Origin of the sequence: Corynebacterium sp. HMSC08D02 (genome assembly GCF_001807505.1) — a bacterium.
GTDB lineage: Bacteria > Actinomycetota > Actinomycetes > Mycobacteriales > Mycobacteriaceae > Corynebacterium > Corynebacterium pseudogenitalium.
In genome coordinates this window covers 1-107,928 of sequence record NZ_KV789254.1, presented here as the reverse complement: position 1 = coordinate 107,928, position 107,928 = coordinate 1, and the positions used below count along the sequence as shown (strand labels likewise).

Genomic DNA, 107,928 nt, shown 5'->3' with positions numbered 1-107,928 from the left:
TGGTGCTGCTGCTGTTAATTGGTGGTGGTGTTGCCGCTGCGATGTCTGGTGGGCTGCACTTCTAGCCAGACTGTAGGCAGGGGTTGTGGGGCCTGTGGTGCCGGGAGTGTTCCTGGTGGCATGGGCCCTTTTCGTTGTGGTTGGGGGTTCAGGATAGTTCCCCGAAGATCGGAACTATTTTTCGGTGGCGTGAGGGGTTGTGGGGTGGCGCACCAGATTCCGGGTTTTGCTCTGGCTGGCAATGGGAATCCCCAGGTCGTGCTTCCTCGCGATGGGAATGTGGTGCCCAGTAAAGACACAGGCAGATAGTGCTGAAGCGCCCCATGGTTTGCGTGTGTCGCGTGTGAATAGTGTGACTGGTGTGCGCTAGAGTGTCGCGTATGTATGTAGCCCCTAGACTTCGCTCTGCAACCGCGGCTTTTGTAGCCGCGACGCTTGCCCTTGCGCTTACTGTTTTTGCACCTCAATCGTTGAGCTCCCACGCGGATGCTCAATCGATCCCTGGTCTGATCTCTGGCGTTGATGTGGCTGATCACCAGCGCCCTGGTGGTGCGCCAATCAACTGGAAGATGGCTGGAACAGTCGGTGGGCAGCACTTTGCGTTCGTCAAGGCGACTGAGGGAACGACGTACAAGAACTCGTTTTACGAAGAAGATGTCAAAGCTGCTGCAGATGCAGGTTTGAAGGTCGGTGCATATCACTATGCGCGACCGGGGATGGACCCTATTGCGCAGGCTCGCCACTTCGCAAACGTCATTAACGCTGGCCCTGCGCAGCAGCTGCCACCAGTTCTTGACCTTGAGGTCGATGAGGGGCTTGGTCCAACACAGCTCGCGGCGTGGACGCAGATCTTCCTCACTGAGTTGGAGCGTGCATCGGGCAAGCGGCCGATGCTCTATACCTACCGTTATTTCTGGTACGAGCGGATGAACAACACCAACGCGTTTACTAGCTACCCGCTGTGGCTTGCCGCATACCAGAACCAGCCGCCACGTCCGGTCGGTGGCTGGGACAAGTTGACGTTCTGGCAGCGTAGCGACTCCGGCCGGGTCGCTGGTATTCCGGCGACTGTCGATATGAACTTGTTTAACGGCACCGGTGCACAGTTCGGCGGTTTCGCCGCTGGCAATCTCGGTTCCGCAGGTGGCGTCCTTGAGACGTTCCAGGTGCCGGACTCCGATCAGCTTGAGGTTCTGGAACAGAACAGCACGGCGCTGGTCGTCGCGATCCTCGCGTTGGCCGCCGGTGCCCTGGGTGCATCACAGGTTGCGTCGGAGGCTGCGAAATTCGGCTTTGATATTAAGGACGCGAACAACATCGCTGGCCTTGTCCAGCGCCTGGCTTCTCAGGGCGAACTGCCCGTGGATGACCTGCGTAACATGATGATTGGTGATTACCAGGTTGGTGACCTGCTGATCCTGTTGGATAACGCTGCGCACTAGACGTCGGTAGGCGCGTCGTAGCGAGGGCTCGTAGCAAGGCTACGGGCCCATTTTTCGTGCTTGAACTGCGCAGGCACGGCGCCTTTGAGCAGTTCACGGTTTAGCGAAGGGCTGGCCTCGATTGGTGTGTTTGCGGCGATGAGGACGATGTTGCCGTAGCGGCGGCCTTTCAGCATTGGTGGGTCCGCGATTGCGGCAACGTGTGGCCACACTTCGAGCATGCCAGCCAGTTCTTCCTTCGCTTCTTTGAGATCCGCGTGGCTGCCGCAGTTTGCCACATATATTCCTGACGGGCTGAGTGATTTCCGCGCTTGCTCGAAGAACTCCACCGTGGTCAGGTTTCGTGGAGTGATCGCTGATGAGAAGACATCGCGAATGATGATGTCGCGGGTGTTGGGTTTGAAGCTGTCGGTGACTTCGCGGGCGTCACCGACTCGTATTTTAACGACGGGTGAACGGGGGATATCGAAAAGTTCGCGGGCGAGCTCGGCAAGTGACATGTCAATTTCCACGACAGTGTTGCGCGAGCCGTTCCACTTAGAAGCAAAGTAGCGGGGCAGTGTGCAGGCAGCGCCACCGAGGTGGGTTAGGCGTGGTTTGGGCCAAAGGGGGACGTCGACAAGCTGTTGGTCGTTCAGAAAATCAGCGATCCACCTCATGTATTCGAAGTCCAGCCGTTCTGGGTCGCCGGGGACGATGTGGGAGCTCGGCACGCCGTTGACGAGGAGCACCATGGAGCCGTCCGGTTCGTGGAGAACCTCCGCAACGCCGGTATCGATTTCATGGAATTCACTTTTTGCTGCCATGCACAGTGACAGTACCTTACGCCTTCACGTCGACATGGTGCAGGTACACGACGGACGCAAGCCACGCTGTGGCAGTAAGCAGCAGGGTGCTTGCGAGGACGCCGGACACCGCACTCCACTCGAGGATACCCGAGCCCGCGACTGCGTTACCGCCCATCCACAGCATCGTGGCCACGCCGACGGGAGGAAGCAGAAACTGCGCTACTGTGGCGCCGGCAGCAATTGCACCAAAAGCGACGAGGCTGGCCACCACGCCAAGGGCGACTGGCATGGCAAAGTTGCGGACCAGCATTGAAGCGAAGCTTTGCCACGCGGCCACTGCCATCGCAGGAACCACAGCGAGTAAGGACGATGCGAGTAGGGCCATCGGCGGCATGCCTGATAGGCCAGCGACCCAACCACCGATAGTGCTCAAGACGATGAACACGCACTGCATAATTGAGGTCATCGCGATGAGTACAGCAAGTTTTGCGGTGACCAGACTCGCCGCCGATCTGGACGAGGTAAGCAACGTGTTCCAGTTGCCGCCACGGTGCTCAACGCGCCACGTGGAGGACGCGAGAATCGAAATACCCGCCACCATGAAAAGCATGCCGTAAAATAGCGTCGCCTGGGACCAATAGCTCGTCCACCCGGATTCCAAAGTCTCAGAGTTGGCGGCGTAGTTGCCAGCACCGAAGACGACGGAGACGAGTGGGATGGCGACGGCAACGATTGTGATGTAAGTGCGCCGAAGTTTACAAAACTCGTTAACGATCATGTCCATGATTAGATTTCTTTCCTGTCGAGTATTCGCGTTATTGCAACGAACCCTGTAGCGAGCAACACGACGTAGACACACCACGAAGCCCAACCTGGTTGCGTAGGAACTGCGCCTTCGTTAGCGAAGGTGTATGGGAGTAGGACTGCAAAATAGCCGAAGGGGTTCATCTCAGCGAGCCACACAGGGGAAAGCAGCGAGGTGATGCCGAGGAAGCCTCCCGCCACGCCAAATGCCAGCACTCCTACTTGCGATTCAGTGACCGCTGCGAGCACGAACATGGCGCTGGTGATCGCTAGGCTAGTGACAACGGCTGCAACTCCGTACACTGCCCAGGCTCCAGCTGTGCTTCCGCTAGGCAGCGGCGCACCCAGCAATACTGGTAGCGCGATGCACGCCGTGAACTCCATCAGCTTGAGCGTGACGATGAGAGGCGCCACTACTCGGAACTTTCGTCGCAGCAGCGAGCCCTTGCGGACGCCAGCAACCGCGTTGAGCAGCCACCCGCCACTTGCATGCTCGTTATCGACGGCGCGACTGGCAATGAGCGCCAATTGCAGTGGGGTGAGAAATGCGAGCGACATCGCAACCGCAATCAGTTGGCCCGACCATGCTGCCTCCGGGGCAGCGGTGAACGCGTCGATTTGGCCGTCTGAGAACAAGCTCATACAAGCGAACAGTACGATGCCCAGGGAGAGCACGCCGCCCAGTAGCGAGATGTGCGTACGACGCAGCTTCAAGAATTCGATGCTCATGCGCTAAGCCCCTTGCGTCCTGTCATCCCAATAAAAATTTCTTCCAGGCTGCGGTGCTTTCGCAGAACCTGGTAGATCGGGACTCCGTGATGGACGAGCTGCGCGCATGCAGTAGCAACGGCCTCCTCGGTAAGTCCGGGTAGTGCCACGCCCCCGGAAACGATGCGTGGTTGCAAGTCTCGTAGAACTTCGGTGGCAACGGCTGCCTGTGGGGTTTGGACGTAGACGTCGGGGAGGTGGGCGTCGAAAAGCTGCTGCTTCGAGCCTTGAAATATGAGCTTGCCTTGGTTGATAATGCTGAAGCTGGTGGCCATCTTCTCCATTTCGGAGAGCAAGTGACTTGAAACGAGGACAGTACGGCCTTCGTCGCGTGCGAGACTGATGATAAGCTCGCGGATTTCTTCGATACCTGCAGGGTCGAGGCCGTTGGTTGGTTCATCGAGGATGAGCAATTGAGGGTCGCGTACGAGCGCGATTGCGATGCCGAGGCGTTGCTTCATGCCGAGCGAATAGTTCTTGACCTGTTTGTCCATGTGCTTTTCCAAGCGAACAAGTCGTACCGCGCGCTGCGCGTTTGCAGAATCGGCTTTGAATAGACGCGTCACAATCTTCATGTTCTCCGCACCGGTGAGGTGCGGGTATGCCGCTGGCGACTCGATGAGTGAGCCGATGCTAGCGAGTACCTCGCCGCGTGTTGAGCGGGTCATCGGCTGCCCCAGCACGGTGATCTCCCCGGCAGTTGGTGTGGTCAGGCCGAGCAACATTTTCATTGTGGTTGATTTGCCGGAGCCGTTCGGCCCCAGGAGCCCGTGCACGGCGCCCTGCGGAACCTCAAGCGAAAGCTTGTCGACGACTGTGTGCGCACCGTAGACCTTCGTCAGGCCCTTCGTAGTAATGATTGGTGAGTTCATGGTGTTCACTATCGCCAAGTGAGGCTCCGAAAGCGTCGGAGCTTGGTACGATCTTGCAAGTCATACCGGGGGATGATGGTGCTTAGCCATCGAGGAGATCGGAACGATCGACAAGGCCCGTGCGATAGGCGAAGAGCGCCGCATGCACGCGGTCGCGCGACTGGGTCTTGGACAAGATCCTCCCGACATGCGTCTTCACCGTTGGCATGGAAATGAACATGCGCTCAGAGATCTCCGAGTTTGACCAGCCACGACCGATTGCGATGAGTACTTCGCGCTCGCGGGCAGTGAGCTCGCCAAGCGCCATGCGGTCAGTCGCAGAAATTGAAAGCTCCTCGTCGGCGTGTGCGGCTTGGCGCGTGCTGTGAGAGATCCGAGCAATGATGCGTTTGGTGGCGCGCGGAGAGATGACGGCATCGCCAGCAGCGACGGTACGGATGGCGTCGAGAAGTTCCTCGGGTTGTGTGTCCTTGAGCAAGAACCCACTGGCGCCGGCCCGCAGTGCGTCCACGACGTAATCCTCGTCATCGAACGTGGTGAGGATAATGACCTTGGTTTGCGGGAAACGGCTGGCGTACTCGGCCGTCGCGGCAATGCCGTCGAGGATGGGCATTTGCACATCCATCAGCACTACATCGACCGGGTGGGATGCCTGTTGCTCGAGTGCCTCAGCGCCGTTCGAGGCCAGCCAATCGACGCCCAAATCTGTCTGGGAGTCGATGACGAGCTGGATACCGTGGAGGAAGAGTGCCTGGTCGTCGACGATCCCTAAGCGAATTGTGCTCATGCATGCTCCAGCGTGTCGGGGTGTATCACTCCGGCGAGACCTTGCTCAACGTAGGGGATTCGCACTTGCGTGACCCACTCTGCACGCCCGCTGTTGGTGGGGGTGGGGCCTGCCTGCAAAGTTGCCCCGATAAGAGCGGCGCGCTCCCGCATCCCACGCAAGCCGTGGCCATTGACAAGGCTTGCTGCAGTGCCATCGAATCCATTGTTCACACGGATTACCACTTGTTTTTCCTCCCACGTCACATCAAGCAAAGCAGCGCCGTCGCCGTGTTTGAGCGCATTCGTGAGAGCCTCCTGGACCACGCGTCTGGCCGCAAGGGACGTAGCAAGTGGTAGCTGCTCTGGTGCAGATCCCGTTTGCGAGTAAGTGATATCCAGGCCGCCGAGTCGACTCGTACGAACCAGCTCTTCGAAATCTAGAGACACTGGTGAAGGTTCCACCGACCGCGACTCGGGCGCACGAAGTAGCGCGACCACTTCGCGCATTTGCGCCAGGGATTCCCGTCCGACCTCTCCGATTACTCGAAGGGCTTTGTCGCAGTCCCCGCCGTAGCGTCCGCCATCGGCCTGCGCAACAATCACAGTGAGCGAATGGGTAACCACGTCGTGGATCTCGCGGGCAAGGAACGCGCGTTGCTCAGACATAGCCTGTTGAAGCTCGATCCGTTGCTGCCGCAGCGCCTGCTCGAGCTCGCGGGTTGCGGCTTCTTCGGTCCGCCTGCGTAGCTCGCCGAAGAGTCCAGCCGCCACTAGCAACGTGGCGCTCCACGCGAGGTAGGGAAGCTGCTGCTCAAAGGGCATGCTCCGAGGCACGGGCGATACGAGTGAGAGTGCCACGAGGTCTCCTGTAACGAGCGCAATGGCAGCGAAGTCGCGAAGAACTGGGCGAACATTGCGACGGATGATGTAGGCAGTGAAGACCCCAACGACAATCACCGCTACCGTGAGGTTCGTGCTGAATGCACGCATCCCCAATAGGACGAATGCGGTGAGCACAGTTGCAGTTGGCCATCGCCAGCGGGAAAAAGGGGCGACGATAGCCCACAGCAGGAGAGGTACGACCGCCCATGCAGATCTCGTGGCACTCAGGACACCAAGCGAAGCACACACGCCGAGGACAAAAGCGATGCTTGCGTCACGCATGCGGATCGGCAGGCGGGCAGTAAAGGGAGGCATATCCATAACCTAATCGACCTGCGCAGGGCTGTCGTCATGCCTGGGTATGATTCGGCGTACGCTTTTCTTCTCCTCCTGCTCGCGGGTACACTTCCGCCACATGCGAGTTTTAGTGGCGATGAGTGGAGGCGTGGACAGCTCAGTGGCCGCTGCACGCCTTGTCCAAGCTGGCCACGACGTTGTGGGCGTGCACCTGGCGCTCTCGCAGGACCCGCAGGCCACCAGAGAGTCGGCACGCGGGTGTTGCTCGCTGGAGGATTCTGCGGACGCTCGACGTGTGTGCGACAAACTCGGGATTCCATTTTATGTGTGGGACTTTTCCGATCGCTTTAAAGCCGAGGTCATTGATAATTTCGTGTGGTCGTACGAGCATGGTGAGACCCCGAATCCATGCCTGCGATGCAACGAGAAAATCAAGTTTGCTGCCTTGCTTGAGCGCGCTGTCGCGCTTGGGTTCGACGCGATCGCTACCGGCCATTACGCAACTATCGACGAAGACGGGAACCTGCGGCGCTCGGTGGACCCGCTGAAAGACCAGTCTTATGTGTTGGGAGTGCTGACGCGTGATGAGCTTGACAAGTGCATCTTCCCAGTCGGTGATACGGAAAAACCTCAGATTCGTGAGGAGGCGGCAGCGTTCGGGTTCGCTACCGCTCAGAAGCCGGACTCCTACGATATTTGCTTTATCCCGGACGGCAACACCCAGGCATTTTTGGGTAGGTCCATCGGTATGCGCCCAGGAATCGTGCGCGATCAGGACGGCACCGAGCTCAAAGAGCACGACGGCGCGTTCCAGTACACCATCGGACAGCGCCGCGGCCTCAACCTTCGCGTGCCAGCCCAGGACGGAAAGCCGCGCTACGTCACCGATGTCGACGCCACCACGGGCACGGTTACTGTCGGGCCGCGCGAAGCGCTCAAAGTCTGGCAGATCGACGCAGACCGCCTGAAAGTACTGCATCCGGCGATGCAAGGTGAGTTCGCGGCCAATGTACAGATCCGTGCGCACGGCGGGGTCGTCGCCTGCCACGCACGCGTTGAGGGCAACAGCATGCATCTCGAGTTGGAGACGCCCCTGGAGGGAGTCGCGCGAGGGCAGGCTGCCGTGCTGTACTTGCCTGACCCGGACGGGCGCGGTGACGTGGTGCTGGGGTCCGGCACGATTTGTGGGACTTCGAGCGTGCAACCATGACGGCGTTCGGCCTCGGGGAGTTGCCCGGCACAGACCTCGTCACTGCCGCGGACGTTGTGCTTTCAGAATCACCGCTGCCACACATTCCACAGCTGCCAGAGCGTGGGATCGGGAGTGACCTGATTGGGCGAACAGCCGCGTTGCTCGACATTCCCATCGACCGCGGCCCGCGCGGATGGCGCGTTGGCACCCAGCACCGGGCGGTGCGTGACCAGATGGATCGCGACCTGGATGTCCTGGAATCGCTGTGGGCCGGCAAGCTCGATGCGATCAAAGTCCAGGTTGTCGGTCCTTGGACACTTGCAGCAGAAATTGAGATGCGCAATGGACACCGCATGATCACGGACACTGGTGCGCTGCGGGATGTGACCGAGGCGCTTGCACAGGCTATTGACGATCATCGAGAAGATGTGGGGCGTCGATTAGCTCCGACAGTGCTGCAAATCGACGAGCCAAGCCTCGACGCCGTGATGAGAGGCTCACTGCGTGGTGCGACTGATGCCGAACGCATCCCGGCATACCCAGAACCGGAGGAGCGCCTCGCAGGCTTTGGTAAGTACCTACTCCACGCGCCAATGATGATCAACGTCCCTTGGCAGACCGTAGACCTTGCGGACCTACAATCAACCGCCGAAAAAGACCGCTTTGCGCAACTGCTCGATCGCGGCAGCCGCTTCGCGCTTGCACCCATGCGGCCAAGGGATGTGTGGAACGTGCTCGACGAACTCCAAACCGACCCTGAGGCCTGCAGCTTCGACGTGTGGGCACGACCCGCGGATACGTTGAAACAGGCCGCTGCGAACTACCGTGAAGCCGCTGAAATGGCGGAAGGGCTGCGCTAACTCGCATCCCCGATCATCGGCCACGACGTCGTGAGGTTTGAGACATCACGCCCCTTCGACTCGAAGAACTCCCGCAACTCTGTTTGGAGTTTGTAGTACTCCACGGCCTGAAACTCCATCAACTCGTCCGTGCTCATCTGGGCGAGTTCAGGGTAGGTGGAGCGGACCTGCTTCCACGCAAGGCGCGCAGCGGCGGTCGCATCAGCCGTCGCATCGTGAGCGTTGTCGAGCTTCACTCCGTACAGCTCGCACAGAGCGCCGAGGTTGCGTTTCCCCTTCCTGTAGCGGTCCTTCGCCCGGTCGATGACGAGAGGGTCGAAAACCGGGCCGGTTACAGTGAAGTCTCCGGTGAGCTGTCGCAGCACAGAAAGGTCATACGGCGCGTTAAAAACGATGAGAGTGAGGCCGTCCTCCCAACCGCGCTTAATCATGTCAACTGTTTCTTGCAAGACCTCATCGTGCGGGCGGCCGTGCGCGCGGGCGTACTCCGTGGTGATGCCGTGGACCGCGGCAGCCTCTGCGGGTATCTCAACCCCTGGGTCCGCGAGCGCCTCGTGCGCGTTCGCCTGCGCACCGTCGATCGTGACAAGGGAGGACGTCACAATACGAGCAGTGCGTGGGTTCACAGAAGTCGTCTCGAGGTCGAAGGACATCATGCGGGATGCGTCGAAGAAAGCCATGCACATTACCTTACTAACCGTGTCGGACAGAGACGCTAGACTTGCACGTTATGAACGAAAATGTGAACGAATTGCCTGCTAATGACGTCGATGTGCGTCGACTCTGGGATGAGATTGCCAGCCAAGTTCGTCACCATCGGGATCTGTACTACAACAGCCAACCCGTTATTAGTGACGCCGAGTTTGATGAGCTTTTCCAGCGCTTGGTGCGACTTGAGGAAGAGCACCCCGAGCTCGCTGTTCCGGACTCACCGACGATGCAGGTCGGTGCGCCGACCGGCGGTGCGTTCGACGATGTCGAGCACCTCGAGCGGATGATGAGCCTAGATAATGTTTTCTCGGAGGCAGAGCTACGAGACTGGCTGGCAAAGGCGCCGGGCCCGTATCTGACAGAGCTCAAGATCGACGGGCTTTCGATCGACCTCGTGTATGAAAACGGCGAGCTGGTTCGCGCTGCTACGCGTGGTGACGGGCGCGTGGGCGAGGACATTACGGCCAATGCAAAGGTCATTGAAGATATTCCGCACCAGCTGCAGGGCGATGCCCCGGCGCTAGTCGAGGTGCGAGGGGAAGTTTTTATCCGGCCCGAGGACTTCCCAGATCTCAACGCTGCTCGCATCGAAGAGGGCGGGAAACCGTTCGCGAATCCGCGCAACGCGGCTGCCGGAGGCTTGCGTCAAAAGGATCCCGAGGATGTGAAAAAGCGCAAACTGCGGATGATTTGCCACGGCATCGGTGCGCGCGAGGGGTTTGCCCCGAAGACCCAGCACGAAGCCTACGAGCAGATGGCAGCCTGGGGGCTGCCAGTGTCTGAATACACAAAGCGCGCAGCAACTGCTGATGCGGTGGTGGATGCCGTTCGCTATTGGGAACAGCACCGCCACGACGCGATCCACGAGATGGATGGGCTCGTTGTAAAAGTCGATGCGGTTGAGGAACAGCGCCAACTAGGAGCGACGTCGCGGGCGCCACGGTGGGCGATCGCGTACAAGTACCCGCCGGAGGAGGTCACGACGAAACTGCTCGATATTGAGGTTTCCGTTGGGCGAACTGGCCGAGTAACACCGTACGCGGTAATGGAGCCGGTTTTCGTGTCTGGTACGACTGTCGCCATGGCGACGTTGCACAATCCGACCGAGGTCCGCCGCAAGGGCGTCCTCATTGGTGACACGGTCGTAGTGCGTAAAGCTGGCGAGATTATCCCTGAGGTGTTGGGTCCCGTCGCAGATCTTCGCACTGGAGAGGAGCGGGAGTTCGTGTTCCCCGCGGAGTGCCCAAGTTGCGGGGCAACGTTGGCGCCTGCGAAGGAAGGGGATGCGGACTGGCGCTGCCCGAATACGCGTTCATGCCCGGCCCAGCTGGCGCAACGTCTGAAGTACCTCGCCAGTCGCGGCGCCTTTGACATTGAGGCGCTGGGCGAAAAGGGCGCGCAGGACATGATTGACACTGGTGTGATCCAAGACGAGGGCGACCTGTTTGATCTCACAGAGGAAGACCTCAAGAAGTCACAGGTCTACACCACGAAGAAAGGTGCGGTAAATGCCTCTGGCCGCAAGCTACTGGAGAACCTCGACACTGCGAAAAATGCCGATTTCTGGAGAGTCCTCGTCGCGCTTTCGATTCGACACGTCGGTCCGACCGCAGCTCGTGCGCTCGCCTCCCGTTACGGCAACATGGAAGCGCTTGTCGACGCCCCACTGGAGGACCTTGCGCAAACAGACGGAGTAGGCGCCATCATTGCGGAATCGTTCCAAGAGTGGTTCCGCGTTGACTGGCACCGCGAGATCGTCGAAAAGTGGACAGCTGCTGGCGTGACGATGGAAGTTGATGCCGCCGACGTTGCTCCGCAAACCCTTGAGGGGATCACCGTGGTGGTGACGGGCACGCTCGAGGAATACACGCGTGATGGCGCGAAAGAGGCGATCGTGTCGCGTGGTGGTAAGGCATCGGGGTCTGTGTCAAAGAAGACGGACTTTGTGGTCGTCGGCGAAAATGCCGGTTCAAAAGAGCAAAAGGCGCGTGAGCTCGGCCTCAGGATTCTCAACGAGGAAGAGTTCACCCGCCTGCTCGAACAGGGGCCAGAAGGAGTTGAAGACTAGGAAATTATCGAACCGATGATGGTTCCCAAGTCTCCGATCTGAGCTACCTCTGATGCAAGGAAATCAGGGCCGCCGATGCGACCGACAACGAGAATGTACTCGGAGGCGCCGAGGGGAGTGATGGCAAGCGCGGTATCGAGTTGCCACCACGACTCTGGTGTCCACGCGTCGTTGTCCGGAACGAGCACCCGCGCATGCTCGAGCGGTGGCATGATTGGGTGGGATTGGTCATCTTCTGGTGCAGCCTGGGAGGCGCACAGGCGGTCGAGTCCTTCGGGGGTGTGCTTCAGCACCACGGCCCAGGAAGAGGTCATTGCCTGGGGGATCATCACGGTTAACTCGTCGAGTGCCTGCTTCGGATTGTTTGCAAGCTCGGCGATTTTCGCCAGCATCCGGATGTGCCCACTGCGGTCAACGCGCCCAGTGAACGGGCGGATCGAATCAACTTCAACGCCGTCGATGGCTGAAGCTGCTGTAATGAGTGCGTCGACCATCGTTCCGGTGGGCAAGCTGACAACAATGTCGTCAGTGACGGTACCGCTTGGATCAGTCTCGACGATGTCGACGGACTGAATATTTGCGTCGATTACGCCGAAGGCTTCCGCGAGTTCGCCAAGACTGCCGGGTAGGTCGGGCAAGGTCACTCGTACGAGGTAAGACATAGGCTCTTTTATAGCACTGCATACGGACAGCATGCTGCCAATTACATGAATATATGCATGCAATTGTAAAAATGAGGCGAAAAGGGATGGGGCGATGGTGTGGTGTTGCCTAGTGCGATGCGGGTTCTGGGGATAACGTAGAATGAACACGTTTTAGTGGCTAACCTACGGTAAAGATTGGACTTCACATTGGCTGAGATTTCACGCGATGAGGTCTCCCGCATCGCACGCCTTGCGCGAATTGCGTTGCAGGAGGATGAGCTTGACCAGATCGCCCAGCAGCTCGACACCATTGTTGACGCTGTTTCGAAGGTGCAACAGGTCGACACTGATGGGGTGGAGCCGATGAGCCACCCCCACTCGATTGACGCTGGCATGAGGCCGGACGTCGAGAAGAAGACGTTGACGCAGGCGCAGGCCCTTGACCAGGCCCCTGAAGTTGATGAAGAGCGCTTCGTAGTTCCACAGATCCTTGGAGAAAGTGAGTAGGCATGACTGAGTACACGCTTCCATCTGAAGGCATTGTGTCGCTTCCAGCTCACGTGCTTGCACAGAAGATCCAATCCGGCGAGCTGACGTCGCGCGAGGTTACCCAGGCATTCCTGGACCGCATTGCGGAGACTGATAACGAGCTTGGGGCATTCCTGCATGTCGGCGCCGAGGAGGCTCTTGCTGCGGCAGACGCGGTGGATGCCCAGGTCGCTGCTGGTAAGCCACCGGCTTCAAAGCTGGCTGGTGTACCTCTGGCACTGAAGGATTTGCTGGTGACGACGGATGCTCCGACCACCGCTGCATCGAAGATGCTTGAGGGATACCGCAGCCCGTACGACGCTACGGTAGTCCGCAAGTTGCGCGAGGCCGGTATCCCAATTCTGGGCAAGACGAACCTCGACGAGTTTGCGATGGGTTCCTCCACTGAGAACTCCGCCTATCAGGTCACCCGTAACCCGCATGACCTCGAGCGTGTTCCGGGTGGATCTGGCGGTGGTACCGCTGCTGCACTTGCCTCTGGCCAGGCACCAATTGGTATTGGCACTGATACCGGTGGCTCTATTCGTCAGCCGGCATCGCTGACAGGCACCGTCGGTGTGAAGCCGACGTACGGCGGTGTTTCCCGCTACGGTGTGATCGCTTGTGCGTCGTCGCTGGATCAGGTTGGACCGTGTGCGAACAACGTCCTCGACACGGCGTTGCTGCACGAGATTATTGGCGGCCACGACGAGTTCGACGCCACAAGCGTTGACACTCCGGTACAGGAGCTCGCAGCTGCCGCTGAACAGGGCGCTTCGGGCGATCTGTCTGGCGTGAAGATCGGACGCGTGAAGCAGTTCTCGCGCCCAGGTACCCAGCCAGGCGTCACTGAGCGTATCGACGCCGCCTTTGCACAGTTCGAACGTCAGGGCGCAGAGATCGTCGAAGTGGACTGCCCGAGCTTCGACGACGTCATGGGCGCGTACTACATCATCCAGATGTCCGAGGTTTCGTCGAACCTCGCGCGCTTTGACGGTATGCGCTATGGCCTGCGCACGGGTGACGACGGCAAGCACTCTGCGGAAGATGTGATGGCGTCGTCCCGTGGTGACGGCTTCGGCCCGGAGGTGAAGCGTCGCATCATCCTCGGCACGTATGCGTTGTCTGTTGGTTATTACGACGCCTACTACCTGCAGGCGCAGCGTGTGCGTACCCTCATCGCGCAGGATTTCCGTCGGGCGTTTGAGAAGGTGGATGTCATCGCTGGCCCGGCCGTTCCTCAGACTGCGTTCAAGATCGGGGAGAAAGTCGACGATCCGTTGGCAATGTACAACTTTGACCTCTTCACCTTGCCGTTGAACCTGGCAGGCCTCCCGGGCATGAGCGTCCCGGCGGGGACGGCAAGCGATACTGGTCTTCCCGTTGGCTTGCAGATTATTGCTCCTGCTTTTGAAGACGAGCGCCTGTACCGTGTTGGTGCGGCGTTTGAGGCTGGACGCTAGCTTTCTTATCTGGCATATCCACCACGACCCCGCAGGTTACTGCCGCGGGGTCGTTTTCATTTTGATAACACCTTAATCGTCTATGTTGTGGATTTGTGTGTGAATGGGAGCATCAATTTGACGCCTGTGACCAGCGGAAATCAGATTTTTGGGCATGCGGAATAAGCCCTTTTGCCTTGAAAGCGCTAGGGTTGTGTGTATGCGACTTGCCACTCTTACCTCCGGCGGCGACTGCCCAGGGCTGAACGCCGTCATTCGCGGAATCGTCCGAACTGCCAGCGCGGAATATGGCTCGACAGTTGTCGGGTACCTCGATGGCTGGGTCGGGCTGATGGAAGACCGCAGGATTGACCTGTACGACGATGCGTTTATCGATTCGATTTTGCTGCGCGGCGGCACCATCCTGGGGACCGGCCGTTTGCACCCCGACAAGTTCAAAGCCGGTATCGACACTATTAAGGCGAATATGGATGACGCCGGTATCGACGCCCTGATCGCCATTGGCGGCGAAGGTACCCTCAAGGGTGCCAAGTGGTTGTCCGATAATGGCATTCCAGTTGTCGGCGTTCCAAAGACCATTGACAACGACGTCGCCGCGACTGACTACACGTTCGGCTTTGACACCGCAGTATCGGTTGCTACCGACGCGATTGACCGCCTGCATACGACTGCAGAATCACACAACCGCATCCTGATTGTCGAAGTGATGGGCCGCCACGTCGGCTGGATCGCACTCCATGCCGGTATGGCAGGTGGTGCACACTACACGGTCATCCCTGAGGACCCATTCGACATTGCAGATATTTGCAAGGCAATGGAGCGCCGCTTCCAGATGGGAGAGAAGTACGGCATCATCGTTGTCGCCGAAGGCGCTATCCCGAAAGAGGGCACGATGGATGCAGGCCTCGGTGAGGAAGACGAGTTCGGTCACAAGACCTTCAACGGGATGGGGCAGATCATCGCTGACGAGATTAAGCGCCGCCTCGGTTACGATGTCCGAACTACGGTGCTGGGGCACATCCAGCGCGGTGGTACGCCAACGGCGTATGACCGAGTGCTTGCCACTCGTTACGGCGTGCACGCAGCCCGTGCCGCACACGAAGGCAACTTTGATACCTGTGTAGCCCTGCACGGTGAGGATATCGATCTCGTGCCGCTCGAGTCCGCAGTGGCACACCTGAAGACGGTTCCGGAACACCGGTACAAGACTGCACGAAGCATGTTTGGATAAGAAATTTTTGGGTGGAGCGCCCGCGCCAGTGCAAAAGATTTTTGCGGAAACTGGCGCGGGCGCTCCTTTTGTGTGTCTATAGTGTGACCTATGACTGTTTCGGTAGATGAGAAAAGAGAACCATCTAGCGGGAATGCCCAGGACCGCGCTGCATACCTCGCAACGCTGGGCTTCCCAGTGCTAGTACTGATTGGCTTCGCGCTTGGTGCAGCAGCACCTGGCGCGGTCGCCCCAATTTCTGGTTGGACTACGTGGCTCCTGGGCATTGTGATGTTCGGCATGGGGCTTACCTTGCGTCCAGTTGATTTTCGTCTCGTTTTTTCGCGTCCGCTCCCGGTACTCATCGGTGTGGTTGCGCAGTTCGTCATCATGCCTGCTATTGCAGTAGCTATCACTGTGGTGCTCGGTCTGCCGTCTGAAATCGCGGCAGGTGTGATCTTGGTTGGATGCGCACCAGGTGGTACGTCATCCAACGTCGTTAGCTACCTTTCCCGTGGTGACGTAGCTTTGTCGGTCACTATGACGTCGATATCGACGCTGCTTGCACCAATCATGACGCCGCTGTTGACTCTGTGGCTGGCAGGCCAGCACATGCCAGTGAGTGCAGCAGCAATGGCGCTGTCGATCGTCAAGATGGTCATCGTTCCAATCGTGCTCGGTCTCGTCGTGCGCCTCGTGCTGCCTCAGCTTGTTGACGCCATCTTGCCTGCGCTGCCGTGGGTCTCTGTGATTGCGATCTCGATGATCGTGGCGATTGTCGTGCAGGGCTCCCGTGAGAAACTTGCAGAGGCTGGTCTCTTGGTGCTGCTGTGTGTAGCAATCCACAACATCCTGGGGTACCTGCTGGGCTACCTGACTGGAAAGGTCACGCGTCAGCCGGAAACCGCTTCTCGAACAATGGCTGTCGAGGTTGGGATGCAGAACTCCGGCCTAGCCGCCACGCTTGCCGCACAGTACATGAACCCAGTCGCGGCACTTCCAGCGGCAGTGTTTTCTGTGTGGCACAACCTTTCCGGTGCGGTATTTGCGTTCATCTGTCGCTCCGTAGACCAGCGGAAACGTGCTATGGGCGCGCCAAGCGACACGGAGAACTAGGAGAGCACTACACTAGAGCACTATGACTGCGTACGACCTGATGGATTACGACGAAGTACTGGAAAAATTCGACCCGGTTATGGGGTTGGAGGTACACGTTGAGTTAGCAACCGAGACCAAGATGTTCTCGACATCTTCAGCCCACTTCGGTGCGGCGCCAAACACCAACGTCGACCCTGTGTCGCTTGGGTTGCCTGGCGCATTGCCCGTCGTTAATGCAAAGGGCGTTGAGTGGGCAATCAAGATCGGCCTTGCGCTGAACTGCAAGATTGCGGAAAGCTCGCGCTTCGCGCGTAAGAACTACTTTTACCCGGATCAGCCGAAGAACTACCAGATTTCGCAGTACGACGAGCCGATCGCGTACGACGGCTACCTGGACGTCCTGCTCGATGACGGTACTGAGTACCGCGTTGAAATCGAGCGCGCGCATATGGAAGAAGACACCGGTAAGCTGACGCACCTCGGGTCTGCCTCGGGGCGCATCACGGGTGCGACGGCCTCGTTGGTTGACTGTAACCGCGCTGGTGTTCCGCTCATTGAGATCGTGACGAAGCCGATTATCGGTGCAGGGGAGCGTGCTCCCGAGGTCGCTCGTGCGTACGTTGGCGCGCTCCGCGAGCTTGTGAAGGCTCTCGGTGTCTCTGATGCACGCATGGACCAGGGGTCGATGCGCTGTGACGCGAACGTTTCGCTGCGCCCGATCGGTCAGGAGAAGTTCGGTACCCGTACGGAGACGAAGAACATCAACTCCTTGAAGTCGGTTGAGCAGGCCGTCCGCTTCGAGATGATGCGTCAGGCACAGGCGCTCGTCAACGGCGAAGAGATTGTGCAGGAGACCCGCCACTACCAGGAGAAGGATGGCTCGACGTCGAAGGGGCGTCCAAAAGAAGAGGCCTCTGAGTACCGCTACTTCAACGACCCAGACCTGCCCCCAGTAATTGCGAAGCCTGAGTGGGTGGAGGAGATCCGCAAGACGCTTCCGGAGCTTCCGTGGGTGCGCCGGGCTCGAATCCAGGAAGAGTGGCAGTTGCCTGAGAAGGAGTTCCGCGATTTGGTGAACGCTGGCGCGTTGGATCTGGTTGTGGATACAGTCGAGGAAGGTACGACTCCTGACGAGGCGCGTGCTTGGTGGGTGTCGTACATTCAGAGCAAGGCAAACGAGCTCGGCAAGGACCTTGACGCAGTTGGAGTGACGCCAAAGGACGTTGCTCGTGTGGTCGAGTTGGTGAAAGAAGGCAAGCTGACGACCAAGCTGGGTCGCCAGGCTATCGACGGCGTGATTGCTGGCGAGGGCCATGTTGATGAGGTTGTCGCTGCTCGTGGCCTCGAGGTGGTGCGTGATGATGGCGCTATCGAAAAGGCTGTCGACGACGCGTTGGCTGCCAACCCGGACATCGTTGAGAAGTACCGAGCCGGCAACAAGAAGGTAACCGGCGCGATTGTCGGTGCCGTGATGAAGGCAACGCAGGGCAAGGCTGATCCTGGTCAGGTGAACAAGCTGATCGCGAAGAAGCTGTCCTAAGCTACATCGCATAAAGGAGCCCCCGCGCCGATTCGAACCGGTGCGGGGGCTCCTCCATGTACTGCAACGAAACGGATCTATTTGCCCTTCGATGCGTTCTTGACGTCCTCGTCGGTGACGGCTGGGAACGTGCCAGTTTCGTACATCTCTGAGTAGGCCTCCCAGTCGATTGGGTCGTCGTGTGAGTCGGTGTCACCAGGTGCACCGTCGTACTCCTCGGAGTCGGGGTCGAGTGCCGGTGCGTCGTCGAGCGAGAACTCATTCTCTGGATCAGCGTGGAGATCCGCAGCGACTTCCTCCTGGACGGATTGCCACAGGTGTGTGTCACCAACGTGGGACTCGGTGACCAGATCTTCGACCTCTTCGCGCTCCTTCGCGGACAGTTCGCTTTCTGCTGGGTCCAGCGCGGTTTCTGCGAGCTCTGCGAGGCGCTCACGTCGTTTGGTCTCTGCCGCGATACGTCCGCGGTCCTTGAACCAGGAAATAAGCATGACGATCGAGAGCACAAGTCCGAGATAGCCAACGACAGGGTAGACCCAACCAACGAGGGCCGAGAAACCGATGAAAGACAGCGCGAAGCCAATGCCCACCACGATGAAGTAGATGAGTCGAAACTTTTCCTGGCGGCCATGAGCGAGACGCCGCGCCATGGCGTAGAACATGCCTACCGCGGTGTTGTAGATCATCAAGTAGATCAGCAGCGAGACGACGAAGCCGACCGCTGGGTGCATGTTGTCAAACACCATGAGCAGTGGGAAGTCGGCGCCGTAGACGCCTTCCATGTTCATGAAAATGATGAAATTCAGGATGACCAGTAGGGTTGCAAAGATGAACCCGCCAAGCAATCCGCCAATGCCAGCTTCGCGAGGGTTGAGCTGCGAGCCCGCAATGACGAGGATCATCGAAACAGCCATGATGATGCAAAGCGTTGCGTAGTTGACTGCAGAGAGCAACCAGTTGTTGCCCACACCTGTAGCAGGTGCGTTCTGCATGGAGAGCTCGTTGATCTGGCTGATGTTGTCTGGCATGTGCACCAGCGTGATCATCAGCGCCACGATCACCGCGACGATAAGAAATGGCGTGATGATGGAAATGACGTTCGTGAGCTTGTCGACGTCCAGGAACCCCGAAAGGACAAGCAGGACGGTCATGATGGCCGCGCCCACCCAAGTTGGGAGCCCGAACTGTTGGTCAAGGTTCGAGCCTGCACCGGCGACCATGACGAAGCCGATCGCAAAAAGGGTGAACATCGTGGCGACGTCCATAAATTTCGATACAAGTGGCTTTGATACGTTCTTAAAGACGGCGCTGTGGTCGTCAGCGAGGTAGAAAGAACCCAACTGGAAGAGCGTCGAGCCAACGACGACGATAATGATGCCAGCAACAATCGAGCCGACAAGGCCCCAGTAGCCGTACGCGAGGAAGTACTGAATCACTTCCTGGCCGGATGCGAAGCCAGCTCCGACGAGCAACCCTACGAACGCGAGTGCCACACGGATAGATTTACGCATAAAACTTTGTCCCTATTGAATATGTAGAAATCGATATAAAAACTTAGCGGTGGCGTTATTGCAACGTCCACCGAACGGGAGTTGATGGTATCAAAGGCATTTCTCCAGCGCACACCACAAAACGGACGGAACAGTAGTGTTAAAGGCTCTGGGGGTGGCGCTGATAAGCGTTCGGCCTTGGTGGGCGTGGGTTGCGACTATCGAATAAACCGCCTGGTAGTAAGGGAGAAGTTGCCAGGTGATCAGACGGGGGAGGTGCGGGGACGTGTGGAGAGAGAAGCTGGCGTCAAAAAGAATGGGATGCACGCCAAAGCGTTATGGAACTGTTACCTTGGCTAGGCTCGTGCCCTAATGGTCTGGTCCTGCCTTGGCGACGATCTTCTTCATGATTCGGTTGAGTTGGTCGGCCTCTTCCGGCGTAATGGAATCGAATACGAGCTCGCGCAGCTTCTGAAGGTAACCAGGCGTGGACCGCACGATGAACTCGACGCCGTCTTTGGTGAGCGTGGCGATGTTGGTGCGGCGGTCCGTCGAGTCTTGGCTTCGTGCCACGAGCCCACGTCTCTCCAAACGTGCGACGATATGGGACAAGCGTGATGCAGACATCTGTGTTGCCTTCGCGAGTTGGCTCATCGTGATCTTCTGATCGTCAGCTTGTGCGATCTCTACCAGTGCAAGGTAGTCAGACAGATTCATGCTTTCATTGGCCTTGAGTGCTTCGTCAAGGCGGGCAGGGATCCACGAGATCATTGCCCACATAGTGAGCCAAATTTCAGTGTCGTGTTCATCAAGCCAACTGAATCGATGCATGTGATGAGATGTTAGTAACTACAACAGATTTCAACCTAATTTTGTTCAGAGTCCCAGCTTCCGGGGCTACGTTTGAACGAAGGTGGCGTCTTTTATGGCAAGAAGTTTTGTGGCGCGCCGACGTACAGCCTCGTAATCGGGCAGATTTGTTCTAGATTGCTAGGCATGACTGATAAAAACTTGCGCGATGCTACACCCGAGGATGTAAGTGGACTCGAAGGCATTCCTGAGTTTCAGGGATCGGCTCGAGGCGACTCGGCTCAGGGAATCTATTCGATGACGGGGAAGGCTGCTCCCACTGAGGTGTTTCCAAACGCCGACGCTCCGGGCGGCTTCGATGTCACACCGGCGACCGAAACGGTTGTTGCCAACAACACGCTCGATTCGGTGCCGACGACCTATGCGCAACCAGATGTTGCCGCTGACTCTGACCTGGAAGAGGAGAAGGTTGAGCACGCAAAGCGCGGTACGCTCGACTTTGGCTTGCTGATTGCGCGCCTTACCTTCGGGCTCGCGCTCATCCTGCAAGCGATTGCGGTGTTCTTCCGTCTAGGCGATTCGGCTGGTATCGGTGGGCTGGAAGCAGAATTTGCTGCGCAGGGCTACGCATTTACCGACGGCCTGGCTATCATCCTGCCGACGTTGCAGCTCGCCGCAGGTGTCTTCTTGCTGCTTGGGCTGTTGACGCCAGTTGCAGCGATGGTGGGCATCGCAGTTACTGGCTTTGCCGTTTTACACAGCATTGTTGTGAGCGGAGTTGGCCTGAACGTGTTCGAGTGGGAACCAGCAACAGTCTTGGCAGCAGTGCTTTTCGGTGTGGTGCTCGCGCTGCAGTTTGCTGGCCCTGGCCTGTACGGCGTCGACGCGACCCGCTCGTGGGCGCGCCGACCACTGGCAAGCTCCTGGATTTTCGCAGTCCTTGGGTTAGCCGCAGCTGGTGCGCTGTGGTGGTTCGGCGCCGGGGTAAACCCGCTCGCCTAACCACGACTGCCCGCTAGTCGAGCTGGCGGACGGCGCCCTTGTCGGCGGACGTTGCCATCTTTGCGTACACCTTGAGAGCCTTCGACACTTCGCGGACACGATTTGGTGTCCACGGGTGCTCGGAGGCTTCCATTGCTTCACGGCGCTTTTCCAGGACGTCTTCGTCGACATCGAGGGTGAGCTCGCGTCGAGACACTGAGATCGAAACGGTATCGCCGTTTTCGATCAGGCCGATGAGGCCACCGTGGGCAGCCTCGGGTGAGATGTGTCCGATGGAAAGTCCTGACGTGCCGCCGGAGAATCGGCCGTCGGTAATCAGGGCGCACTTCGTGCCCAGTCCGGCACCTTTCAAGAAGGAAGTGGGGTGAAGCATCTCCTGCATGCCTGGCCCACCCGCGGGTCCTTCGTAGCGGATCACGACAACCTCACCCTCAAGTACTTCGTGTGCCAAGATCATCGACACCGCCTGCTCTTGCGAGTCCACAACATGCGCCGGTCCCGAGAACTCCCAGAGACCTTCTTCAACACCTGCAGTTTTGAGGATCGCGCCGTCCGGAGCAAGGTTGCCACGCAGGACGACCAAGCCGCCGTCAGAAGTAAACGGGTGGTCGACATCGTGGATCACGCCACGGATGGCATCGGTATCCAGGCTCGGCCACCGCGCTGACTGCGAGCATGCCTGCGTGGTTCGCTTGCCACCCGGCGCGGCGTGGAAGAGTTCGATGGCTTCTTCACATGCGCCGGTGCCACGGATATCCCAGTCCTTGAGCCACTCGTCGAGGGAGTCGTAGACAATTGAGTGCACGTCCTCGTGTAGCAGTCCGCCGCGGTGGAGCTCGCCGAGGATTGCTGGGATGCCTCCGGCGCGGTGGACATCTTCGACGTGGGCTGTGCCGTTTGGAGCAACCTTTGACAGGCACGGGATGTGGTGGGACAGGTCGTCGATATCCGCGAGTGAGAAGTTCACCTCGCCCTCTTGCGCGGCCGCAAGGATGTGCAGAATCGTGTTCGTCGATCCACCCATGGCCATGTCGAGGGCCATTGCGTTGCGGAACGCGTGCACGGTTGCGATCTCGCGCGGCAATACTGAGGTGTCGCCTTCTCCGTAGTAGCGGTTGCACAGGTCAACGATGGTGGCGCCAGCTTTTTCGAACAGCTCACGGCGCGCTGTGTGCGTGGCCAGGGTGGTGCCGTTGCCAGGGAGTGAAAGGCCGAGCGCTTCGGTAAGGCAGTTCATGGAGTTAGCGGTGAACATGCCGGAGCACGATCCACAGGTAGGGCAGGCGCCTTCGACGATGGCATCGAGTTCGTTATCGGAGACAGCATCGTTTGCGGAAAGCGCGATGGCGTCAACAAGGTCGGAGGCTGGCTTTTCGACGCCACCAACGTTAATTGGCTTGCCTGATTCCATCGGGCCGCCGGAGACGAAAACCGTAGGGATGTTAAGCCGCAGTGAAGCATTCAGCATGCCCGGTGTGATCTTGTCACAGTTGGAGATGCATACCATTGCGTCGACGGCGTGGGCGTTGACCATGTACTCCACCGAATCCGCGATGATCTCGCGGCTGGGCAGGGAGTAGAGCATGCCGGAATGGCCCATGGCGATACCGTCGTCGACGGCGATGGTGTTGAATTCTTTCGGCACACCGCCGGCGGCGCGTACAGCTTCCGCAACAATTTCCCCTACCTCTTTGAGGTGCACGTGGCCAGGAACGAACTGCGTGTATGAGTTGACGATGGCAACAATCGGCTTGCCGAACTCATTTTCTTCTGTACCGGTTGCTCGCCATAGTGCACGTGCGCCTGCAGCTTGGCGGCCAATGGTTGTGACTCGTGAGCGGAGAGGGATCACGGCTTACTCCTTTGTACGTGGCGCGGGCTCGGGCCGTGGCCCGGGCAGATCAGGGTGTGCCTTGACGTATTCGTCGTAGGCTTCTCGCGACATTAATACTTTATTGCCGTCTTTGTTGATGATTTCATATTTTCCGTCGGCGGCTTCCTGCGCCTGCGTGATGACGTCCGTGATTCGGCCCCGGGAAGCTTCTGCAAGTTCCGGTAGCATATTAAAGGTCACACCGGGCATGGTGTGCGATGCTCCGTCAAGAGTTGTGGCCTTCGCCTTCGCACCCTGAAATGCAATTCCCGCCAGGTCAGACCAGGCGATGGTCACGTTTGGCTTCACCATGTACCGCAGAGCAATGCCGCGTTCGCTGATCGTGGTGGAGGCGGTGAAGATCCAGAGCAACCACGCGAGCGGAATGATCAGCAGCCAGCCAAGAAGGAGCGGAGCCCAGGAAATTCCGATCAACGCGATGCCTGTCATGAGGACAACCGCAATGACGTGTTGTTTGCTAGGGCGAAAGGTGGTGGGCGAGTCAGTCATGCAAGTTATGCTAGCCAATCTTGTTACGGCTGCGGGAGTTGCTCCTTATCGACGTCCACTTCGTCCGTCGCCGTCTCTTCCTGAGTAGCTGGCGTGGCCACCGGTTCCGGTCGTTCGTATGTGGATGTTTCGGACATCCAATCAGATGATTCCGACTCGGTCGTTGTGGATGAAGGCGTGGTTGCTTCGGTGGTTGGCGTGGCTGTTGGAATAGTAGTGGTGACGTCGGACGTGGGGATCTCTTCTTGGGTGGCAGGCATGGGGGCGCTCGTGGATGCAACCGGCCGGGCAGGTGGCGCCCAAACACCGGAATTTGCGTTGCTTTCCTCCGCGGGTTGCAACATGAGGCCGCGGACAATGAGCAAAATGGCGAACCCCGCGAGGAGGAACGCTGTGGACATACGCATAATTCCGCGGAATACGCGCTTCGGTGCAGGTGCGTCGTCATCAGTAAGCGTCAAGTCATCAACTGCTGCCGGATCTTGGGCCACTGGGTCTGTCGCCGGCAGCTTTTGCGTCTGAGGAAAGGACTCTGAAATACGCTCTGTGGGCGTTTGCACATCAAAGTGCCTGGTCGGTTGTTCCAAACCTTGCACCAGTGCGCCCTCGAATGTTGTTGCCGCGCCGTACTCGTTCCAAAACTCGTCGAGGATCGCCATGCGGATTGCGCGCTCCACCTTCCACTGCATCAATGGTTGAGTGCGAACCATCACGCGCATATCCACGGTCCATGAGCTTCCGACAGTTGCGGGGGCGTTCACCGCTACTGCGGGTTGTACTTCGACCTCGTCGATGGTGGCGTCGGCAATGTCGGGTTGCGCAATCGCACGCTGCGCCGCGGCGAGGGTCCTCTTCAACGCTTCTTCCGCAGACGTTGAACCGAGCAGTGGGACAGGAATGACGACGACCGCGCTGGACCAGTAGTTGGATTGGTTGATGCATATGCGTGCCGTCGAGTTCGGAATAGAGATGGTCGATTGCTCGATGGTGCGGATTTGAGTTGCGCGCATTGTAATCTGAATGACCTCACCGGAGACGTCAATCCCGTTGCCCTGAAATGCGACGTAGTCGCCCACACCAAACTGCTTTTCGCTGAGGATGAAGAAACCCGCCAGGAAATCCGCGATGATGTTCTGTGCGCCAAAACCGATGGCTGCCGATACAACCGTTGCGGGGATCGCGGCACCGGCGAGTGAAAAGCCGAGTTGTTGCAGTGCAAAGACGAAAATCAAGAAGTAGGCAACCATCTGGGCGATGTATACACCGACGCCCACGATTGCTAGGCGGCCCTTCGATTCGTCCGTCTCACCAGACTCTTTGACCTGCCGCTCAGCGTGACGGTTCAGGAAACGGCCAGCTCGTGGCACTAAAAATGCGAGTGTGAGCAGGAGAGCGAGGTTGATCCCCGTCTCCGCGAACCAGCGCCAAATCTGTTCGGCAATGTATGACATCGGCATAGTTTTTGAATAATAATCCAAATCCCTCACATTCCCCTGTGGAATGTGTATGATTCAACTCATGATCATTTCGCACGTACTAGTCATTCTTATTCCGCACCGGCGCTTGCCGTAGCGGACTGCTTGCCTAGTCAGTCGCGAACTCAAGCGCCCTCGACAGCCACACGGCTTGGTCGGGGGCTTTTGTTTTAGATCTGATTCGATGGTTGTTGTTATTTGAAACACTAAGGAGCTCGACATCGTGGTTGCTTCACACAAGCCCCCGACGAATGCATCGACGCAGCCTGGTGATGAGCGCACCGCGCCGCTGATCACCGGAGCCGACGCTGTCGTTCGCAGTCTTGAGGAGCTAGGTACCGAGATTGTCTTTGGCCTCCCCGGTGGCGCGGTGCTTCCTCTTTACGACGCACTGTTCGCAGCAGAGAAGCTGCGGCATGTGCTGGTTCGCCATGAGCAAGGTGCAGGCCACGCCGCAGAAGGGTACGCGGTTGCTTCTGGAAAGGTTGGCGTGTGCATCGCCACTTCCGGGCCGGGGGCCACAAACCTTGTCACACCGATCGGTGACGCTTATCTGGACTCGGTCCCGATTGTTGCCATCACCGGCCAGGTAGGTTCGTCAATGATCGGAACCGACGCGTTCCAAGAGGCGGATATTCGTGGCATTACGATGCCAATCACTAAGCACAACATCATGGTCACGGACGTCAACGAGATCCCGAGTGTGATTGCAACTGCATTCCACATCGCATCTAGTGGCCGTCCGGGTCCGGTGCTTGTGGACATCCCGAAGGATGTTCAGGCACAGCTCATGGAGTTCTCGTGGCCGCCGAAACTGCTCGAGACTGGGTATGTTCCCGCTGACGAGCCGCTCAGCGAACAGGTAATGAAGGCTGCGGAGCGAATCTCGCAGGCGAAGCGGCCGGTGTTATATATCGGTGGTGGCGTCGTCAAGTCTGCTGCGAACAAGGAGCTGCTTGAGCTTGTCGAGGCCACTGGCATCCCAGTGGTGACTACCTTGATGGCGTTGGGCGCATTCCCGCAGGACCATCCGTGCTACATGGGCATGCCTGGCATGCACGGCACCGTGCCGGCGGTTGGTGCCCTGCAGGAAGCGGATCTCCTGATCGCAATCGGAACCAGGTTTGATGACCGCGTGACCGGCGACGTTGACACTTTCGCGCCTCACGCGGACACGATTCACGCTGACATCGACCCGGCAGAGATCGGGAAGATTCGTCCAGTTGATGTGCCGATCGTCGGTGATGCGAAGAAGGTGCTTGCTCAGCTCACTGCAGCGTTTACAGGCTCGCCGAATACTCCGGCGCCGAAGATAGACGCCTGGATGGAGCGGCTTCAGGATCTCCAGGAGCGGTTCCCGCGTGGGTACGACAAGCAAGACGATGGGAAGCTTTCTCCGCAGTTTGTGATCGAGATGCTGTCGAAGACCGTCGGAAAGGATGCGATTTACGCGTCCGGCGTTGGCCAGCACCAGATGTGGTCAGCGCAGTTCCTGGACTTCGATAAACCTCGTCACTGGTTGAGCTCCGGCGGTGCCGGCACCATGGGGTATGCGGTGCCAGCCGCTATGGGTGCGAAGGCCGCGATGCCCGATAAAGAGGTATGGGCCGTCGACGGTGATGGTTGTTTCCAGATGACGAACCAGGAGATCACCACCGCGGCGATGGAGGGCTTGCCAATCAAGGTCTGCCTGATTAACAACGGCAACCTCGGCATGGTCCGCCAGTGGCAAACGTTGTTCTATGAAGGCAACTACTCGCACACCAAGCTCGGTGGGGAAGAGGCATACGTCCCTGACTTTGTGAAGCTCTCTGAGGCACTCGGGGCGCAGGCTGTTCGCGTCACGAAGGAAGAGGACGTCGTCCCCGCGATTGAGTGGGCGCGCGGTATCAATGATCGGCCGGTCGTAGTTGAGTTCATCGTCGGCGAGGACGCACAGGTTTGGCCGATGGTCGCTGCGGGCGCTTCGAACTCAGACATGCAGTACGCGCTCGGGATGCGGCCGTTCTTCGACATGGAGGAATCCGCCGCGGAAACCCCAGAAGCAATTCACGAAGTGTTGACGACACTCGAAGATGAAACAGAGGGAGCGAAATAAGATGGCACCAGTGCAAACAATCACTCGGCATAGGCTGTCGGTGCTTGTGCAGGATGTCGATGGCATCATTACGCGCGTATCCGCTCTGTTTACGCGCCGTGGCTACAACATGGTCTCGCTTGTGTCGGCAAGCACTGAGACCGAAGGCATCAACCGGCTGACCATCGTGGTCGATGCGAGCGAGTACTCCGTTGGGCAGATCCAGAAGCAGCTCAACAAGCTCGTCCAGGTTATTAAAGTCCAGAGGCTTGACGACGACGCCACCGTCGCCCGATCAATGATGCTGGTCAAGGTGAGCGCGGACAACAGTAACAGGCCGCAGGTCGTGGATGCCGCGAACATCTTCCGCGCACGTGTCGTCGACGTCTCGCCCGAGTCCCTCGTGATTGAAGCGACGGGCACGCCCGCAAAGCTGCGGGCGTTGCTTGAAGTACTCGAGCCCTTCGGAATTCGCGAGCTTGCGAGTTCCGGTGATGTCGCGCTTTCGCGCGGCGCCGAAACAATGGCATCGCAATCCTAAGCGCGACGCTATTAACTCCGATATATTTCTCCATACGCATAAAGAAAGGTGAGCCGACTCATGGCTATTGAAGTTTTTTACGACCAGGATGCAGACCTGTCCATCATCCAGGGAAAGAAAGTTGCAGTAATCGGCTATGGATCGCAGGGCCACGCGCACGCGCAGAACTTGCGTGAATCCGGCGTCGATGTTGTGATCGGCCTGCGTGAGGGCTCGAAGAGCGCGGAAAAGGCCAAGGAGGCTGGCTTCGAGGTCAAGAGCAACGCTGATGCTTCCGCATGGGCGGACGTCATCATGTTGCTGGCACCGGATACTTCCCAGGCAGAAATCTTCCGCAACGATATTGAGCCAAACCTGAAGGCTGGCGACGCCCTGTTCTTCGGTCACGGCCTGAACATCCACTTCAACCTGATTGAACCAGCGGACGACATCATCGTGGGCATGGTTGCGCCGAAGGGCCCGGGCCATTTGGTGCGTCGTACGTTTACTGAGGGCAAGGGCGTGCCGTGCCTGATTGCTGTCGAGCAGGACCCGGAGGGCAATGGCCGCGACCTGGCACTCTCGTACGCTGCAGCAATCGGTGGTGCTCGTGCCGGTGTCATCCCGACGACCTTCGAGGCTGAAACCGTCACCGACCTGTTCGGAGAGCAGGCCGTTCTGTGCGGTGGCCTGGAGGATCTCATCATGACGGGCTTCGATGTCCTCGTCGAGGCTGGCTACGAGCCAGAAATGGCGTACTTCGAGTGCCTGCACGAGATGAAGCTGATCGTGGATCTGATCTACGAAGGCGGCATGGCGAACATGAACTACTCCATCTCCGATACCGCAGAGTTCGGTGGCTACCTGTCTGGTCCGCGCCTCATCGATGAGGGCGTTAAGGACCGCATGCGTGACGTGCTGCGTGATATCCAGGATGGCACCTTCACCAAGCGCCTTGTTGAGAACGTGAAGAACGGTAACAAGGAGCTGGAGGACCTGCGCGCCAAGGTCTCCTCGCACCCGATTGAGAAGACCGGCAAGGAACTGCGCTCGATGATGAGCTGGGTGCAGAACCCGCTGAATGAGACCGCCTAGGCTTTCTCATAGCGTAAAAACTGGGAGCGACCCAACAGAAGGGTCACTCCCAGTTTTGTTTGTGCTTTGCGCTATTGCGCTGGTGCCGTCTCGGATTCGGGTGCGTCGCTAAGGACTTCGTCGAGATTCACTGTGGTAGTGACTTCTTCCGGCACTGTCGGTTCGGAAGCGTCAGTGTTCGTCTCGGTAGCAGGCTCAACTGTTTCCGTGGTGTCTTCTGTCATCGTGGTGGTGATATCGACGGTTTCAGTTGCCGTCACGCTGGGCTGGTTGTTGTTGAATTCTTCTTCACTTTGGCCGCCGGCGAACAGGGACCACAGTAGCCATGCGAGAAGGAGGAAGACGAGGATGCCAAGGAGCCACTTCCACCAACCGCCGTTCTGCGGAGTTGGCTCGGATGGAGCGGGAAGGTGGCGTCGCTCCTCTGGTACCTCGAGTGGGGGGTTGTTTGGGGTTTCGTATGGTTGCTGAGTCACGTGTTTCCTTTCTTTTTGGTCCAGGCTAGCAAAAATCGTTCTGATTGCTTCCGAAGTTGCCCGCTTTACCGATATCCAAAGGTGGATTAGAATCACGGCATGTCGCATAGCCATGACCACGCTCACACGCACGACCACGATCACGTCGGCGACGCGCCACTGCGTGCCCTGCTGATCGCGCTGGGAGTCACCAGCGTGGTCTTTTTCGCAGAATTGATCGGTGGCTGGCTCACCGGTTCGATGGCGCTGATGGCCGATGCCATGCACATGCTGTCGGACGCTGCTGGACTGATCATTGCGGTGATCGCCGTGGTGATAGGGAAGCGGGCAGCCTCGATGAAGGCCACGTATGGATATCGGCGCGTTGAAGTACTGGCCGCGGCGACCAACGCGCTGACGGTGCTTGTGATTTCTGTCTGGATCGTGGTGCAGGCAATTCGTCGAATCTCTGCACCTACTGAGATTGACACGGCACCGATGATGGTGATCGCCCTCATTGGCTTGGTCGCAAACGCGGTATCTGCGTGGGTGCTGCATAGCCAAAGGGAAAACTCCGTCAACGTTGAGGGCGCGTTTTTGCACGTACTTGTGGACATGCTCGGTTCGGTTGCGGTGCTCGTCGCCGGTGCGGTGATTGCTTTTACTGGCAGCCAGCTGCCGGACGTTATCGCTTCCTTCTTGATCGCGGCGTTGGTGTTGCCACGGGCGTGGTCGCTGCTCCGTCACTCCCTCCAGGTGCTACTGGAGCAGGTCCCTCCGGGATTCGATGTTGAGAGCGTCGAACCGGCCCTGCGAGCAATTGCCGGTGTGGTGGATATCCATGACTTGCACCTGTGGTCGCTCGATGGGGTGTCCGTATTAGCGACGGTTCACGTGGTTAAGCACCCTGGTGAGCAAGGAGCCCGTGTTCTCGACGACGCCCAAGAAGTATTGCGTGAGCTGGGGATTGAGCATTCCACGATCCAGGTTGAGCTGCCCGAACACCGCGGCCACGAGAATGTTTGTTGATTCTGTTCTAAAGTATGACTTATGGGTTTTACTACGCCAAGCTATTCACTCAAGGATCTCTTCGCGCGGGCTGAGCGCGGAGAGCTGCAGCTACCCGATTTTCAGCGCGAGTATATCTGGGATGTTGACCGCATTCGCACCCTGGTTACCTCAGTCTTGCGCGGCTATCCAATCGGCTCGTTCCTCGCGTTGGATACACGCGGGACACCAATGCGATTTCGCCCGCGCCCGCTCGAAGGGCTCGAGCCGAGCGTCAAGGAACCGCAACCGGGGCTGTTGCTTCTCGACGGCCAGCAGCGCCTCACTTCGCTATACCACGCATTTAAGGGCGACGGCATCGTCCCGACCGTAGACTTCCTTGGTCGACGCATTCACCGCCAGTTCTTTGTGGATGTGCGGACGGCCGTCTCTGCCGATCCAATGCCGGTTGAAGCAGTCTTCGCTGTTGACGAAGAAGGCCAGATCCGTTCGCACTTTGGACCGGATATTCCGGAGGGCATCCGGAACCGGGAGGACATGCTGAAGCACGGTGTCGTGCCGGTGTCGCTGTTGCTCTGGAAAGAGGGCAATGACCTGCTTTTAGACATGGCGGCGGATGCCGAGGATCATGAAATGCGCGACGCGGTCAAGCTCTTCCTGAACGAAGTCATGCGCTGGATGCCGGCCTACGATGTTCCAGTGATCCGCATTGACCGGGAGACCTCGCAGATTGGCGTTGGCCAAATCTTCGCCCACGCAAACTCGGCGGGTGTCCAGATGGATGTTTTCGAGTTGCTGACGGCCATGTTTGCTACGCAAGATCCTGACTTTTTGCTTGCTGAGCATTGGCGGGGCGTCGAAAAGCAGTTGCGCGAGTACCCAGCTTTGGATGACATTGGGCGCATTGAATTCCTCCGTGCGATGTCACTTTTGCTGACGAGTCGGCATGGACACGCTGTTGGACACCGCGGCGACATCTTGAACCTTTCCCTCGATGACTACCGCCAGCATGCGCAAGAAATGGCGGATGCGTTTAAGGCGGCGGCTGAGTTTATGGCTGAGCGTTGTATTCTCAGCGTGGATCAGGTCCCGTACACCTCGCAGATTGTGCCACTGGCTACGATTTTGGCGCGTTTGGCAGAGCATCCGCAGTGGGACCGTAGCCAGGAGTCGAAGGACCGTCTCAACCGCTGGTACTGGTCGGGTGTGTTCGGAGAGCTCTACGGTGCGCACGCACCGACGATCCGTGCGGGCCTCGACGTTACCGAGGTCACCCCGTGGGTGCTGCAAGAGACTGACGCGACGCCACGTACAGTGTCGGACGCCACGTTCTCGGAGTCTCGTTTGCTTACGGCGACGGAGGAAAGCGGTGTCTACCGCGGACTGTACGCACTGCTGATGGCACGCGGCGCGCTCGACTGGAGGACAGGAAAGCCGTTCAACCGGGAGACGTTTGCGGAGCTGCAGCCGTACTTCAACACTGTGTTCCCACCTGCGTTTTGTGACGACATTGGTGCTGACCCAGTCGTTGCACAGTCGGTGCTCAACCGCACGCCGATGGGTAAGCGCACGGATGTGCTGATTGAGGACAATCAGCCGAAGCGCTACATTCCGCGCCTGCAGTCGAAGTCGCTCATGGACGACGACGAGTTTGATGAAGTCCTCGAAGGCCATGAGATGACGCCAATTTTCTTGCTGAACTCTCAGTGGACGGAGTTCTTGGCGGATCGTCGCGAACGTTTCGTCGGGATTGTCGAGTATGCGCTTGATAAGGCCGTGATCCGCGATATTGATGGCCCACTTGAGTCAGAGGTTGATTTCTCCGAAGAGCCCGAGCCAGAAGTAGAACCTGCACCAGCTGCTGAAGAGCCTGAGTTTGAGGCGCCAGAAGTTGAGCAGGAAGAGCCGGAAGGCGAAGAGGATTAAGCAGGTTGGGATACGGCAGCGTTGCCTCGCATTGTTGTGCGTGGCAACGCTGCTTGTTGCTTGCTCGCCAGAGCAACAATTAGGCCCGCTGGGAGAGGCGAGGAAAGTCAACCAGTCGCGCCATGTATCAGCGATGTTTGAGCAGCATCCTGTCGTGTTAGCAGACCGGACGGGGCTTGCATCGTTGCAGTATTTCTTCCGTGCTTCCGAGACGCTAGTGGTGTCGGATCCTTCAGTAGAAGCACAGCTGCGAGCTGCCTCAATCGCCGTTGTTGCCCACGCCCCGATGTTGGTCTACGACCCGAACCGACACAACGAGATTCTGCAAGAAACCGAGCGTTTACATACCTATACGGTGCTTACGGTTGGTGATGTGCCACTGGCGCAAACCACTGGACGGATGCGTGTGTACCGCGACCCGGGTGGGCGGGGAGCTTTAGGCCCGATGACGTCGCTGATGTTTGAGGAACGATTGATATCCTCACCCGAGTCTGCTGCGCAGGAAGTGGCGAAGTTGCGCTCGCGTGAGCCGACCTGGCTGAGAGCCGCGTGGGCGGACCCTGCCGTGATGAAGGGGGCGCAGGCAAGACCATTCCCGATTCTCTCCCGCAGGGATGCCGATATGGCTCCGTTGGTTGTGGCGACGGCGAATACTTCGATTGCCGCGATCGCGAATGCGCGCAGCTTTGGGGCGAAGGTTGTCTTCGTGGACGAGCCGGACCCGAGAGCATCCTTTGAAACACTATTTGCTCTTGCAGGGTTAGCGGACGGCCCGCTCGTTGCACTTGGAACCGATTTCGGGACCAGCGACGAGCTATCGCGCAGGATTTCGCAAGCGGAAGAAAAGTATCAGGCTAACCGCAGGACAACCGGTAACTGACCTATTAAGGTGTTCGGGGTATCCACTCTGTTTGATTCTCAGGAGACCCCATTCTTATGTCGAAACCTGTTGTCCTCATCGCCGATAAACTTTCCCAGTCAACCGTTGACGCACTTGGCGACGCGGTGGAAGTCCAGTGGGTAGATGGCCCAAACCGTGAGGCGCTGCTCGCGGCAGTCCCCGCCGCGGACGCGCTGCTTGTTCGCTCAGCAACGACGGTCGATCGTGAGGTGATCGAAGCAGGTGCAAACCTTAAGATTATCGGCCGTGCTGGTGTCGGTCTTGACAACGTTGATATTCCGGCGGCAACCGAGCACGGTGTGATGGTTGCTAACGCCCCGACCTCGAATATTCACTCAGCCTGTGAGCACGCAATCGCATTGCTGCTTTCTACCGCTCGCCAGATTCCGGCAGCTGATTCCACGCTGCGTAATGGTGAGTGGAAGCGCTCGGCGTTTAAAGGCACCGAGATCTTCGGCAAGACCGTAGGCATTGTCGGCTTCGGGCACATTGGCCAGCTGTTCGCGCACCGTCTGTCTGCGTTCGAAACCACGATCGTCGCATACGACCCTTACGCGAACCCTGCGCGTGCAGCGCAGATGGGTGTCGAGCTCGTCGAGCTCGAGGAGCTGATGGCTCGTGCAGATTTTGTGACGATCCACTTGCCGAAGACGAAAGAAACTGCAGGCATGTTCAATGCGGAGCTGCTTTCGAAGGCCAAGCCGGGACAGATCATTATCAATGCGGCCCGCGGTGGCCTCGTTGATGAGCAGGCGCTTGCCGACGCCATCAAGTCTGGCCACATTCGTGGTGCAGGTTTCGACGTGTATGCAACCGAGCCGTGCACGGATTCGCCGCTGTTTGAACTCGAAGAGGTCGTCGTAACGCCGCACCTTGGCGCATCTACGGCTGAGGCGCAGGACCGCGCGGGTACTGACGTTGCGGATTCTGTGTTGAAGGCACTGGCCGGCGAGTTCGTCGCTGATGCTGTCAACGTTGCTGGTGGCAACGCGGGCGAGGAGGTAGCTCGTTGGCTCGACTTGTCGCGCAAGCTTGGGCTGCTTGCAGGCAAGCTACTGGAAGAGGCTCCGGTATCGCTGAAGGTGACGGCTCGCGGTGAGCTGTCCACGGAGGAAGTCAACCTGTTGGGCCTGTCTGCTGTGCGCGGTCTGTTCTCGGGCATCGTCGATGAGCCTGTGACGTTTGTGAACGCACCTGCTATCGCTGAGGCCCGCGGATTGAGCTATACGGTCGAGACAGAGACTGAAGCACTGACGCACCGCAGCGCGCTCGAGGTCCAGGCCGTTGGGGCAGAAGGGCAGACCGCTACGGTGACTGGCGCGCTGACGAGCCTGGAGGGCGTTGAGAAGATCGTTCGCATCAATGGTCGCGGTGTAGACATGCGTGCGGAAGGCCGCAACTTGTTCTTCCGCTACACCGATGTCCCTGGAGCGCTCGGAAAGGTGGGTTCGCAGCTTGGTGCGCACGATATCAATATCGATGCTGCCGCGCTGACTCGCACCACGAAGGGCGACGGTGCGGTGCTTATCCTGCGCGTGGATAAGGAAGTTCCAGAGCAGCTCGAGGAGCAGATCGCGCAGTCTATCGACGCCACTTCGATCCAGCTCGATTTGGATTCCTAAAGGCGGTTCCCTCACGGGCGGACAGTGTTACACTAAACGCACTGTCCGTCTGGTGAGAAAGGAATCCCAAAAATGAAGGTTGCTGTTATTGGTGGGGACGGCATCGGCCCTGAAGTGATGGCAGAGGGGCTCAAAGTTCTGAATGCTGTTCGCTCGGACGTAGATACCACGGATTTTGACCTCGGTGCGCGTCGATACCTGCGTAACGGCGAGCTGCTCACGGACGGTGACCTCGAGGCGCTGTGTGAACATGACGCAATCCTGCTCGGCGCAGTCGGGGACCCGCGAAAGGTTCCCGCTGGTGTGCTTGAGCGCGGGCTCCTGTTGCCACTGCGCTTCAAGCTGGATCACTATGTCAACCTGCGCCCGTCGCGCCTGTACAAGAGTGTGACCTCGCCGCTGGCACGGCCGGGTGACATTGACTTTGTAGTTGTCCGCGAGGGAACCGAGGGGCTCTATGCCGGCAATGGTGGCACGCTGCGCGAAGGTACCGAGCATGAGGTTGCCTCCGAGGTTTCTCAAAACACTTATTACGGTGTTGAGCGCGTCGTGCGCTACGCCTTTGAACTTGCTCAGCAGCGCCGCAAAAAGTTGACTCTTGTGCACAAAACGAACGTCCTGGTCAACGCTGGTGGTTTGTGGCAGCGAGTCTTCGACGAGGTCGCGCAGGAGTTCCCAGAGGTGACCACGAACTACCACCACATCGACGCGGCGACCATTTACATGGTCAGCGACCCTTCGCAGTACGACGTCATTGTGACGGATAACCTGTTCGGCGATATTTTGACTGACTTGGCCGGCGCAGTTGCGGGTGGTGTGGGCCTTGCGTGCTCGGGCAATATCAACGCGGCAAAGGTCACGCCTTCGATGTTTGAGCCAGTCCACGGTTCTGCACCGGATATTGCAGGTCAGGGTATCGCCGACCCGTGCGCGATGATTCTCTCCGTCGCGATGATGCTGCGCTTCCTCGGCGATGAAGACAATGCCCAGAAAATTGAAGCGGCCGTGGAAAAGGAAGTGACGGGCCGCGAAGGGGCTGAGATAGTGACGACTGAGGTTGGCGAGCGGATTGCTGCCGCGCTGAGGTAACCACGTAGGGTTGAGGCCAGATTTAAACAGGACCTCCGTGTAGGAAAGGCGGGAGACATTGAAGATGGCTTCGACCCGGCATCGTGTTGGCAGCGTCATCGTTGCGCTCGGTGTCGCAACGGCAAGCTTGAGTGCGTGTGCAACTGGCGACGCCGAAAAAGGAGCGCAGGGCGCGCAAGCCTTGGAGATGTCCGGTGCCGAGGTTATTCAAGACCCAGACGGTACCGGCGCGGAAGTTTCGAAGCGGTTGTATCCAACGTCGGACGCTGTGGTTGTCGCGGGTAAGGAGCGGGAGTCGCAACTGCTTGGTGCGGCAATCGCCCTGGAACGTGGCATCCCTTTGTTAGTGCGTTGGCCAGGTACAGACGAGACTGTTGATGTAGAGATTCAACGTCTAGGCGCCACCGAAGTCATCACGCCATCAGAGGAAGCGGGCGTGGAGCCGCTGCAAAGCGACAACCCTGAGCGTGATATCGCCACAGTTGCGGCTACGCAGCCACAGCAACCTGGGGCACTCACACTGCCACCGGTCCTGGTGACGGAGGAGACGTCGCTTGGAGCCGCCGTGTCCGCGCGTGCAGCAGGTGCGGAACTCGAAGTCTTGCAGTTCCCGGATCCACGTGTCACCTCAGACGCTATGCGCACAGTGCTGGAGCAAGACACGCTCGCCCTTGGACTGCAATGGGGCAACACCGAAATGTACCGGGACAAGATCACGCTCGCGACGCACGGTGAATTACCTGGAGGTGGCGGTCTTGTCTTTCCCGGACGGCGCATGATTGCGCTGTACGGGCACCCGTCGGGCCCAGCACTCGGCGTTATGGGGGAGCAGCCTCCGGCTGAAGCGGCCCAGCTAGCAACATCGTATGCGCAACAGTACCAACCGTTGGACGGGCAGCCGGTGATCCCTGCGTTCGAGATTATTGTCACGGTGGCTTCGCAATCTCCTGGCCCTGACGGCGACTACTCCAACGAGACAGCGATCGAGGACCTCGTACCGTACATCGATGCGATCACTGAGGCTGGTGGCTACGCGGTGCTCGACCTCCAGCCCGGTCAGGGTGATTTCCTTCACCAGGCTCGACTCTACGAAGAGCTCCTGCTTCGGCCGAACGTGGGGTTGGCCCTCGATGCCGAGTGGAAGCTGAATCCCGGCGAGCAGCCATTGTCCCGTATCGGGTCGGCAACTTCGGGCGAAATTAATGCTGTTGCTGATTGGCTTGCGGCCCTCGTTCGAGAGCACAAACTGCCACAAAAGATGCTCATCCTGCACCAGTTCAGGCTGGACATGTACCCGGATCGTGAAAATATCCGCACTGACCAGCCGGAATTGGCGTGGGTGCTCCACGCGGACGGCCACGGCGTGCCGGAGCAGAAGTTTGATACCTGGAACGTCCTGCGTCAAGGTTTGAGTGCTGATTACTTCATGGCGTGGAAGAACTTTATCGACGAGGACACCCCAACCTTTAGCCCGGAGCAGACATACAACGACGTCCAACCTCGGCCGTGGTTCGTGAGCTACCAATAAAGTGCGAGCAGCCTTCGGGGTTGTATGCTCGTCCCTATGCGTTTTGGACGAATTGCTACACCCGAAGGCATGACCTTCGCTGTCATTGATGAAGCGGCGACGACCGCGCGTGCCATTGCTGGTACACCATTCACCGACCCCGAGTTCACCGGCAAAGAGTGGAAGCTTGAAGACGTGAGGCTGCTTGCACCGACGCTGCCGTCGAAAATTGTGGCAGTCGGCCGCAACTACGCGGACCACGTCAAGGAAGTCTTTCAACAGACCGCGGATGATTTGCCGCCGACGATTTTCATCAAACCGCCGACAGCAGTTGTCGGTCCCGGCGCGCCAATTCGCATCCCCAAGTTCGCTACCCGCGTTGAGTTCGAGGGAGAGCTTGCACTCGTCATCGGCGTGCCGTGTAAGAACGTGAAAGCGGACCAGTGGAAGTCGGTAGTGCGTGGTGTCACCATTATTAACGACGTCAGCTCGCGCGATCTCCAGTTCTCCGATGGGCAGTGGGCACGCGCGAAGGGCATGGATACCTTCGCTCCGCTAGGGCCATGGATTGAGACAGATCTTGAGCGCTTCAATTTTGATTCGCTGCCGATCAAGGCGCACCTCACACATGAGGGGGAGACTGCGACAAAGCAGGATTCCAACTCGGACCAGATGATTAAGTCGATCGGCGAAATCGTCGAGTGGGTCAGCGAGTCATTCACGTTGCTTCCGGGCGATGTCATCGCAACTGGCTCACCTGCGGGGACCGCGGAAATGGTCCCGGGCGACGTGATTGAGATTGAGATCCCAGGTATCGGCTCGCTGACTAACCCGGTGGCGCGCGCCTAGTTGGGGCTAAAGGCCGAGCGCACGCATGATGGTGCGCAGTTTGGCTGTGGTCTCGTCGAGCTCATCTTGCGGGACGGAATCTGCGACGAGCCCGCCGCCAGCCCAGGCGCGAGCCTGAGTGCCCGCGGCGTTGACCTCCGCGCAGCGGATCGCAACCATGTATTCGCCATCGCCGCTCTTGTCGGTATAGCCGACGGTGCCAGCATAGAACCCTCGGTCGGTCTCTGCGGTGGTGATGAGCGCCTCCGCCGCGGCTTGCGGGGTACCGCAAACAGCTGGGGTGGGGTAGAGGCGAAGCGCAAGGTCGAGCGCTGTTGGCGCAGGGTCTTTCAGAACGCCGCGGATTGGGGTGGCAAGATGCCACATTTCTGAAGTCTTATCCAGTTGTGGTCCGTCTGGAATGTCGAGTTGGGAACACAGTGGCGCCAGAATCTCGCGGATGTGCTCGACCACGTACGCGTGCTCGTCGCGATCCTTGGCGGAAGCAAAGAGTGCCTGACCATTCGCCTCATCAGCCGCAGGGTCGTGTGGGACACGGGCAGCTGATCCTGCTAGCGGATACGAACTCACGATATTGCCTTTGCGGCGCACCAAAACCTCAGGTGATGAGCCCACGAAGAAGTGGCCGACACGCCCGCTCGGTGTGAGGTCTGCGATGAACCCGTCGCGGGTATAAGAAAGGTCAATCAGGCGCGCGGCGACCAGGCGAGGATCGACGGGTGGATCGAATGCGATGTCCACTGCACGAGCAAGGACCACCTTGTCCAACATGGACCCCTGGATCGTGGAGACCGCTGCTTCAACCCGGCGCAGGTGTTCTTCCGGGGTGGGATCGACGTCGATAAGCGACGCGTGCAGCTTTGAGCCTGGGCCGACTCGATAGTAAGGATGAGGCTCGAGCGTGCCAGATTCCCGGACTATGGATTCGGGCACTGTCAGCGCCGCGGGCGTGTCTTTATCGAATGGGAGAGCGCCTACCACCATCTCGACGTCGCCGGACTCGAGGGCGTCGATAGCTTTCCATGCGTCTGAGAACGTTTGATTGGCACCTTGCGTGCGCACTGAACCGGTGCTTCGGGAAAGCAGGAAGTCGGGCGCAGTGGTGGGGCGGGCTGAACACATGTGGTCATATTTTACTAGGCGCAGTCCCGTAGCCCGTACTAAGGGCCTGCCATATGCGCCTTGATGGGGCAGGGGCGCTACGATAAAGCACATGAATAAACCAGCAAAGATGCGTGTCCGATTTTGTCCGTCTCCAACAGGTACGCCCCATGTCGGTATGGTGCGTACGGCCTTGTTCAACTGGGCACAGGCACGACACAGTGGCGGCACGCTGATTTTCCGCATTGAAGATACCGACGCCGCACGTGACTCGGAAGAGTCCTACCAGGCAATCATCGACTCCTTGAAGTGGCTGGGCCTGGATTGGGATGAAGGCGTTTTGGTAGGCGGCCCACACGAGCCTTACCGCCAGTCGCAGCGAATGGATATCTACAAGGAAGTCCTGGACAAGCTGATCGAAGCCGGGGAGGTCTACCCGGCGTACTCCACGAACGAGGAGGTTCAGGCGCGGCACAAGGCGGCAGGGCGCGACCCCCAGCTTGGCTACGACAACTTCGACCGCGACCTGACTGAAGAACAGGTCGCTGCATACGAGGCTGAAGGCCGCAAGCCAGTTTGGCGTCTGCGCATGCCGGACAAGGACTGGACCTGGAACGACTTGGTGCGTGGCGAAGTGACGTTCAAGTCGCAGACGCAGCCAGACTACGTTGTTGCACGTTCGAACGGTGCGCCGCTGTACACGCTGGTCAACCCAGTTGATGACGCGCTGATGCAGGTCACGCACGTCCTGCGTGGCGAAGACTTGCTTTCTTCGACTCCGCGCCAGCTTGCTCTGTATGAGGCGCTCCAGCGTATCGGCGTCGCTGAGTTCACTCCTGAGTTTGCGCATCTGCCGTTTGTGATGGGGCAGGGCAATAAGAAGCTTTCCAAGCGCGATCCGGAATCGAACCTGTTTAATCACCGCGACAACGGCATCATCCCGGAGGGCATGATCAATTACCTCGCGCTGCTGGGCTGGTCGCTGTCTTCTGATGAAGACATCTTCAGCGTTGATCAGCTTGTCGAGGCGTTCGATGTTTCTGATGTGCTGGGTAACCCTGCGCGCTTCGACCAGAAGAAGCTGGAGGCGATCAACGCTGACCACATCCGCTTGCTTGAGCCAAAGGACTTCGAACAGCGCCTGCGTGATTACCTGACTGAGTTCACCGACTTCCCAGCCGACTACCCGGCTGACAAGTTCGCACTCGCCGCCGAGTTGGTTCAGACCCGTATCAAGGTCCTGTCAGATGCGTATGGACTGCTGAAGTTCCTTGTTACTCCGGATGCAGATCTTGTCCTCAACGAGAAAGCGGCGAAGAAGAACCTCAAGGACACTGCTGTTCAGCCTCTCGACGCCGGCATTGCGGCACTCGACGCCGTTGCCGAAGATGACTGGACTACTGAGTCTATTGAGAAGGCTCTGCACACCGCGCTGATCGAAGAACTGGAGTTGAAGCCACGCGTTGCGTTCGGTGCGCTCCGTGTTGGAATCTCCGGGGAGCAGGTTTCTCCACCACTCTTCGAGTCGATGGAGCTGCTTGGTAAGCAGTCCACGATGGCGCGCTTGCGCGCTGCGCGTGAGGTTACTCCGTACACTGCGCCGGAGGCTTAACGGGCCTAACGGGCCTAACGAGCATTGGCGAAGTCGAAGAGGTATCGCATGGTTTGCGATACCTCTTTTTCTATTATGACCAGGCGATTTGTGCCGTATTGGGCTTTATGGTTATAGTAGTCATCGTTGTTCAGAGCGAGCAAGGCAAAACGAAAGACACAGTTTAGTCTTGTGAGTGAAGAAAAACAATGGCCTATGGTGTAATTGGCAACACAACGGTTTCTGGTACCGTCATTCTTGGTTCGAGTCCAGGTAGGCCAGCTACAGAACTTTGGTTCTGTGTCCTAATGCCCCGTTCGTCTAGCGGCCTAGGACGTCGCCCTCTCACGGCGGTAACACGGGTTCAAATCCCGTACGGGGTACAAGTAACAGCCAGTGCGTTGCACTGGCTGTTTTGCTTTGTTTACCTTGGTCGGTCCGTCAGTATGGTTGGTACAGTTTCCCTATGCCGATCCCTGTACGAAAACGCTGTGTCCTAGCAGTCTCGGTGGTAGTACTGCTTGCCCAGGCGCAGGTACCGCCAGCTGAAGCGGAGGCCAGTTCAGCCCAGAACAATCCGCTGTCGTCGATCTTCACAGGCGAGCCTTCGCGGTCAGGGTCGAGCGTGCTTGATGCCGCAAGCGTGGTGTTGGCGGTTCTCAGCCTGAGTTCCGCAGTGCCATTGCTCGCCATCCCCGCAGCGGTGTTGGTTGCGTTAGGCAGGGGAGAGCTGGGGTCATCGATGTACCAGCTGTATCCGGGAAGCTCCACTGGTTCGTCGAGAGGAGATGCATCAGCAACGTTTCCAGCGCATGAAGCGCCGCCCGCTGAGCTGCGGTCTATGCGCCAAGTTGAAGGGGACTTGTGGGAACTCACGGTGTGGTCGCCGTCGATGCAGCGAGAGGTGACGAATGATGTGCTGCTGCCGCGTGGCACCGCGCCTCGACCAACGTTTTACCTCATGATGGGGGCAGACGGCGCTGCGGGCGGCTACAGCTGGGCGAATTCCTCGGACTATCAAGCGTTCTTCGCTGGCAAGCTCGTCAATGTGGTGACACCGAAGGGGTCAGTGTCTTCAATGCAGGCCGACTGGTATCGAGAGGACCCGGCTACAGGTACGAACAAGTGGCTCACCTACATGACTCGTGAGTTACCGCCACTTATCGACGCCCAGTTCCACGGCAACGGGCACGACGCCATCGCCGGCATCTCGATGTCTGGCGGCCCTGCGCTGGACATCGCCGTGAATGCTCCGGATCGGTTCGTGGCGGCCGCATCCTACTCGGGCTGCCCGGCGACCACCGGCGTGCTCGGCGGTATCTACACATCGTCAGGGGTGACAATGAACAAGGGGAACCCGGTCAACATGTGGGGGACGTCGTCGAACAGGGCGTGGTGGCGGCACTCGCCAATTCTTAACCTGGAGCGACTACGCGGGACCACGCTATGGCTGGGGGCCGCACAGGGCGTGCCCGGCGCGATTGACGAGGAGGCATCGTCAAAGAGGCTCGGAGCGCCCATGGTAATCGAAGCAACTTCGTATGCATGCTCGAAGTACTTCGCTGAGACAGCACAGCAGCAAGGGCTCAACGTGACGTGGCATGAAATCGTTGAGGGAACCCATACGTGGGGAGTGTTTGAGCATATGCTGCGAGCGTCATGGCCAACCATCGAGGGCGCGTTGCGGGAAAGCGGCGCGTGGCCTGCAGATTTGGAGAGTTCATAGGGCGACGTTTATTGTTAACGAGTCGCAAAAAGCGAGCGCGCCCCGTTCGTCTAGCGGCCTAGGACGTCGCCCTCTCACGGCGGTAACACGGGTTCAAATCCCGTACGGGGTACAAAGGCAGTCAGTGCAAGCACTGGCTGCCTTTCTTTTTGTGCTTCAAAGGCATGTAGTTTACAGGCTGCGCAGTTCGCGTACCATCGGAGGACCAAACTCCAAGATGAAAGGAACGTGAACATATCATGAGAAAAGCTCATTCTGCGGCGCTTGCAGCGGTGGCTGCTAGCGCACTGCTGCTGGGCGGCTGCTCGCAAGCTGGCACGAGCGCACCATCCACATCGTCAGAGGCCGCCCCGGCCAGTGAAGCGCACTGGGGGTACGAAGGAGACGGTGCTCCAGAGCGCTGGGGCGACCTTTCGACCGAATTCGAGGTCTGTGGAAATGGCAAGGAGCAAAGCCCAATCAACTTGAGTGACGCTACCCCTGAAGACTTGGCAGACATAGAGTTTGCATATGCTGCCAGCACGGGTGAAGTTCTGAATAACGGACACACGTTGCAGTACACGCCGTCGACAACGCAGAAGGTAACTCTCGACGGTGAAGATCTGGAGCTCGCGCAGCTGCACATGCACACTCCTGCAGAGCACGAGGTCGACGGTAAGCAGCTTCCTGGCGAGATCCACTTTGTACACAAGAATGCGGCAGGTGACATTACAGTCCTCGGAATTCTGCTTGAGGAAGGTGCACCGAACGAGCTAGTGCAGTATCTGCTTGATAATGCGCCAGAGAACGTGGATACCTCACATATCTCTCAGGAGGAGATCAACATCGCGAATGCTCTTCCAGCATCACATGAGTACATCACGTATGGAGGCTCTTTGACGACGCCACCTTGCTCTGAAAACGTTCGCTGGATCGTAATGACGCAGCCGGTAACTGCCTCAGCTGAGCAACTGCAAGCATTCGAATCGCTGATCGGCAAGAATGCTCGTCCTGTTCAGGACCAAAATGGCCGTGAGCTCACGTTGGACGCCACGAGCTAACAAAGTAGTGATAGGGAGTACGCTGGTCACGTGCTGATTACAGTGTTGCTCTCCATCACGTTCGCGTGCGGGCTGATCATCGCAGCCCTGCATGTGTTGAACCACCAGTTCATCGCCCCTGTGTATGACGTGTGGCTCAACTTCGCAGCGTTTGCAGCGGCCACGACGTCGAATACGTTGCTGCACCAACCGTTGCCGGCGGTTCTGTCGGGGTGTGCTGTGGCCGCCTGGGTGTATCTCGGAATGAGAACGGTGAGAGCGAAGCGTGCTGGACTTGTTGCTGGCGGGCAGCGCCGCCAGCAATCAAGGGTTACCGCAGGGCCTCGGTGAGCTCCTGAGCAGCCTCATGCAGCTCGGGGCCCCACTTTTCGATTGGGGTGGGGGTGAGCCGCTCGGCCGGCCCGGAAACGGAAAGGACAGCGATGACTGATCCGTCTGGGTTGGTGATGGGCGCAGACAGGCTCGCCAGCCCAACTTCACGCTCTGCGATTGACTCAGCGAGTCCGGTTACACGGATCGCCTCGAGGTCTTGCGAGGGAAACGGAGAGGCGTCGATAAGTGAGTGGGCGGCGAACACACGGGCAGCTGAGCCTGCGGTGAGTGAGAGCTGCGAGCCCACGGGAACTGTGTAGGTGAGGCCGCTCTCGGGCTTTTCTGCCGCGATGCAGGTGCGAGTGTCTCCGCTGAGGTTGTAGAGCTGCACGGACTCGCCAGTGACTTCAACGAGGTTGCGCATGATTGGTGCGGCGGCAGAGAGCAAACGGGGGGAGGAGTGCCCTGAAAAGTGGGAGAGTGCGCGGCCGATCGTCCATTGTCCGTCCTCTGTCCTTGCTAGGACGTTATGCACTTCCAGTGCAGTGGCTATTCGGTGAGTCGTCGCTCGGGGCAGTCCGGTTGCTTCGCTGAGCTCAGCGAGGGTTTTGTCGCCGCCTGCGACCGCTCGTACGATGGAAATCGAGCGATCGAGCACTTTAATTCCAGAGTCTTCGCTATACTGTCTCACGTCATGGATTCTACCATCTCACTCGGTGGGAGGTGGTTGCGACTGTTGAGGAGGAGCAAGATGGGCCAAAAGCCATTAACGCTGGCGGAAAAAGTGTGGCGTGATCACGTGGTCACCCGTGGAGAGAACGGTCAGCCTGATCTTCTCTACATCGATTTTCAACTCCTGCACGAGGTGACGTCACCGCAGGCATTTGATGGTTTGCGCCTCAACGGGCGCCGCATGCGCCACCCAGAGCTGCACCTTGCTACCGAAGATCACAACGTGCCAACCACGGGCATCGTTTCTGGCGAGCTGACAGAAATTAGCGACCCGACCTCGCGCACCCAGGTCTCGACGCTGCGAAAGAACTGTGAAGAGTTCGGCGTTGTGCTGCACGAAATGGGTGATGAGGAACAGGGCATCGTCCACACCGTTGGTCCGCAGCTGGGCATTAGCCAGCCGGGCATGACGATTGTGTGCGGCGACTCGCATACGTCGACGCACGGCGCGTTCGGTTCGATCGCCATGGGTATCGGTACCTCTGAGGTAGAGCACGTCATGGCGACCCAGACGCTGCCGCTAGCACCGTTCAAGACGATGGCGATTGAGGTCAGTGGAACGCTGCAACCTGGGGTGAGTGCGAAAGATTTGATCCTGGCAATCATCGCCAAGATTGGTACTGGCGGCGGCCAAGGGCACATCATTGAATACCGTGGCGAGGCGATCCGAAAGCTGTCCATGGAAGCGCGCATGACCATCTGCAACATGTCCATCGAGGCAGGCGCCCGTGCCGGCATGGTGGCACCCGATGAGACGACATTTGAGTACGTTAAGGGACGTCCCTACGCGCCGAAGGGGAAGGACTGGGACGACGCAGTGGCGTACTGGAAGACGCTGCCAACTGACCCCGGCGCGAAGTTCGACGCCGTCGTCGAGATCGACGCCTCGACGCTTACCCCGTTCGTCACCTGGGGTACCAATCCTGGCCAGGGCTTGCCGCTGAGCGCCTCTGTTCCTGATCCTGAGGACTTCGGAGACGACAGTGCGAGGCAGGCCGCGGAAAAGGCATTGCAGTACATGGGGTTGACCCCTGGCACGCCGTTGCGTGACATCAAGATTGATACGGTCTTTCTGGGATCGTGCACGAACGCGCGCATCGAAGACTTGCGCGCCGCTGCAGAGGTTGTGCGCGGCCAAAAAATCGCGGAGGGGACCCGCATGCTGGTCGTGCCGTCCTCTGCCAAGGTCAAGCAGCAGGCGGAAGAAGAAGGCCTGCACACAATCTTTGAGGAGTTCGGCGCTGAGTGGCGCACCGCAGGTTGCTCGATGTGTCTGGGTATGAACCCCGACCAGCTTGCACCTGGAGAGCGCAGCGCTTCGACGTCCAACCGGAACTTCGAGGGCCGCCAAGGACCTGGGGGTCGGACGCACCTAGTTTCGCCCGAAGTTGCGGCAGCTACAGCAGTACTCGGTCACCTCGCCGCACCCGCAGACATCACTTCCACCGCCAACGCACAGTAGTCAGGAGCTGAACACGATCATGGAAAAATTCACAACCCACAGTGGCGTCGCAGTTCCGTTGACGCGGTCAAATGTGGACACCGACCAGATTATTCCCGCCCGCTACCTCAAGCGCGTGACCCGCACGGGGTTCGAGGACGGCCTGTTTTCAAACTGGCGTACCAACGAACCTGACTTTGTGCTGAACAACGAGGCATACAAGGAAGGGTCGGTACTGTTCGCCGGCCCTGACTTCGGCACTGGCTCCTCCCGCGAACACGCGGTGTGGGCTCTGCAGGACTACGGGTTCCGGGCGGTATTTAGCCCACGGTTTGCTGATATCTTCCGAGGCAACGCGGGCAAGGCGGGCCTTCTAGCTGGCATCATGTCGGAGTCTGACATCGAACTGATCTGGAAGCAGCTCGAGCAGGCACCAGGCACTGTCGCTACTGTTTCATTGCCGGACCGCACCGTCACAGTCGGGGAGAGTACCTACTCGTTCGACGTCGACGACTACACGCGTTGGCGCCTGAGCGAAGGCCTCGACGATATTGGGCTGACGCTGCGAAACGAGCAAGCCATCGAGGAATACGAACAGCAGCGTCGCCCGTTTTACCCCGCTACTTCTCCTCGGTAGCAGGGGTGCCGAGACGTTCGAGAGCTGAAGGTGCGAACGTCGATAAGAAGTCGCGGACCGACGTTGTGATACCGTGAATAGCAGACGAAACGTGGTCCGCGAACTGCTGGTCGCTGTACTCCCAATAGCCCGGCATGACATACGCAACGCCCAGAGCGGAGACATCGCGCTTCTCGTCTTTCATTACGACGAGCGATGGGAATGCGTGGGCGTTGTTGTAGTCCTCGCACCACGTGAGCACTTCGTCGAAACGACTTGCGTCGACAGCATCGATTGAGACAGTAGAGACGAAATGCAGACTTGTATCGACCAGCTTCATCTCAAAGCCGATACCGGAAAATGCTGTAATGAGAGAGTTGTACTGCGTAGGCTCCCGGTACTCCCAACCGCGTTGGTCAAACAGCTTGCGAAGACGATCAAGACTTAACGGCTGTAGCTGTTGCATTTTACTGTTCCTTCTCCTGCTTGTACGGGTGCTTGTCTTTGAGATGCGCGAAGTTTTCGTCGAGCGCTTCCACCGCGTAGTGCATGATGGAGAAGTAAAACTGCAGCATTGACTGCAGCTGCTCGTCGCTGAAACCGTCGGAGGAGAAAAACGGTGCCTCAAATAGCGCGACCAGAGCACCGTCCTCGCGCTGAATCGGATGTGCACGAACGAGGGGCAGTGAGCGGTTCAACTCATTGATGCTGAGACGAAGATTGCTCTTATCTGCATTCATCTTCGCGGTTCCAAGCCACTGGCTGGTGATCTTGAATCCGATGTCCTTGACTTCAAAGAAGCACATGATCGACGGAAACGCGGTGCGGGTGAGGCCGTCCTCGGAACTGCGGAAATACTGCAATTCAAGCGCATCGAGTGCCGCTTCGATTCGTTCTTGGGTAGCTGGCTGCAACTGGGCAGTCCTTTCTTTTTCTAGGCGAAGTGTCCTTAGAGCACCGGTAGTGGAGATGGCATGTAGTCGGCGCCGATGAGTTGCCCATCGTTAAAGGACAGTACCCATACCGACGCCTTCTTCGCCAGGATCGGCGAATCGATCGGCAGACGACCGTCGACCGAAAGCGCAGCAATCATCTCAGGGATGACCCCGCCCTGCGAGCACACAACGTGTGTGCCACCGCGTTTGATGAGCGCGTCAAAATCTGCGCGGGCGGCTACCTGGTTCTCCTGCCACGCGATTTCGCCGAAGGTGGCGTCGATCGTGATGTCTTTACCGAGTGCCTTCGCAAGTGGGATCAGTGTCTGCTCGCAACGCAACGGCTCGGCAGAATAGAGAGACTCAGGAGCGAACGCCTGCAGCAGCGGCACAAGCGCCTTCGCCTGGCGCTTGCCCTTCTTATCGAGCGGCCGACGACTATCGTCGTGCTTCCAGGCCTCCTTGTAGTTCGCACGTGCGTGGCGCACGTACAGAATTCGGGTGTCAGCAGGGGTGGCGAAGCGCTTCGCAGCTTTTAGCAATACTTGCCTGTCGAGCTCGTAGCTCATCACCTGCGTCGCATCGTCGATCTTGAGCCAGCGAATCTCGTCGACTTCATTGTTAGGGGTGAACTCGCCGCCGACTACCTTGCCGGTCCAGTAGTACACAACCTTCGTCGTGTTCTTGACTGGATACACGGTTTTACCAATCAGCTTTCCCAGCCGGACTTCGTAGCCAGTTTCCTCCTGGATTTCGCGAACGGCGGTGGTAACGAGGAACTCGCCTGGATCCACCTTGCCTTTGGCGAGCGACCAGTCGTCGTAGTGTGGGCGGTGGATACAAGCGACTTCTATAGAATCCGGATGCTCCAGATCGCCACGCCACAGCACGGCACCCGCGGCGAGTGTTGTCTTCTTGAACTCTCGACGCGGATGGCGGGGGACTTCTTGGTGGCGTCCGGTAATGAACATTTCTCCGAATTGGTCTTTGTGTTGTTCGTGGAGCTTCGTTGAACGTGACATACTTTCTATCTTTACGCACTTTGCAGGTTTTCGCTGCAGCGACAGGTCAGCGGGCTGATTGTGGATATTGGCGGTAGAAAAGTGCTAGCGTGAAACGGTTCATGCAGACAGGAATGGCGGTGGCACAAGTGGTAAACGTAGCGGTAATGGGTGCAGGTTCCTGGGGGACAACCTTGGCCAAAGTGTTTGCCGATGCCGGCAACATGGTGCAGTTGTGGGCACGCCGGGACGAGCTGGCGAAGACCATGCAGGAGACTCGGGAGAATCCCGATTACCTGCCGGGGATTGCGCTGCCGGACGGGGTCTTCGCAACGTCTGACGCGGAAGCGGCACTGCAGGCTGCCGATATCGCTATTTTTGCTGTGCCGAGCCAAACCATGCGCCAGAACCTGGAAGTGTGGGCCCCGCTGCTGCGTACTGACACTACGCTGTTGTCCATTTCGAAAGGTATTGAGACCGGCACATACATGCGAATGTCGGAGATCATCGCTGAGGTTACCGGTGCAGAGGAGAACCGAATCGCGGTGCTCAGTGGGCCAAACCTTTCCCGCGAGATTGCTGAGGAGCAGCCGGCGGCCACCGTCATCGCCTGCAGTGACATTAACCGTGCGAAGCTCGTGCAGGCGGCGTGTGCGACGTCGTACCTGCGCCCGTATACGAACACTGATGTTGTCGGCTGTGAGATCGGAGGTGCGACGAAGAACGTCATCGCGCTTGCCTGTGGCATGGCTTCTGGCCAGGGGCTAGGGGAGAACACGCTGGCAACGCTTATTACCCGTGGTTTGGCTGAAAGTACGCGTCTAGGCCAGGAGTTGGGTGCCGACGCCCGGACGTTCGCAGGCCTGGCGGGCATGGGGGACTTGGTTGCCACGTGCTCCTCGCCGCTGTCTCGTAATCGAACTTTCGGTTCTGCGCTGGGGAAGGGTGCCACGATTGAAGAGGCGAAGGCTGCAACGAAGGGCCAGGTTGCTGAGGGGGTTATTTCCTCACGCAGCATTTATCAGCTCGCCGAGCGCCACGGCGTGGACATGCCGCTGACACAAGCCGTTTTCGCGGTGTGTCACCAGGGTGTGACGGTGGAGGAGACGATTGCTGCGTTGATGGGTCGGTCGAAAAAGTCGGAGTAGACACCAGGTAATGTGTCAGCTGTGATTCGTATTGCAGTAGTCTACGGTGGTCGTTCCACCGAGCATTCAATTTCTTGTATTTCTGCCGGCTCCATCATGGCCCACCTCGACCCCGAGGTGTACGAGGTGTTTCCAGTAGGTATTCGCCGGGATGGTACTTGGGTGCGCGGGGAAATCGACCCAGTTGGCGGAGAGGCGCTTCCCGAAGTTCGTGGTGGTGCAGAGATCGCGTTGAGCATTAACCCTTCGCGCCGCGGTGAGTTTACTGATGTCGCCACCGGCGAGACCGTCGCGCAGGTCGACGTTGTTTTCCCGGTCCTGCACGGGCAGTTTGGTGAAGACGGCACAATCCAAGGCATGTTCGAGCTTTCGGGAATCCCGTACGTGGGGCCAGGCGTCTTGGCGTCCGCGAGTGGCATGGACAAGGAGTACACGAAGAAGCTCGTGGCACTTGCCGGAATTACAGTGACTCCGGAAGTGATTCTCCGCGGAGGTGAACTGCTGCTCGATGAGGATAAGCAGCGCCTAGGCCTTCCAGTGTTCGTCAAGCCCGCTAACGGTGGATCGTCGATTGGTGTGTCCAAGGTGACCACGTGGGAAGACTTCGATGCCGCACTGCATCAAGCGTACGAGTGCGACTCGAAAGTGATCGTCGAATCGGAGCAGGTCGGCGACGAAGTCGAGGTTGGAGTTCTGGAGTTTCCCGATGGCCGCATCGAGGCTTCCGTGCCGGCCAAACTCAATGGAACTGATGCCTCCGCAGAAGGCTTCTACGGCTTCGAAACGAAGTACATGGAAGAGGGAGTTACAGCAACAATCCCCGCGCCTTACGACGCCTCTTTGATAGCTACCCTGCAGGACCAAGCAGTCCGTGCATTCAATGCACTGAACTGTAAGGGATTGGCACGCGTGGACTTCTTCGTCACCGACAAGGGTCCTGTGCTCAACGAGATCAACACCATGCCGGGGTTCACCGCAATTTCGATGTACCCACAGGTGTGGAACGCAAGCGGCATCGACTACCCGAAACTGCTCGACACTCTGGTCCGCACTGCGCTGCGGGCAGCCGACGGCGCAACGGACTAAGACTTGCGTTCGGGGACGTGCTTCTCGATGAGCTCGGTCAGCGTGGTGATGACCTCATTGCCCTCACCCGAGGGCACAAAGGCCGCAACGTTGACCTCTCGCCCGAGCGCGTACCACGTCGACGAGGTGGTACCAGTTGCAGTGATGGTGTCCTCAAACCAAGGGATCCCGTTAATCTGTTGCAAGGTCGCTCCGGCCCCGTAGTGCTCCGGGTCGTTCACACCACAACGCAGCACAATCGGTTCGTGGCCAAGCTGCGTCCAGACTGCAGTTTGCGGCGAAGCCACTTTGTTCTCAGGAAGCCGTTTATAGCCTTCGGCGAGCGATTCAGGAAGTGCAGCAAGCAAGCCGCCGCAAGCGTTTGCTCCACTCCCGTCCGTTGAATGCGTCGCTGGCTGCAGCTCAGAGAGCGGCGCCGGGTTGCGAGGAAAATCGCGCTGCGGCAGCGCGCTCACGTTAATCTCGTCCACTGGCGTATCTGCCCTGCCGAGTCCCTCCGCGTCGGTAGTCACGGCGACTACCGGCCAACGATCCGCGCTAAACCACGTGACCATGCTTGATCCTGGGGTGGCGTCGTCAATTCTGATCCACTCTGCACCATTGTGGGAGGACACCGGGGTGTACTCGGTGTACTGAAGGGGCATTTCCACGCCGCAGCGCAGCGTGACGCGTCGAGATGAAGACGACTGCCACGCGGCAGCACCTGCCGGAGCCGGGGCGGCGAGCTCCGCACGCTTGTGCCCAAGCACCTTGTCAGGAAGGCTGTCCACGAGCGCAGCGCACTCGGGTGAATCTGCCTCGGGGGAAGGCAGCTCAGTCATCGCCACAGGCTGCAGTGCCACCTGCTGGAAAAAATACCGAGCACCCACAATGACGCCCAGAACAAGCGCCACTGCGAGGCCCAAACTGATGTAGACCGCTGTACGGTTAATCTGTGAATCATGCAACGCGCCAGTGGAATCTTTCATGGCGTACAAGTCTACTGAAAGGCGCACTTTGGTGAGTAACGTCGGCTTTCCCACGCACGGCCCGACGCTCCGGGAGGTGGGAGAACAAGCAACGATTGACGCCATCGTTGGTGCATCGCCATCGCGGCTCAATGGTGATGACGCAGCAGTGCTCGAATCGCACACGCCGAATAGCCGCGCAGTCGTAACAACGGACATGCTTGTGGAGGGACAGCACTTTCGCTTTTCGACGACCACCCCTGCTTTGTTGGGGCGCAAAGCCATCGTGCAAAACTTCGCCGACATCGAGGCGATGGGTGCTCGCCCCGTTGCCGCGCTACTCGCGCTCTCGGCGCCTCCGGACACCCCGCTTGCCGTCGTGAGTGAACTTGCACGAGGGATCCATCTCGAATTGGAGCGATACTCGAGCGAGCTCGTCGGCGGGGACATCACGAGTGGGAACCAACTGACGATCGCGATCACCGCGATTGGTTCGTTAGGAGGTAGTTTGCCGCCACTGCGCTTGAGCCAAGCGCGTCCGGGGCAGCGAGTGATAGCGCACGGGAATATCGGCTATTCTGCTGCAGGCTTTGCACTACTGGAGTCCGGACGGGAAATCCCGGAACGGCTTGCAGATATCGTACATGCGCACCGCTGCCCGCAACTGACTCCTGGGCGCGGGGTTGTTGCACGAGCAGCAGGGGCTACAGCCATGACAGACAACTCCGACGGGCTACTGCACGATCTGGGCGTGATAACCCGGGCCTCGAACGTGGGGATTAACATCTCGCGCGCCGCTGTAGCCCCAAGTGATCAGCTGCGAGAAGCCGGTGAGTTCCTAGGCGTCGACCCATGGGACTGGGTACTCAACGGGGGAGAAGACCACACATTGCTGGGCACGATCGATGGGGACGCACCCGTGGGGTATCGTTCGATCGGTACGGTCACACGCAAAGTCGGCGTGGAAATCGACGGCGTTGCACACACCGCGCGCCATGAATGGGAGCCATTTTCATGAACTTACCCGTCCACCCTTCCTGGCAGGAACCGCTGGCGGAAGTAGAACCTGCCATCCACGCGATGGGAGACTTTCTCCGCGGTGAACCCGCGTACCTGCCTGCCGGAAAAGACATTCTCCGTGCGTTTTCGACCCCATTTGAAGATGTCCGTGTGCTCATCTTGGGCCAAGATCCGTACCCGACGCCCGGCCACCCCATGGGTCTCTCATTCTCGACGCAGCCAGGCGTGAAACCGCCCCGATCGTTGGTAAACATCTACCAGGAGCTCAACGATGACCTCGGTATCCCCCCACGAGCCGACGGGGACTTGACCTCTTGGCAGCGAAACGGAGTCATGCTGCTCAACAGAGTACTCACAGTCCGGCCCGGCGCGCCGGCGTCACACCGCGGGAAGGGCTGGGAAGCAGTGACCGCACACGCAATCGCAAAGCTCGCTCAGCGTAATACGCCGTTGGTTGCGATCCTGTGGGGCAGAGACGCACAAACTGCGAAACAGTTCCTCGGGAGTACGCCAACGATTGAGTCCCCACATCCCTCGCCGCTGTCGGCGCGCCGGGGATTTTTTGGGTCGCGGCCATTCAGTCGGGCAAATCAGGCGCTCATTGCACAGGGTGCCTCACCTGTCGACTGGGCACTGTAGACTGTCTGACCATGGAAACAGCAACTGCACTCGATGGACCACGGCTCCTGTCCTGGGCTCGTCGGGCAGCGGCAGAACTCGAACGTCGCCGACACGAGATCAACCAGCTCAATGTGTTCCCCGTCCCGGACGCGGACACTGGTTCCAACATGGCGCAGACGATGGCGGCGGCTGTCGAAGAGGCGTCGAAAAGATCTGATGCTCAGTCGATGCAGGAAGTAGCCGAAGCGCTTGCCGTTGGCGCCATTCGCGGCGCGCGTGGCAACTCGGGTGTTGTGCTGTCCCAGGTCATCCGAGGCGTCGCGCAAACCGCCGATGAAGATACTCGAAGCGGGCAGTTCATCGCGAACGCGCTTGCCCAAGCAGTGCAGTTTGTTGACCGCGCAATTGCCGAGCCGGTAGAGGGCACCGTGATCACGGTGCTGCGGGCAGCGTCGACTGCGGCATCGCAAGCGCTGCAGGAAACAGGGGGAGAAGCACCCGCGTTGAGCATCGCACAGGCTGCCGCCGACGCTGCGCAAACTGCACTCGCACGTACCCCGTCACAGCTGGAAGTGCTACGGGAAGCGGGCGTCGTCGACGCAGGAGGCACCGGCCTCGTTATCCTCCTGGAATCACTTGTATACGAACTCGACGGCCAACCCTACGAGGTAGCGCAGCCTGCCGCACACGGAACCTCTCACGTGATCTCACACGCAAGTGGCAAGGCAAACCTGGAAGTCATGTTCTTCTTCGAAGGCGACATGGATGTCCTTGAGGGCGAACTGAGCACCATGGGCGACTGTCTTGTGATCGCTCGCAATAACGAGCACAGCGGCAAAGTCCACATTCACTCCACCGAGGCCGGCGCAGTGATTGAGCGCGCGTTCGCCCGCGGTACCGTGACACAACTGCATCTCGAAGTGCTCCCGGACGAACCTGTCACGCAAACTCCCACAAGACTGGTTGTCGCAGTGACGCCTCCCGGATCACTTACTGATCTCTACGCGCAGGCAGGTGCGGTAACAGTCGCGCCGGGCGAGAATATTGTCGCGGACATCCTCGCCGCCGTCCACAAAACCGAAGCTCGCGAAGTTATTTTGCTGCCGAACGGACTGCTTGATCAGCGAAGCCTCGCCGCAGTGGAGAAAGCAACCCACGCCTTCGAACAAAGCATCACCCTGCTTCCTACCGTGCGGCTTGTTTCCGGTATCGCGGCGCTCGCCGTTCATGACCCAGCCCAACCACTCGCGACGGCAGCTTTCACCATGTCGGAGGCCGCCGGAGAAATGCGAACCGCTGTCCTCCAGCGCGCCCCTAAAGCCGGGCTCGTGCAAGGAGGGGCAGTCTCGAAGGGCGACATCATCGCCATGGCACACGGCGAAACACTCCTGATCGCTGACGACGCGATAGCCGCCGTCGAAAAGACCTGCAAGCGCCTCCTCGAGCCCGGTGGGGAACAAGTCACCGTACTCTTCGATACCGCATCACTGCGCGCCGAAGACCTCGCGGCACTCGACGACAAACTCGACGTCGACGTCATCGTTTTCCCCGCAGACGGGCTCGGTGCCGTCGCCGAGATCGGAGTCGAATAGGAAGTGCTAGGAAACATCGACCCCAGGCCGCTCAACCTCGTCATCCCCCTGAAACAAGCCAAGGCAATCACCAAACACCTTGGATACAGCACCTGCGGCGAGCTCCTCGAGCACTACCCACGCCGATACCTCCACTACGGCACCGCGACTGACCTTGCCACCATCAATGAAGGCGATACACTCAGCATCGTCGGCGAAATCACCGCTACCCAACGCATCCCCAACAGAAAACACCCCAACCGACCCATCTACCGAACCCACGTCTACGACGGCACCAACACCTTCACCGCAACATTCTTCGGCTCCAACTACGCCATGCGAGTGCTCAAAGAACACACCCGCGTCATGATGACCGGCAAAATCAGCACGTACCGCAACGAAATCCAGTTCCAACACCCAGACTTCGTACTACTCGACGGCCCCACCCAAGCCACCGGAGCACTACGACAACTCCAACACTTCGGCGACCTCGAAGCAATCCTCTCCGGACGCGAATGGCTCCCAATCTACCCGGCAACAAAACAGGTCAGCACCTGGACCATCATGGGAGCCGTCCACACCATCCTGCAAAGCCTCCCCACAGTCCCCGAACCCCTCGGCGCAAGCCCTGACGGATACATCGCCCGCGACAGCGCCATCCGCACCATTCACCAACCTGACACCGAAGGACCCGAACCCGCCCGCCGACGCCTCAAATACGACGAAGCCATGACCGTCGCACTCGCCATGAGCGTGCGACGCACCGACGCAAACAACCACAACGCTCCAGCCCTTCCCAAACAACCAAACGGCGAACAATCCCGACTCATTACACAACTCCCATTCCCACTCACTGGCGGGCAACAACGCGTCATCCAGGAAATCTCCACCGACCTGACTCACGCCCACCCAATGAGCCGCCTCCTCCAAGGAGAGGTCGGCTCCGGCAAAACTATCGTCGCACTGATCGGCATGCTCCAAGCGGTTGATAACGGCGCTCAAGCAGCCCTGCTCGCACCTACCGAGGTGCTCGCGCAGCAACACGCACGATCGCTTACAGAGACACTCATGCGCGCCGGGCTGCACACGACCGTGGTGCCACTCACAGGCTCCATGCCGACGGCACTGAAGCAAGATGCCCTCCTCAAGATTGTCTCGGGTGAGGCGGACATAGTCGTGGGCACCCACGCGCTGATTCAAGACAGCGTGGAGTTCTTTAACCTTGGCTTCGTCATTGTCGACGAGCAGCATCGTTTTGGCGTGGAGCAGCGCGACCGACTTCGCGCTAAGTCGGGGGCGCAGACTCCGCACTTACTCGTCATGACAGCGACGCCGATCCCGCGCACAATCGCAATGACCGTCTTTGGTGATCTCGAGGTCTCGGTGCTCAACGAGCTGCCAGGCGGAAGGAAGCCTATTCAGTCCTCAGTTGTTCCGGAGTTCAAGCCGACGTGGATTGCACGTGCGTGGGAGAAGATGCGAGAAGATGTCGCGGCTGGCCACCAGGTCTACATTGTGTGCCCGCGTATTGACGGCGAGGGTGGTGTCCTTGAGACTGCCGAGTGGTTGCGCGCTACCGAGTTCCCAAGCCTGCAAGTAGCCGTACTGCACGGCAAGATGCGTGCTGAGGAAAAAGACGCTGTGATGTCCGATTTTGCAGCGGGTGGCATTGACATCTTGGTAGCTACGACCGTCATCGAAGTTGGCGTAGACGTGCCGAACGCGACTGTCATGATGGTACGGGAATCAGAAAGCTTTGGCGTTTCACAGCTGCACCAGCTGCGAGGCCGAGTCGGGCGAGGCGGCAATCAATCTCTGTGTCTTTTCCATACACAGGCAGAAGAAGGCAGTGATGCCTTTCAGCGGGTCTGGGAGGTTGCTCAGACGAGCGATGGCTTTGCTCTTGCCGATCTAGACTTGCGCCACCGCCGTGAGGGTGACGTGCTCGGAACAGAGCAGTCAGGTATCCGTCGCACGTTTAAATTGATCGACTTGATTGAGGACTACGAGATCGTTACCAGTGCGTACCGCGATGCGGCCCGCTTTGTCGAAGAAGACCTTGAGAAGGCACGGGCGCTCAGTGCACACCTCCAAGATGAGGACTTTGTGTACCTAGAAAAGAGCTAAAGCTAGAGTGAGTACCATGAATCGCATCATTTCTGGTGAAGCCCGTGGGCGCAAGATTAAAGTTCCACCGGAGGGGACACGGCCAACGTCGGACCGCGCGCGAGAGGGCCTCTTTTCCTCTCTGCAGGTCCGCTTTGGGTTCCCTGGGCAGCACGTCCTTGACCTCTTTGCGGGATCCGGCGCACTAGGGCTGGAGGCAGCCTCGCGTGGCGCTGAGGAAGTGGTGCTTGTGGAAGACGACCCGAAAGCGGTCGCGGTGATTGAGCACAATGCGGGCGTTGTCGGGCACCCGAACACCCGTGTCGAGTCCGTGAAAGTCTCCACGTATGTGGCGCGTGCTCCCAAGCAGCACTTTTCAATGGTGCTCGCCGATCCACCCTATGACCTTGCCGATGAAGCCGTGGCCGAAATGGTCACTGCGTTGCAGGAGCTACTCGTCGACGGCGCCGTGGTCGTCATCGAACGTCACCGCGAAAGCCCCGAGACCGCATGGCCGCCCGCGTTTACCCCTACGGGACAGAAACTCAAGAAGCGCTTGTACGGGATCGCACGGTTCGATATGGCAGTGTATACAGCCCCCTCAGACGCTCAGGAGGAGTGAGTTATGGCCCAATCGTTAGCTTCGGCTCGTAACGTTGCGGTGTGCCCCGGGTCGTTCGACCCCTTCACGAACGGGCACCTGGATATCGTAGACCGTGCTCGACGCCACTTCGACGAAGTAGTCGTTCTGGTAACTGGGAACCCAACCAAGAAAACTGGAATGTTTACAGTGGCGGAACGAGTCGCCTTGATCCAGTCCGCCGTCGCCGACATGCCGGAAGTGAAAGTAGACAGCTGGGGTGGGTTGTTGGTCGACTACACCAGCGCACACGGCATTACTGCCCTGGTGAAAGGCTTGCGATCGTCACTTGACTATGAGTATGAGCTGCCAATGGCGCAGATGAACCGCCGACTCACCGGTGTTGAGACGTTCTTCTTGCTCACTGACGAGAAGTACGGCTACATTTCGTCCTCGCTATGCAAGGAAGTCGCCCGCTTCGGAGGCGATATCGGGGGACTGGTACCTCCGGCGGTCATGCAGGCGATGAACGAACGCCTGCGCGAAGCAAAGTAAAAACCCGGAAGATCAGCCAAGCAGATCTACCGGGCTCCGATTGCGCGCTCAAGCTAGAAAATCGTCGAAAGGAAGGCCTTCGTGCGTTCCTTTTGAGGGTTGTCGAGCACCTGTTCAGGGGTGCCGTACTCGACGATCTGACCGTCGGACATGAAAGCCACGTGATCTGCGACCTCGCGCGCGAATGCCATCTCGTGTGTGACCACCAACATCGTCATGCCATCCTGCGCAAGTTGCTTCATCACCCGCAGCACTTCACCGACAAGCTCCGGGTCAAGTGCGGACGTGGGCTCGTCGAAAAGCATGAGCTTTGGATCCATCGCGACCGAACGAGCGATAGCGACTCGCTGCTGCTGACCACCTGAAAGCTGGATCGGGTAGGCGTCCGCCTTCGATTCGAGACCGACCATGCGCAGAAGCTCCATCGCACGGACCTTTGCCTTCTCCGGCGACTCGCCCTTGACATGGACCGGAGCTTCAATGATGTTGTCGAGCACGGTGCGGTGCCCGAACAAGTTAAAGCTCTGAAAGACCATCCCGATGTCCCGGCGCTGGACTGCGGCATCCTTCTCGCTCATCTCATAGAGCGTGCCGTTCTTTTCGCGGTACCCGATCAGATCACCATCAACGTACAGGCGACCAGCAGTGACCTTCTCAAGATGGTTAACGCAGCGAAGGAATGTGGACTTGCCGGAGCCGGAAGGACCGATCAAACAGGTAACAGAACCCGGAGCTACTTCGAGGTTGATGCCCTTGAGTACTTCCAAGCTGCCGAAGGACTTCCATACGTCAACCGCTTGGATCATTGGCGTTTGGGCGGGGGAAGAAGATGTAGGAGAAGCCATGGTTACCGTTGGTTCCTTTCTGGAGCTTCAATGATCTCGACGTTGTTTGGAATTGTGCCTTCGGCGTCGGCCAAGCTAGCGAGCTGCCGGGCAGTGAGCTGGCGGGTTGCGCCCCGGTCGAAGTAGCGCTCCAGGTAGTGCTGCGCGACCATCAGCAAGGAGGTGATTACCAAGTACCACGTTGCTGCCACAAGCAGCAACGGAACCGGCTGGAACAGCGCTGCAGCGATATCCATCGAGCGGCCGTACAGCTCCAGGGAGTAAGGAACCGCAACAACCAACGAAGACGTCTTCAGCAAGGAGATAAATTCATTTCCTGTCGGCGGAATGATAATGCGCATCGCTTGGGGAAGAACTGTCCTAGTCATGGTCTGGGACCAGCTCATGCCCAGCGACTTCGACGCTTCAATCTGTCCTTCTGGAACAGCGGAGACACCCGAGCGGACAATTTCCGCCATGTAGGCGGCCTCATTGAGGCCCAGACCAACGACGGCGAGAGCAAATGCGGAAGAGGTGAACGGATCGAGGGAGATTTGCGTAAACCCGAGATTGATGGAGTCGTAGATTGCTCCGATCAGGCCCCAGAACATCAACTGAACGTACACGGGGGTACCGCGGAAAATCCAGAGGAAAACCCAGCTTACGGTGCGAAACACCGGGTTGGGACTCATACGCATCACGGCAAGGAGCACACCGCCGACCACGCCAATAAGCATCGCGAGGACCGTAATCGCAATGGTGTGTAGAGCAGCTACCGCGATTCGAGTATCGAAGAGGTACTGCGCGTATGTGTCCCACCCATACGCTTCATTCTTGGCTGCGCCAATAATAAACCAGACAACGAGGACGCCGAGCAGGACCGCGAGCGCCCACCGTCCTGGGTGCCGTAACGGTTTCGCTTCAATTCTGGCAGGCCGACTTTGGCTAGTAGATGGTGTGGTCATGGTCTGTTACTTCCATTCTGTAAGGGGCTGTTCGTTAATAAGCGCGGTATCGAGCAGGCCAGTTCGTACGTTCCACTGCGCCAAAATGCGCTCGTAATCGCCAGTGTCGATGAGGTGCTGCATTGCGTGGGCAAGCGCAATGCTCAGACCTGAGTCTTTTGGCACCGCGATTCCGTATGGTGCTGCGTCGAACATGTCACCCACGAGCTCGAGCTTCCCGTCGGAGCGTTCGACCGCCCAAGACGTGACAGGGGAGTCAGCACTAAAGGCATCTGCACGGCCAACCAGTGCCGCGAGCGCCGCGTTGTCAGAGGTGTCGAACGACAGGATGGTGATGGGTGGTTTTCCTGCTTCAATACAAGCATCATTCTTCGGACGCACGTCATCGGTCTCGGAAACGGTTGTGCGCTGAACCGCAACTGTGAGACCACAAGCATCCTCTGGGTTCACATGCGTACCGGTGAGTTGAGCCCACTGGATTCCTGCGAAGAGGAAATTAACGAACTCAAAGCTTTTGCGGCGCTCTTCGTTATCAGTAAATCCAGACATGCCAGCGTCAAGGCTGCCTGCCTGAACCGCAGGTAGGATCATAGAAAAATCCATCTCCTGTGGATCGAATTCGAGACCCATGATTGAGGCAAGCGCGCGCCCGAGGTCAAGCTCCAGCCCGATCAAATTACCTTGTGAGTCTTTGAACTCGAAGGGGGCGAATGGTGGGTTGGCGCCAATTGAGAATTTGCCGTCTTTCGAGACATTCTCGGGGACCATCGCCGCAATCTCAGGAACGGTAGCAGGCTCAATAGGCTCCCAGCCATCTGGGTTGCCACCTTCCACGTTGGTTACGCAGCCACTGAGAAGACCAACGCCCATCATCAACGTGAACGCGCTGAGGACCCTCGTCGCCTTGCCAAAGCGTTTGTTTTGGTTCATTGTTTTCGACCTTGTTTGGGATTGTTTCTAGCGTGGGGTTGGAAGCGATCGCAGCCCACGCATGATGAGCTCTACCGTTTGTCCAACCAGAAACACACTCAACATTGCGAGAAGCACTGGTGCTGTCGCTTGGCTTGAGCCCTGAGAACTTTGAGCAAAATTACCAGTGAACAATCCACGGACCATATTCGAAGATCCCTGTACCTCAGCTTTAGTCCATTCGAGCGGGTTTGCGGTGCTTGGTATCGACGACCCCTTCGCCCATCCCTGAACAAAGTCCTTGCCGTCGCCCTCTGGCATGTCATCAGTCCACTTGAGGAATAGCTCAGAGCTGGAGATTTTCTGCACTGGGTTCTTTTCGGGCGGAATGTAGAGAGGGTCGTTCTCTGGGTCTTGATCCAGGGAGCTCTTCTTTTCGCCCTCGGACGCGCTAGAAGCTTCACCGGCGTCTTTATCAGAGTCTATCGAACTTGTAGCAGGTGCTTCGGGGGCTGGGATTTCCGCAAGTGCGGAAGGGCTGACCACCGAAGCCGTTGCAATGAGAGAAGCCGCGGTGACCGCGGCCGTGATACGTTTGCGCATGAGTGAATAATACCCACTCGGACAGTTTTGCGCTAACAAATCGAAAGATTTTACCCCCAGGCAGTTCTGACCTGGGTGTTTACTAATCTAAGAGAGGGAAGAAGTGGTGATTTTATCTATTCTTCCGAAGTTGTAATATGCGGCACAGGCTCCTTCTGGGGAAACCATGCAGGTACCAATCGGGGTGTCCGGCGTACAGGCGGTACCGAAGACCTTGCACTGCCACGGCTTGATGTGGCCGGTCAGGACAGACCCGCACTCACATGCCGCGGGGTCTTCGACTCGGTTGCCGGGCACATCGAAAATGCGCTCCGCATCCCACTTGGCGAACTCTTCAGAGATGGCCATTCCGGAATGGGGAAGGGTTCCAAGGCCACGCCACTCGAACTCGTCCCGTATATCGAAGACCCTATCCAAGAGCGCTTGCGCTGAAGGGTTGCCCTCTGGGCGCACGACGCGGGCGTACTGGTTTTGGACGCGTGCCTTGCCCGCGGCAATGTCGCCCGACGTAAACTGCTCCAGCAACTGGGCAACGCCCTGAAGAATATCCAAAGGTTCGAAGCCGCAAACGGAGACTGGCCGGTTAAATTCTTCAGCCAGGAAATCGAAAGCCTTTGTGCCGACCACAGTTGCTACGTGGCCGGGCCCGATAAAGCCGTCAACCTCCGTGACACCCCCGTTGGCGATTGCACGCAGTGGTGGCTCGATGGTCACATGGTTAGAAAAGACTGAGAAGTTTGGGATATCGCGTTGCTTGGCGGCGGTTAGCGTCACAGCGGTGGATGGCGTCGTCGTCTCAAAGCCAATTGCGAAGAAGATAACGTGCTTATCCGGGTTCTCCTCCGCGATCTTGAGAGAGTCCAGTGGAGAGTAGACAAAGCGAACGTCGCAACCACGTGCACGAGCCTGCAACAGTGACTCCTCGGAGCCTGGAACACGCATCATGTCGCCGAACGTGGTCAAGATAACGTCAGGCTGGTTTGCAAGCCAGAGTGCATCATCGACCCTGCCCATTGGAATGACGCAGACTGGGCAACCAGGTCCGTGAACGAGGTCGATGGAGTCGGGGAGAAGATTTTCCAGGCCGTAGCGGTAGATCGTATGGGTATGCCCACCGCAGATTTCCATGAGCTTAATCGGGCGGTCGAGTTGCTTCGCCTGTTCCTCAATGGTTGCAATCAGTTGGCGAGCTGCGGCTGGGTCACGAAACTCATCGACGAATTTCATGTGGGGTCCTTTCTTAGGAACGTAGGGGACGGTGGCTTAGTCGATTCTTGAGGTTGTAAACGAATCGAGCTCGTCCTCAAACGTATTTGCGCCGAGTTGTTGAATCTGTTGCAGGGTTGTCGCGGCTTCATCCTCGTCAATTTTTGACAGCGCAAATCCTACGTGTACCAGCACCCATTCGCCGACCTCGAGTCCTTCTTCAACAAGAAGATCAGTGGAGATTGCACGGGTTACTCCCGAGATGCTGACTGTTGCGCGGGTGGGATCCTTAATTTCGACAACCTGCGCTGGTACTCCCAGACACATAAAGCAGAGCCTTCCATCGATTGCATTATTTTCACACTTTTTCGTGCTTATTCCGTTTTACATTATTGCCCATGATTTGTGCATTTCTAAAAGTACCCAGCAAGCTAACTATGCGCGTCACCCACAACCTTCAAGCCCCGAAAACCCAAAACACGGTACCGGCGGTAGAATTCACACACGGAACTATTCGTAGCAATTCCACACGGTGGCTAGTTGCGAAAATAAGAAAAGGAAAGTGCTGTGCAGCCTAAAAACCGCCTCAATGTAGATGAGTCCAAGGTCAATGACAACATTGCTCGAGTGCGTCGTCGTGGTGGACGCTTGAAGGATGAATATGTCACGCTCGCACACGGGGCGGGCGGAAAGGCGAGCGCGACACTGCTAGAGCAGGTATTTTTCGACGAGTACGGCAACGATCTGCTCTCACAGGGGGAAGACTCGACGCTGTTGGACCTCGATTTGAACGGCGGGACGCTGGCGTTTACAACCGACAGCTATGTGGTGAACCCGATAGAGTTCCCGGGTGGATCCATCGCGGATCTCGCGGTAAACGGTACCGTCAACGATCTTGCCGTGGGTGGTGCGGAGCCGAAGTATATTTCGGTGGGTTTCATTCTGGAAGAAGGGCTTGAAGTAGAGACGCTTCGCCGGATCGCGCAGAATCTCCGCACCGCAGCAGAACGCGCCGGAGTACAGATTGCGACTGGCGACACAAAAGTAGTTCCGAAGGGTGCTGGGGACAAGATTTATATCAATACAGCAGGCATCGGCGTAGTACCTGCTGGACGGGAACTCGGTTTTGCAAAAGTCAAGCCTGGTGACCGGATTATCGTTTCTGGCCCGATCGCAGACCACGGTATGGCGGTCATGATGGCCCGCGGAGACCTCGCAATCGAAGCTCCGATCGAGTCCGACTCGCGCGAGGTCGCAAGTTTGGTGCGGGCGATGCTCGCCGATGCCCCCGAGACTCGTTGGATGCGTGACGCCACACGTGGTGGTCTAGCGACAGTCATGAACGAACTTGCAGAATCAACTGGCTACGGCGTTGCACTGCACGACGAGAAGATCCCTGTGCAGCCGATGACGCGCGCCGCTTGCGACATGCTGGGCATTGATCCGCTCTACGTCGCGAACGAAGGAACGTTTACGGCGGTGGTGCCGGAAGACCAGACCGACCAAGCACTCGCGGCGCTGCATGCAGCAGGCGCTGAAGGGGCGGCGGTGGTTGGAAAGATCGTCGAGGAACCAGCTGCAGCGGTGGTGTTGGTCACCGGCTTTGGTGGTACCCGTATGGTCGACAAGCTGGTCGGCGATCCGTTGCCACGAATCTGTTAACTTCCTGAGGCTGCATGGGTTCGCTACCGCGACCAGATCCTTCCTGCGGCCGCCTGGCCGAGGCTGAGCCCGCCGTCGGTGGCGGGCACTTTTTTATGCGTTAACACCGTCAATGAGGGGTGTTGGTGCCGGAGTACTTGCAAGATGTCGGTCATCAAAATGCGGTTGACGGCGCAGCCCCCCGTGATGCCAATGACCTCGGTTGCTTCTTCTTGGGCGGCGTCAATAAGCGAGCGAGCAACGAGTGTCGCTATGCCTGCGTGTGCAATTCGGGCAATGTCTTCGAAGAGGCGTGTTCCATCTAGGGTTGCGTTGATCACCCATTGTGCAAGATGCGGGAACGATCGAATATCTTCGGTTGCGTCAAGCGCTTCTGCCAGCGAAAGGCGAGACTTGCCTGCGAGGGCCTCAAGCTCCATCGCTGCTTGCGCTTCGTAGCTCACCGATTGCTGAACCTGGAGTATCGATGCGAACGCGTCGAAGAGACGTCCCATCGAAGTTGTTGCAGTGGTGCCGAACCCGCTGCTGAGCTGAGAGTCGACTAATCGCAACTCGTCTAGATCAACTTCAGGAGGCACGCTGAGGCCTTCGAGCTGCCAGCTATATGCGAGACCGCGCGCAATCCGCCACGGATTTCGCACCGCTTTATCGCCACCTACGAGGGAAAATGGTGGTAGGTGCCAGAGCCGCTCGGCGTTGCCATCGTCGGATACATGAAGTATTTCGCCACCCCAAATGGTGCCGTCCGTTCCGTAGCCGGTGCCGTCGAGAGCTGCAACGACGGCGGGCGTCGATAGTCGCTGATGCTCAGCCAACAGTGACAGTGCATGTGCGTGGTGATGCTGGACCTCAATGAGCTCGACGTCACGCTGGTCAGCGTAACGCTGCGCCCACATCGAAGTTTGGTAGCCAGGGTGCATGTCGCACACAACAACGTCGGGTTGTGCGCCTTGTATTGAGCAGAGCTGTTTTACCATTTTCTCGAAGTGCCGCTGAGCATCCCATGACCCCATATCGCCTACATGCGAGGAGACGTGTGCGTACCGCCCAACGGCCAGAGTCGCCGTGTTCTTGAGTTCGCCCCCTACCGCTAGGACAGTGGGCTTTCGCTCAGTGTCGAGCAGCATTGGAATCGGCGCCAGTCCGCGAGACCTCCGAACAAGCGTCGTATCGACGTAGACCGAGTCTTCCACGGGCACATAAATCTCACGATCGTGGAGCACAAACATGTCCGCGAGGTGCGTAAGTTTCCGAAGTGCCTCTTCATTAGTGACGCATAAAGGCTCGCCGCTGAGATTGCCCGAGGTAGCTACCACAGGTCGGTCAACCAACAGATGGTGCAGTGGCGAATATGGAAGCATGAGGCCTACTTCCCTCAAACCAGGCGCAATCCCTTCGCAGAGTGCTCCTTCGTGAAGCGGAACAGACACGATCGGATGTGACGGCGATACCAAAAGATCCTCCGCTTCTTTACTGAGTGTTGCAATGGATTTGGCGGCGTCGAGATTTGGCACCATCACCGCGAGAGGCTTGTCGGGTCGGCGCTTGCGCTCCCTCAGCTTTTCGACGGCCTCTTCGTTTTCCGCCGCGCACATCAGGTGAAAGCCACCAATCCCTTTGACCGCGACGACCGCACCAGATTCCCAGGCGTTTTGAACCTTGAGCACGAGCTCGTCGAATTTGCCGGGGTCCAATGCAAGCGCATCCGTTCGCGTTTCGGCGAGGACGGCACCGTTGGCATCCGTACACCACAAAGTAGGGCCGCAATGTGGGCAGCTTATTGGTTGCGCGTGAAACCGCCGGTCGTCTGGGTTCGTGTATTCTTCCTCGCATTGTGTGCACATAGGGAATTCACGCATGGTGGTAGTCGCGCGGTCGTAGGGGAGCGAAGTAATGATGGAAAGACGTGGTCCGCAGTGCGTGCAAGTGGTGAATGGGTAGTGGTAGCGCCGATTGTCTTGGTCATCAATATCGGCTAGGCAGGCTTCACACGTTGTCATGTCAGGGGAGATGAGTGTCTTTTCTCCCTCGACATGTTCTGACTCGACAATCCGAAACCCCGTTTCGCCGTATACGAGTGGGAGTGAAGACGTTTGGCTATCCAAAATGTGAGCGAGAGGCGGGAGCTCGTCGATAAGCGTCTTCTGCGCATTGTGGAGTGCTGTTGCGTCGCCCTGAAACTCGATAAAGACTCCGCGCTCGTTGTTGCCGACAAGTCCAGTAAGGCCGAAGCGTTGTGCGATTCGCGCGACGTGCGGACGCATTCCCACCCCCTGGACAATGCCTTCGAGAAAGACGCGGACTCTGCTCTGTGCTCCCATGCTGCATACTCTACAAACTTCTTGAATAATCGCCTAGGCTAGGTGCTGTGCATGAAGTTGCATTAAGTCATCAGTTAGCGTCAGCAGTTCAGCGCGCAGCGCGCGGACGAACAGTGCTGTCGGTGCACCTCCGAATCGGTGCGCTGCGACAAGTCGTGCCGGAATCACTCGAGTATGCCTGGGGGTTCGTCACAAAGGGGAGCCCCATGGAAAAGTCGGAGCTGCGGATCGACTGGGTTCCAGCCGAGATCGAGTGCAGCAACGGGCATCGAAGAATACTCGACCCCAATGAGTATCTCGACGTCCGATGCCAGGAATGCAACGCTCCCACGAGTGTGATTACGGGCGAGGAATTCGCTGTCGTAGACATTGATGTGACATCTGACCGTTAAGAAGGAGAAAAGAAGCATGGGACGTTTCCACCGCCACGACGACGGGACTGTTCACAGCCACGATCATTCGCATGATCACACGCACCACCACGAACACGATCACCTCCACGTGGGAGTAGATGCGGAGCACTCTGAGCACGGAGACCACACTGGGTATGACACTGGACGTGAACGCATCGCGGTGCTTGAGGATATTTTCACGGAAAACGATGTAAAAGCGGCCGCAAACCGTTCCGCGTTTGAAGAGCACGGCGTGGTTTGCATCAACGTGATGAGCTCCCCGGGAGCAGGAAAGACGACGCTGCTGCGTAAAACCTTGGAAGCGCTCGCGGACAAAATCCGTTTCGGGATTGTAGAAGGTGACATCGAAACTGCGTTAGACGCAGAGCGCTTGGAAAACCTCGGTGCACAGGTAAGTCTGCTCAATACCGGGAACGGGTTTGGGGGCGAGTGCCACCTCGATGCTCCGATGGTTGCGCATGCTTTAAAGGGGCTCAACCTCGATGATGTCGATATGGTGCTGATTGAAAATGTTGGCAACCTAGTGTGTCCGGCTGAATTTGAAGTTGGAGAGCATCATAAGGTAATGGTTGCCTCAGTTACCGAGGGGGAGGATAAGCCGCTGAAGTACCCGGTCATGTTCCGGAGTGTCGAAGTGGTCGTCGTAAACAAGGTTGACCTGCTGCCTTACCTGAATTTCGATCTCGATCTGTTCAAGGAAAATCTTGAGAAGGTGAATCCTGGAGTGAAGGTAATCCTTACCTCAGCTACAACGGGGGAAGGATTAGACGAGTGGAATGAGTGGCTTATGTCCCAATCGGGGGTAGATTTCTAGCCCTGCCGACTTCACGACACCGGAATTACTTTCATGTCTTGATACCCTGGCCCTATAGATGCGTTAAGCATGCAGCTTGACCGCTGATGGAATCTGTACACGTTCATTTGAGGGGTATGGGCCGGAGTATGTGCCGGCACATGGCTCTCGCATGAGAGGGAAAATCGATGCTTCTACAAGACACTTGGCAGAGTGGAACGCTTTGGGAAAACCTGTCGAAGAAGGGGGTGAAGCGTCGAGACTTCCTTAAAATGTGCAGCTCTATGGCTGCAGTGTTTGCAGTGGGTGCGCCGCTTGCCTCACGCGCCAACGCTGAAGAGACTGAGGTAATTGCCGAGGCGCTCGGTGATGTAAAGAAGCCAATGGTTGCTTGGCTTCAGCTACAGGAGTGCACCGGCTGTATGGAGTCGGTGCTTCGTTCCGGTTCCTCCACAGTTGAGGACCTCGTCTTGAACCAGCTGTCGATGAACTACAACGAGCTCGTGATGGCTGCATCAGGGCACGCAGCCGAGCAGGCACTGGAAGAGATGAACAAGGAACCGCACATTCTGGTGGTCAACGGCTCTGTTCCAACTGGTGCAGGTGGCGCATACTGCCAGATCGGCGGCAAGAGCGCCGAGCAAGTTCTCCGCGAAGCCGCAGAGAACGCAACCGTCATCCTCTCCGTCGGCGCTTGCGCAGTCTATGGCTCCGTACAGGCGGCACGTCCGAACCCAACCGGAGCTGTGGGCGTCGACGAGATCATTAAGGACAAGCCTGTCATCAACGTAGCTGGCTGCCCGCCAATCGGCGAAGTGATTACTGCGACCATCACTTATCTGCTCACGCATGGTGAGCCGCCAAAGGTTGATGGAGAAGGTCGTCCCCTTTTTGCATACGATCAGCGCATTCACGATTCCTGCCCGAAGCGTCCACACTTTGACGCTGGCCAGTTCGTGCGCACATTTGACGACGAAGGCGCTCGTAACGGCTGGTGCCTCTACGAAGTGGGCTGCAAGGGTCCTTCGACCTTCTCGCCATGCCCGATTATTCAGTGGAACCTCAAGTCTGGTTGGCCGATCGGCGCAGGTCACCCCTGCATTGGCTGTACGGAAAAGCACTTCTTTGACAAGTTCACCCCGTTCTACGAAGAGCTGCCGAACGTTCGGGCATTCGGACAGGAAGCCTCCGCGGGCAAGATCGGCCTCGGACTGATCGGTGTCGCGGCTGCTGGCACTGCAGTTCACGGCGCGCTGAGTGTTGTCAAGGAGGTCGGCATCCGCCGTAAGAGCGGCGAGGTGCAACCCCTCGCGGCATTCGGTGAAGAAGACGAGCCGGGAGATATTTCGGCACTCATGGCAGAGGGCGATCGGGCATTTGCGACGAGCACAGATGCCGATGGCCATCACAGGCCGACCAACCCTTCCGCGTAAGCGGCGTTCACGACGATTGAAAGGAAAAGCAACTAAAAATGGCTGAAAGAGTTGTTGTAGACCCGCTGACGCGTATCGAGGGTCACCTCCGTATGGAGATGGAAGTCGAAGACGGCACCATCACCAACGCTTGGAGCGAGACCACGATGTTCCGCGGCATTGAGAAGATTGTAGAAGGTCGAGATCCACGCGACGTCTGGGCGTTTGTTGGCCGTATCTGTGGCGTTTGCACTGGTGTCCACTCCCTGGCAAGTGTTGTTGCCGTCGAAGACGCGATTGGAAGCCACATCCCAAAGCAAGCGCAGCTTATTCGTGACCTCGTCCTGACAAGCCAGGAAATTCACGACCATGTTGTGCACTTCTACCACCTGCACGCCCTTGACTGGGTGAACGTTGTCTCCGCAGCAAAGGCTGACCCAGAGAAGGCAGTCGAGTTTGCGAAATCGATAGGTTCGAACTGGAAGCTCAACTCCGTCGACAAGTTCCAGCAGGTGAAAGACACCTTGAACTCGGTTCTTGATTCCGGTCAGCTTTCTATCTTCACCGGTGGATACTGGGACCACGAGGACTACCGTCTGCCACCAGAAGCAAACTTGATGGCGGTTTCGCACTACCTCGATGCGTTGCAGTTCCAGCGCTCGATTATCCGCATCAATACGGTGTTTGGCGGTAAGAACCCGCACCCGAACTTCCTCGTCGGGGGTATGGCCTGCACGATCGACCAGGATAAGTCAGAGACGGTCAACCAGGTTTCGATTGACCAAATCAAGAACTGGGTCGCAGAGATCCATGAGTTCATCAACGGTGTGTACCTGCCTGACGCAATGGCGATTATGGGCGTGTACAAGGATTACTTTGATATTGGTGCGGCTGCCCCGAACTTCCTCGCGGTTGGTATGGCTGGCGCAACAGTTCGTGGTGATCACATGGAGCGAACCATGGGGTACACGCACACGGACATCACTCCGGGTGTACTGCTCAACGGTGACTACTCCAAGGTCCATGAGCTCAATCCGGACCTGTTCAAGGAATACGTTTCCTCGGCATGGTTCGCACAGGATGACAAGAACGAAGGCAAACACCCATTTGAGGGCGACACTATCGCCGATTACACCGGTCCTAAATTGCCGTATAAATGGCTCGGCGATAACGAGGAGTACACCTGGTCTAAGGCGCCGCGTTACGACGGCCACGTCGTTCAGGTTGGCCCAGTTGCCCGTATCCTGCTCGCATATGCTCAGAACGAGCCAAGCACGAAGCGCCTCGTTGATGATGCGCTGAAGAAGCTCGGCATTAAGCTCGAACAGCTGAATTCGACCGGTGGCCGTACGCTGGCTCGTGCTCTGGAAGCTGTAACGACTTCTGAGGCCATGACCAATGTGTTGCTGCCCGAGTTCATCGAAGGATTGCGCAAGCGTGACTACGACGTCTTCGACTCCAGCAAGTGGGAACCTTCTTCCTGGCCGAAGGAATCAGAAGGCTTCTGCATGATGGAAGTCGCCCGTGGCTCTCTCAGCCACTGGACCAAGATCAAGGATGGTAAGACGGAGCGCTACCAGGCCGTCGTGCCGACCACCTGGCTGGCCGGTGGTCGTGATCCTGAGGGCAAGATGGGCCCATACGAGGAATCTCTGGCGAATGGCAAGCACCCGCTGGCCAACCCAGAGGAACCGCTAGAGGTACTTCGCACCATCCACTCGTTTGATCCATGCATGTCCTGTGCTGTGCACCTGCTGGACACGGAAGGCAATGAACTTGTGAAGGTGATCACGCAATGAGCACCCAGCTAAACCGTGCTTCTTCGAGCTCGGGTGGCGTGCCTGAGACTCGCAAGATCGCTCCAGATAAAAATCTGGTGTTGAGCGTCACAGAATCACGGCCGATAGACGATATCGGTGCGGAAACACTGTTGCGCCTGGCATCGTCGCAGCCGGCAAACTCGCCAGATCCTGTTGATCAGGCGCTGCTGCGTGCTGTTGACCCCGACTACGTCTACGGCACCGTGGAGAGCTTCAGCCCCGCGACGCCAAGCCGAAAGTACTCGCTTTCGGTCGTGCGTGACGCAAAGTTGCTCGGCGAGCGCCAGGACGTAGCGGTCATGCGTGGAGACCTTGCATCGGTAGTTCAAGCATCTGCATGGGATAAGCATGAGATGAAGACGATGATGCAGAACGTCGACACAGTTTCGAAGTTCGGCAATCGATGCATGGGCGTCGCCGTTGCACCTGTAGATGGCGACAAGACCGGTGAATTTGTACTCAAAGGCTATATTGCATTCGGCATCGGCGACCATGTCCGTCCGCGTCCTGTATCCAAGGGCGGCTACACCCGCATCGAGATGTGGCCGGTTGCACTGCGTTGGCAGCACTGGATCAACATGATTTTGATCATCATGATGACGATCACTGGTTACTACATCATGGATCCATTCTTCGGTCCTTCGAATGCTCACGATGCCGGAATGCTCATGGGCTGGAACCGTCTCATCCACTTCATTGCAGCCTTCGCGTGGATCGCACTGTCTATCTGGCGCCTAGCCATTATGGTGTTCGCTCAAACACGACAGATGAAGTGGCGGGCACTGTGGCCAGTGCGAAGCCAAGATGATCTGAAGTTGATGTGGGAGCAGACGAAATACTACCTGCTCCTTACGAACGAACCGCCACCACGTGTTGGCCACAATGGTCTCCAGCAGACGGCGTACACGGGCATTTACGCTATGTGTATGGTGCAGATTTACTCTGGTCTTGCGCTTTTCGGTTTGCCAAAGCAGGATAGCTGGTTCTGGCGGCTCATGGCTGCACCTGTGGAATGGATCGGCATCCCATACTTCCGTTTGGTGCATGCATTGATCATGTTCATTATTTGGGCTTTCGTCATTCTGCACGTCTACCTTGTGTTCCGTGCCGATGCGACGGAGCGCCACGGTGGCCTGTCTGCAATGATCAACGGCGGTGTTTGGTTGCCGAAGGGCACGAAGCCGGTTGACGGCCCTGAGGTTGAGTAGAGTATGACGGTCACGAGGAAGCTTCGTCCCGCGCCAGATGTCCCGGTGCCATCGCCTGAGTTGGTGACGCTTGATGGCGTCACTATCAACGTCATTGGCATTGGAAACGAGATCATGGCGGATGACGCAGTTGGGCTGGCCATCCTCCGCGAGCTTGAGGCGGACCCGATCCAGGGCGTGAACTTCATCTATGGAGGAACGTCTGGCATGGAGATCCTACCCATGGTGCAGGACGCCGACTACCTGCTGGTGCTCGATGGGCTCAAACAGGGCCAGCCAGGTGATGTGGCTGTGCTCGTCGGTGATCAAATTCCGCGCCTATTGCAACAGCAGCTATCGCCTCACCAGGTGGGACTGCTGGACCTGTTGAGCGCCGCGCGCCTCACAGGTCAAGAACCCGACAACGTGGCGGTTGTGGGTATCACGGCGCGCGACGTCGAATTCCGTACATCGCTGAGTGAGGAGATCAGTGCTGCAATTCCAGAAGCAGTGCAGCGGGCCCGGCAGCTGCTAAAGGAGTGGACAGCCGAAGCTACTCAACATCAACCCAAGTAACTTGGAACTCGTCACCCCCACGCAGATCTGCAGTGGGGGTGTCACATTTAGGGCATCGCAGCGCGAAGTATTCGTCAATCTCGACGGTATCTTCACATTGAGGGCACCAGACTGCCGCGGGGATAATGTCCAAGTCGAGCCGGGCTTGAGCACACGTTGTATCGACGCGTGCAAGATCCCATGCTTGGCGAAGCGCATACACATCAACCCCGGAGCGCGTGCCTACTTTCATACCGACCGCCAGGACGTTTCGGCCGGGCACCGACTCGTTCACTGCATCGATTACCCCGCGAAGTAGACTCAATTCATGCATACCCCCATTATGTTCAATTGGGGTAGGCAACGCGAGTAAGGAGCATGGAATTTGTCAGAGAAGTTGTTTCTTGACGCCGTCATCGATCCGCTTGCAGCGACAGTTATTGTCGAAGGCGAGGGAAGTGAACGCACGGCACGCTTCGACATCGCCGGCGTGCCGCGCGTAGACAAGCTGTTAGTGGGCAAGCGCGCGAGCGAAGTTCCGACTATCGTGACGCGACTCTGTGGGCTGTGCCCGGTAACGCACCACTTGGCGGGGATGCGAGCACTTGACCAACTTGTTGGGTCGAGCGATTCGATGAGCGAGCAGGCCGTGCAGCTCCGGCGCCTTCTTCATGCGGGTTCGGTCCTTGACACGCTCGCACCGCGCCTGCTGCCTGACCACGGATTAGAGATCCGCAAGTTTGCGAAGCTGGTGCTGCGTGCCGCCGGTTGTCCGGGTCACTTTCCCGATGTTGCGATTCCTGGGGGAGTGCACGCACACGCCGATGCCGATGAGGTCAAGCGCGCAGCTGAAGGCGTCTCGACGATCCGTAGTCTCTTGCCTTCCCAACCGGTTGAGCCTGTGGAACAGCATCCTCCAAAGCTTGCCGACCTTTTCGCGTGTGATGCCGACGGCGCAGCAGATCCACTAGGAGAGTGCATTGCCGCGCGTTTCGAGGGTGAGCTGCATGTGTTCCCAGCGCATGATTTCTATGAGCACGTTCGAGAGCAGCACCCCGGTGCTATCACCCCGCGGCCCCAGGTACTTATCGACGGCCACTGGCGCGACTACCGGGTAGGCCCAGTTGCGCGATTCCCCCATCTGAGCGCGCGCGACGCCCAGTTTGCGCTTGTGCGCTCGGTACTCGACGATATCGAAAAGCTTTTGCAGGTTCCTGAGCTGTTGGCTGAGCCGGTCGTCGTCGATAATTCACTGCGCGATGGCACCGTAACGGGAATCGTTGACGGTCCTCGAGGCTTGTTGGTGCACCGCTACACTGTGGAAGACGGCAATCTGATCGATTGCCAGATTTTGAGCCCTACCGCGCAAAATGAGGGATGGCTTGCTCGGATGCTCACAGAGGCATCGACTCCTGCAGAGATGGAGTATGCGATCCGTAGCGCGGATCCTTGCCTTCCGTGCACCTCGGCACCGGAAGGCGCCATGAACATCAACATTGAAAGGAAATGATGTAGCGATGTGTCTTGGAGTTCCAGCGAAAGTGCTCAGCACTGGCGACCTGTCCAGCCCCTTGCCGATGGGGGCCATCGATATGAAGGGTGAGGAGCGGCCATGCTGCTTCGCATATCTTCCAGAAGTTGAGGTGGGGCAGTGGGTGCTCATCCAGAATGGATTCGCAATGGACGTCATTTCGGAAGATGACGCGCAGGCCTCGTTCGAGGCGATCGATGAGTTTGATCTGCTACCAAACCAACCCGGCTCTACTGTGCGCTGACCTTAACGGCGTCCGATTGTTGTTCTGCTCGCGCCGTGCGCTATATTGAGCAGGCACGCCCCAGTAGCCCAATTGGCAGAGGCAACGGATTCAAAACCCGTCCAGTGTGAGTTCGAGTCTCACCTGGGGCACAAGGAGCCTGGTCGAGGATTCCCTCGACCAGGCTCCTTTTGTACGAAACTTAGCTATCAGGCTGATGCCAACTCGTTGATGCGTTCAACAGTTGTGACTGGGTCATCAACTGTGAGGACGAGGCGGGCGAAGTTCTCATCAGCTAACTCGATTACGACCGTATTCTCGAATCCGCTGAGGTTCCAAAACAGCTTTTCACCATCTGAGTGGAACGTTCCCGCAAGCTTTTCACCCATCCTTAGTCCTGGGCAGCGAAAACCCTTCGGCTCGTTCTTCATACCCGGGTCATGTGTAGCTCCGCGTACATGTTCCCAGGGAACCTCGATGGATCCTTTGAACGACCAAATCTTATCTAAGCCGAGTGGCTCAACAACCAGAGTAGCGTCGGTGAATTTGAGATTGTTGTTGCTCATTGTGCTTCTCCTTTGGAAGTGCCGCTTGCGCGGTCGAGTAAGTGCTTGCCTAGTGCTGCTGGGCCTCCAGCAAAGCAAAGGGAATTTGCTTCGAGAATCAAGGGGCGTAGCTCTTGGCTTACGGGCGCGACTTCCACGAGAGTGACTGCAACAAGACTCTTGGCTTCTAGTGTCACTTCACCTGTCTTAGCGTTTCGGCATACTGCTTCCAGCGCCGTTCTCAGCAGGCCATGTTTGGAACCGAAGATTTTATAGAAGCTCGAACGATTTATCTCAAGGTAGGTAAGAGTTGCGTCAACGGACTGTGCTGTATACCCGCGTTCACCGAAAAGCTTTATAGCCCTGCGGATGACTTCGTCTTCATCGAACTCTCGTGGTCTACCCATGACTTTCATACTATTCGTTCTGGAATGCATTGTCCATTATCTGAGGCGGATTAGATACCGTGTCGCGCGCCAAGTGCGTGTTTATGGCTCTACGCCCGGATACTGGAAAGGAACCGGTGCTGTTGTGGTTTGGGGCTCAGTTTAAAAGTAGCGTTGGTTAGTGGATTATGCTCCGGTACCGAGTAGACCGCGCACAAGTGCGGTGAACCCGCCGAAGATCGCCAGGGCGAGTGCTATTCGGTACCCCAGTTGTACTGGTACCCGTGGTGCCATACGGGTGCCAACAACGATGCCCAACACCATCGCAACAATGCCAACCACCCACGTTTCAGGAGTCACCGCGGAGAGGTTTGCTGCACCAGTGATTTCCTTAATGGCGAATGAGAGTGCGCCGCTGACCAGGAAGATTGGCTGGAGCGTAGCTGCGTAGATCTCCTTAGGCCAGCGTGCCGCGTGGGCGTACACGGTGATTGATGGGCCAGCTACGCCTGCCAACGTGTTCATGAAACCACCAAGTGAACCTGCGATAACAGAAGGTACGGTGCCTTCAATATTCGGTATGTAGCGTTTTCCCAACGTCACTGTGCCGAGCGCGATCAACAATAGAACGCCAACGATGATTAGAAGCAAACTAGTTGAAACTGCCCGTATGAGGAATGCGCCGGGTACCGCACCCAAAACAAGGGCTCCGGCAATTGGGGCAAAGCGTTTCCAATCAACGCGCTCGCGCATTGAATAGGTGTTGGCTATCGCGTTGACTGTGGCTAGCACGTTGACCATCAACACCCCAGAGACTGGACCGAGGAGGACAGATAGTGCGGGGGCCGCGATAAGCCCAAGGCCCATTCCTGAAATTCGCTGCAAGGCAGCTCCAGCGAACACAGCCAGGAAGATCCCGATCAGAACTGTTGTCACTGCACCCTCCTGTGCTCTGCTTCATATACAGCGCTCATCACCCTACCTGACGAATTTTAGATACCTGGAGTGAACTGGCGTTTTAGATGATCGCGTGGTGCGATTCACGCCTGAGCGCTTGCCTGCTATATACTTTGCGACGTCGCCCCAGTAGCCCAATTGGCAGAGGCAACGGATTCAAAACCCGTCCAGTGTGAGTTCGAGTCTCACCTGGGGCACAACACCCGGCCATAAGCCGGGTTTTCTTGTTTGAGTCGTCATGTCGGGACGTACGTCTACACTAGGGGCCGTGAAGAAACGGTTATTGCTCATTGACGGACACTCCATGGCATTTCGAGCGTTCTACGCTCTGCCTGCTGAAAACTTTTCGACGACCGGTGGCCAAACAACGAATGCGGTGTATGGCTTCTTGTCGATGTTCGCCAACGTTGTGGCGCAAGAAGCACCGACGCATATTGGTGTGGCGTTCGATGTGGGGCGCAAGACGTTTCGAACGGAACGTTTTCCGGAGTACAAAGCTCAGCGCGAATCCACTCCGCCAGAGTTTAAGGGGCAGGTTCCGCTGATTCAGGAGTGTCTTGAGGACCTCGGAATCATCAGCTTGTCGAAGGAGAATTTTGAAGCTGACGATATCGTGGCGACGCTGGTGCACCTGGCTCGCGCTGATCAGGATTTCGAAATTGTCTTGGTTTCAGGGGACCGTGACTACCTACAACTGGTAGACGATTCAACGACGCTGTTGTACCCGATGCGCGGGGTTTCGACGATGACACGTTTCACTCCGGACAAGGTCGAGGAGAAGTACGGGCTGACTCCGGCACAGTATCCGGATTTTGCGGCGCTTCGGGGAGACCCGTCTGATAACCTCCCCTCGGTTCCGAAGGTCGGGGAGAAGACGGCGACAAAGTGGATCACGCAATACGGTTCGCTTGCAGAACTCGTTAACCACGCGGATGAAATCAAGGGAGTCGCAGGTCAAAACTTCCGAGACCGTATCGAGCAAGTGCAGCTCAATCGTGAACTCACGCAGATGGTCACCGACGTAGAGCTCCCTGTTACGCCAAATGACTTGGAGCTAAAGACCGTAGACATCGGTGCTATTGCGAAGCGATTTGATTCTTTGGAGTTCGGCACGAATCTTCGCGAACGTGTGCTATCCGCGCTTCCTACGGAAGGGGACGCCGAAGAGCATTTGCCTGTGGAGCTTCCAGAAGTTGTGATCGACGAAGGGCCGTTGGACGCATGGATCGCTTCCCATAGGGGTCAAGGATTAGCGCTGTATGTGGACGGTAGTCCGCTGCCGGCAAACGGCGATGCTACTGCGATTGGGATCGTCGATAAGGAGCGGCACGGCATCCAACGCGAAACAGCGGAGCTAACCCCTGAAGAGGATGTTGCGCTGAAGGACTGGTTGGAGTCAGATGACCCCAAGTACCTCCACAACGGTAAAGCTATGTATCACATGCTGCGGGGCAGAGGTATCACACTCAGCGGGATTGCGCATGACACAGCGATTGCTGCCTACCTGCTTCGCCCGGGGCAGCGCACCTATGCGCTGGCTGATGTATACCAGCGTCACTTGCAGCGACAGTTGGACGTAGGGCAAGAGCAGCTCAGTCTGTTGGATCAAACTTCACAGGTTGATGCCGCCGTTGCTGTGCTGGAACTGGCGCAACATCTTGCTCAAGAACTTCGTGAAATCGACTCTTACGCGCTGTACGCCGACCTTGAGCTGCCGCTTGTACCCATTCTTGCCAGGATGGAGGACGTCGGTGTGGCTGTTGATATCGAAGCTCTTGAAAATCTTCGCAAGGAGTTTACTGACAAGGTTGCCCAGGTAGAAGGAGAGGCCCGCACGCTTGTCGACGAGCCAGCTCTCAACCTTTCGAGTCCGAAGCAGCTTTCTGTCGTTCTTTTCGACAAACTTGACTTGCCTAAAACCAAGAAAACAAAGACTGGGTATTCGACGGCAGCCAAGGAGATCGAGGCGCTTGCAGAAAAGAATCCGCATCCGTTCCTTGATCATCTGTTGGCACATCGTGAATATCAGAAGATGAAGTCCACAATCGAGGGGCTTATCAAGGCGGTACACAGTGATGGCCGAATTCACACAACCTTCAACCAAACCGTGACTTCAACGGGCCGACTGAGTTCGACTGATCCAAACCTGCAGAATATTCCCGTCCGTACAGAGACAGGTCAAAAGATTCGAGCAGCATTCACCGTTGGTAAGGGGTATGAGTATCTTCTGACCGCTGATTACTCACAGATTGAGATGCGAGTGATGGCGCACCTGTCCGGGGACAAGGGGCTCATCTCCGCGTACAAGGATGGCGAAGACCTGCACAACTACGTCGGTTCACAGGTATTTGATGTTGCTATCGACGCCGTGACGCCCGAGCTACGCCGTCGGGTCAAGGCAATGTCATATGGTTTGGTTTATGGGCTCTCTGCGTACGGCCTCGCCGCGCAGCTCTCGATCTCGCCAGGTGAAGCCAAGGAAATCATGGAGAGTTATTTCCACCGTTTCGGTGGGGTGAAGCACTATCTGGACTCGGTCGTCGAGAAAGCCAGAAAAGATGGATACACGGCAACTGTGTTTGGGCGCCGACGCTACCTGCCTGAGCTCAACAGCGACAACCGAGTCGCCCGAGAAAATGCTGAGCGGGCGGCCCTGAATGCTCCTATTCAAGGTACTGCCGCAGACATCATTAAAGTAGCGATGATTCACGTTGACCGAGCGTTGGCTGATTACGAGTCCCGTGTGCTGTTGCAAGTGCATGACGAGTTGGTTGTTGAAGTCGCTCCGGGTGAGCTCGATGAAGTGCGTGAGATTGTTGAGCGGGAGATGGATCGCGCTATTGAGCTCAACGTGCCGCTCGAGGTTTCTACCGGATACGGAGAGAACTGGCAAGATGCTGGCCATTAAGGCGGGAAGTGTGGGGCTATAGAGCGGCCCCCATTATTCCGCTCTATAGCCCCGAGACGGTCCCAGAGCCTCCTTCTCAATCCGTCTGGGACTGCCTTCCCCCCATCAACCGCTTCTTCCCCCGAGTTCCCCCGAGAAGCGGTGCCACGGTTCACCTCGCGAGGTTTCACAGCTCTAGATTGGCCTCATCTATCGCTGCTGCGCCTTGATCGTGGCAATGAAAACACTAACAGACGTCTGTGGGGAACGTAAGAGAATTGGCCAAAAATGGACTACATTAAACAAAATATTGACTAATTATGGGGGTGTGGGATGGCGAGTGTATTGCTTTGACCTGCGAGTTTGCGTCTTATCGGCGGTGTGGCAGACTTACGGCATTCTCAGTTGGCGAGTTCGGTGAAGGATGTGTTGCTTGCCTTAACGGTCGACCTGATGGGGATTTATCCGAGTGTTGATATTTGCGCGAGCTGGGCAAAGGCGATATTCTTGCACGAGCATATCTGGGCAATAGGTCTCGTGGTGTCGTAATAGGAGGGCATCACCGGCTCATATTGCGGGATCTTTCCGCGCTGGTAAGAGATGATATGCCCCTGTCCAAATACGATCTCCTATTTCAATTTCGGAGCACATTTAACTTATGCGCACTTCCAACGCACCACAGGTCGCAATCAACGATATCGGCGGACCTGAGGAATTTCTCGCCGCTGTAGACGCAACCATCAAGTACTTCAATGATGGTGACATCGTCTCCGGCACCGTAGTTAAGGTTGACCACGATGAGGTTCTCCTTGACATCGGCTACAAGACTGAGGGTGTTATCCCTACCCGTGAGCTGTCGATCAAGCATGACGTTGACCCGGACGAAGTTGTCCAGGTCGGCGACGAGATCGACGCACTGGTCCTGACCAAGGAGGACAAGGAAGGTCGCCTCCTGCTCTCCAAGAAGCGTGCTCAGTACGAGCGTGCTTGGGGCACCATCGAAGAGCTGCAGAAGAACGACCAGCCAGTTACTGGTACGGTCATCGAGGTTGTCAAGGGTGGCCTCATCCTCGACATCGGTCTTCGTGGCTTCTTGCCTGCGTCGCTCGTTGAGATGCGTCGCGTCCGTGACCTGGATCCATACATTGGCCAGGAGCTCGAGGCAAAGATCATCGAGCTGGACAAGCACCGCAACAACGTGGTCCTGTCCCGCCGTGCATACCTCGAAGAGACGCAGTCCGCTGTTCGTTCCGACTTCCTGCACCAGCTGCAGAAGGGTCAGGTACGCAAGGGCGTTGTTTCTTCCATCGTCAACTTCGGTGCTTTCGTGGACCTTGGCGGCGTAGACGGCCTGGTTCACGTTTCCGAGCTGTCCTGGAAGCACATCGACCACCCATCTGAGGTTGTCACCGTCGGCGATGAGGTTACCGTTGAGGTTCTCGACGTCGATCTCGACCGTGAGCGTGTTTCCCTGTCGCTGAAGGCGACCCAGGAGGACCCATGGCGCGTGTTCGCACGCACCCACGCTGTCGGCCAGATCGTGCCGGGCAAGGTCACCAAGCTTGTTCCATTCGGTGCGTTCGTTCGCGTCGAAGAGGGCATCGAGGGTCTGGTTCACATCTCCGAGCTGGCACAGCGCCACGTCGAGGTACCGGACCAGGTTGTCAACGTTGGCGAAGAGGTCATGGTCAAGGTCATCGACATCGATCTCGACCGTCGTCGTATCTCGCTGTCGCTGAAGCAGGCGGACGAGGACTACAACGAAGAGTTCGATCCGTCCCGCTACGGCATGGCTGATTCCTACGACGAGCAGGGCAACTACATCTTCCCAGAGGGCTTCGATCCGGAGACCAACGAGTGGATGGAGGGCTTCGACGAAGCTCGTCAGCAGTGGGAGGCTCGCTACGCAGAGGCCGAGCGCCGCTTCCAGGCGCACACTGCACAGATCGAGCGTCATCGCGCTGCTGCTGCCGAGGCGGCAGAGCAGGCGGGTGACCAGGCGAACTACTCCTCGCAGTCCAACGCTGCAGCTCCGGCAGCGGATGAGACCGCTAGCGCAGGTGGCTCGCTTGCATCTGACGAGCAGCTCGCAGCACTTCGCGACAAGCTCGCTGGCAACTAGTCTTTACTAGCTAATCGACGACCCCTTCCTGGAATCCAGGAAGGGGTTTTCGCCTATTATGTGACGCATGTTGAGAATTGGGCTTACCGGAGGAATCGGAAGCGGAAAGTCGTCCGTTGCCGCGTTGTTACGTGAGCGTGGCTTCGTCGTAGTCGATGCTGACCGTATCGCGCGCGATGTTCTGCAACCAGGAAACGATGCGCTAAAAGAGGTGGCTGCTGCATTCGGCGATGACCTGGTGGACGCTTCCGGCGCTTTGAACCGCAAGTTGCTGGCGCAGCGGGCGTTTGCCTCGGAGGAACAGACGCAGAAGCTGAATTCGATTACGCATCCTGCGATTCGTAAGGAGTCATCACGGCAGTTCGACGCCGCTGAAGCTGAAGGAGCCCGGGTTGCTGTGTACGATATGCCACTGCTTGTAGAGCTTGGGCTGCACCGTCAGATGGACTTCACTGTTGTAGTCGACGTGAATGAGGAAGAGCGAGTGAGGCGACTGGTTCAATCGCGCGGTCTAGCGGAGGCAGACGCCCGTTCCCGTATTGCACGGCAGATTGATGACGACGATCGACTCGCGGCCGCTGACTACTTGATTGATAACAACGGTCCGTTGTCTGAGCTCGCTCCGCAGGTGGACGCTTTGGTCGACTATGTCGAGCGAGAATTGTTGCAGCATCAACGTTGAGGAATCTGGTTGAGTCATTAGACTGAGCTGCATGGCATTTGCAGCAGAGCATCCGGTCCTAGCACATTCGGAGTTTCGACCAGTAGGCGAGATCGAGCGTCGTGAAAAGCCCTTTGAAGTCGTCTCGGAGTTTGAGCCATCGGGTGATCAGCCTAAAGCGATCGCAGAGCTAGATGAACGTCTCAACCGGGGAGAAGAAGACGTCGTCCTCATGGGTGCCACCGGCACCGGCAAGTCGGCGACGGCAGCGTGGCTGATTGAAAAGCAGCAGCGCCCAACGCTCGTGATGGCCCCGAACAAGACGCTCGCCGCGCAGCTAGCAAATGAGCTTCGGCAGCTCCTCCCAAATAACGCGGTTGAGTACTTCGTCTCGTACTACGACTATTACCAACCAGAGGCATATATCGCTCAGACGGATACATACATCGAAAAAGATTCCTCCATTAATGATGATGTGGAACGCCTGCGTCACTCAGCTACCTCCGCATTGCTGTCGCGTCGTGACGTAGTGGTGGTGTCGTCAGTCTCTTGTATCTACGGCCTTGGTACGCCGCAGTCCTACCTTGATCGCTCTGTGGTGCTGCGCGTGGGGGAAGAGGTTGAGCGTGACCGCTTCCTTCGATTACTCGTTGATATCCAGTACGAGCGCAACGATATTGACTTCAAACGCGGTACGTTCCGAGTAAAGGGCGACGTCGTCGATATCATTCCTGCGTATGAGGAAGTCGCGGTTCGGGTTGAGTTCTTCGGAGACGAGATTGACAGCTTGTATTACATTCATCCGCTCACGGGAGACGTGCTGAGCCAAGAAGATGAGCTTCGGATCTTTCCTGCTACCCACTACGTGGCCACTGAAGAGCGAATGGAAAAGGCGATCGAATCCATCAAAGAAGAGCTTGCAGACCGTTTAGAGGACCTTGAGAACCGCGGAAAACTACTTGAGGCTCAGCGACTTCGGATGCGCACCGAGTATGACCTCGAGATGATTCAGCAGGTTGGCTTCTGCTCAGGCATTGAGAACTATTCTCGTCACATGGACGGGCGCGAGGCAGGATCGGCGCCGGCGACGCTCATCGACTACTTCCCGGAAGACTTCCTCACAATTATCGACGAGTCCCACGTGACCGTCCCGCAAATTGGAGGAATGTTTGAAGGCGATATGTCGAGGAAGCGCAACCTCGTGGAATTCGGATTCCGGCTGCCGAGTGCCGTCGACAACCGTCCGTTGACCTTCGATGAGTTTGAATCGCGCGTGGGGCAGACGGTGTACATGTCCGCGACACCGGGCGATTACGAGCTCGAAGCAGCACACGGCGAGTTTGTTGAGCAGGTTATTCGCCCAACAGGCCTCGTCGATCCAAAGGTCACGGTGAAACCGACGAAGGGACAAATCGACGACCTGATTGACGAGATTCGCGTCCGGGTGGAGAAGAACGAGCGCGTGCTGGTCACTACCTTGACGAAGCGCATGGCTGAGGACTTGACTGATTATCTCCTGGATAACGGGGTAAAGGTGCGCTACCTGCACTCTGACATTGATACGTTGCAGCGCGTTGAGCTGCTCCGCCAGCTGAGGCTTGGAGAGTTTGACGTCCTCGTTGGCATCAACCTGCTGCGAGAGGGTCTCGACTTGCCGGAAGTTTCACTTGTTGCAATTCTCGACGCCGACAAGGAAGGGTTCCTGCGTTCGACCAAGTCGCTGATTCAGACTATCGGGCGCGCAGCTCGTAACGTATCTGGAGAGGTCATCATGTACGCCGACCAGGTCACTGAGTCGATGGAGGAAGCAATCAGTGAGACAGAGCGGCGTCGCGAAATTCAGTTGGCGTACAACAAAGAACATGGGATCGATCCGCAGCCGCTGCGCAAGAAGATTGCCGACATTTTGGATCAGGTATATGAGAATACTGACGGTGAAGCTGAAAATGGCGTTGCCTCGGATACCGCAGTTGTATCGAAGCCAGACGTGTCCGAGATGGCCTCTGATCAGGTACAAGCATTGATCGACGACCTTACGAAGCAAATGGGTGCAGCAGCTCGCGAGTTGAAGTTTGAGCTCGCCGGCAGACTGCGTGATGAAATTGCAGATCTCCGAAAGGAACTTCGTGGTATGAAAGATACAGGAAACTAAGAAAGGTTCGAGGAATCTATGCATACCTATAAGTCGATTGCTGTCGGTACTGACGGTTCACCAACTTCGCTTGTTGCGGTTCGTGCTGCTGCGAGCCTGGCCCGCGTGTATGACGCGAAGCTCACAGTCATCTGTGCTCACTACACAGCGTCGGGCTCGATGCTGAACGCAACCAACGCGGAGCTGAGCAAGATCGATATCGTGACGGAATCGGGCGCCGAGGATATCTTGAGGCGTGCGAAGGCGATCGCAGTCGAAGAACAGGCACCAGAGATTAACTTGGTCTCCAGTGGCGGCCAGCCTGCGAATGTACTGCTGGAATCAGTAAAGGAATACAGCGTAGATCTCCTCGTGGTTGGAAACAAAGGAATGCGGTCCCTCGCCGGTCGAGTCTTCGGCAACATCCCAGGTAGCGTGGCAAAGAAGGCGCCGGTTGATGTCATGCTCGTTGACACCCGAGCTGAAGGCCACGACTAGCCTTCATCCGCGCGAGAACCAGGTACTATAAATTTGACCGTGCTTGTTGGCGCCACCGTTATCCAGCGAGCGACAGCTGAATCAGGAAAGGTCTCAAGAATACAGCTATGGCCAATTACTACAAGACCATCGTCGTAGGGTCCGACGGGTCCAAGTCTTCACTGCTCGCCGTTGAGCGTGCTGCAAAAATGGCGAGTGCATTTGGTGCCACGCTAGTGATCGGTACCGCGTATTACGAAACGGAAGCGGACGCGACGAAGAGCCTGCGACAAGATTCGGTCACCATCCTCGGTGACAAGGACGCGTTGGCAAATCTTGAAGCGGCAGCAGAACATGCGCGACAGCACGGAGCAAAAGACGTGCAGACTGCGACCCGTCCGGGTACTCCAGTAGAGGCTCTGATGGCGATTGTTCGTGACAACAATGCGGAACTGCTGGTGGTCGGTAACCGCGGTATCAACTCTCTGACCGGTCGCCTGCTGGGGTCTGTCCCAGCAGACGTTGCTCGCCAATCGGACTGCGACGTCATGATCGTACATACCGTCAGCTAACGTCTTCATGTAACAACCTCCGGCCAACTGCATGGCCGGAGGTTGTTCTATGGCATCTCACCGATGACGGCGAGGCTTTGAGTTGCTCGGGTCATCGCCACGTAGAGGTCTTGCCAACCTTGCGGAGAGGCGTCGATAATTTCTTGGGGTTCTATTAGTACTACATGGTCAAATTCGAGTCCCTTCATCGCATCGACATTTGACTTGTCGATGATCGCTGTCGTGCGCCCATCCTCGTATGTTGCGACAGTTTCTGGGGTGGTGCCGGAAGGCCAAAACTCGACGGGTTGCCCAGTGCTTCGAATACTCTCAGGGACCGCTGCCTCTGAGTCGCTCGCGTGAAGAACTTTCGCGGCGTACTCCATAATCTCCGACGGAGTCCGGTAGTTCACACTCAAGGTATGCGTGCGGAAACGCGAGCCAACAAACGGTTCCAGCGTTGCTGACCAGTCGTCTGAACCCGCAGGCGAAGAAGTCTGCGCGGTGTCTCCAACTAATGTCATCCACTTTGATGGGCAGCGCCGAAACACCATCCGCCATTCCATCGGTGAGAGCTCTTGTGCCTCATCCACGATCACATGCCCATAGGCCCATGTGCGATCTGCGCGTGCGCGCTCTGCGGTCGAACGGATATCGGTGCTCGCCTGGCGCTGCGCGAGCGTTTCCGCATCAATGACGTCTGATGCAGAAAGGATCTCAGCCTCGAACTGGTCGTCATCGTTGTCAGTGGACTCGGATGAAGCCAAGACGTCCAACGCGTCCTCTGCCTCGGCCACCTGCTGTTGCCACGCATCGTCATCGGAGTCACGAATACCCTCCGCTGGGCTACTACCAATAAGAATCGACAGCTCGTCGAGTAACGCAGCATCCGACGGGGCCGTTGCCGCACCAGGCTCCCGAAAGAGGGCATCTTGTGTGTAGTCGTCGTAGTCATACGCGACAGCTGCGATTGCGTCGCGGTCTTCAAGCAGATTGCGTAGTACTCCTGCAGGCGACAGAGTGGGGAAGTGGGCGTCAATAAACTCTCGGACCTGGGATTCTTCAGCCAGGTCATCGTGGAGCTGATCGACGTCCGCAGCAGATAACAGATTCTCACCGCCTAGAGGGTCCGCACCAATGGTGTTGGCAAGTGCTTGCGCAAGAAGTTCGCAAAGATGTTCCGCAAACACGGCTCGTGCTTCATTATGAGGACGACGTGACCGTCGTGCTTTGGTTCTGGCTGCCTTAACCATGGCCGGCGTCGCAGCGACGGGAACGTTCTCAATTGAAAGGGTTACCGCGCGCTCCGGAACCGTCTCATATGACTGCACAGCCCGCTTGAGAATCGTGACCATCTCAATCGAGCCTTTGACTTCCCGTGCAGCAAGCGACTCGCTACCTTCCGGGGTAAAACCGGGGATTAAGTCTGAGATGGTGGAAAGCACTACGCCGGTCTCGCCGAGCTCCGGAAGAACTCGCGAGATGTAGTCCAAAAAGACGGTATTGGGGCCAAGAACCAAGACGCCGGTCTTCGCCAGCTGCGCTCGCCAAGTATAGAGCAGATACGCAACACGATGGAGAGCGACTGCAGTCTTGCCAGTACCTGGACCACCCTCGACAACCATCACTCCACGCGTAGCGTCACGAATGACGGCATCCTGTTCACGCTGGATTGTCTCAACGATGGATTGCATGTGCGCAGTGCGTGGCCGATTCATGGCGCGCCGCAGCGCAGCCTCGGATCCGACACCCGAGGCTTCAACACCCGTACCTGTGCCGGAGAGGACCTCGTCGTCAATGGTTTCCACCGTGCGACCCCTCATACGGATGTTTCGCCGGGTTTGCACGCCTGAAGGGTGCGCCGTCGTCGCGAGGTAAAACGGCCGTGCCATGGGCGCCCGCCAATCGATGAGGAGCGTCCGGTACTTGTCTTCGGGGGCGTCAATGCCCATCCTGCCTATATAGCGTCGGTCAAGATTGTCGCTGTTAGGGACTAGATTCTCCGGAGATTCGTCCTCCACATCAATTCGGCCAAAAACTAAGCCAACTTCTGCCAGGTTGAGTGCATCGAGTTTTGCATTCAGCCCATGATATTCGGTTTCGCGCCTAACGAGCGCATCAGAATCTGGGTTGTCAGGGTCGACATCTCGTTGCACCGCTTCCAGTTTGGCTTGGGCTTTCGATACTTCATCGTCAAGACGAGAAAATAGACCGTCGACGTAGTGCTGTTCGCGAGCAACCTCTTGCTCTGACACGGTGAACATAATCTCCTTCAAAGTAAAAGCCACCCCGCAACCACAACTATGCGGCCACGGGGTGTACTACAGAAAGTCAGATTAGCTGAGCTTCTTCTGAACCTTCTTTACCAGCTTGTTCGCGCGCTTTTCGGCCTTCTTAGCCTTACGCTTCCACTTCCACTGCTTGCACTTTGACGGCGCAACATCCAAGTTGTCGAAGGCATCCTGCAGGGAGTCAACCGCGCTCTGGGCACGGTCCTGCAGCTTCGCGGTGCTCTTCTTTACCTTGCGCTTTGCCTTGAACTGGTCCAACTTGCTTGGCTCGAGGCTCTCCAGCTTGTCCTGGAGATCCCCAACAACGCTGTTGACCTTGCGCTTTGCCTTGAACTGCTGGAGTTTGCTTGGCTTCAAGTCCTTGTAGGTGTCTTGAGCGCTATCGGAAACATCCTCCATCCAGTCACCCGCATCAGAGAGGAACGAGGAGGTTTGCTTGCGCGCATCCTGCCAGAAGCCCTCAGCTGCGTCAGATGCCTGGTCCGCAAACTTAGAGGCCTGCTTCTTCCAGTCATCCTTGTTGTTATCGACGTAGTCGACCACTTGATCTGCAGTATCGGACAGCCAGTTACTTGCTTTACCCAGAGCCTTTTCGGTCTCAGACTGGGTAGGCAGTGCCTGCTGTACGTTCTTCTTCGCGGTGCGGGCAGCCTGCTGGGCGCGCCACTGCAGCCCTGGCTTGCCAGCAGTGTCCACAGTCGCGAGGAGCACACCACCGGCGAGAGCGACATCGGTCAGCGCGCCAGTCTGACGACGCTGCTTCTCATTCGCCTCGTCAGCCTCCCAGAAGGCATTACGGCCGATAATCGACGGGATTGCAGTCGCAGCGAGCAGTGCAGCGGAAGTGCGTGGCAGCTTGCCAATGGCGAAGAGGCTGCCTGCACCTGCTTTAATGCCACCAACGACCTGAGCGGCCGTCTTCGGGTTGCTCGGGATCAGACCACGGTACTCGCTCGGAACGGCACCGCGGACCTTATCTAAAAGCGCCTTCGTGCTTTCTTTATTGGCATTTGGGTCACGCAGCGTCTGAACACCGTCAACGATGTAGACGGACGCGAGCATTGGCCTTGCGAGTTTTCGAATCATAAATGCATTCCTCTTTTCTTTTCGCAACGTACCGGTCGCTGTATATATGTTCTATGTGACGTCCGACATTCGGATTACGCTTTTACCAGCGACGGTTCCACCAAACATCTAAATCTGGACGCTCTGCACCAAGCGTAGTGGATTTACCATGGCCCGGCCACACAATTGTCTCATCCGGATATGCGTCGAAGAGTTTTTCTTTGACATCGCGGAAGAGTCGCACGAAGTCGCCTTCGGAATTTGTTTTCCCAAGCCCACCAGGGAAAAGAGAATCACCAACAAAGAGGTTAGGCACCCCCTTGAGGTCGGCGCGCACGGCTGCGCCACCTGGGGTATGTCCACGCAGAATTACCACTGGGAGCTCGTGGCCTGCGAACGAAATCGAGTCGCCGTCGTGGATTTCGCGGTCGACAGGAGCAGGCAGGGCAGGTACCTCGAGGAACGGTGCCCAGTGTGTAGCGCCCGTTGCTTCCAGGACTGTAGCCAATGCACGCACGTGGTCGTGGTGGCGATGCGTCGTTAATACATCCGTGATCTTGACTCCGGCCTGTTCGGCCATGGCGAGGATAGCCGGCGCGTCGTCAGCGGCGTCGATTAGCAGGCCCTGGCCATCTGCGCAGAGGAGATAGCAGTTGTTGTCCATCGAGCCGACGGAAACCTGGTGCAGTGTTAATTGGGGCAGTGGAGTTGATTCTGAATTCATGGTGCCTACCCTAGTCAATTCTTTCTTCGCCAGAACAGTGATTACCGAAGTGGTATACGCTGGTATGTTCGGAACAAAATGAACCGATCTTCTGGAAGAGGTATCTAGGTGGCTGACCGTCTTGTTGTACGTGGAGCAAGAGAACACAACCTGAAGGGCGTCGATGTGTCTCTGCCGAGGGACAAGATGGCCGTATTTACAGGCCTGTCTGGATCGGGTAAGTCCTCGCTGGCATTCGATACGATCTTTGCGGAGGGACAGCGTCGATACGTTGAGTCCCTTTCGTCGTATGCTCGGATGTTCTTAGGACAGATGGATAAGCCCGATGTCGATTACATTGACGGACTATCGCCCGCGGTATCAATCGACCAAAAATCGACGAACCGTAACCCCCGTTCGACTGTAGGTACCATCACCGAAATCTACGATTACCTTCGCCTGCTCTATTCGCGGGCTGGCACTCCTCATTGTCCAGAGTGCGACGCTGTGATTGAACGGCAGACGCCGCAACAAATTGTGGACCGCGTGCTGGGGATGGAGGAGCGCCTCAAGTTCCAAGTCCTTGCCCCGGTAGTACGAAAGCGTAAAGGCGAGTTCGTTGACTTGTTTAAGGATCTCGCCGCTCAGGGTTACTCTCGAGTGAGCGTGGACGGCGAGTTGTACCAGCTCAGCGATCCACCGAAGCTTGAGAAGCAGGTCAAACACACGATTTCGGTGGTAGTGGACCGCCTTCAAGTGAAGCAAAGCCAAAAGCAGCGTCTCACCGACTCAGTGGAGACAGCACTCAAACTTGCCGACGGCCTCGTTGGCTTCGAATTCGTTGACTTCGATGAGGGCAACCCTGATCGGATCCAGATCTTCTCTGAAAAGATGGCGTGCCCGAACGGGCACAAACTTAACGTTGAGGAGTACGAGCCGCGCGCGTTCTCGTTTAACTCACCGTTTGGTGCCTGTCCAACGTGTGATGGTCTCGGGACGCAGAAGAAGATTGACGAAGAACTCGTTATTCCAGATCCAGACGCACCAGCAATTGATGCTTTCCAGCCATGGAACTCCAGCCCGAACAAGCGATACTTCGTCAAGTTGATTGAAGCGTTAGCAAAAGAGGAGGGCTTTGATGCTCACGCTCCGTTCAGCTCGCTGACGAAAACGCAGCAGAAGCATTTGGTAAATGGTTCCAAAACCAAGATCAGCGTGCGGTACAAGAACCGCTACGGCAGGCAGCGGTCATTCAGCGCAGCTTATGAAGGTGTCATTGGGTACCTGGAGCGTAAGCTCGAGCAGGCCGAAAGCGATACCCAGAAAGACCGACTGCTTGCTTATACGCGAGAGGTACCGTGTCCTTCGTGCAAGGGCGCTAGGTTGAAGCCCGAGATTCTCGCCGTTCGCCTCGACTCAACAACGCATGGTGAACGCTCCATCGCCGGGCTTACGGAACTGAGCATTGAGGATGCGTCCGAATACCTTGATAATTTGGTACTTGGTTACCGTGAGGAAATGATCGCGGGTGCGGTACTTCGAGAGATCCAAGCTCGGCTGCACTTTCTCTTGGACGTAGGACTGAGTTACCTCTCGCTCGCTCGGTCAGCCGGCACCCTGTCGGGCGGTGAAGCGCAGCGCATCCGTCTGGCCACGCAAATTGGGTCTGGCCTTGCCGGTGTACTGTACGTGCTTGATGAGCCGTCAATCGGTTTGCATCAACGGGATAACCAGAGGCTGATTAAGACTCTGAAGAAACTTCGCGACCTTGGGAACACGCTGGTTGTGGTTGAACACGATGAGGAAACGATCCGTGAGGCTGATTGGTTGGTAGACATCGGGCCGCTCGCCGGAGAATACGGCGGGGAAGTGGTCTACCAGGGAGAACCCGACGGTATCCGTGAAGTAGAGAACTCCATTACCGGAGACTACCTTGCGGGCAGGAAAAAGATTGAGGTCCCGGATCAGCGTCGACCGGTAGACGCAGACCGCAAGCTGAGAGTTGAGGGCGCGCGAGAGAACAACCTCAAGAACGTATCAGTGGATATTCCACTGGGAGTGTTGGTAGCTGTTACTGGGGTATCTGGGTCTGGCAAGTCTACGCTGGTAAACCAGATTCTGGCTAAGACTCTCCAGAATGAGCTCAATGGAGCTCGACAAGTCCCGGGACGGGTAAAGAAAGTCAGTGGCCTTGACCATCTAGATAAACTTGTCCAAGTCGACCAGAGTCCCATCGGACGTACACCACGATCAAACCCTGCGACATATACAGGGGTGTTTGACAAGATCCGCAACCTATTCGCGGAAACACAAGAGTCAAAGGTTCGTGGCTACAAGGCTGGCCGATTCTCGTTCAATGTCAAAGGCGGGCGCTGTGAAGCGTGCCGTGGTGATGGCACTATCAAGATTGAGATGAACTTCCTACCGGATGTATACGTCCCGTGTGAGGTGTGCCAGGGAGCACGATACAACCGTGAAACCCTCGAAGTGCGCTATAAGGGTAAGAACATTGCCGAAGTTCTCGATATGCCGATTTCTGAAGCAGCTGAGTTCTTCGAGCCAATTCAGTCAATCCATCGATACCTCAACACGCTTGTAGAGGTCGGCCTGGGCTATGTACGTCTTGGGCAGGCTGCGACAACGCTATCCGGTGGTGAGGCACAGCGGGTGAAGCTGGCGGCAGAATTGCAGAAGCGAACTAACGGCCGAACAATTTACATCCTCGACGAGCCCACTACGGGGCTGCACTTCGAAGACATTCGTAAGCTCATGCTTGTGCTGAATGGCCTGGTGGAAAAGGGCAACACTGTGTTGGTGATCGAACACAACCTGGACGTTATCAAGTCGGCGGACTGGGTGATTGACATGGGGCCTGAGGGGGGATCAGGCGGTGGAACGGTGGTCGCGCAGGGAACGCCAGAAGACGTAGCACGTAATGGCAAGTCTCATACAGGTGCTTTCTTGAAGGAGATATTGCAATAGATCCAGCTTGAATGCATGATTTGCTTGAATAAACTTCATGTATTAAAGTTCTCACCACTACCGCCCAGAGCATTCTTTACAAAGGTGCCTGGGCCACAAGTGGAGTGAATCCCACCCCATGCCGGTCGACAGTGATCAGGATACGGGTCAAGGTAGCCAAAGTCTTTTGGCTGCCTACGGAAAGCTCCCGCGTTATTGCTAATAGCGCGGGTTTTGTGCTTTTGCGCAGAATCACTGGTGGTCTGGTAGCGATCACACATTGGTTTCTATGTTTTAGGAGTTCTCATCAGCGCTGAAGCTCGGATTAACGATCGTATCCGCGTCCCGGAAGTCCGCTTGGTCGGCCCGTCCGGCGAGCAGGTAGGGATCGTCCGTACCGACGATGCTCGGAAACTGGCTTACGAGGCCGATCTTGACCTCGTCGAAGTTGCGCCAAAGGCGAAGCCGCCCGTGGCGAAGATCATGGACTACGGCAAATACAAGTATGAGCAGGATCAGAAGGCTCGCGAGGCTCGCAAGAACCAGCAGCAGACCGTAGTGAAGGAACAGAAGTTCCGTCCTAAGATCGATGAGCACGACTACCAGACGAAGAAAAACAATGTGGAGCGCTTCCTAGAGAAGGGCAACAAGGTCAAAGTCACCATCATGTTCCGTGGCCGCGAGCAATCGCGCCCAGAACTCGGCTACCGCCTCCTCGAGCGTCTTGCAGACGACATTCAAGAGGTTGGTGTCGTGGAGTCCCGTCCGAAGCAGGACGGGCGAAACATGACGATGGTATTCGGACCTGCTCGCAAGGGCAAAAAGTAGATCAAGTTTTCAACTCTGAAGGGCTTTCAACATGAAGCAGAAGACCCACAAGGGCACCGCAAAGCGCATCAAGGTTAACGGCAAGGGCAAGCTGCGTCGTGAGCAGGCTGGTAAGCGCCACCTGAACGAGAAGCTGTCTTCGAAGCGTCGTCGCAAGCTCTCGGGTACCACCGACGTAGCTAAGAACGACGTGAAGCGCATGAAGCGCCTCCTCGGCATGTCCTAAGCACTGCCCAAGTTAAAACAACCGGTGAACGAAAGAAAAGGAAGTATTGACTCATGGCACGTGTCAAGCGTTCAGTTAATGCCAAGAAGAAGCGTCGCGCGATTCTGAAGTCCGCAAAGGGCTACCGTGGCCAGCGCTCCCGCCTGTACCGTAAGGCAAAAGAACAGTGGCTGCACTCCCAGACCTACGCCTACCGCGATCGTCGTAAGCGCAAGGGTGAGTTCCGTAAGCTGTGGATCCAGCGTATCAACGCCGCGGCCCGTATGAACGACATCACTTACAACCGTCTCATTCACGGCTTGAAGCTCGCAGAGGTCGAGGTTGACCGCAAGATCCTCGCGGAGCTCGCAGTGAACGACTTTGCAGCCTTCTCCGCTATCTGCGAGATCGCTAAGAAGGCCTTGCCAGCTGACGTAAATGCGCCAGTTGATGCAGCATAAGTTGCCTAGAACGTTGAACTAGGACGGAGCCCGTCGGCAAGCGTGAACGCTTGGCGGCGGGTTTTTACATTCAGGAGTAGGAAATTTCGTGGCCCTTGACTTTTCACAGCCCTTCACCGAACGAACCCCGCGAGTCGTGAATGCAGCGAAGCTGCTCCGCGCAAAAGGACGCAAGAAAGCAAACCGCTTTCTGGTGGAAGGGGTGAACAGTGTCGAGGCTGCCGTAGCTACGGGCGCGGCTACTGACCTCTTCGTGACAGAACATGCGTCACAAGCCTTTGCTGACGTTGTGACTACCGCAGAATATATGGATGTATATGTTCATGCCATTACAGATATCGCAGCGAAGCACTTGAGCGACACTGTAAACACCACTGGTATTTTTGCTGTTTGCAAGCCAGTGTTGTGGTCAGTCGGGGCAGCTCTTCGCGGTAAGCCTTCTTTTGTTGTGGTCGGGATTGATACTAACGATCCGGGTAACGCAGGCACGATGATTCGCATTGCTGACGTGTGCGGGGCGGATGCTGTCATATTTGCCGGCGACTGTGTCGATCCTGAGTCGGGCAAGGCTGTGCGGGCCTCAGCAGGTTCGTTGTTTCACTTACCTGTGGCACGCGAGCGCAATACCCAGGACGTCCTTGGCCAGCTAAAAGCAGCAGGGCTTCAGACAGTGGCGACGACTATCGACGGCGAGGTATCCCTTGAGAAAACAAGTGATCTGCTTTCTGCCCCGATTGCTTGGCTGTTCGGAAACGAAGCACACGGATTGCCAACAGCTATTGCAGATCGTGCTGATGTACGGGTATCAATCCCGATTCAGGGATCTGCAGAGTCGCTGAACCTTGCAACAGCGTCAGCAATGTGTCTTTGGGAAACTGCCAAAGCAAAGATGGCGCAACAAGAGCTTTAGTTATATGTGTCGTGTCTGAAGCGACAGGTATGCTTAGTTTCGTTTTAACGGCTTTACAACCTTTACTACAAAGCGTAATCGGAAGGACCGAGTGTGTCGGAAAATAGTGGAATCGAATTGTCAGAAGAGAAACTCAATGCGGCAGCAGAAGCTGCAATTTCGGATTTTGAAGCAGCTGCAGACCTGCAGGCGTTAGAAGAGGCTCACAAGCAGCACTTGGGCGACCAAGCCTACATCCCTCAGGCTCGGCGTGCACTCGGTTCGTTGCCAAAGCAAGACCGTAAAGACGCTGGTAGGGCAGTGAATGTGGCCCGAGGCCGTGTAGAGAAGGCGTATGCCAAACTTCACGCGGTGCGTGAAGCCGAGTACCGCGAGGCTCAATTGAAAGCAGAGGCTGTCGACGTAACTCTACCGACACGTCGTTCTCAGCTGGGCGCGATGCACCCCATCACAACGTTGAGTGAGCAGATCGCAGATATCTTTATCGGCATGGGGTGGGAGATCGCCGAAGGGCCAGAAATCGAAGCCGAATACTTTAATTTTGATGCACTGAACTTCATTCCGGATCACCCGGCGAGGACGCTGCAGGACACCTTTTACGTTGGTAAACCTGGTTCCCGCCAGGTGATGCGCACGCATACTTCGCCTGTCCAGGTTCGAACGATGCTTGACCGTGATGTGCCTGTGTACATTGCTTGCCCTGGCAGGGTATTCCGCACCGATGAACTTGACGCAACGCACACCCCAGTTTTCCACCAGATTGAGGGTCTTGCCGTCGATAAAGGCCTGACTATGGCTCATTTGCGTGGCACACTCGACCACCTTGCGAAGACGCTGTTCGGGCCAGAGACGAAGACGCGTATGCGTACCAATTACTTCCCCTTCACCGAGCCATCTGCTGAGGTAGACGTTTGGTTCCCAAATAAAAAGGGTGGTGCTGGCTGGATCGAGTGGGGTGGCTGCGGCATGGTGAACCCGAACGTGCTTCGCGCAGTAGGCATTGATCCGGATGAGTACTCAGGCTTTGCGTTCGGGATGGGCCTTGAACGTACTCTCCAGTTCCGTAACGGCTTGTCAGACATGCGTGACATGGTCGAAGGCGATATCCGTTTCACCGTCCCATTTGGTGTGCAGGCTTAAAGGAGTTAATGACATGCTGATTTCAAAAAATTTCCTCACCACCCTTCTGCAACAGGCGGGCAATACTGGTTGGTCTGTCACTGACGAAGAGATGGACGCAGGCTTCGTTCGCGTCGGTTTTGAGACTGAAGGCTACGCCCCGATTGAAAAAACCGAGGGTCCTCTAGTGCTCGGCAAGGTCCTTGAAATTGAAGAGCTCACCGAGTTCAAGAAGCCGATTCGTTACTGCCAGGTTGACGTGGGACAGGCGAATGGCACGGGTGAGCCGCAGGGCATTATTTGCGGTGCACGTAACTTTACTGTTGGCGACACGGTAGTTGTCGCGCTTCCGGGGTGCGTTCTTCCGGGTAATTTCGCTATTTCTGCGAGAAAGACTTACGGGCATATCTCTAACGGGATGATGGCGTCAGCGGCGGAGCTCGGTCTGACCGCGAAGAGTGCTGGCATCATTACTCTTAGCGATGAAATCGGCGCCCCTGGCACTGATGCGCGGGAAGTTCTGGATCTCGACGACACTATCTTCGAAGTGAACGTCACTCCGGATCGTGGTTACGCTTTGTCGGCGCGTGGCCTAATGCGAGAGCTTGCGTCGGCATTCGACATCGCTTTTGTCGACCCAGCTCAGCAGCCTGACATCGCCGGCATCGATATTTCTGCAGTTCCTGCGCCAGCAGGTTCCCTTCTCGACGTCACCGTAGAGCCGGACACCGCTACGAAGCGCTTCGGGCTGCGAAAGGTGGAAGGCATCGACCCCGAAGCGGCGTCGCCGTTTTGGATGCAGCGCGAGCTCATGCTCAGCGGCATCCGTCCAGTGAACGGCGCAACCGATGTTACGAACTTCGTAATGTTGCTGCTCGGTCAGCCGATGCACGCCTTTGACGCAGATACAATCTCTGGCGCGCTTCGCATCCATAATGCGGAAGAGGGCACTGAATTCGAAACACTGGATCATACAATGCGAACCCTTCGCGCTTCCGATGTAGTCATTTCTGATGACTCTGGAATTCAGTCTCTGGCTGGCGTCATGGGTGGCACGACCCCAGAAATTTCGGAAACCACGAAGAATGTTTACTTCGAAGCAGCAACTTGGGATGAACTTACGGTTGCGCGTACTGCTCGTCACCACAAACTGAGCTCAGAAGCCTCCCGTCGATTTGAGCGTGGAGTCGATCCGGCACTGGTGGAGGTAGCGTTGGATGTAGCTTGTGAGCTGCTGACGAGCTTTGCCGGGGGCAAGGTTGCAGCAGGTCGTACGTTGGTGGGTGAGGTGCATCAGCGAACTGAGATCTCTATGGCGAAAACGTTCCCTTCGGCATTGATCGGCGTCAAGTACTCTGAAGAGACCATTTCTCAGCGGCTACATGAAGTCGGGTGCGGCGTTGAAGAAAGTGGTGGCAATTTCATTGTGACGCCACCTTCCTGGCGGAATGACCTTACGGTCCCAGTAGAGCTTGTAGAAGAGATTGTTCGGCTCGAAGGGCTTGACGCTATTCCATCGATTCTTCCGACGCCGAAGGGGGGACGTGGCCTGACTGCAACGCAAAAGCGTCGTCGTGCAGTGACGCATGCTCTTGCGTACTCAGGTTACGCAGAGATTATTCCTACACCGTTTATGGCCACGGGTCTTTTCGACGCCTGGGGCCTGAGCAAGGACGATGCCCGCCGCGCAACCGTGTCTGTTCAGAATCCTCTGGATAGCGACTACGCCGTACTCGCTACGACACTCTTGCCCGCAATGCTCGAGGCAGTAGCGAAAAATGCGGCCCGCGGTCAGCATGACGTGTCGATTTACTCAGTTGCACAGGTAGCTATCGGCGGGGAAGCTGAAACACCAATGCCAAGCGTTGATCACCGCCCGGACGAAGAGACCCTGGCAGCAGTGGTGAACTCATTGCCGAAGCAGCCGCTGCATGTTGCAACTGTTGGCGTCGGAGATGCCGAAGTAGAGGGGCCTTGGGGCGATTCGCGAATGTACTCGTGGGCTGATGCTGTTGAATCTGCGCAGATAGTGGCGCGGACAGCCGGGATAGAGCTCGAGGTCCGGGCAGCAGACTACCTACCATGGCATCCGGGACGCTGCGCAGAGTTGCTGGTCGACGGCCAAGTTGTTGGTCACGCAGGTGAACTACACCCGCAGATTCTGGAAGAATGTGGCTTACCTGCACGAGTTTGCGCAATGGAGATGGACCTTTCGGCATTGCCACAGAGTGCTCACCTGCCCGCTCCGAAGCTGTCTGCGTACCCGGCAGTTCACCAGGACCTTGCATTGGTCGTGGACGACTCGACACCGGCCGAAAGCGTGCGAAAGACCGTAGCAGAACACGCCGGGCCGTTATTGGAAAATGTAACGCTGTTTGACGTCTATCGTTCTGAGTCCCTCGGCGAAGGCAAGAAGTCGCTCGCATTTGGACTCTTGTTCCGTGCGGATGACCGAACGCTCACTGAAGACGAAGCGTCGGAAGGGCGTTTAGCTGCGGCTGAGGCAGCGAAACAGGAATTTAATGCCACGATGAGGGCGTAGGTTACTTTTGCTGCTGACAGGCAGGACATCGCAGTGAGCGGCGTCCTGCCTGCTGTCGTTTTAGGAATGCATGTATCTTGAATCGGCACGAGCTTGCCATTTGTCTGGCAGGATGGGACTCCGTAGCCACAAGCGTCTACACCCGTAAAGGAGCCATAAAACCATGCCACAACAGACCGTTCTCACCCCTAAGGGATTTGTGGCTGCAGGTCTTCACGCGGGAATACGCGAAGGCGAGGGGCGTGATCTGGCGCTCATTGTTAATCAGGGACCTGCTTGGAACGCAGCAGCGGTGTTTCCAGATAGTCGGGTCTGCGCCTCGCCTGTTCGAGCTACGCGCGAAGTTATGCGCTCGCATGCTGTGAACGCAGTTGTTTTAACATCAGGCAACGCTAATGCGTTCAACGGTTCAACGGGGGATGCGGACACTCGTGAGATTCAGAAGCGCGTATCCCAAGAGATTGGAGTCCCAGAAGACCGGGTCGCAGTCTGCGCGAAGGGACAGTTCGCAGTGCCTTTGCCAATGGAGCGTGTGAAAACTGGGTTAGCCAAACTCGCCACGGATCTGGGGGATACCCCTGCGCACGCTGAATCGGCTGCGGCCGCAATAGCGTCAACCCAAGGAACGATCAATCAAGCAGGCGTGAGCTGTGGAGCTTGGAGTGTCGGGGGCATTTCCCAGGGGGCTGGAAATTCACAGGAAACACTAGACACAGTACTGGGGTGCCTCACCACAGATGCGCTTGTACCGGCCTTTTCACTCGAAAAGGCATTGCGACGGGCTATGGAAACTACGTTTAATACGCTTGATCGATCTACAGCCCCGCTAACGAACGATACGGTGTTGTTGCTCGCATCTGGTGCGAGCCAGGTCACCCCCAACCAAACTCAGTTGGATGAGGCAGTGCTTGCGGTTTGCGAGGCATTGGTGGAGCAGCTTTTGGTCAACCAGGGAAGCGCGACCAAGAAATTGACGCTTGCCGTAGCTGGCGCTGCAAATGATGAAGAGGCACGCATCGCAGCACAAGCCGTAGCATGTGACGGACGTTTTCGAGAGTCGCTACTCAGTGGTGCTCCGGACTGGCCACGCGCACTCGCGATTGCGGGGAAGACAAAAGTGTGCCTAGATGCTGAGGCACTGGAGATCAACGTCAATGGAACACAGCTCTGCCAGGGAATCACTCCGCTCTTGACAAGCCGGGTGCTTGACTACGACGAACACGTGACTATTACGCTGGATCTAGGAACTCGTGGCGTCGGTACAGCAACAGTGCGGACGTTTTTGGAGCCTATGTAAGGGGAAAGTGGGCGTCGAAAAGCGAACGTCCAGGAGGCTTTGAAAATACAATAGGGGAGACGTCCGCATATTTTGCAGCAATCATAACGCAGAAATAGGAAGTAAACAGCATGGTGAACTCAGTTCGGCACTTTTTCGCAGACGATGACTTGACGCCAGAGGAACAAGCGCAAGTGCTCACGCTTGCCGCAGAGATGAAAAAGAACCCTTATGCGCACCGACCTCTCGAAGGGCCGAAGTCTGTTGCGGTACTTTTCGACAAGACCTCCACGCGCACGCGGTTCTCCTTCGATACAGGGATTGCACAGCTGGGTGGGCACGCGATTGTTGTCGAAACTCAGAATGCACAAATGGGCAAGGGTGAGTCCTACCAAGATACGGCGGCGGTGCTTTCGCGATACGTCGAAGCAATCGTTTGGAGGACGTATGCCCACGACAATTTGCTCCAGATGGCGGAGACATCACAGGTTCCGATTGTTAACGCGCTTTCCGATGACCTGCACCCGTGCCAAATTCTTGCGGATCTGCAAACAATCGTCGAAACCTTTTGTCCTGAGCAGGGGCCGGCGGGACTCCACGGCCTGAAAGCTGTGTATTTGGGAGATGGCGCTAACAATATGGCCAACTCCTACATGATTGGGTTCGCAACTGCGGGGGTAGACATCGCGATCATCGCGCCTCCGGAGTTTCATCCGGAGCAGCGGTTTGTGGACCGTGCGCGTGATCGTGCAAGCCAGACAGGTGCGACAGTCACGGTTACCAGCGATGTTGCTGCGGTAGCTGGAGCAGACGTGGTTATCACGGATACTTGGGTGTCAATGGGCATGGAGGGAGATGGAAAGGATCGACGCACTCCGTTCTTGCCATACCAAGTAAATAGTGGAATTATGCAAATGGCCGGTAATAATGCGATATTTCTTCACTGCCTACCGGCGTATCGTGAAAACGAAGTGACCGCAGAAGTAATCGATGGGCCGCAGTCGCGAGTCTTCGATGAAGCTGAAAATCGTCTTCACGCCCAAAAGGCGTTGTTGACCTGGTTGTTGGAGCACCAATAATGACCCAAACTGTCTCAAGAACTGCGCGACAAGCTCGGATTCTGGAGATACTTGTGAGCACGCGAGTGTCTTCTCAGATCCAGCTTTCCGAGCTTTTGCAAGACGAGGGTATCGAGATTACGCAGGCAACCCTGTCCCGTGATCTTGATGAGCTGGGAGCAAAGAAAGTGCGGCCAAGCGACGGAGGCCGTGCATATTACACGGTGAACTCCGATGCCGAGGCTTTTGATGCCTTGCATACAGGCCCACGTGAGAAACTTCGTCGAATGATCGAGGAACTCGTCGTCTCTGTTGACCATTCTGCGAATATGGCTGTACTGCGAACTCCACCTGGAGCTGCACAATATCTGGCTAGCTATATAGACAGAGTCGGTTTGGAGCAGGTAGTAGGCTGTATCGCTGGTGACGATACGATTTTTGTTCTCGCCCGAGATCCGCTTAAGGGCGGTGACCTAGCCCAGCAGGTATTTGGACGCAATACAAAGGCGTAAGTGACGCCGAAGCAAGCACAAACCCCGCGCTAGGTATACTATGTACCGCAGTGCAGAATATGATCTAGAAACACAAGGAGCTTTGATCCATGACTAACCGTGTTGTACTCGCATACTCAGGCGGGCTCGATACCTCTGTTGCGATTTCCTACCTCGGCGAAATGCTTAATGGCGAAGTCATTGCAGTAGCACTCGACCTTGGCCAGGGCGGCGAAGATATGGAGTCCGTACGTCAGCGCGCATTAGATTGCGGTGCTGTGGAATCCATCGTTATTGATGCGAAAGATGAATTTGCTGAGGACTACTGCCTGCCAACCATCAAGGCGAACGGTATGTACATGGGTGAGTACCCGTTGGTGTCAGCAATTTCCCGCCCGTTGATCGTAAAGCACCTTGTGAAGGCCGCACAGGAGCACGGTGGCACTCACGTATCACACGGTTGCACCGGTAAAGGCAATGACCAGGTTCGTTTTGAGGTTGGATTCCTGAACCAGGACCCAGATCTGGAAATTGTTGCGCCTGCTCGCGATTTTGCGTGGACACGCGATAAGGCGATTGCGTACGCAGAAGGAAAGGACCTGCCAATTGAGCAGTCGGCAGCTTCGCCATTCTCGATTGACCAAAACGTTTGGGGGCGCGCGGTAGAGACAGGCTTTTTGGAGGACCTCTGGAACGCGCCGACGAAGGATCTATACGCTTACACGGAAAGCCCTTCGATGGGCAATGCGCCTGACGAAGTCATTATCTCGTTCGAGGGAGGCAAGCCGGTTGCAATCGACGGCCGCCCGGTAACGATGTTGGAAGCAATCGAAGAGATGAACCGTCGCGCTGGTGCGCAGGGCATCGGTCGTCTGGATATGGTCGAAGACCGCTTGGTTGGCATTAAGTCCCGTGAGATTTACGAAGCGCCAGGCGCGGTCGCTCTGATTACGGCGCACAAGGCGCTCGAGGACGTTACGATTGAGCGCGAGCTGGCTCGCTACAAGCGACTTATCGACGCGCGCTGGTCGGAGGAAGTGTACGACGGTCTTTGGTTCGGTCCGCTCAAGCGCTCCTTGGATGCGTTCATCGAGTCGACACAGGAGCACGTCACTGGGGACATCCGCATGGAAATGCATGCAGGTAAGGCAGTGGTCAATGGCCGCCGCTCCAACCACTCCCTGTACGACTTCAACCTCGCGACGTACGACACAGGCGACACTTTCGACCAGACCTACGCTAAGGGCTTCGTCCGTTTGCATGGTTTGTCATCGCAGATCGCGAACAAGCGCGATCGCGAAGCGAAATAGCAGGGAGCTTTGGAAGTTATGCAGCAGCATAAGACGAATGAAGGCGCGCTGTGGGGCGGTCGGTTTTCTGGCGGCCCTTCTGAGGCGATGTTCGCGCTGAGCGTATCGACGCACTTCGATTGGGTGCTTGCGCCTTATGATGTATTGGCATCGAAAGCTCACGCAAAAGTCTTGCACCGTGCAGGACTTCTTTCGGACGAAGACCTGAAGACCATGCTCGAGGGGCTTGAGCAACTCGGCGCAGACGTTGCAAGTGGTGCGTTTGTTCCCGAACCGACGGACGAAGATGTTCACGGCGCAATGGAGCGCGGCCTGATCGACCGAGTAGGTCCTGAGGTAGGAGGGCGCCTGCGTGCAGGGCGCTCGCGGAATGACCAGGTGGCAACGATGTTCCGGATGTGGGTTCGTGATGCCCTGCGCGGTGTTGCTCTGCACATTACGGATCTCATCGATGCTCTCGTTGCACAGGCGGCTGCACATCCCGATATCATCATGCCGGGTAAGACCCACTTCCAGGCTGCGCAGCCTATTTTGCTCGCACACTCGTTGCTCGCTCACGCACACCCGCTGTTGCGTGACTTGGAGCGGATTCAGGATGCGGACAAGCGGTTGGCTGTGTCGCCGTACGGCTCTGGCGCTTTGGCGGGTTCTTCGTTGCACCTAGACCCGGAGGCGATTGCGGAAGAACTTGGCTTCTATGAAGCAACCGACAACTCACTGGACGGCACAGCTTCGCGTGATTTCGCAGCCGAAGCGGCCTACGTTCTAGCCCAGATTGCAGTGGATGTGTCCCGCTTTGCGGAAGAGATTATCGCCTGGTCGACGCCAGAGTTCGGTTACGTCACGTTGGACGACGCATGGTCGACTGGTTCTTCGATCATGCCGCAAAAAAAGAACCCAGACGTTGCGGAGCTTGCCCGAGGCAAGTCAGGTAGGTTAATCGGCAACCTTACCGGATTGATGGCCACTCTTAAGGCGCAGCCTCTCGCGTATAACCGCGATTTGCAAGAAGACAAGGAGCCGGTAATCGATTCCGTAAACCAGCTCAACATTCTTCTGCCAGCGTTTACCGGGTTGGTCTCGACTCTCAAGTTCCATGGTGATCGAATGCGTGAGATTGCACCTGCGGGATTCACGCTTGCTACCGATTTGGCAGAGTGGATGGTTCGCCAGGGTGTGCCATTCCGAGAGGCGCACGAAGCTTCCGGAGCATGCGTACGCATCGCGGAGTCCCGAGGCGTCAACCTTATTGACTTGACAGATGAGGAGCTCGCGAGCGTAGACCCTCGACTTAACGCAGGTGTCCGTGACGTGCTCACGATTGAGGGTGCTGTGAGCTCGCGCGATACACGCGGTGGAACCGCCGGCCCACGGGTAGAAGAACAGCGTGTACGCGTAGCGGAGGCAAATAGGAAGTATCGAGCGTGGGCAGAGAAGCCTGTGCGGGGTTAAAATCGGTACCGCATTTGCGACGCCCACCTTTCGGTGGGCGTTTCCACTTTTTGTAGTGGTGGCGTCGATAAGTGACTAACAAGGGTGAGGTAAGCTCAACTGCATGAGTCTTGATCCCAAACTTCTCGACGTACTGGTGTGCCCGCAAGACAAAGGGCCGCTTGAGTATAAGGAAGACGAACAGTTGCTGGTGAATGAACGCATTGGTGTCGCGTATCGGATCGACGATGGTATCCCAGTCCTGCTAATCGACGAAGCAGTTCCCTATACAAACACCCACAAGTAACGACGCTGGGAAGACGACTCTCTGAAAGGAATTTCATGACTAACGCAAACATTATCGACGAACTCGAGTGGCGTGGCCTGATCAATCAGCACACGGATCTGGAGGCGTTGCGTGAAGAAACGCAGAAGCCTATCACGTTGTACTGTGGCTTCGACCCGACTGGCCCTTCACTACATGCAGGTCACCTGGTGCCGCTGCTGATGCTGCGCAGGTTCCAACTCGCTGGACACCGGCCAATTGTGCTAGCAGGTGGTGCTACCGGCAAGATAGGCGACCCGCGTGACGTGGGCGAGCGCACGATGAATTCCGATGACACTGTGGCAGATTGGGCCGAGCGAATTGGAGGTCAGCTGTCAAAGTTCGTCGATTTTGACGGTGAGAACGGTGCGCTGCTGCTGAATAATAATGATTGGATTAAGGACTGGAAGGTCATCGAGTTCCTTCGGGACGTCGGCAAGCATTTTTCGCTCTCCACAATGCTGAGTCGTGATACCGTGAAGCGTCGCCTGGAAAACGACGGGATATCTTTTACCGAGTTCTCGTACATGCTGTTGCAGGCACATGACTTTGTACAGTTGCGTCGTACGCACAATTGTGTGCTGCAGGTTGGTGGTGGCGACCAGTGGGGCAACCTGGTTGCTGGTGTTGATCTGAACCGACGCATGGATTCGGAGCGCGTGCATGCGTTAACCGTTCCGCTTGTGACGGACTCCGAGGGCAAGAAGTTTGGCAAGTCCACCGGCGGTGGTTCGTTGTGGCTTGACCCAGAAATGACCAGCCCGTACACCTGGTACCAGTACTTTGTTAATGCGGCGGACGCCGATGTGATCCGATACCTGCGGTGGTTCACGTTTCTCGATAAGGAAGAGCTGGATGCTCTTGCCGTCGAGGTCGAAGAGCGACCATTTAAGCGAGAGGCACAGAAGCGGTTGGCGCAAGAGATGACAGATCTCGTCCATGGCCGCGAAGCTCGTGAGGCCGTTGAGTTAGCGTCCCAGGCGCTATTCGGTAAAGCAGATCTGACTGATCTCGATGAGCGTACCTTGGCCAGCGCTGTTGCCGAGACGAATGTGTTCGAGGTCGCGGCTGGAGCTGAAGTCAGCATCGTGGACATGCTGGTCGGCTCCGGCTTGGCCGACTCGAAGGGCGCTGCCCGTAGATCGCTGAAGGAAGGCGGCATTTACGCCAACAACGAGCGTGTAGTAGATGAGAACTGGGTTCCATCCGTGGATGATTTTCTGCATGGAACCTGGCTCGTGCTGCGTCGTGGTAAGAAAACATTCGCAGGCGTGAAGCGCAGCTAGGCGCAGGTGACAGCATCTGAAAGCAACGCGGTGGTAGAGCAGAAGCCTATGCCACCGCGTTAAGTCTTTCCATGATGGTTGCTGCGATGCCCTCGGGAGTGTCATCGATATCCACAGCGAAACCCAGCTCGTCCAGTTGGAGCGATTCAAGCGTATCTAGCTGGGAATCCAACATTGAAGCAGGCATGAAGTGATCCGTACGGTGGCTCAGTCGTTTCAGCAGTAGCTCACGCGGCCCGTCTAGGTGCACAAATATAAGGGGTACGTCGGCTAGTCGGAGCTTGTCGCGATAAATGCGTTTCAGCGCTGAACATGTAACGACGGTTCGCTTTCCAGCACTGTCTTGCTTTTGAAGCCAGTTCGAGAGTTTTTCAAGCCACGGCCAGCGGTCCTCGTCGGTGAGAGGTTGGCCCTGACTCATCTTTTCGACGTTTTCCGCCGGATGAAACTCATCAGCCTCGATAAGTTCAAAGCCGGATCTCTGCGCAAGAATCTCGGCGATGGTGGTCTTTCCGCTTCCGCACACGCCCATAAGGATGAGGTGCGCCGGGGGTAGCTTCTCTGCTTCATGCATGTTCTTCCCTCCTTGATGCTTCACGAGTGGGGGTAGCTAAAGAAAGCGTCGCCCTGACATTGATGCAGTGCACGATCGCCCACTGAAGTATGTGTATTCTAACGCTATAGCCAGTTTTCCGTATTGACGCCCCGTAGATCGGTGCGTCGATACGGCCTTGAAGCCTCGCTTGAGAAGAGACAGGATAGCTCATGGAAACTTGGGAACAGACGTTGTCGGTCGGCCCCTTAATGGGGATCGCTGCGGTCGGCATTGCCCTCATTCTTTTGCTCATTATTCAGTTCAAGGTCCATGCGTTCGTCACGCTGATTCTTGTGTCTGTCTTGACCGCTATCGCGGCAGGCATTCCAACAGGAGAACTGTATGACGTTGTGATGGGCGGCTTCCGATCCACACTTGGCGACGTCGGTATTCTTGTCGGTTTGGGCGCGATGCTTGGCAAACTTATTGAGTACTCCGGTGGCGCTAGAGTCCTCGCCAACACGATGATCGATAGGTTCGGCGAGCGGCGAGCGCCGATGGCGCTTGGTGTGGCCTCGCTCTTGCTTGGCTTCCCAATGTTTTTCGACGCCGGCCTCGTTGTCATGCTGCCGATCATTTTCGCAGTTGCCGCTCGTATCGGTGGACCAATCTTGCTCTACGCAATTCCGACGGTTGCTGCATTCTCTGTCATGCACGTCTTCGTGCCTCCGCATCCAGGACCAGTCGCTGCTTCGACATTCTTCGACACAAACCTTGGTCTGCTGATCGTTTTTGGCTTGATTGTTGCAGTTCCAACGTTTTATGTTTCGGGCCTTTTGTGGGGTAAGTATTGCGCAAAGAAGTTCCCGTTTACGTCAGTAGCAAACGCCGTTTTCAACTCGGACGACAGCGATATTAAGTCATTGCCGAAAACAGGCACTGTCATTACGATTCTGCTGCTCCCGATGCTGTTGATATTCCTGAACACGGGTGTCGACTTTGCGACGAAATCTGGCGCAATTACAGGTGACGAAACCTGGGCGCAGGCGTTCACATTCCTTGGAAAGTCCGGTATTGCGCTGTTGATTTCGGTTCTCGTCGCGCTTCCAGTGCTCGGGACCTCACGTGGGGTGAAGGGTTCGGCGCTGGAAAAACTCGTCGATTCGGCGTTAGGGCCAATTGCATCCGTTGTGTTCATTACTGGTGCCGGTGGCATGTACGGCGGAGTTCTTCGTGCGTCTGGTATCGGCGATGCCATCGCGGATCTCATGCAAGGACTAGGAATTCCAGTCATCCTCGCTGTGTACTTGGTAGCGGTGATCATGCGCGTTGCGCAGGGATCTGCAACTGTAGCGCTGACAACCACGGCCGGATTGATGGCTCCAGCAGTACTGGCTGGCGGCTACTCGGAAATTCAGATCGTCGCAATTACATTGGCGTGTGCGGCCGGTTCGGTTTGCTGCTCTCTAGTGAACGACTCCGGCTTCTGGCTTGTGGGCCGTCTTTTTGGGATGGACGTCAAGACCACACTGAAAACTTGGACGCTGCAGCAGACCATAGAATCCGTGGCGGCATTCCTAATCACGCTTCTGATCTTTGTCCTTTTCTAACTCCTTGAGAAGGCGTTAGGGGAACGCAATCTGATCCGTTAGCGCCTTCTCAATAAACTACTTCTACCAGCCAATTTGTGTTGTTGTTGGTGTGTGTGTAACTTTAT

General features: G+C 57.2%; 99 protein-coding genes and 5 tRNA genes. 69 read left to right on the top strand and 35 right to left on the bottom strand.

Annotated features, from left to right (window positions below):
* Positions 1-380: 380 nt before the first annotated feature.
* On the top strand, positions 381-1,442 hold the full coding sequence (locus HMPREF3170_RS08920; RefSeq protein ID WP_070479191.1) for a glycoside hydrolase family 25 protein: 1,062 nt from the start codon (positions 381-383) through the stop codon (positions 1,440-1,442).
* On the opposite strand, the gene HMPREF3170_RS08915 is transcribed toward HMPREF3170_RS08920, so the two are convergent.
* The 6 genes from HMPREF3170_RS08915 to HMPREF3170_RS08890 all read right to left on the bottom strand — a co-directional run bounded on the left by HMPREF3170_RS08915 (position 1,439) and on the right by HMPREF3170_RS08890 (position 6,639).
* Entirely contained in the window at positions 1,439-2,248 is an 810-nt protein-coding gene (locus HMPREF3170_RS08915) for a spermidine synthase (RefSeq protein ID WP_070479190.1), read from the bottom strand. The two genes, HMPREF3170_RS08920 and HMPREF3170_RS08915, sit on opposite strands and share 4 nt — an antisense overlap.
* A gap of 16 nt (positions 2,249-2,264) precedes the next feature.
* Positions 2,265-3,014, bottom strand: coding sequence for an ABC transporter permease (locus HMPREF3170_RS08910; RefSeq protein ID WP_083290951.1), 750 nt, complete (start codon positions 3,012-3,014; stop codon positions 2,265-2,267).
* A 2-nt stretch (positions 3,015-3,016) separates the two neighbouring features.
* Positions 3,017-3,763 carry an ABC transporter permease gene (locus tag HMPREF3170_RS08905; RefSeq protein ID WP_070479188.1) on the bottom strand — a complete coding sequence of 249 codons (747 nt, stop codon included), beginning with the start codon at positions 3,761-3,763 and terminating at the stop codon, positions 3,017-3,019.
* Positions 3,760-4,674 carry an ABC transporter ATP-binding protein gene (locus tag HMPREF3170_RS08900; protein WP_070362597.1) on the bottom strand — a complete coding sequence of 305 codons (915 nt, stop codon included), beginning with the start codon at positions 4,672-4,674 and terminating at the stop codon, positions 3,760-3,762. Before HMPREF3170_RS08900 ends, HMPREF3170_RS08905 begins: the two co-directional genes overlap by 4 nt.
* Before the next feature lie 82 nt (positions 4,675-4,756).
* Complete coding sequence (locus HMPREF3170_RS08895) at positions 4,757-5,461, bottom strand: response regulator (protein WP_070362596.1); 705 nt, start codon at positions 5,459-5,461, stop codon at positions 4,757-4,759.
* Positions 5,458-6,639 (bottom strand): sensor histidine kinase, encoded by a 1,182-nt coding sequence (locus HMPREF3170_RS08890; RefSeq protein ID WP_168161639.1) that lies wholly within the window; start codon positions 6,637-6,639, stop codon positions 5,458-5,460. The genes HMPREF3170_RS08895 and HMPREF3170_RS08890 overlap by 4 nt, the downstream gene beginning before the upstream one ends.
* A 100-nt stretch (positions 6,640-6,739) precedes the next feature.
* On the opposite strand from HMPREF3170_RS08890, the gene mnmA reads away from it, so the two are divergent.
* Together mnmA and HMPREF3170_RS08880 are read left to right on the top strand one after the other, a co-directional pair.
* Complete coding sequence (mnmA, locus tag HMPREF3170_RS08885; protein WP_070479184.1) at positions 6,740-7,831, top strand: tRNA 2-thiouridine(34) synthase MnmA; 1,092 nt, start codon at positions 6,740-6,742, stop codon at positions 7,829-7,831.
* Positions 7,828-8,673 carry a uroporphyrinogen decarboxylase/cobalamine-independent methonine synthase family protein gene (locus HMPREF3170_RS08880; protein ID WP_070362593.1) on the top strand — a complete coding sequence of 282 codons (846 nt, stop codon included), beginning with the start codon at positions 7,828-7,830 and terminating at the stop codon, positions 8,671-8,673. Before mnmA ends, HMPREF3170_RS08880 begins: the two co-directional genes overlap by 4 nt.
* Here HMPREF3170_RS08880 and HMPREF3170_RS08875 read toward each other — a convergent pair.
* Positions 8,670-9,353, bottom strand: a complete 684-nt coding sequence (locus HMPREF3170_RS08875) for a 3'-5' exonuclease (protein WP_070363535.1) — start codon at positions 9,351-9,353, stop codon at positions 8,670-8,672. The two genes, HMPREF3170_RS08880 and HMPREF3170_RS08875, sit on opposite strands and share 4 nt — an antisense overlap.
* Before the next feature lie 50 nt (positions 9,354-9,403).
* On the opposite strand from HMPREF3170_RS08875, the gene ligA reads away from it, so the two are divergent.
* Positions 9,404-11,452, top strand: coding sequence for an NAD-dependent DNA ligase LigA (ligA, locus tag HMPREF3170_RS08870; protein ID WP_070362592.1), 2,049 nt, complete (start codon positions 9,404-9,406; stop codon positions 11,450-11,452).
* Here ligA and HMPREF3170_RS08865 read toward each other — a convergent pair.
* Positions 11,449-12,114, bottom strand: coding sequence for an ACT domain-containing protein (locus HMPREF3170_RS08865; protein ID WP_070362591.1), 666 nt, complete (start codon positions 12,112-12,114; stop codon positions 11,449-11,451). The two genes, ligA and HMPREF3170_RS08865, sit on opposite strands and share 4 nt — an antisense overlap.
* A 189-nt stretch (positions 12,115-12,303) precedes the next feature.
* On the opposite strand from HMPREF3170_RS08865, the gene gatC reads away from it, so the two are divergent.
* The 5 genes from gatC to gatB all read left to right on the top strand — a co-directional run bounded on the left by gatC (position 12,304) and on the right by gatB (position 17,935).
* A complete protein-coding gene (gene gatC, locus HMPREF3170_RS08860) occupies positions 12,304-12,603 on the top strand; it encodes an Asp-tRNA(Asn)/Glu-tRNA(Gln) amidotransferase subunit GatC (RefSeq protein WP_070362590.1) in 300 nt (99 codons plus the stop codon).
* A gap of 2 nt (positions 12,604-12,605) precedes the next feature.
* A complete protein-coding gene (gatA, locus tag HMPREF3170_RS08855; RefSeq protein WP_070479182.1) occupies positions 12,606-14,087 on the top strand; it encodes an Asp-tRNA(Asn)/Glu-tRNA(Gln) amidotransferase subunit GatA in 1,482 nt (493 codons plus the stop codon).
* A gap of 199 nt (positions 14,088-14,286) precedes the next feature.
* Positions 14,287-15,318 carry a 6-phosphofructokinase gene (locus tag HMPREF3170_RS08850; protein WP_070479179.1) on the top strand — a complete coding sequence of 344 codons (1,032 nt, stop codon included), beginning with the start codon at positions 14,287-14,289 and terminating at the stop codon, positions 15,316-15,318.
* Between the two features lie 90 nt (positions 15,319-15,408).
* Entirely contained in the window at positions 15,409-16,413 is a 1,005-nt protein-coding gene (locus HMPREF3170_RS08845) for a bile acid:sodium symporter family protein (protein ID WP_070479177.1), read from the top strand.
* Positions 16,414-16,435: 22 nt separating this feature from the next.
* Positions 16,436-17,935 (top strand): Asp-tRNA(Asn)/Glu-tRNA(Gln) amidotransferase subunit GatB, encoded by a 1,500-nt coding sequence (gene gatB, locus HMPREF3170_RS08840; RefSeq protein WP_070479176.1) that lies wholly within the window; start codon positions 16,436-16,438, stop codon positions 17,933-17,935.
* A 77-nt stretch (positions 17,936-18,012) separates the two neighbouring features.
* Here the strand turns inward: gatB and HMPREF3170_RS08835 are convergent, their stop codons facing one another.
* A complete protein-coding gene (locus HMPREF3170_RS08835) occupies positions 18,013-19,446 on the bottom strand; it encodes a YkvI family membrane protein (RefSeq protein WP_070479174.1) in 1,434 nt (477 codons plus the stop codon).
* A 348-nt stretch (positions 19,447-19,794) separates the two neighbouring features.
* Positions 19,795-20,256 (bottom strand): MarR family winged helix-turn-helix transcriptional regulator, encoded by a 462-nt coding sequence (locus tag HMPREF3170_RS08830; RefSeq protein WP_070362584.1) that lies wholly within the window; start codon positions 20,254-20,256, stop codon positions 19,795-19,797.
* Between the two features lie 165 nt (positions 20,257-20,421).
* Between HMPREF3170_RS08830 and HMPREF3170_RS08825 the strand changes: the two genes are divergently transcribed.
* The gene (locus tag HMPREF3170_RS08825) at positions 20,422-21,237 is read left to right on the top strand and encodes a DoxX family protein (protein WP_070479172.1); all 816 of its coding nucleotides are present in this window, start codon (positions 20,422-20,424) and stop codon (positions 21,235-21,237) included.
* Between the two features lie 13 nt (positions 21,238-21,250).
* Here HMPREF3170_RS08825 and ilvD read toward each other — a convergent pair whose 3' ends face one another.
* The 3 genes from ilvD to HMPREF3170_RS08810 are packed head-to-tail and all read right to left on the bottom strand — an operon-like array spanning position 21,251 to position 25,071.
* Positions 21,251-23,089, bottom strand: a complete 1,839-nt coding sequence (gene ilvD / locus HMPREF3170_RS08820; RefSeq protein WP_070479171.1) for a dihydroxy-acid dehydratase — start codon at positions 23,087-23,089, stop codon at positions 21,251-21,253.
* A gap of 3 nt (positions 23,090-23,092) precedes the next feature.
* Positions 23,093-23,620 (bottom strand): PH domain-containing protein, encoded by a 528-nt coding sequence (locus HMPREF3170_RS08815; protein ID WP_070362581.1) that lies wholly within the window; start codon positions 23,618-23,620, stop codon positions 23,093-23,095.
* 23 nt (positions 23,621-23,643) lie between these two features.
* A complete protein-coding gene (locus HMPREF3170_RS08810) occupies positions 23,644-25,071 on the bottom strand; it encodes a mechanosensitive ion channel family protein (RefSeq protein WP_246814952.1) in 1,428 nt (475 codons plus the stop codon).
* A gap of 247 nt (positions 25,072-25,318) precedes the next feature.
* Between HMPREF3170_RS08810 and HMPREF3170_RS08805 the strand changes: the two genes are divergently transcribed.
* Genes HMPREF3170_RS08805 through ilvC form a run of 3 tightly spaced genes read left to right on the top strand, consistent with a single transcriptional unit; the run spans position 25,319 to position 28,787 of the window.
* On the top strand, positions 25,319-27,193 hold the full coding sequence (locus HMPREF3170_RS08805; RefSeq protein WP_070479167.1) for an acetolactate synthase large subunit: 1,875 nt from the start codon (positions 25,319-25,321) through the stop codon (positions 27,191-27,193).
* 1 nt (position 27,194) lies between these two features.
* Positions 27,195-27,713, top strand: coding sequence for an acetolactate synthase small subunit (gene ilvN / locus HMPREF3170_RS08800; protein WP_070362578.1), 519 nt, complete (start codon positions 27,195-27,197; stop codon positions 27,711-27,713).
* Positions 27,714-27,773: 60 nt separating this feature from the next.
* Positions 27,774-28,787, top strand: coding sequence for a ketol-acid reductoisomerase (gene ilvC / locus HMPREF3170_RS08795; RefSeq protein ID WP_070362577.1), 1,014 nt, complete (start codon positions 27,774-27,776; stop codon positions 28,785-28,787).
* A 71-nt stretch (positions 28,788-28,858) separates the two neighbouring features.
* On the opposite strand, the gene HMPREF3170_RS08790 is transcribed toward ilvC, so the two are convergent.
* Positions 28,859-29,263 carry a hypothetical protein gene (locus tag HMPREF3170_RS08790; RefSeq protein WP_070479166.1) on the bottom strand — a complete coding sequence of 135 codons (405 nt, stop codon included), beginning with the start codon at positions 29,261-29,263 and terminating at the stop codon, positions 28,859-28,861.
* 99 nt (positions 29,264-29,362) lie between these two features.
* Between HMPREF3170_RS08790 and HMPREF3170_RS08785 the strand changes: the two genes are divergently transcribed.
* The 7 genes from HMPREF3170_RS08785 to HMPREF3170_RS08755 all read left to right on the top strand — a co-directional run bounded on the left by HMPREF3170_RS08785 (position 29,363) and on the right by HMPREF3170_RS08755 (position 38,144).
* A complete protein-coding gene (locus HMPREF3170_RS08785) occupies positions 29,363-30,271 on the top strand; it encodes a cation diffusion facilitator family transporter (RefSeq protein WP_070479164.1) in 909 nt (302 codons plus the stop codon).
* A 21-nt stretch (positions 30,272-30,292) separates the two neighbouring features.
* Positions 30,293-32,176 carry a DUF262 domain-containing protein gene (locus HMPREF3170_RS08780; protein WP_070479163.1) on the top strand — a complete coding sequence of 628 codons (1,884 nt, stop codon included), beginning with the start codon at positions 30,293-30,295 and terminating at the stop codon, positions 32,174-32,176.
* A 40-nt stretch (positions 32,177-32,216) separates the two neighbouring features.
* Positions 32,217-33,056: a hypothetical protein gene (locus HMPREF3170_RS08775; RefSeq protein WP_240492716.1), complete on the top strand. Its 840-nt coding sequence runs from the start codon at positions 32,217-32,219 to the stop codon at positions 33,054-33,056.
* A gap of 56 nt (positions 33,057-33,112) precedes the next feature.
* Complete coding sequence (gene serA / locus HMPREF3170_RS08770; protein ID WP_070362573.1) at positions 33,113-34,699, top strand: phosphoglycerate dehydrogenase; 1,587 nt, start codon at positions 33,113-33,115, stop codon at positions 34,697-34,699.
* 72 nt (positions 34,700-34,771) lie between these two features.
* The gene (locus HMPREF3170_RS08765) at positions 34,772-35,788 is read left to right on the top strand and encodes a 3-isopropylmalate dehydrogenase (protein ID WP_070362572.1); all 1,017 of its coding nucleotides are present in this window, start codon (positions 34,772-34,774) and stop codon (positions 35,786-35,788) included.
* A gap of 64 nt (positions 35,789-35,852) precedes the next feature.
* Complete coding sequence (locus HMPREF3170_RS08760; RefSeq protein ID WP_070362571.1) at positions 35,853-37,316, top strand: cell wall-binding repeat 2 family protein; 1,464 nt, start codon at positions 35,853-35,855, stop codon at positions 37,314-37,316.
* Between the two features lie 36 nt (positions 37,317-37,352).
* The gene (locus HMPREF3170_RS08755; RefSeq protein WP_083290949.1) at positions 37,353-38,144 is read left to right on the top strand and encodes a fumarylacetoacetate hydrolase family protein; all 792 of its coding nucleotides are present in this window, start codon (positions 37,353-37,355) and stop codon (positions 38,142-38,144) included.
* Positions 38,145-38,150: 6 nt separating this feature from the next.
* On the opposite strand, the gene HMPREF3170_RS08750 is transcribed toward HMPREF3170_RS08755, so the two are convergent.
* On the bottom strand, positions 38,151-39,266 hold the full coding sequence (locus tag HMPREF3170_RS08750) for an isochorismate synthase (RefSeq protein ID WP_070362569.1): 1,116 nt from the start codon (positions 39,264-39,266) through the stop codon (positions 38,151-38,153).
* A 91-nt stretch (positions 39,267-39,357) separates the two neighbouring features.
* Between HMPREF3170_RS08750 and gltX the strand changes: the two genes are divergently transcribed.
* The 7 genes from gltX (at position 39,358) to HMPREF3170_RS08715 (ending at position 43,932) form a co-directional block, all read left to right on the top strand.
* Positions 39,358-40,857: a glutamate--tRNA ligase gene (gene gltX / locus HMPREF3170_RS08745; protein WP_070479159.1), complete on the top strand. Its 1,500-nt coding sequence runs from the start codon at positions 39,358-39,360 to the stop codon at positions 40,855-40,857.
* A 189-nt stretch (positions 40,858-41,046) separates the two neighbouring features.
* Positions 41,047-41,118: transfer RNA gene (locus tag HMPREF3170_RS08740), tRNA-Gln, on the top strand.
* Between the two features lie 28 nt (positions 41,119-41,146).
* Positions 41,147-41,219 (top strand) — tRNA-Glu (locus HMPREF3170_RS08735).
* An 83-nt stretch (positions 41,220-41,302) separates the two neighbouring features.
* Positions 41,303-42,562 carry an alpha/beta hydrolase gene (locus tag HMPREF3170_RS08730; RefSeq protein WP_168161638.1) on the top strand — a complete coding sequence of 420 codons (1,260 nt, stop codon included), beginning with the start codon at positions 41,303-41,305 and terminating at the stop codon, positions 42,560-42,562.
* A gap of 39 nt (positions 42,563-42,601) precedes the next feature.
* Positions 42,602-42,674, top strand: a tRNA-Glu gene (locus tag HMPREF3170_RS08725).
* Between the two features lie 127 nt (positions 42,675-42,801).
* Positions 42,802-43,602, top strand: a complete 801-nt coding sequence (locus HMPREF3170_RS08720) for a carbonic anhydrase (protein WP_070479156.1) — start codon at positions 42,802-42,804, stop codon at positions 43,600-43,602.
* 30 nt (positions 43,603-43,632) lie between these two features.
* Positions 43,633-43,932: a hypothetical protein gene (locus tag HMPREF3170_RS08715; RefSeq protein ID WP_070479154.1), complete on the top strand. Its 300-nt coding sequence runs from the start codon at positions 43,633-43,635 to the stop codon at positions 43,930-43,932.
* Here the strand turns inward: HMPREF3170_RS08715 and HMPREF3170_RS08710 are convergent.
* A complete protein-coding gene (locus HMPREF3170_RS08710; protein ID WP_070479153.1) occupies positions 43,913-44,605 on the bottom strand; it encodes an IclR family transcriptional regulator in 693 nt (230 codons plus the stop codon). The genes HMPREF3170_RS08715 and HMPREF3170_RS08710 overlap by 20 nt on opposite strands.
* A gap of 60 nt (positions 44,606-44,665) precedes the next feature.
* Between HMPREF3170_RS08710 and leuC the strand changes: the two genes are divergently transcribed.
* Positions 44,666-46,108, top strand: a complete 1,443-nt coding sequence (gene leuC / locus HMPREF3170_RS08705) for a 3-isopropylmalate dehydratase large subunit (RefSeq protein ID WP_070479151.1) — start codon at positions 44,666-44,668, stop codon at positions 46,106-46,108.
* A gap of 19 nt (positions 46,109-46,127) precedes the next feature.
* Positions 46,128-46,724, top strand: coding sequence for a 3-isopropylmalate dehydratase small subunit (leuD, locus tag HMPREF3170_RS08700; RefSeq protein ID WP_070362561.1), 597 nt, complete (start codon positions 46,128-46,130; stop codon positions 46,722-46,724).
* On the opposite strand, the gene HMPREF3170_RS08695 is transcribed toward leuD, so the two are convergent.
* Genes HMPREF3170_RS08695 through HMPREF3170_RS08685 form a run of 3 tightly spaced genes read right to left on the bottom strand, consistent with a single transcriptional unit; the run spans position 46,708 to position 48,660 of the window.
* Entirely contained in the window at positions 46,708-47,169 is a 462-nt protein-coding gene (locus tag HMPREF3170_RS08695) for a hypothetical protein (RefSeq protein WP_070362560.1), read from the bottom strand. The genes leuD and HMPREF3170_RS08695 overlap by 17 nt on opposite strands.
* Before the next feature lies 1 nt (position 47,170).
* Entirely contained in the window at positions 47,171-47,617 is a 447-nt protein-coding gene (locus HMPREF3170_RS08690; protein ID WP_070479150.1) for a YbjN domain-containing protein, read from the bottom strand.
* 35 nt (positions 47,618-47,652) lie between these two features.
* Positions 47,653-48,660, bottom strand: coding sequence for an NUDIX hydrolase (locus tag HMPREF3170_RS08685; RefSeq protein ID WP_070479148.1), 1,008 nt, complete (start codon positions 48,658-48,660; stop codon positions 47,653-47,655).
* A gap of 128 nt (positions 48,661-48,788) precedes the next feature.
* On the opposite strand from HMPREF3170_RS08685, the gene HMPREF3170_RS08680 reads away from it, so the two are divergent.
* The gene (locus HMPREF3170_RS08680) at positions 48,789-49,787 is read left to right on the top strand and encodes an NAD(P)H-dependent glycerol-3-phosphate dehydrogenase (RefSeq protein ID WP_070479202.1); all 999 of its coding nucleotides are present in this window, start codon (positions 48,789-48,791) and stop codon (positions 49,785-49,787) included.
* Positions 49,788-49,808: 21 nt separating this feature from the next.
* Positions 49,809-50,873 carry a D-alanine--D-alanine ligase family protein gene (locus HMPREF3170_RS08675; RefSeq protein WP_370296005.1) on the top strand — a complete coding sequence of 355 codons (1,065 nt, stop codon included), beginning with the start codon at positions 49,809-49,811 and terminating at the stop codon, positions 50,871-50,873.
* On the opposite strand, the gene HMPREF3170_RS08670 is transcribed toward HMPREF3170_RS08675, so the two are convergent.
* Complete coding sequence (locus tag HMPREF3170_RS08670) at positions 50,870-51,841, bottom strand: DUF3515 domain-containing protein (RefSeq protein WP_210385512.1); 972 nt, start codon at positions 51,839-51,841, stop codon at positions 50,870-50,872. The two genes, HMPREF3170_RS08675 and HMPREF3170_RS08670, sit on opposite strands and share 4 nt — an antisense overlap.
* A 31-nt stretch (positions 51,842-51,872) precedes the next feature.
* Between HMPREF3170_RS08670 and HMPREF3170_RS08665 the strand changes: the two genes are divergently transcribed.
* The 6 genes from HMPREF3170_RS08665 to coaD are packed head-to-tail and all read left to right on the top strand — an operon-like array spanning position 51,873 to position 58,273.
* A complete protein-coding gene (locus HMPREF3170_RS08665; RefSeq protein ID WP_083290952.1) occupies positions 51,873-52,838 on the top strand; it encodes a thiamine-phosphate kinase in 966 nt (321 codons plus the stop codon).
* Positions 52,835-53,479 (top strand): uracil-DNA glycosylase, encoded by a 645-nt coding sequence (locus HMPREF3170_RS08660; protein WP_070362555.1) that lies wholly within the window; start codon positions 52,835-52,837, stop codon positions 53,477-53,479. Before HMPREF3170_RS08665 ends, HMPREF3170_RS08660 begins: the two co-directional genes overlap by 4 nt.
* A gap of 11 nt (positions 53,480-53,490) precedes the next feature.
* Positions 53,491-55,053, top strand: coding sequence for a DAK2 domain-containing protein (locus HMPREF3170_RS08655; protein ID WP_070479143.1), 1,563 nt, complete (start codon positions 53,491-53,493; stop codon positions 55,051-55,053).
* Positions 55,054-55,056: 3 nt separating this feature from the next.
* Positions 55,057-57,159, top strand: coding sequence for an ATP-dependent DNA helicase RecG (locus HMPREF3170_RS08650; RefSeq protein WP_070479141.1), 2,103 nt, complete (start codon positions 55,057-55,059; stop codon positions 57,157-57,159).
* Positions 57,160-57,175: 16 nt separating this feature from the next.
* Positions 57,176-57,760: an RsmD family RNA methyltransferase gene (locus HMPREF3170_RS08645; RefSeq protein ID WP_070479139.1), complete on the top strand. Its 585-nt coding sequence runs from the start codon at positions 57,176-57,178 to the stop codon at positions 57,758-57,760.
* Between the two features lie 3 nt (positions 57,761-57,763).
* The gene (gene coaD, locus HMPREF3170_RS08640; RefSeq protein WP_070479138.1) at positions 57,764-58,273 is read left to right on the top strand and encodes a pantetheine-phosphate adenylyltransferase; all 510 of its coding nucleotides are present in this window, start codon (positions 57,764-57,766) and stop codon (positions 58,271-58,273) included.
* A 53-nt stretch (positions 58,274-58,326) separates the two neighbouring features.
* Here coaD and HMPREF3170_RS08635 read toward each other — a convergent pair whose 3' ends face one another.
* From HMPREF3170_RS08635 to HMPREF3170_RS08610, 6 genes are all read right to left on the bottom strand, one after another.
* Positions 58,327-59,118 carry an amino acid ABC transporter ATP-binding protein gene (locus HMPREF3170_RS08635; protein WP_070362550.1) on the bottom strand — a complete coding sequence of 264 codons (792 nt, stop codon included), beginning with the start codon at positions 59,116-59,118 and terminating at the stop codon, positions 58,327-58,329.
* 2 nt (positions 59,119-59,120) lie between these two features.
* Positions 59,121-60,062, bottom strand: coding sequence for an amino acid ABC transporter permease (locus HMPREF3170_RS08630; RefSeq protein ID WP_070362549.1), 942 nt, complete (start codon positions 60,060-60,062; stop codon positions 59,121-59,123).
* A 6-nt stretch (positions 60,063-60,068) separates the two neighbouring features.
* On the bottom strand, positions 60,069-60,935 hold the full coding sequence (locus HMPREF3170_RS08625) for an ABC transporter substrate-binding protein (protein WP_070479199.1): 867 nt from the start codon (positions 60,933-60,935) through the stop codon (positions 60,069-60,071).
* A gap of 84 nt (positions 60,936-61,019) precedes the next feature.
* On the bottom strand, positions 61,020-61,574 hold the full coding sequence (locus HMPREF3170_RS08620; RefSeq protein ID WP_070362548.1) for a hypothetical protein: 555 nt from the start codon (positions 61,572-61,574) through the stop codon (positions 61,020-61,022).
* Between the two features lie 87 nt (positions 61,575-61,661).
* On the bottom strand, positions 61,662-62,801 hold the full coding sequence (gene hypD, locus HMPREF3170_RS08615; RefSeq protein WP_070362547.1) for a hydrogenase formation protein HypD: 1,140 nt from the start codon (positions 62,799-62,801) through the stop codon (positions 61,662-61,664).
* Positions 62,802-62,837: 36 nt separating this feature from the next.
* On the bottom strand, positions 62,838-63,107 hold the full coding sequence (locus HMPREF3170_RS08610) for a HypC/HybG/HupF family hydrogenase formation chaperone (protein ID WP_070362546.1): 270 nt from the start codon (positions 63,105-63,107) through the stop codon (positions 62,838-62,840).
* A gap of 240 nt (positions 63,108-63,347) precedes the next feature.
* Here HMPREF3170_RS08610 and hypE point away from each other — a divergent pair, with 240 nt between their 5' ends.
* Positions 63,348-64,442: a hydrogenase expression/formation protein HypE gene (gene hypE, locus HMPREF3170_RS08605; RefSeq protein ID WP_070479136.1), complete on the top strand. Its 1,095-nt coding sequence runs from the start codon at positions 63,348-63,350 to the stop codon at positions 64,440-64,442.
* Positions 64,443-64,465: 23 nt separating this feature from the next.
* On the opposite strand, the gene hypF is transcribed toward hypE, so the two are convergent.
* Positions 64,466-66,763, bottom strand: a complete 2,298-nt coding sequence (gene hypF / locus HMPREF3170_RS08600; protein WP_070479134.1) for a carbamoyltransferase HypF — start codon at positions 66,761-66,763, stop codon at positions 64,466-64,468.
* 47 nt (positions 66,764-66,810) lie between these two features.
* Between hypF and HMPREF3170_RS11380 the strand changes: the two genes are divergently transcribed.
* The 6 genes from HMPREF3170_RS11380 (at position 66,811) to HMPREF3170_RS08570 (ending at position 72,964) form a co-directional block, all read left to right on the top strand.
* A complete protein-coding gene (locus HMPREF3170_RS11380; RefSeq protein ID WP_070362543.1) occupies positions 66,811-67,155 on the top strand; it encodes a hydrogenase maturation nickel metallochaperone HypA in 345 nt (114 codons plus the stop codon).
* A gap of 16 nt (positions 67,156-67,171) precedes the next feature.
* Entirely contained in the window at positions 67,172-67,990 is an 819-nt protein-coding gene (gene hypB, locus HMPREF3170_RS08590; RefSeq protein WP_070362542.1) for a hydrogenase nickel incorporation protein HypB, read from the top strand.
* Between the two features lie 167 nt (positions 67,991-68,157).
* A complete protein-coding gene (locus HMPREF3170_RS08585; protein WP_070479131.1) occupies positions 68,158-69,402 on the top strand; it encodes a hydrogenase small subunit in 1,245 nt (414 codons plus the stop codon).
* Between the two features lie 38 nt (positions 69,403-69,440).
* Complete coding sequence (locus tag HMPREF3170_RS08580; protein WP_070479130.1) at positions 69,441-71,180, top strand: nickel-dependent hydrogenase large subunit; 1,740 nt, start codon at positions 69,441-69,443, stop codon at positions 71,178-71,180.
* Positions 71,177-72,409, top strand: coding sequence for a Ni/Fe-hydrogenase, b-type cytochrome subunit (gene cybH / locus HMPREF3170_RS08575; protein WP_083290946.1), 1,233 nt, complete (start codon positions 71,177-71,179; stop codon positions 72,407-72,409). The genes HMPREF3170_RS08580 and cybH overlap by 4 nt, the downstream gene beginning before the upstream one ends.
* A gap of 3 nt (positions 72,410-72,412) precedes the next feature.
* Positions 72,413-72,964, top strand: a complete 552-nt coding sequence (locus HMPREF3170_RS08570) for a hydrogenase maturation protease (protein WP_083290945.1) — start codon at positions 72,413-72,415, stop codon at positions 72,962-72,964.
* Here HMPREF3170_RS08570 and HMPREF3170_RS11375 read toward each other — a convergent pair.
* On the bottom strand, positions 72,942-73,277 hold the full coding sequence (locus HMPREF3170_RS11375; RefSeq protein WP_071573925.1) for a hydrogenase maturation nickel metallochaperone HypA/HybF: 336 nt from the start codon (positions 73,275-73,277) through the stop codon (positions 72,942-72,944). The genes HMPREF3170_RS08570 and HMPREF3170_RS11375 overlap by 23 nt on opposite strands.
* 51 nt (positions 73,278-73,328) lie before the next feature.
* Between HMPREF3170_RS11375 and HMPREF3170_RS08565 the strand changes: the two genes are divergently transcribed.
* The 3 genes from HMPREF3170_RS08565 (at position 73,329) to HMPREF3170_RS08555 (ending at position 74,849) form a co-directional block, all read left to right on the top strand.
* A complete protein-coding gene (locus HMPREF3170_RS08565; protein ID WP_070479128.1) occupies positions 73,329-74,453 on the top strand; it encodes a hypothetical protein in 1,125 nt (374 codons plus the stop codon).
* A 7-nt stretch (positions 74,454-74,460) separates the two neighbouring features.
* Entirely contained in the window at positions 74,461-74,718 is a 258-nt protein-coding gene (locus HMPREF3170_RS08560; protein WP_070479126.1) for a HypC/HybG/HupF family hydrogenase formation chaperone, read from the top strand.
* A gap of 57 nt (positions 74,719-74,775) precedes the next feature.
* Positions 74,776-74,849, top strand: a tRNA-Leu gene (locus HMPREF3170_RS08555).
* A gap of 57 nt (positions 74,850-74,906) precedes the next feature.
* On the opposite strand, the gene HMPREF3170_RS08550 is transcribed toward HMPREF3170_RS08555, so the two are convergent.
* From HMPREF3170_RS08550 to HMPREF3170_RS08540, 3 genes are all read right to left on the bottom strand, one after another.
* The gene (locus tag HMPREF3170_RS08550; protein ID WP_070479125.1) at positions 74,907-75,263 is read right to left on the bottom strand and encodes a hypothetical protein; all 357 of its coding nucleotides are present in this window, start codon (positions 75,261-75,263) and stop codon (positions 74,907-74,909) included.
* Complete coding sequence (locus tag HMPREF3170_RS08545) at positions 75,260-75,649, bottom strand: TetR/AcrR family transcriptional regulator (RefSeq protein WP_070479193.1); 390 nt, start codon at positions 75,647-75,649, stop codon at positions 75,260-75,262. The genes HMPREF3170_RS08550 and HMPREF3170_RS08545 overlap by 4 nt, the downstream gene beginning before the upstream one ends.
* Before the next feature lie 165 nt (positions 75,650-75,814).
* Positions 75,815-76,564, bottom strand: coding sequence for a sulfite exporter TauE/SafE family protein (locus HMPREF3170_RS08540; protein WP_071573922.1), 750 nt, complete (start codon positions 76,562-76,564; stop codon positions 75,815-75,817).
* 144 nt (positions 76,565-76,708) lie between these two features.
* Between HMPREF3170_RS08540 and HMPREF3170_RS08535 the strand changes: the two genes are divergently transcribed.
* From HMPREF3170_RS08535 to HMPREF3170_RS08500, 7 genes are all read left to right on the top strand, one after another.
* Positions 76,709-76,782: transfer RNA gene (locus HMPREF3170_RS08535), tRNA-Leu, on the top strand.
* Positions 76,783-76,823: 41 nt separating this feature from the next.
* Complete coding sequence (gene polA / locus HMPREF3170_RS08530) at positions 76,824-79,493, top strand: DNA polymerase I (protein WP_070479123.1); 2,670 nt, start codon at positions 76,824-76,826, stop codon at positions 79,491-79,493.
* 637 nt (positions 79,494-80,130) lie between these two features.
* A complete protein-coding gene (gene rpsA, locus HMPREF3170_RS08520) occupies positions 80,131-81,594 on the top strand; it encodes a 30S ribosomal protein S1 (RefSeq protein ID WP_070362535.1) in 1,464 nt (487 codons plus the stop codon).
* Between the two features lie 67 nt (positions 81,595-81,661).
* A complete protein-coding gene (gene coaE / locus HMPREF3170_RS08515) occupies positions 81,662-82,276 on the top strand; it encodes a dephospho-CoA kinase (protein WP_070479120.1) in 615 nt (204 codons plus the stop codon).
* Positions 82,277-82,307: 31 nt separating this feature from the next.
* The gene (gene uvrB, locus HMPREF3170_RS08510; RefSeq protein ID WP_070479118.1) at positions 82,308-84,407 is read left to right on the top strand and encodes an excinuclease ABC subunit UvrB; all 2,100 of its coding nucleotides are present in this window, start codon (positions 82,308-82,310) and stop codon (positions 84,405-84,407) included.
* Between the two features lie 18 nt (positions 84,408-84,425).
* Positions 84,426-84,884 (top strand): universal stress protein, encoded by a 459-nt coding sequence (locus HMPREF3170_RS08505; protein WP_070362532.1) that lies wholly within the window; start codon positions 84,426-84,428, stop codon positions 84,882-84,884.
* A 107-nt stretch (positions 84,885-84,991) separates the two neighbouring features.
* Positions 84,992-85,435, top strand: coding sequence for a universal stress protein (locus HMPREF3170_RS08500; RefSeq protein WP_070362531.1), 444 nt, complete (start codon positions 84,992-84,994; stop codon positions 85,433-85,435).
* A 47-nt stretch (positions 85,436-85,482) separates the two neighbouring features.
* Here HMPREF3170_RS08500 and HMPREF3170_RS08495 read toward each other — a convergent pair whose 3' ends face one another.
* From HMPREF3170_RS08495 to HMPREF3170_RS08485, 3 genes are all read right to left on the bottom strand, one after another.
* Positions 85,483-87,678, bottom strand: a complete 2,196-nt coding sequence (locus tag HMPREF3170_RS08495; RefSeq protein WP_070479116.1) for a HelD family protein — start codon at positions 87,676-87,678, stop codon at positions 85,483-85,485.
* Between the two features lie 72 nt (positions 87,679-87,750).
* Entirely contained in the window at positions 87,751-88,791 is a 1,041-nt protein-coding gene (locus tag HMPREF3170_RS08490) for a DoxX family protein (protein WP_070479115.1), read from the bottom strand.
* Positions 88,792-88,873: 82 nt separating this feature from the next.
* Entirely contained in the window at positions 88,874-89,494 is a 621-nt protein-coding gene (locus HMPREF3170_RS08485) for an MBL fold metallo-hydrolase (protein ID WP_070479114.1), read from the bottom strand.
* Between the two features lie 108 nt (positions 89,495-89,602).
* Between HMPREF3170_RS08485 and uvrA the strand changes: the two genes are divergently transcribed.
* From uvrA to tyrS, 14 genes are all read left to right on the top strand, one after another.
* The gene (uvrA, locus tag HMPREF3170_RS08480; protein WP_070479112.1) at positions 89,603-92,455 is read left to right on the top strand and encodes an excinuclease ABC subunit UvrA; all 2,853 of its coding nucleotides are present in this window, start codon (positions 89,603-89,605) and stop codon (positions 92,453-92,455) included.
* Positions 92,456-92,713: 258 nt separating this feature from the next.
* Positions 92,714-93,262: a translation initiation factor IF-3 gene (infC, locus tag HMPREF3170_RS08475; protein WP_083290943.1), complete on the top strand. Its 549-nt coding sequence runs from the start codon at positions 92,714-92,716 to the stop codon at positions 93,260-93,262.
* 31 nt (positions 93,263-93,293) lie between these two features.
* Positions 93,294-93,488, top strand: a complete 195-nt coding sequence (rpmI, locus tag HMPREF3170_RS08470; protein WP_070362525.1) for a 50S ribosomal protein L35 — start codon at positions 93,294-93,296, stop codon at positions 93,486-93,488.
* 53 nt (positions 93,489-93,541) lie between these two features.
* On the top strand, positions 93,542-93,928 hold the full coding sequence (rplT, locus tag HMPREF3170_RS08465) for a 50S ribosomal protein L20 (RefSeq protein WP_070362524.1): 387 nt from the start codon (positions 93,542-93,544) through the stop codon (positions 93,926-93,928).
* 88 nt (positions 93,929-94,016) lie between these two features.
* Positions 94,017-94,838 (top strand): TrmH family RNA methyltransferase, encoded by an 822-nt coding sequence (locus HMPREF3170_RS08460; protein ID WP_070362523.1) that lies wholly within the window; start codon positions 94,017-94,019, stop codon positions 94,836-94,838.
* Between the two features lie 111 nt (positions 94,839-94,949).
* Positions 94,950-95,978, top strand: a complete 1,029-nt coding sequence (gene pheS / locus HMPREF3170_RS08455) for a phenylalanine--tRNA ligase subunit alpha (RefSeq protein ID WP_369822297.1) — start codon at positions 94,950-94,952, stop codon at positions 95,976-95,978.
* 13 nt (positions 95,979-95,991) lie between these two features.
* Positions 95,992-98,499, top strand: coding sequence for a phenylalanine--tRNA ligase subunit beta (gene pheT / locus HMPREF3170_RS08450; RefSeq protein WP_070479108.1), 2,508 nt, complete (start codon positions 95,992-95,994; stop codon positions 98,497-98,499).
* A gap of 163 nt (positions 98,500-98,662) precedes the next feature.
* The gene (locus tag HMPREF3170_RS08445; protein ID WP_070479106.1) at positions 98,663-99,796 is read left to right on the top strand and encodes a bifunctional ornithine acetyltransferase/N-acetylglutamate synthase; all 1,134 of its coding nucleotides are present in this window, start codon (positions 98,663-98,665) and stop codon (positions 99,794-99,796) included.
* A 110-nt stretch (positions 99,797-99,906) separates the two neighbouring features.
* Positions 99,907-100,854 (top strand): ornithine carbamoyltransferase, encoded by a 948-nt coding sequence (argF, locus tag HMPREF3170_RS08440; protein ID WP_070362519.1) that lies wholly within the window; start codon positions 99,907-99,909, stop codon positions 100,852-100,854.
* The gene (locus tag HMPREF3170_RS08435) at positions 100,854-101,345 is read left to right on the top strand and encodes an arginine repressor (protein WP_070362518.1); all 492 of its coding nucleotides are present in this window, start codon (positions 100,854-100,856) and stop codon (positions 101,343-101,345) included. Before argF ends, HMPREF3170_RS08435 begins: the two co-directional genes overlap by 1 nt.
* 89 nt (positions 101,346-101,434) lie before the next feature.
* Positions 101,435-102,634, top strand: a complete 1,200-nt coding sequence (locus HMPREF3170_RS08430; protein ID WP_070479104.1) for an argininosuccinate synthase — start codon at positions 101,435-101,437, stop codon at positions 102,632-102,634.
* Between the two features lie 18 nt (positions 102,635-102,652).
* Positions 102,653-104,086, top strand: coding sequence for an argininosuccinate lyase (gene argH, locus HMPREF3170_RS08425; RefSeq protein WP_070479102.1), 1,434 nt, complete (start codon positions 102,653-102,655; stop codon positions 104,084-104,086).
* Between the two features lie 103 nt (positions 104,087-104,189).
* Positions 104,190-104,372, top strand: coding sequence for a Trm112 family protein (locus tag HMPREF3170_RS08420; RefSeq protein ID WP_070362515.1), 183 nt, complete (start codon positions 104,190-104,192; stop codon positions 104,370-104,372).
* A 35-nt stretch (positions 104,373-104,407) separates the two neighbouring features.
* Positions 104,408-105,676, top strand: coding sequence for a tyrosine--tRNA ligase (gene tyrS / locus HMPREF3170_RS08415; RefSeq protein ID WP_070479100.1), 1,269 nt, complete (start codon positions 104,408-104,410; stop codon positions 105,674-105,676).
* 46 nt (positions 105,677-105,722) lie between these two features.
* Here the strand turns inward: tyrS and HMPREF3170_RS08410 are convergent, their stop codons facing one another.
* Positions 105,723-106,250 (bottom strand): gluconokinase, encoded by a 528-nt coding sequence (locus HMPREF3170_RS08410; protein ID WP_070479098.1) that lies wholly within the window; start codon positions 106,248-106,250, stop codon positions 105,723-105,725.
* Between the two features lie 191 nt (positions 106,251-106,441).
* On the opposite strand from HMPREF3170_RS08410, the gene HMPREF3170_RS08405 reads away from it, so the two are divergent.
* Positions 106,442-107,821 carry a GntP family permease gene (locus tag HMPREF3170_RS08405; protein ID WP_070479097.1) on the top strand — a complete coding sequence of 460 codons (1,380 nt, stop codon included), beginning with the start codon at positions 106,442-106,444 and terminating at the stop codon, positions 107,819-107,821.
* The last annotated feature ends 107 nt before the right edge of the window (positions 107,822-107,928 follow it).

What these genes read in the sequence shown, in the direction of transcription:
- HMPREF3170_RS08920 (WP_070479191.1), top strand. Translation starts at nt 381, where the DNA reads ATGTATGTAGCCCCTAGACTTCGCTCTGCAACCGCGGCTTTTGTAGCC.
- HMPREF3170_RS08915 (WP_070479190.1), bottom strand. Translation starts at nt 2,248, where the DNA reads ATGGCAGCAAAAAGTGAATTCCATGAAATCGATACCGGCGTTGCGGAG.
- HMPREF3170_RS08910 (WP_083290951.1), bottom strand. Translation starts at nt 3,014, where the DNA reads ATGGACATGATCGTTAACGAGTTTTGTAAACTTCGGCGCACTTACATC.
- HMPREF3170_RS08905 (WP_070479188.1), bottom strand. Translation starts at nt 3,763, where the DNA reads ATGAGCATCGAATTCTTGAAGCTGCGTCGTACGCACATCTCGCTACTG.
- HMPREF3170_RS08900 (WP_070362597.1), bottom strand. Translation starts at nt 4,674, where the DNA reads ATGAACTCACCAATCATTACTACGAAGGGCCTGACGAAGGTCTACGGT.
- HMPREF3170_RS08895 (WP_070362596.1), bottom strand. Translation starts at nt 5,461, where the DNA reads ATGAGCACAATTCGCTTAGGGATCGTCGACGACCAGGCACTCTTCCTC.
- HMPREF3170_RS08890 (WP_168161639.1), bottom strand. Translation starts at nt 6,639, where the DNA reads ATGCCTCCCTTTACTGCCCGCCTGCCGATCCGCATGCGTGACGCAAGC.
- mnmA (WP_070479184.1), top strand. Translation starts at nt 6,740, where the DNA reads ATGCGAGTTTTAGTGGCGATGAGTGGAGGCGTGGACAGCTCAGTGGCC.
- HMPREF3170_RS08880 (WP_070362593.1), top strand. Translation starts at nt 7,828, where the DNA reads ATGACGGCGTTCGGCCTCGGGGAGTTGCCCGGCACAGACCTCGTCACT.
- HMPREF3170_RS08875 (WP_070363535.1), bottom strand. Translation starts at nt 9,353, where the DNA reads ATGGCTTTCTTCGACGCATCCCGCATGATGTCCTTCGACCTCGAGACG.
- ligA (WP_070362592.1), top strand. Translation starts at nt 9,404, where the DNA reads ATGAACGAAAATGTGAACGAATTGCCTGCTAATGACGTCGATGTGCGT.
- HMPREF3170_RS08865 (WP_070362591.1), bottom strand. Translation starts at nt 12,114, where the DNA reads ATGTCTTACCTCGTACGAGTGACCTTGCCCGACCTACCCGGCAGTCTT.
- gatA (WP_070479182.1), top strand. Translation starts at nt 12,606, where the DNA reads ATGACTGAGTACACGCTTCCATCTGAAGGCATTGTGTCGCTTCCAGCT.
- HMPREF3170_RS08850 (WP_070479179.1), top strand. Translation starts at nt 14,287, where the DNA reads ATGCGACTTGCCACTCTTACCTCCGGCGGCGACTGCCCAGGGCTGAAC.
- HMPREF3170_RS08845 (WP_070479177.1), top strand. Translation starts at nt 15,409, where the DNA reads ATGACTGTTTCGGTAGATGAGAAAAGAGAACCATCTAGCGGGAATGCC.
- gatB (WP_070479176.1), top strand. Translation starts at nt 16,436, where the DNA reads ATGACTGCGTACGACCTGATGGATTACGACGAAGTACTGGAAAAATTC.
- HMPREF3170_RS08835 (WP_070479174.1), bottom strand. Translation starts at nt 19,446, where the DNA reads ATGCGTAAATCTATCCGTGTGGCACTCGCGTTCGTAGGGTTGCTCGTC.
- HMPREF3170_RS08830 (WP_070362584.1), bottom strand. Translation starts at nt 20,256, where the DNA reads ATGCATCGATTCAGTTGGCTTGATGAACACGACACTGAAATTTGGCTC.
- HMPREF3170_RS08825 (WP_070479172.1), top strand. Translation starts at nt 20,422, where the DNA reads ATGACTGATAAAAACTTGCGCGATGCTACACCCGAGGATGTAAGTGGA.
- HMPREF3170_RS08815 (WP_070362581.1), bottom strand. Translation starts at nt 23,620, where the DNA reads ATGACTGACTCGCCCACCACCTTTCGCCCTAGCAAACAACACGTCATT.
- HMPREF3170_RS08810 (WP_246814952.1), bottom strand. Translation starts at nt 25,071, where the DNA reads ATGTCATACATTGCCGAACAGATTTGGCGCTGGTTCGCGGAGACGGGG.
- ilvN (WP_070362578.1), top strand. Translation starts at nt 27,195, where the DNA reads ATGGCACCAGTGCAAACAATCACTCGGCATAGGCTGTCGGTGCTTGTG.
- ilvC (WP_070362577.1), top strand. Translation starts at nt 27,774, where the DNA reads ATGGCTATTGAAGTTTTTTACGACCAGGATGCAGACCTGTCCATCATC.
- HMPREF3170_RS08785 (WP_070479164.1), top strand. Translation starts at nt 29,363, where the DNA reads ATGTCGCATAGCCATGACCACGCTCACACGCACGACCACGATCACGTC.
- HMPREF3170_RS08780 (WP_070479163.1), top strand. Translation starts at nt 30,293, where the DNA reads ATGGGTTTTACTACGCCAAGCTATTCACTCAAGGATCTCTTCGCGCGG.
- serA (WP_070362573.1), top strand. Translation starts at nt 33,113, where the DNA reads ATGTCGAAACCTGTTGTCCTCATCGCCGATAAACTTTCCCAGTCAACC.
- HMPREF3170_RS08765 (WP_070362572.1), top strand. Translation starts at nt 34,772, where the DNA reads ATGAAGGTTGCTGTTATTGGTGGGGACGGCATCGGCCCTGAAGTGATG.
- HMPREF3170_RS08760 (WP_070362571.1), top strand. Translation starts at nt 35,853, where the DNA reads ATGGCTTCGACCCGGCATCGTGTTGGCAGCGTCATCGTTGCGCTCGGT.
- HMPREF3170_RS08755 (WP_083290949.1), top strand. Translation starts at nt 37,353, where the DNA reads ATGCGTTTTGGACGAATTGCTACACCCGAAGGCATGACCTTCGCTGTC.
- HMPREF3170_RS08750 (WP_070362569.1), bottom strand. Translation starts at nt 39,266, where the DNA reads ATGTGTTCAGCCCGCCCCACCACTGCGCCCGACTTCCTGCTTTCCCGA.
- gltX (WP_070479159.1), top strand. Translation starts at nt 39,358, where the DNA reads ATGAATAAACCAGCAAAGATGCGTGTCCGATTTTGTCCGTCTCCAACA.
- HMPREF3170_RS08730 (WP_168161638.1), top strand. Translation starts at nt 41,303, where the DNA reads ATGCCGATCCCTGTACGAAAACGCTGTGTCCTAGCAGTCTCGGTGGTA.
- HMPREF3170_RS08720 (WP_070479156.1), top strand. Translation starts at nt 42,802, where the DNA reads ATGAGAAAAGCTCATTCTGCGGCGCTTGCAGCGGTGGCTGCTAGCGCA.
- leuC (WP_070479151.1), top strand. Translation starts at nt 44,666, where the DNA reads ATGGGCCAAAAGCCATTAACGCTGGCGGAAAAAGTGTGGCGTGATCAC.
- leuD (WP_070362561.1), top strand. Translation starts at nt 46,128, where the DNA reads ATGGAAAAATTCACAACCCACAGTGGCGTCGCAGTTCCGTTGACGCGG.
- HMPREF3170_RS08695 (WP_070362560.1), bottom strand. Translation starts at nt 47,169, where the DNA reads ATGCAACAGCTACAGCCGTTAAGTCTTGATCGTCTTCGCAAGCTGTTT.
- HMPREF3170_RS08685 (WP_070479148.1), bottom strand. Translation starts at nt 48,660, where the DNA reads ATGTCACGTTCAACGAAGCTCCACGAACAACACAAAGACCAATTCGGA.
- HMPREF3170_RS08670 (WP_210385512.1), bottom strand. Translation starts at nt 51,841, where the DNA reads ATGAAAGATTCCACTGGCGCGTTGCATGATTCACAGATTAACCGTACA.
- HMPREF3170_RS08660 (WP_070362555.1), top strand. Translation starts at nt 52,835, where the DNA reads ATGAACTTACCCGTCCACCCTTCCTGGCAGGAACCGCTGGCGGAAGTA.
- HMPREF3170_RS08655 (WP_070479143.1), top strand. Translation starts at nt 53,491, where the DNA reads ATGGAAACAGCAACTGCACTCGATGGACCACGGCTCCTGTCCTGGGCT.
- HMPREF3170_RS08645 (WP_070479139.1), top strand. Translation starts at nt 57,176, where the DNA reads ATGAATCGCATCATTTCTGGTGAAGCCCGTGGGCGCAAGATTAAAGTT.
- coaD (WP_070479138.1), top strand. Translation starts at nt 57,764, where the DNA reads ATGGCCCAATCGTTAGCTTCGGCTCGTAACGTTGCGGTGTGCCCCGGG.
- HMPREF3170_RS08635 (WP_070362550.1), bottom strand. Translation starts at nt 59,118, where the DNA reads ATGGCTTCTCCTACATCTTCTTCCCCCGCCCAAACGCCAATGATCCAA.
- HMPREF3170_RS08630 (WP_070362549.1), bottom strand. Translation starts at nt 60,062, where the DNA reads ATGACCACACCATCTACTAGCCAAAGTCGGCCTGCCAGAATTGAAGCG.
- HMPREF3170_RS08625 (WP_070479199.1), bottom strand. Translation starts at nt 60,935, where the DNA reads ATGATGGGCGTTGGTCTTCTCAGTGGCTGCGTAACCAACGTGGAAGGT.
- HMPREF3170_RS08620 (WP_070362548.1), bottom strand. Translation starts at nt 61,574, where the DNA reads ATGCGCAAACGTATCACGGCCGCGGTCACCGCGGCTTCTCTCATTGCA.
- hypD (WP_070362547.1), bottom strand. Translation starts at nt 62,801, where the DNA reads ATGAAATTCGTCGATGAGTTTCGTGACCCAGCCGCAGCTCGCCAACTG.
- HMPREF3170_RS08610 (WP_070362546.1), bottom strand. Translation starts at nt 63,107, where the DNA reads ATGTGTCTGGGAGTACCAGCGCAGGTTGTCGAAATTAAGGATCCCACC.
- hypF (WP_070479134.1), bottom strand. Translation starts at nt 66,763, where the DNA reads ATGGGAGCACAGAGCAGAGTCCGCGTCTTTCTCGAAGGCATTGTCCAG.
- hypB (WP_070362542.1), top strand. Translation starts at nt 67,172, where the DNA reads ATGGGACGTTTCCACCGCCACGACGACGGGACTGTTCACAGCCACGAT.
- HMPREF3170_RS08585 (WP_070479131.1), top strand. Translation starts at nt 68,158, where the DNA reads ATGCTTCTACAAGACACTTGGCAGAGTGGAACGCTTTGGGAAAACCTG.
- HMPREF3170_RS08580 (WP_070479130.1), top strand. Translation starts at nt 69,441, where the DNA reads ATGGCTGAAAGAGTTGTTGTAGACCCGCTGACGCGTATCGAGGGTCAC.
- cybH (WP_083290946.1), top strand. Translation starts at nt 71,177, where the DNA reads ATGAGCACCCAGCTAAACCGTGCTTCTTCGAGCTCGGGTGGCGTGCCT.
- HMPREF3170_RS08570 (WP_083290945.1), top strand. Translation starts at nt 72,413, where the DNA reads ATGACGGTCACGAGGAAGCTTCGTCCCGCGCCAGATGTCCCGGTGCCA.
- HMPREF3170_RS11375 (WP_071573925.1), bottom strand. Translation starts at nt 73,277, where the DNA reads ATGCATGAATTGAGTCTACTTCGCGGGGTAATCGATGCAGTGAACGAG.
- HMPREF3170_RS08560 (WP_070479126.1), top strand. Translation starts at nt 74,461, where the DNA reads ATGTGTCTTGGAGTTCCAGCGAAAGTGCTCAGCACTGGCGACCTGTCC.
- HMPREF3170_RS08550 (WP_070479125.1), bottom strand. Translation starts at nt 75,263, where the DNA reads ATGAGCAACAACAATCTCAAATTCACCGACGCTACTCTGGTTGTTGAG.
- HMPREF3170_RS08545 (WP_070479193.1), bottom strand. Translation starts at nt 75,649, where the DNA reads ATGGGTAGACCACGAGAGTTCGATGAAGACGAAGTCATCCGCAGGGCT.
- polA (WP_070479123.1), top strand. Translation starts at nt 76,824, where the DNA reads ATGTCGGGACGTACGTCTACACTAGGGGCCGTGAAGAAACGGTTATTG.
- rpsA (WP_070362535.1), top strand. Translation starts at nt 80,131, where the DNA reads ATGCGCACTTCCAACGCACCACAGGTCGCAATCAACGATATCGGCGGA.
- coaE (WP_070479120.1), top strand. Translation starts at nt 81,662, where the DNA reads ATGTTGAGAATTGGGCTTACCGGAGGAATCGGAAGCGGAAAGTCGTCC.
- uvrB (WP_070479118.1), top strand. Translation starts at nt 82,308, where the DNA reads ATGGCATTTGCAGCAGAGCATCCGGTCCTAGCACATTCGGAGTTTCGA.
- HMPREF3170_RS08505 (WP_070362532.1), top strand. Translation starts at nt 84,426, where the DNA reads ATGCATACCTATAAGTCGATTGCTGTCGGTACTGACGGTTCACCAACT.
- HMPREF3170_RS08500 (WP_070362531.1), top strand. Translation starts at nt 84,992, where the DNA reads ATGGCCAATTACTACAAGACCATCGTCGTAGGGTCCGACGGGTCCAAG.
- HMPREF3170_RS08495 (WP_070479116.1), bottom strand. Translation starts at nt 87,678, where the DNA reads ATGTTCACCGTGTCAGAGCAAGAGGTTGCTCGCGAACAGCACTACGTC.
- HMPREF3170_RS08490 (WP_070479115.1), bottom strand. Translation starts at nt 88,791, where the DNA reads ATGATTCGAAAACTCGCAAGGCCAATGCTCGCGTCCGTCTACATCGTT.
- HMPREF3170_RS08485 (WP_070479114.1), bottom strand. Translation starts at nt 89,494, where the DNA reads ATGAATTCAGAATCAACTCCACTGCCCCAATTAACACTGCACCAGGTT.
- rpmI (WP_070362525.1), top strand. Translation starts at nt 93,294, where the DNA reads ATGAAGCAGAAGACCCACAAGGGCACCGCAAAGCGCATCAAGGTTAAC.
- rplT (WP_070362524.1), top strand. Translation starts at nt 93,542, where the DNA reads ATGGCACGTGTCAAGCGTTCAGTTAATGCCAAGAAGAAGCGTCGCGCG.
- pheT (WP_070479108.1), top strand. Translation starts at nt 95,992, where the DNA reads ATGCTGATTTCAAAAAATTTCCTCACCACCCTTCTGCAACAGGCGGGC.
- HMPREF3170_RS08445 (WP_070479106.1), top strand. Translation starts at nt 98,663, where the DNA reads ATGCCACAACAGACCGTTCTCACCCCTAAGGGATTTGTGGCTGCAGGT.
- argF (WP_070362519.1), top strand. Translation starts at nt 99,907, where the DNA reads ATGGTGAACTCAGTTCGGCACTTTTTCGCAGACGATGACTTGACGCCA.
- HMPREF3170_RS08435 (WP_070362518.1), top strand. Translation starts at nt 100,854, where the DNA reads ATGACCCAAACTGTCTCAAGAACTGCGCGACAAGCTCGGATTCTGGAG.
- HMPREF3170_RS08430 (WP_070479104.1), top strand. Translation starts at nt 101,435, where the DNA reads ATGACTAACCGTGTTGTACTCGCATACTCAGGCGGGCTCGATACCTCT.
- argH (WP_070479102.1), top strand. Translation starts at nt 102,653, where the DNA reads ATGCAGCAGCATAAGACGAATGAAGGCGCGCTGTGGGGCGGTCGGTTT.
- HMPREF3170_RS08420 (WP_070362515.1), top strand. Translation starts at nt 104,190, where the DNA reads ATGAGTCTTGATCCCAAACTTCTCGACGTACTGGTGTGCCCGCAAGAC.
- tyrS (WP_070479100.1), top strand. Translation starts at nt 104,408, where the DNA reads ATGACTAACGCAAACATTATCGACGAACTCGAGTGGCGTGGCCTGATC.
- HMPREF3170_RS08410 (WP_070479098.1), bottom strand. Translation starts at nt 106,250, where the DNA reads ATGCATGAAGCAGAGAAGCTACCCCCGGCGCACCTCATCCTTATGGGC.
- HMPREF3170_RS08405 (WP_070479097.1), top strand. Translation starts at nt 106,442, where the DNA reads ATGGAAACTTGGGAACAGACGTTGTCGGTCGGCCCCTTAATGGGGATC.